Origin of the sequence: Rhizobium freirei PRF 81 (genome assembly GCF_000359745.1) — a bacterium.
GTDB lineage: Bacteria > Pseudomonadota > Alphaproteobacteria > Rhizobiales > Rhizobiaceae > Rhizobium > Rhizobium freirei.
In genome coordinates this window covers 111,948-226,261 of the sequence record NZ_AQHN01000061.1, presented here as the reverse complement: position 1 = coordinate 226,261, position 114,314 = coordinate 111,948, and the positions used below count along the sequence as shown (strand labels likewise).

The window sequence follows — 114,314 nt, the reverse complement described above, 5'->3', positions numbered from 1 at the left end:
AACACCGCATCGGATTCGCGCGCGATGGTCGATTCCCTGACGTTGACGACCGCACCGATCTTCAGGCCGTTATCCCGGCAATAGCGCAGCGACGCCAGCGTATCGGCCGTCTCGCCGGACTGAGAAATGAACAGCGCAGCCTGCGACGGCGACAAAGGCATCTCGCGGTAGCGGAATTCGGAGGCAACGTCGATTTCGACCGGGAGACGCGCATAGCGCTCGAACCAGTACTTGCCGATCAAGCCGGCAAGATAGGCCGTGCCGCAGGCGGAAATCGCCAGACCGGAAACCTTCCCGAAGTCGATAGCCGACACGCCAGGGTGCACGCGATGGCTGGCGAAATCGACGTAATGGCTGAGCGCATGGGAGATAACCTCCGGCTGCTCGTAGATTTCCTTTTCCATGAAATGGCGATGGTTGCCCTTGTCGACGACATAGGCGGTCGCATGGGAAATCTGCCGCGGCCGGTTCACTTCCTTGCCGCTGTAGTCGAGGATCGTGGCGCCGCTATGGGTGACGATCGCGCAATCGCCGTCGACGAGATAGGTGATCTCATTGGTGAACGGCGCAAGCGCGATGGCGTCCGAGCCGAGGAACATCTCACCCTTGCCGTGACCGACGGCGAGCGGCGGGCCGGAACGTGCCGCCATCAGCGTGCCGGGATCGTTCTGGAACATGACAGCCAATGCATAGGCGCCCGTCACGCGGTTCAGCATCTTGAGCATGGCAGCGCGGGGATCAAGCCCATCGCGGACATAATTCGCAAGCAGATGCGCCACGACTTCGGTATCCGTCTGCGAAGAGAATACCCTGCCCTCAGCCTTCAACTCCTCGCGCAATTCGGAAAAGTTTTCGATGATACCGTTATGGACGACGGCCACGCCCTCGACGAAATGCGGGTGAGCATTGGTTTCGTTCGGAACGCCATGGGTTGCCCAGCGCGTATGCGCAATGCCTGTTGTGCCCGGCAGCGGATCCGCCTCCAGCCGCTTCTCGAGATTGAGCAGCTTTCCTTCCGCACGGCGACGATCCATCACGCCGTCATGGATCGTCGCAACGCCAGCCGAATCATAGCCGCGATATTCGAGACGCCGCAGAGCATCCACCAAGCGATCCGCCACAGGCGCCGTTCCGACGATCCCAACAATACCACACATATAACTCTCCGTCCGACCTCAGATGTGAGGGCAAGTCCTACTCATTCTCAGGATTTTCTCAATTGCCATAACGGTCACTTTCGATTTCCGACCGTTACGCGAATTAGTGGCTGCCAGCGCCCTTCTTTGCCGCCTTGATGGCCAGGGCGCGCTCGCGAACGAGCTTGGCGCGCTCCGGCTTCACTTCCTGGCGCGCACGGCCGAAGGCCAGGGCATCGGCAGGGACATCATCGGTGATGACGCTGCCGGAGGCAATATAAGCACCGTCACCGATGCGTAAGGGCGCCACAAGCGAGGAGTTGGAGCCGACGAAGGCGTTGGCGCCGATATGGGTCTCGTACTTGTTGACCCCATCATAGTTGCAGGTGATCGTGCCCGCACCAATATTGCTGCCCGCTCCGATCGTTGCATCGCCGATATAGGTTAGATGACTGACCTTGGCGTCCTCGCCGATCTTGCCGTTCTTCACCTCGCAGAAATTACCAACCTTGGCGCCACTGGCGAGATCGGCGCCGGGGCGCAGCCGGGCAAACGGGCCGACCGTTGCGCCGGCGCTGACATGCGCGCCCTCGATGTGCGAGAAGGCATGGACGATCGCGCCGCCCTCGATGACGGCACCGGGGCCGAACACGACATTCGGTTCGATCATCGCGTCCTGGCCGATGACGGTGTCATAGGCGAGAAAGACAGTCTCGGGCGCAATCATGGTGACGCCCGAGAGCATCAGCTCATGACGCCGGCGTTCCTGCCAAAGGCGCTCGATGAAGGCGAGTTCGGCGCGATTGTTGCAGCCGGTCATTTCCACTTCCGGCGCATCGACTGCCACCGCGCGGCCGCCCAGCGAACGGGCGATCTCGACGAGATCGGTGAGGTAATATTCGCCCTTGGCATTGTTGTTGCCGATACGATCGAGCAGATCCAGCGCCTTGCGGCCGTTAATCGCCATCAAGCCGCTGTTGCACCAGGTTACCGCCAGCTCGGCATCCGTCGCATCCTTCGCTTCTCGGATGGCGATCAGTTCGCCGTCCTTGACCAGCAACCGGCCATAAGCGTTCGGATTGTCGGTGTGAAAGCCGATGACGACGACGTCATTGCCATCCGCTAGGCCCTGACGGGCAGCGCGGAGCGGCGCGTCGGTAAGCAAGGGAACATCGCCATAGGCAACGAGGATGTCGTCATATCCCCGGGCAATCGCCTCGCGCGCAGCAAGGACGGCATGACCGGTGCCGAGACGCTCTTTCTGAAGATAGGATTCCACCGCTATGCCGCCGATCGACGCTGCCGCACTGACCTCATCGGCATTGCGTCCCACCACCAGCGCCGCCACCGAAATATCGGTCTTGGCGATCGCCTCCATGACGTGAGCAATCATCGGCCGGCTCGCAATCGGATGCAGTACCTTCGACATCGACGATTTCATGCGGGTACTGTCGCCGGCAGCGAGGATGATGGCGAGGCAGCTACGTTCCATTTCAAGCTCCGAGATAAACGGTCAGGCGCGGCCCATTGCTGAGCGCAATCCCCTCATAGCAAGTAGTTGAATGGCGAACCAAGGCAAAATTGGCGCGAGGCTCAGGTATCCGCCAGCGCAGCAAAGGCTTCAAGCACATGCTGCCGCCCATCGACGATTACAAATTCCATTGCTTTGCGCGCAGCCACGCTGTCGTGCGCTGCGATGGCATCGACAATAGCCATATGCGTATCGGCGATATTGCTGAAGCCGTTGGTGGAAGGCGGCGCGCTCATGCGGAACATGCCGACCAATGCCGCCTCGATCAGTCCGCCGAGCGACCGCATGAACGGATTTTGAGAGGCTTCGGTGATCGCCAGATGAAAATGCAGGTCGGCGACCGCAAGGCTGTCCGACGTGTGATTCGGGTCCGCCATGGCACTTGCAAGCCCACGCAGCAGATCGATGTCCTCACGGCTCGCCCGCTCCGCCACCAGGCCGGCGGCGAACGGCTCGAAGGCAATGCGTATGTCGTAGAGATGGAGAAGGAATTCCTTGTCGATCCCGCTTTCGAAATGCCAGTTCAGCACTTCGTTATCGAACATGTTCCAATAGATCTTCTCAGTGACACGCGTGCCGACGCGCGCGCGCGGCACGACCATGCCTTTGGCCGCCAGGGTCTTCATGCTCTCGCGCAGAATCGTGCGGGATACCTTGAACCGCTGCAGAAGCTCGCTGTCGCCCGGAAGAATGCTGCCGATCGGAAATGCGCCCGATACGATTGCCTTGCCAAGGTCGTCGACCACCTGCGCGTGGCTCGTGCGCGACTTCCCCTCGGCCTTTCTCGTGTTAAGCAATCGGCTACGCAAGCACCCTGTCCTTCCCTCAGACGTATCGTCGATTGAAGCGGGAAAACAGCAGAAGACCCTTCTGCATCAGAATAAATGCAAACAGCAACAAGCCGATCAATATCTTCGTCCACCAGCTGGAAAGCGTTCCGTCGAAGGTGATGTAGGTCTGAATCAAGCCCTGTATGAGAATTCCGATGAGTGTTCCTCCGACGAACCCCGCTCCTCCCGTCAGCAGTGTTCCGCCTATGACCACGGCAGCGATTGCGTCAAGCTCGACGCCGACCGTGGCAAGCGAATATCCCGCTGATGTATAAATGGAAAAAACGATTCCGGATAGACCGGCGAGAAAGCCGGACAGGGCGTAGATCTGGATGGTCGTGCGGCCGACGGGCACGCCCATGAGTTCGGCGGTCTGCACGCCGCCGCCCAATGCGTAGACATTGGCGCCGAAGCGGGTGCGCTGCGCCAGTACGATGCCGCCGGCGAAGACGAGCAGCATGATGCCGCCGATCAAGGTCAGCCGGCCGCCGCCCGGCATCAGCCAATAGAGATCGTTGAGCTGAGAATAGAAACCATGCTCGATCGGGATGCTGTCAATCGACAGCACGAAGGCAATGCCGCGCGCCAGAAACATGCCGGCCAGGGTGACGATGAATGGCGGCATGCTGAGATAATGGATGATGGCACCCATGCCGGCACCGAAAATAGTCGTGAGAACGAGGACTAAAGTGAAAGCGATCAAGGGATGGATCGTCGTGTCCCGCAGGACGATCGCCAGGAAGACGCCGGTAAAGGCGATGACCGAGCCGATGGACAGATCGATGCCGCCGGAGATGATCACGAAGGTCATGCCGACGGCCGCAATCCCCAGAAAGGCGTTGTCGGTCAGCAGATTGCCGACCACCCGCGTCGACAGCATGTTCGGATACTGCGTCACGCAGCCTGCGTAGGCCAGGATGAAGATGACGATCGTCGCAAGCAGCGGAAGATATTTCGAATTCACTTTGCCTGCTCCTTTTGCACCATCCGCCCGTCGCCGCGGCGGCGCCAGAAGAAAGCGCTCGCGGACTGCATGGCTGGCGACTGGATGACCAGAATGACGATGACGATGATTGCCTTGATCACCAGATTGAACTCCGGCGGAAAGCCGGAGAGCAGGATGCCGGTATTGACCGATTGAATGATCATCGCGCCGATCAACGCGCCGACGATGCTGAACCGGCCGCCGAGCAGCGAGTTGCCGCCGACCACGACCGCAAGAATCGCGTCTAGCTCAAGCCACAGACCGGCATTGTTGGCATCCGCCCCCTTGATGTCGGCCGAAACGATGATGCCGGCAAAGGAGGCGCAAAGCCCGCTTAATGCGTAAACCGCGACGAGCAGAACCGGGGTCCGGATGCCGGAAAGCGTGCTTGCCCGCCGGTTGATGCCGATGGCTTCGACGAGCATTCCAAGCGCGGTGCGCCGGACGAGAAGGATCACGGCAAGCGCAACGACGAGCCAGATCACCACCGGCATGGGCAATGCCGCGAAGGCGCCGCTACCGAGAAAGATGAGCCCGTCATTGTTGAAAGTGAGGATCGTGCCCTCGGTGATCAATTGCGCGATGCCGCGACCGGCGACCATCAGCACCAGCGTCGCGATGATCGGCTGGATGTCGAGCACGGCGACGAGAAAGCCATTCCACAGGCCGCACGCCAGCCCGACGCCGATGGTCAGAAACAGCGTATAGGCAAGCGAATAGCCGGCAACGATGGAGGATGCGGCTATGGCGCCGCAGATCGCGATGACGGCACCGACCGAAAGATCGATGCCTTTGGTGGCGATGATCAGCGTCATGCCGATGGACAGCAGCGCCACCGGAGCGCCGCGGTTCAGCACGTCTATCAAGCTGCCGTAGAGTCTTCCATTTTGAATTTCCAGATGAAAGAATTGTGGGAACATAATGAAATTCAACAGAAGAATAGCCGCAAGCGCTATCATCTGCGGCATCAGGCGGAGCACAGAAGCCTTGATTTGCGAGCTCATGCGTCCTCCCGCGTCTTTTGAGCCGTGGCGATGGCCTCGACGATATTTCCGGCCGTGATCTCGGTGCCGGCCAACTCGGCGATATGCTCGCGATCCCTAAGAACGATGACGCGCGAACTATAGGCGACGAGCTCCTCGAGCTCGGAGGAAATGACCACCAGAGACATTCCCTGCCGGCAAAGGTCTTCGATCAATCGGATGATCTCTGCGTGCGCACCGACATCGATACCGCGGGTCGGCTCGTCCAGGATCAGGAAGCTTGGATTTGTCGCCAGCCATCGCGCGAGTATCGCCTTCTGCTGGTTGCCGCCCGAAAGAAGCCTGATGGGCTTTTCCCGGTCGGTCGTGCGGATATCCAGTGCCTTGATGTAGCGATCGGCGATGGCGTTCTGCTCGCTCCGCGCAAGCGGTCTGGCCCAGCCCCGCCTAGCCTGCAGCGCCATGACGATATTCTCTCGAATCGAAAGATCGCCGATGATACCATCTGTCTTACGATCTTCGGGGCAGAAGCCGAAACCATTCCTGATCGCGGCGTGCGGGCTGGAAAGCGTGATCGCATTACCTTCGATCTTTGCTTCGCCGCTGTCGGCGCGCTCGACGCCGAAAAGCACTTCGGCGGTCTCCGTCCGCCCGGACCCGAGCAGACCGGCTATGCCGACCACCTCGCCGACATGCACGTCCATATCGAAAGGCTTGATCTTGCCGCGCTTGCCGAAATTCGTGAAGCGATACCGGACCGGACCGCGTTCAGCCCCGGTTTGCTTGGCCGCGCTCTCGGCCTGCGCGAGTTCGCGGCCGAGCATCATGGCGATCAAGGTCTGCCGCGGCAGACCGTCCGCGTCGCGCGTGCCGACCAGACGACCGTTGCGCAGAACGGTGATGCGATCGCAGATCTGGTAAACCTGCTCAAGAAAATGTGTAATGAAAACAATTCCAAGGCCGCGTTGCTTCAATCGTCTGACGATGTCGAACAGCATTTCGACCTCATGCGTGTCGAGGCTCGCGGTAGGCTCATCGAGGATGAGAACCTTGCCGGAGAGATCGACGGCGCGGGCAATTGCGATCACCTGCTGGATTGCCACGGAGAAGCGGTCGAGCTGGCGGCTGACATCGATATCCAGGCCATACTGCGACAGCAGATCTCTCGCCATGTTGCTCATCAACCGGCTGCTGACCATGCCGAACCACCGCGGCTGGCGACCAAGAAAGAGGTTTTCCGCGACGCTCAGATTGGGCAGCAGATTCACTTCCTGATAGACGGTTCCGATGCCGAGCTTCTGCGCCGCCAGCGTGTCATGCGGATCGATCTCGGCGCCATCGAGAACAAGGGTGCCGGCATCGCGGCGGTAGGCGCCGGTCATGCATTTGATCAAGGTCGACTTTCCTGCTCCGTTTTCACCGAGCAGCGCGTGAACCTCGCCGCGCATCAATGTGAAATCGACTTGATCGAGAGCGGTCGACCCGGGAAAGTATTTACAAAAGCCTGTCGCTGTCAGAAGTCGCTCGACGTCGTGAGCCATGAAGCGCTGATGTCCCTGCATTGAGCCAATGGGCGAAAGCGATAACCGGCGCATTGCATTGATGCGCCGGCATCTTGCACGAGAGATCGCATCGGCGGCCTTACCGTTCCGGTGCGATCGGCTTTCGTCTTAGTAGCCGAGGTCCTTCTTCTGCTCGTAGACCTTCTGCGGATCGTCAGCCTGGGTATAGAGCTTCGATTCCGTCTGGATCCACTTCTGCGGCTCCTTCTTGGTCTTCAGATAGGCGTCAAGCGCGTCGAAGGCGGGGCCTGCCATGTTCGGGGTCAGTTCCACGGTTGCGTTCGCTTCGCCGGCAGCCATGGCCTTGAAGAGATCCGGAACCGAATCGATTGACACTGTCAGGATGTCCTTGCCCGGCTTCAGGCCGGCTTCCTTGATCGCCTGGATAGCACCGACGGCCATATCGTCGTTATGAGCATAGAGCGCACAGATATTCTTGCCGCCATTCTCAGCCTTCAGGAAGCTTTCCATGACTTCCTTGCCCTTGGCGCGGGTAAAATCGCCCGTCTGGCTGCGGACGATCTTCAGGTTGTCATGGCCCTTGACGGCCTCTTCGAAGCCCTTCTTGCGGGCGATGGCCGGCGAAGAACCGGTCGTGCCCTGCAGCTCGACGATATTGCACTTCTTGTCGCCGACCGTCTTGACGAGCCAGTCGCCGGCAACCTTGCCCTCATGAACCAGGTCGGACGTGACAGCCGTCAGATAAAGATCCTTCGGCCCATTGACTGTGCGGTCGAGCAGAATAACGGGGATCTTGGCTTCCTTCGCTTCCTTCAGCACGGCGTCCCAGCCGGTCTCGACGACGGGTGCGAGCAGGATCGCATCGACGCCCTGGGCAATGAACGAGCGGATCGCCTTGATCTGATTTTCCTGCTTCTGCTGCGCATCTGCGAATTTGAGATCGATACCGCGCTTTTTAGCTTCCTGCTTCGTCAGCGTGGTCTCGGCGGCGCGCCAGCCCGACTCCGAGCCGATTTGCGAGAAGCCGACAACAAGTTGCTTTGCCGATGCGGACGTAAACATGCAGGCAGCAAAAATCGTGGCACTGATAAGTGCGGTTTTCAACTTCATGATTATCTCCCAAAGGCCATCTCCTCAGGCCCGCGGACAAAAAATCATATAGTAATACTTTTGTAAATCGACATTCGTTGATGCAACGCAACAAAAAAGGGCGCCTCTGGCGCCCTTTCTCAACTATGGCTATTTGGCTGCCGTTACTTCGAAGCCGGCAGCTTGTCGTCGACACCTTCGACGTAGAAGTTCATGCCGAGAAGCGTGCCGTCATCGGCCTTTTCGCCTGCCTTCAACCAGGGCGTGCCGTCCTGCTTGTTGATCGGGCCGGTGAAGGGCGCGAGCTCGCCGGACTTGATCTTGGCTTCGGTTTCCTGAGCCATCTTCTTCACGTCGTCAGGCATGTTGGTATAGGGACCCATTTTCAGGATGCCGTCCTTCAGGCCGTCCCAGCTCTGCTCGGACTTCCACTTGCCGTCGAGCAGCGCATGTACGCGCTTGGAGTAGTAGTTGCCCCAGGTGTCGATGATGGCGGTCAGCTGCGCCTTCGGGCCTGCCGCGATCATGTCGGACGCCTGACCGAATGCATGGATGCCACGTTCCTGGGCAACCTGCATCGGAGCCGTCGTGTCGGTGTGCTGCGTCAGGATATCGACGCCCTGGTCGACCATGGCCTTGGCGGCGTCGGCTTCCTTGCCGGGATCGAACCAGGTGTTGACCCAGACGACCTTGAGCTTGAAGCTCGGATCGACGGAGCGGGCGCCCTGCTCGAACGAGTTGATGCCCATGACAACTTCCGGAATCGGGAAGGACGCGATGTAGGCAGCGCCATGGTTCTTCGACGTCTTGGCGGCGATCTGACCCAGGATGTAACGGCCTTCATAGAAACGCGAATTGTAGGTCGCGAGGTTCGGGCCACTCTTGAAGCCGGTCGCATGCTCGAACTTCACCTTCGGGAACTTGGCGGCAACCTTGACGGTCGCATCCATGAAGCCGAACGAGGTGGAGAAGATCAGCGAGCAGCCGGAACGGGCGAGACGCTCGATGGCGCGCTCCGCATCCGGGCCTTCCGGTACGTTTTCGAGATAAGGCGTCTCGATCTTGTCGCCGAATTCCTTCTGGACCTGCTGGCGGCCGAGATCATGCGCCTGCGAATAGCCGCCGTCCGTATGGGAGCCGACATAGACGAAGCAGACCTTGGTCGGCGCCGCTTCGGCGGCGGCAGCGAAACCAACGATGGCAGCAGCTGTGGTGGCGAGTGCAAGTGCTAGTTTCTTCATGGTTACCTCTGTTGGTTTGGCATGTTTTGCTGAAATCCGTCCGGACGTTGCCATTAGCGCTCCGGAACGAAGGCCTTGCCGAGCGAAGCTGGCGTGTTGATCAGCGTCGCTCGGCGATTTTGAGAGATGATGACGAGAACCATTATAGTCGATGCGTAAGGCAGCATCGACAGGAACTGCGAGGGAATGCCGACGCCGAAGCCCTGCGCATGAAACTGCAGGATCGTCACGGCGCCGAAGAGATAGCCGCCGGCCAGGACGCGCATCGGCCGCCAGGATGCGAAGACAACGAGTGCCAGTGTCACCCAGCCTCGGCCGGCAGACATGTTTTCGACCCATTGCGGCGTGTAGACCAGCGACAGTTGCGCGCCTGCCAGACCGGCGCAGGCGCCACCGAACATGATGGCGAGATAGCGCGTGCGAATGACGTCGATGCCGAGCGCATGGGCAGAGCCGTGGCTATCGCCGACGGCACGAAGCTTCAGGCCGGCACGGCTGCGGAAGAGGAACCAGTTGACGCCGATCAGCAGCGCGATCGAGAGATAGAAGGTCAGGTCCTGTTTGAACAAGACCGGCCCGAGGAACGGAATATCCGACAGCAACGGGAAAACGATCTCCCCCAGCTGCACGCCGGGCACGCTCACGTAACCCTCGCCGATCATGCCGGAGAGGCCAAGACCGAGGATGGTCAGTGCCAGACCCGTCGCCACCTGGTTCGTCACCAGCGTCAGCGTCAGGAAGCCGAACAGGAGCGAAAACAAGGCGCCGGCGGCAATACCGACGAGGAGGCCGACATAGGGCGATCCGCTCATCTGCGCACCGACGAAGGCGGCAACGGCGCCGATGATCATCATGCCTTCGACGCCGAGATTGAGCACCCCGGAGCGCTCCACCACCAGTTCGCCAAGACCTGCGATGACGAGCGGCGTCGACGCCGTGATGATCGTCAGCAGGATCGCGACAAAGACGCTCATGCCGCACCTCCCCGAACCCGCGACCAGACCAGGCGGATCTTGTAATAGATCAGCGTATCGCAGGAGAGCACGAAAAACAGCAGCAGGCCCTGGAAGACGCTCGCTGCCTTGGCTGATATCCCCGGCGACAATTGCGCCGCTTCGCCGCCGAGATAGGTCAATGCCAGCACCAGGCCGGACAGGATGGCTCCGAGCGGGTTGAGGCGCGCGAGGAAGGCAACGATGATGGCGGTGAAACCGTAGCCCGGCGAGATCGCCGGCTGCAGATGGCCGATCGAGCCCGAGACCTCGGATATGCCGGCAAGGCCCGCGAGCGCGCCGGACAGGAGGAAGGCGAACCAGACCATTTTTCGCGAGGAAAAGCCGGCAAATCGCCCCGCGCGCGCCGATTGCCCGAGCACGGTTATCTCAAAGCCCTTCAGCGTATATTTCATCAGGAACCAGGCGAGAAACGACGCGACGACGGCAAAGACGATACCCCAATGAGCGCGGCCGGATTCTTCCCATATGGCCGGCAGAACCGCCTCCGGCGGAAAATCGACGCTCTGCGGGAAGTTATGTCCCTGCGGATCGCGCCATGGTCCACGCGACAGCCAATCGAGAAAGAGCTGCGCGATATAGACGAGCATCAGGCTCGTCAGGATTTCATTGGTATTGAAATGTGCCTTCAGCAGCGCCGGAATGGCGGCATAGAGCGCGCCGCCGATGGCGCCGGCAATCAGCATCAGCGGCAGGACCATCGGCGAATGCCAATCGGTGAAGACGATCGGGATGATGGATCCGGCGACCGCCCCCATGGTGAACTGCCCTTCCGCGCCGATATTCCAGTTGTTGGAGCGGTAGCAGACGCAAAGGCCGACGGCGATCAGGATCAGCGGCCCGGCCTTGATCGCCAGTTCGTGCAGCGACCACACTTCCAGCAAAGGCTGGACGAAGAAGGCGTCGAGCGCCTCGACGGGGTCCTTGCCCATGACCGCGAACATGATCGTACCGGCGATCAGCGCCAATGCCAGGGCAAGCAGCGGCGACACGATGCCGAACAGTTTCGAGACCTGCGGACGCTTTTCGAGTTCAATGCGCATGCACGGGCTCCGAATGCGTCTTGGATTCATGCAGACCGCCCATCAAAAGGCCGATCTTTTCGCGTGTCAGTTCGCCGGCGGGGTAGGACGGCGACAGGCGTCCTTCCGAGATGACTGCGATGTCGGTCGCGACCTCGAAAATCTCATCGAGATCCTGGCTGATGACGAGCACGGCCGAGCCGTCGCGGGCAAGATCGACCAGCGCCTGGCGGATGCGGCTTGCGGCACCTGCATCCACGCCCCAGGTCGGCTGATTGACGACCAGCACGCTCGGCTGCCGATCGAGTTCCCGACCGACGATGAATTTCTGCAGATTGCCGCCGGAAAGCGCGCCGGCGGCAGGATCCTCGCCGCTCTTGCGCACATCCATCGCTTCGCAGATGCGCTTGGCCGCCTGCTTGACGATGCCATGCCTGATCACGTTGAGGAAACCGCCGCTCAGAAACGTCTTGCGATCCGACTGATTGCGGGCAAGCACAAGATTGTCCGACAGCTTCAGCGCCGAAACGGCGGCATGGCCATGACGCTCCTCCGGCACGAAGCCGGCGCCGAGCAACCGGCGCGCATTGATGCCCTTGGTCCCCACAGGCCTGCCTCGGACATGGACCAGATTGTCCGACGGCACGGTATACTCGCCGGAAATGACGTCGAACAGCTCGCCCTGCCCGTTGCCCGCAACTCCCGCGATCGCCAGCACCTCACCGGCGCGGACGCGCAGCGAAACATTCTTCAGCGACATGGCAAATGGGGTTCGCGCCGGGGCGGAAAGGCCTGCAACTTCCAACTGGATGTCGCCCGTCTTGCCAAGCCCTTCATGCTTCACGCTGGCGACATCGCTGCCGACCATCATGCGTGCCAGCGAGCCCGTCGTTTCCTGACGCGGGTCGCAAGCACCGGTCACCTTGCCGTGGCGAAGCACCGTGGCGCGCGAACAAATGCGCTGCACTTCCTCGAGGCGGTGACTGATGTAAAGCACCGAACGCCCCTCGTCCCGCAACTGGAACAGCGTTTCGAACATCCGGTCAGCTTCCTGCGGCGTCAGCACGGACGTCGGCTCGTCGAGAATGATCAGTTCGGGGTTCTGCAACAGCGCGCGGACGATCTCGATGCGCTGGCGCTCGCCGACGGACAAATCGGCGACATGCGCATTCGGATCGAGAGGCAGACCATAGGTTCGCGAGAGCTTGGCCGCCTCCTCCGATATTTTGGCGATCGGGATCTTGTCGTCGAGCGACAGCGCGATATTTTCCGCAACCGTCAGCGCCTCGAACAGCGAAAAATGCTGGAATACCATGCCGATGCCGAGCTTGCGGGCCGCGCCCGGAGACTCGATCCCGGCGGGCTTTCCCTGCCAGACGATTTCCCCATGCGTCGGCTCAAGCACGCCGAACAGCATCTTCACAAGCGTGGATTTGCCGGCGCCATTTTCACCAAGCAGCGCGTGAATTTCGCCCGGTTGGATTTCCAGATCGATTTCATTGCAGGCGGTAAAGCTGCCGAACAGCTTCGTCAGCTTGCGAACCGACAATAGCGCACCGTTTGCCGGTACATCGGATGACGACACGTTCCCCTCATTTCCTTCCCACCGTCCTGCCCTTTACGGATCTATGGGATCAGTAGTGTAGTTCCACTCGTTTTTCTGGCTTCCAGATCCGCGTGCGCGCGCCCCGCATCGCTCAACGGATAAGTCTGATGAATATTGATACGCACTTTATTGCTTTGCACAACAGCAAATAACGCCGCGGCGCTGGCTCTCAACTCTTCTGGTGTGCCGACATAGGCGAAAAGGCTTGGACGCGTCGCGAAAAGCGAACCTTTTTGATTAAGGATGGCAAGGTTGAAATTCTCGATCGGGCCGGACGACTGGCCGAAGGTGACCCACATGCCGCGCGACTTCAGGCAATCGAGCGAATGCGGGAACGTGTCCTTGCCGACCGAATCGTAAACGACATCAACGCCCTTGCCGCCGGTAATCTCGCGAACGCGATCGGCAAAGCTCTCCTTGCTGTAGTCAATGACGTGGTCGTAGCCATGCGCCAGTGCCAGCTCGACCTTTTCCGCTGAACCGGCAGTGCCGATGACGGTGCCCGCACCCAGCGCCTTGGCCCATTGACCGGCAATCAGGCCGACGCCGCCGGCGGCCGCATGAAACAGCAGCGTCGTTCCAGGGCCGACCTTGAAGGTGCGGTTCAGCAGATATTCGGCGGTCATACCCTTCAGCATCATGGATGCCGCGGTTTCGAGCGGGATATCGTCGGGCACCTTGACCAGATAGCGGGTCTCGATGTTGCGTTCGGCGCTATAGGCGCCGTCGCTGCCGACATAGGCGACGCGATCGCCGACGGCGAAATCGGAAACGCCGGCGCCGACTTCGGTAATCGTACCGGCCGCTTCCTTGCCAAGCGGCAGCGGAAACTGCGGCGCCTTGTAGAGACCGGAGCGGAAATAGACGTCGATGAAATTCAGGCCGATCGCTGCATGACGGATCTGCACCTCGCCGGCGCCTGGGGACGGCAGATCGACCTCCTCCAGCTTCATGACTTCCGGACCGCCGTTTTCGTGGATGCGAATGACCTTGGTCTTCTTCATGGCTTGCGATCCTACTGGCGCCCGAGGGACGGGAAAAACTGCAGCACGGCGCCGATGCAATAGAGATAGATACCGCTGATGATGAAAAGAACGATAGCCCATTGCGGCATGACGAAATTCATCAGCAGCGAATAGATGCCGAGCGCCGACCAGAAGAAGAATATGCCGAGATTGAGCGGCCGCAATCGCTTGACGCGCACGGGATGCAAGAAGTTGATCGGCAGGAAGGTCAGGACAACCGAAATGCCGACGAGGATCATGGCGGTCGTGGCGCTGGCATCGATGACGAAGAGGGTGAATATCACCATATTCCAGACCACGGGAAAGCCGGAGAAGAAGTATTCCTCCGTCTTCATGCCGGTATCGGCGTAATAGATGGCGCTGGAGACCACAATCATGCCGGCGGCGACGAACGACATGGGTTCGCCGATCATGCCGCTTTCATAGAGCGCGAAGGCCGGCAGCAGCACGTAGGTCACATAGTCGATGATATTGTCGAGCGTGTCGCCGGACCAATTGGGAAGGACCTCCTTGACCCGGACCTTGCGGGCGATCGGCCCGTCGATGCCGTCGACGAGGAGCGCCAGACCGAGCCACCAAAACATATCGACAAAGCGATGCTCGGAGGCGGCGACAACGCCGAGAAAGGCGAGAAAAGATCCGGAAGCCGTCAATATATGAACGGAGAAGGCACGCATCTCCGCATAAGGCACCCGCTTGTACTTGAAGATTTTCATCCGCCCCACGACTCGTCAGTTTTTAGGCCTACCCTGGCAGGCGATTTTTCTTGCTAATATGCATCCTTTGGTCTCTACCGCCAGCGCAAAAGCGTTGATCGCGGCACGCTAGCCCGAGTTGCCGTCATTTTCACCCGCTGCGATGTTTCATCCCATGGATTTCAACAGGCTAAGCGCTTATTCTCAGACTAATAGGCAATTGAGGCATCGATAATGAAGCAGATTGAAGTGGCCGTCATCGGCGGTGGCCTGGCCGGGATGATCGCGGCGTTCGCGCTTGCGCGCGGTGGACGATCCGTCGCCCTGATTGCTGCGCCTCACAACAGGGCCGACAGACGGACGACGGCGCTGATGGATCAATCGATCCGCCTTCTCGAGCGCCTGACGCTCTGGGACAAGATCGCCCCTTCGACGGCCGCGTTGACGACGATGCGGATCATCGACGGCACGTCGAGGCTGCTGCGGGCTCCGACCGTCTCGTTCCGATCCTCTGAAATCGGGCTGGAAGCGTTCGGCTACAATATTCCGAATGCCGCCCTGCTCGACAATCTCAATAGGGCCATCGAAACGGAAGGCAATATCAGCCGCATCGAAGCCACCGCCTCGGAAGTCACCTTTCGCGACGATGGTGTGACGGTTGCGCTCGACGATGGCCAATCGATCGAAGCCGCCTTCGTCGTCGGCAGCGACGGGCGCAATTCGATGGTGCGGGAAACCTTGGGCATCAAGGTCAAGGGCTGGTCCTACCCGCAATCGGCGATGGTTTTGAACTTTGCGCACTCTTTGCCGCACCAGAACATCTCGACGGAATTCCACACCGAAAGCGGCCCATTCACGCAAGTGCCCCTGCCGGGCAACCGCTCCAGCCTCGTCTGGGTACAGAAGCCGGCTGAGGCCGCAGCCAATGCCGAAAAATCGCTCGAAGAACTCGGCAGGCTGGTCGAGGAGCGCATGCAATCGATGCTTGGTAAGGTGACGGTCGAGGACAGCGTTCAGGTCTGGCCGCTCTCGGGGATGACCGCCTATCGCTTCGGCAAGGGCCGCGCCGCACTGATCGGCGAAGCCGCGCATGTCTTTCCGCCGATCGGCGCGCAGGGCCTCAATCTGAGCCTGCGCGACATACTGGCGCTGTCGGAAACCCTGTGCGCCCGTCCGGACCAGCCGATCCCGGCATCAGCCGGCGACAGTTTCGACCGCAAGCGCCGCGCCGATGTCATCAGCCGAACGGCAAGCGTCGATCTTCTCAATCGATCGCTTCTTTCCGATTTCCTGCCGGTACAGATGTTGCGCGCTGCCGGACTGCATGTGCTTTCCGCCGTCGCACCGCTGAGAAACATGGTTATGCGCGAAGGTATCGAGCCCGGTGGCAGCCTGGCCAGCTTCTCTTCGATGCTGCGGAAAAAGCTGAGCCGCTAAAGCGCCCGATCAAGCGCGAGCCGAACCATCACGACGCGGCGAACAATCGTGATGGCCTGGCTCGATCCACCCTGTCAAAATGGCGAGGGCAGATATTGCGGGCCTAGCCGATCTTCATCAGGATCGGAAAGGTCTGCTGAAACCAGATTGCCATGTCGCTGACATAACCGAAGATGAAGGCCAGACCGGTGAGCACCAGAAGGCCGCCCATGAGCTTCTCGACCGTGCCAAGATGGCGGCGGAAGCGGGAGAGAAAGCGCATGAAAGCGCCGGAAAAACCGGCCGCGATCCAGAACGGAATGGCAAGCCCCAAAGAATAGACCGCGAGCAAGCCGGCACCGGCGCCAACCGTTTCGCGCGACGCCGCGACGCCGAGAATAGCCCCAAGCACCGGCCCGATGCAGGGCGTCCAGCCGAAAGCGAAAGCAAGCCCCATAATGTAGGCGCCGGTCAAGGTCGCCGGCTTGCCGCCGCTCTGAAAGCGCGCCTCGCGAGCGAGAAGGCCGATGCGGAACACGCCGAGGAAATTCAATCCCATGACGACGATGATGATGCCGCCAATCTTCGCGAGAAGATCGAGATGCTGGCGCAGCAGCAGGCCGATGGAGGAAGCGCCGGCACCGAGCGCGATAAACACGGTGGCGAACCCCAGCGTGAAGAAGAGCGCCGACATCAGCACGTTGCTGCGGACACCAGGCCCCGCTGCGACGGCCGCTCCGCCGCCGCGAAACTGCTCCACGGAAATCCCGGCCATGTAGCAGAGATAAGGCGGCACAAGCGGTAGCACGCAAGGCGAAAGAAACGAAAGCGCCCCGGCAATCAAGGCACTGAGGATCGAAATATCGGCAAGCGACACGATGGACTCCGGCTATGTCATTTCACCCTCTTCCTAGCGTTGCGGCCGCCGGAAAGCCAATCACCTTTTCGAGCGGAACAGGAGCGAGAGGCTTCAAAACAAGCAACTGAGCAGCGCTTCCGTTACCAAGACCCGGAGGATGCGGGACGCGACCAACGGCCGCAGAACTATCCAACGAACGATTTGCTTTTGCTAAAATATTGGTTCAAGCTGACAAAGTTCGTCCAACAACGTGCATTCCACCCCAGGTAGTTAGCGGAGGAAAGACCCTATGCGATTCGTTAGTATGCTCACGACTGCAGCCTTTGCCGCACTTTTCAGCGTAAGCGCCATGGCGCAAACAGCGACGCCCAGCACCACGACGACGAAACCCAGTACAACAACGACCGCCCCTGCAACGTCCACTACGACAACGCCAAAGGCTATGACCGCGCCAAAGGCTATGAAGCCCGCCCAGACTGACATTTCCAAGGCATGCTCGGCGCAGGCAGATGCCAAGGGCCTGCATGGAAAAGCTCGCGCCAAGTTCCGCAGCGACTGCAAGAAGAACGGCGGAAAATCGTAAGATCCGCAGTTTCGCCTTAGTCGCAAATCAACTTTGCTGTTGTCATGGCGGCAAAGTTGACCGCTTCGGCGCAAGAAGCAGGAGCCACTGCTGAGACAGCGACGATAGCAAACCCTATGATTCTCGTGAGATCTTCTCCCAAGACGCGGGAAGTTGTGCGCGCGAAACGATAGTGGCCACTACAGCACTCCTCACTTGCTTGAAATATTCCCAGAGCTTTGCCTGCAACCAGCGCAAGGGAGCCATCGCAGCCGGGCGTGGGCAAGCGTACATTCGGCGGACGGTTGTTTGCGCTGCGGTTTGAGTTCTTTTATTGCCGGGTCGGCATGCCGTTCACCGGCCCATTGCGCGGATCAGCGACAAGAGCGTCCCTTCCGTCCGGCGCGCCATAGTTTCAGCGTCATCCAGAATCACGATACACCGAGTGATACTGCACATCGCGAAGTTGAGTGTTTCCGTTTCGCAAGCTTATAGGGAATTCGATCATGACTTCAATCGAGAAGGGGAAGCTTGCTCGGCTCGCCATGCTCATATTGCTGCCGGTCTTCGGCAGGCTAGCCGTTGCGGCTATCGTTGCCCTTTCGGCGATAGCCTAAGGCGCCCGGCCGGAGCGCATTCATCGCCCCGGTGCGACGGCGATCGCTGAAGCGAGAGCAGAATACTCCGACTGTGAAATACTTTCGGCCTCGCACCAGTTCGGTCAAAGCTCTTACGAGCAGTCGGAGCTATCGACCGAGAAGGAATAATCCTTGCCCTTCAACTGGTAGATGTAATTGGCCAAAGACGCCTCGCCTGAATCGAATTTCGGCACCAGGAAATTGCATAGATCAGAGAGTTGGGCCGATTTGACGAGCGGAGCGTCGAACCAGTCGTCATCGACGTCCAAATCATAGAAATAACTATAAATTCGATCCGTCAGATCTATTTTCTTCAGCGTGATTTGCGGATCGATTTTCTTGGGCAGATCCTTGTTGGCGAAGACAACCGGATAGCGATCCGCAAGATATGGCAGGACAAGCCGCTCCGTGAGGGGCGTCGTCATGGCGATCGCAAGCAGAGGCAACACGCTCGGAGCCATCGCAAACTTCTTCCTGGCGATCGCACCGAAAACAATCCCGAGGATGCCCAGCAGCCCGCAAACCGTTGCGTAGATTTCCCACGAAGACAGCTCAGCCAAGAATTCCATCATGCGTCCACCGTCTTTATCGATCAGCTCGTCATCGGCAGGTATCTTACGACCGGACCGACACATTCCACCGGTCATGCCGCCGCAGCTGCGACCACCATTTCAGCATCGAAAGTGGGGCCTGAGCAACAGCAAAAGTCTGAAACAATTGCGGTAATTCGCTCGAGGCAAGCGACACCGCCCATGCTTCCCCTATACTCCCCGGACGCATCGCCGGGCAATCATAAGATTGCTTTGTCATGGGATTATTAGTTGGCTTATCTTATGTAGATTGCGACCACTGGGAAAGCCTTTGCCAGAGAGTTCGCCTGCGCTTTGACACTGCGACCATACCGCACGTCATCTTCGAACGGCAGCCTGGAAGTAACAAACCGTTCAAAATCCTGCAGATATCTGAGAAAATCACTGCAATGGCAGTGCCCGACCTGAGAGATAGGTGACATTTTGTACCGGAGACATGGGTAACACTTCTGGCTTTTTGGCGGGAGGTGTTGATGCCGTGGAGAGAGGCTTCGGTGATGGAGGAACGTCTACGATTTGTCGCCCGGCTGCTTGAGGGCGAAGGCATGAGCGATGTGTGCCGGGAGTTCGGCATTTCGCGCAAGACCGGCTACAAGATCTTCAATCGCTATAAGGACGACGGCCTGGAGGCGCTGACGGATCGGTCGCGCCGCCCGGTTCGCTACGCCAATCAGTTGCCCGTGCCGGTCGAGGCGATGATCGTGCGGCTCAAGAAAGACAAGCCGCATTGGGGTGCGCGCAAGATCCGCGAGCTGTTGGTGAAGCGGCTTGCCGGCGATGTGCGCATCCCCGCCAAAAGCACGGTGCATGCCATTCTCGACCGCCATGGACTGGTCGCCCATGCGCGCAAACGACACCGACATCGAGCCGAGGGAACGGCGTTGTCACAAGCACCGATGCCGAACGATCTGTGGTGCGCCGACTTCAAGGGCGAGTTCAAGCTCGGCGACGGACAGTACTGTTACCCCCTGACGGTCACCGACCAGGCCTCGCGCTTTCTGCTTGCTTGCGAAGCCTTCGAATCGACAAAAGAGGTGGGCGTCTTCGAGGCGTTCCGCCGGCTGTTTGCCGAGCGTGGCCTGCCGCTCGCGATCCGCAGCGACAATGGCTTGCCCTTTGCCAGCCCAAACGGGCTCTACAATCTCTCGAGGCTGTCGGTGTGGTGGCTCAGACTCGGCATCACGCTGGAGCGCATCAGGCCGGGCCGTCCACAAGAAAACGGCCGGCATGAGCGCATGCACCTCACGCTGAAGAAGGAGGCGACCAAGCCGTCTGGCAAAAACACTCTCCAGCAGCAGGCTCGCTTCGACGCTTTCGTCAGCGAATTCAATCAGCAGCGGCCGCACGAGGCGCTCAACATGAAGGTGCCCGCAGATCTCTACGTCACTTCCTCGCGCCCCTATCAAGGCCTGCCGGAGATCAACTACCCCTTCCATGATCGAGAGGCGCTGGTGACCAATTGCGGCCGCATCTGCATCTACCGCAAGAAGATCAACATATCGACCGTAATGGCCGGCCAGAAACTCGGAATCACGGAAGTCGACGACGGCATTTGGCTCGTCAGCTTCATGCATTATGATCTGGGATATATCGACTTGGAACAGAGAACCTTGCAAACCATCGACAATCCGTTCGGCTCGAGATTGTCACCCATGTCTTAGGTACGTTTTGTTACCTATGTCTCCGGGCTGGACACAGTATTCTATGGTGAGAGCGATGGGATTCGAACCCATGACCTACTGATTAAAAGTCAGTTGCTCTACCGACTGAGCTACGCTCTCCCTCTCCGCGGGCGTTTCCGCCCCGGCTGGAAGTGGGCGGAACATATGCAGACGCCCCATTGCGGTCAACCCATAAATTGAGGTTGCGGCCGCTCAATCGCGCTTTTTCCTCATCTCCAAATCCTCAAAACAACAGCCCTTGCTCCGAAACTTCCGGGACAGCGGGCTCTAGCCGGAAATTCTAGTCATGAGAAAAGCTGCGCGGGCGCCCACTCAGTTTCATACGGCCGGAACAACCGTAACAATTTCCCTCAATAATCGGGATTGCAACGAAGGGATTCGCTCGCACACCTCGCAATGATTTGGGGTGCGAATCGTTTTTAGTGTATATTGGCGCATATGAACAACCCGCCGAGTCTCAGGAGGACCTTATGGAAGTCGGTTGGATTGCAGCAATTATTATTGGTGGCCTTGCTGGCTGGTTCGCTGAAATGATCATGAAGAGCAATACCGGCATCTTCATGAACATTGTTCTAGGTATTGTCGGCGCAATCGTGGCAAGTTGGCTGTTCAGGCAAGTCGGCCTCACGCTGCCTTTCAACAGCGCCTTGATCAATTACTTGATCACTGGTTTTGTCGGCGCGTGCATTCTAATTTTCGTCGGTCGCTTGATCAGGCGCTAACGGCCGATCCAGGCGGAGCCGCCCACATTGGGAAAGAGGGAAAGGGAAGACGGAATGTCTTCCCTTTTTTGTTGTATTCCGTTGCCGCAACGCGCGCCAAGGCCTTTCCGACATCATCCGCGACCCTATCTATAAAGATAGGGAGCCGAAGAGGAGGTTGGAAGCATGACGGAAAACACCAATCGGATGCCAACGCGCAAGGTCGTTCGCGGTCGCCCTTACAGCATCGCCGAATTTGCGCGAAAATACCGCCTGGACGACGAGGAAGCGAAACGACTGTTCTATAAATTCGGCCCGTCGGCCACGGAGCTGGACCTGTTGATGGCTGCCAAGCGCAAGCCACCACAGCAGTCTTCCAGCATCGAGCTCTAAGCGCGAGACTATCTGCATCAGTTGCGAAATGACGGGTGCAGGCCACCTTCCCGTCTGGTCGGGCAAGCCCGCTAAGCCGAGGCAATTTTCGGCGGCAAGCGCTTATTGTGATATATCACATGCAGTTGCCTTCGACAACGCGAGGTGACACTGTGCGCCAAATCAGCCGGGTCGGACATGTTGCATGCAGAATTCGCTTAGCCATCTCGCTTATCTGGCGCTTGAGCATCAGATCGTGACGCTTACCCTTGAGCCTGGCGCGCTCGTTACCGAAAAGCAGCTGATCGAGTTGGCCGGCCAAGGGCGAACTCCCGTACGCGAGGCGATCCAGAAGCTTGCCTGGCAGGGACTGATCTATGTGCGGCCGCGCGTAGGTCTGCAGATCGCGGAGATTCGCCCCGACGATCATCGGCATGTCATGCAGGTGAGACGAGAGCTGGAACCCATCGCGGCCGCACTCGCTGCCGTTCATGCCGACGAGCGGCAACGGGACCAGTTGCAGCAATGCGCGCGCGTAATGGCCGACTGCGCGGTAACGGGCGACCTGCCCGGCTTCTTTGCCGCCGACAAGACATTCGACGAGATCCTGGAAGACGCCTGCCCCAACAACTTCATCACCTCGGCTCTCGGGCCGGTGCAAACGCATGCGCGCCGGCTATGGTATTCCACTGGAGCCGCTGAGCGCATGGATCGCGCGATAGCGATGCACATTCGGGCTATCGGAGCCATTCGTGAGGGCGATGCCAGCAATGCTCGCGTTGCCATGGCGTCGCTGATCGACCACCTGAGCGAGCTATGAAAAAGGCGGCCTCGTTGCCGAGACCGCCTTTTTCACCGATGCCGATCGGACTAGCCGACAAAGGCGCGTTCGATGACGAATTCGGCCGGTTTGCTGTTCGCACCTTCGGTGAGACCGGCCTTTTCGAGCAGATCCTTCGTGTCCTTCAGCATCGCCGAGGAGCCGCAGATCATGCCGCGGTCGGTGGCGATATCGAGGGCGGGTACGCCAAGATCGCTGAAGAGCTTGCCGTTCTCGATGAGATCGGTAATGCGGCCGGTAAAGGGGAAATCCTCGCGGGTGACGGTTGCGTAATGACGCAGCTTGTCGCCGACGACTTCGCTCAGGAGTTCGTCGTTGCGGATCTCTTCGACAAGGTCAAAACCGTATTTCAGCTCGGCGACATCGCGCGTCGTATGGGTGAGAATGACTTCCTCGAACTTCTCATAGGTCTCGGGATCGCGGATCAGGCTCGCAAAAGGTGCAATGCCGGTGCCGGTCGAGAACATGTAGAGACGCCTGCCCGGCGTCAGCGCATCGAGGACCAGCGTGCCCGTCGGCTTCTTGCGCATCAGCACTTCATCGCCCGGCTTGATGTTCTGCAGGTGCGATGTCAGCGGGCCGTCCGACACCTTGATCGAAAAGAACTCGAGCTCGTCCGCCCAGGCAGGGCTTGCGATCGAATAGGCGCGATAAAGCGGCTTGCCGTCGACCATCAGGCCGATCATGGCAAACTCGCCGGAGCGGAACCGGAAGCCTTGCGGCCTCGTCATCGTGAAGCGAAAGAGCCGGTCGGTATAATGCGTGACGCTCAGCACCTTCTCGGCGAAAACGCCGGCTGGGACTGCTGAAGCAAATTCATCTGATTTGGCGGGGGCGTTCATTCTGTCTCGGATCCCGTATTAATCTTGCACGTCTTTCCTGGCAGGCTCATTTCGCGATGCTGATATTATAATATAGCCGGTTTTGGAAGGCATTCCATTCCATCCGGCGGCATGAGACTGAAATACGTATACTTCAGTCAAGATTCCAGATCGCCGACATTACATTTATCGAGAGGCCCAAATACGGCAATCCGACACTGTCAAATCGCCGCAATCCCAAGCCTGCAGAAATCAAGCCGACTTTGCCGGCAGCCGTCGCCAGCTATAGGCCTGCCCGGCTTCGGCAGGCCGCGCGGTTGGCTGATAATAGTGCGGAATACCTGGTAGCCGATTTTCCGACAGCCGCTTCAATGCCGTTTCATTGGTGACCGCGAAACTGTCGATGCCGACGCGCAGCATCAACGGAATCTGATCGATCAGCACATCCCCGACGGCCCGCAACTCGCTCGTATAACCGAGGCGCTGGCGGAGCAGCGAAGCATGGCTGAAGGCACGGCCGTCGTTGAAGGCCGGAAACGCAACCGCAACGATCGCAAGGCGATCAAGGTAAGGCTGAAGCTTGGTAACATCGTCTGCCGGCTTTATGACGACACCAAGGCCAAGCTCGTTGCTGTCTTCCGCCTTTGCGATCAGGGCATCGAGGCCAAGCAACGGCTTTTGCGTTTCCGTCACCTTCACCTCATCCGTCTCGATCATCCATGGATCGTTTTCGACAAAACCGATTTCCCGCCAAATCTTCGTCATGCTCATTTCCCCTTACGCCGCTTCTGCTGCCGAAGACGAGCCATAGAGCGCTTCCTTGAAAGGCTGCGGTCCGACACGGCGGTAGGCATCGAGGAAAATCTCGGAGGGATCCAGACGCAAGCCGAGGTAAGTATCGACGATGGTCTCGATGGCATCGGTGACCTTATCAGGCTCGAAACCGCGGCCGATGATCTCGCCGATCGAGGTATGCTCATCGCCTGAACCGCCGAGCGTGATCTGATAGAGCTCGGCGCCCTTCTTCTCCACGCCCAGCAAACCAATATGGCCGACATGGTGGTGACCGCAGGCGTTGATGCAGCCTGAGATCTTGATCTTCAGCTCGCCGATTTCAGCCTGACGCTCGGGCGAACCGAAGCGCGTGGAAATCTCCTGCGCAACCGGAATCGAGCGCGCATTGGCAAGGGCGCAATAATCGAGGCCAGGACAGGCAATGATATCGGTGATCAGGCCGGCGTTCGCCGTTTCGAGGCCAATGGCAACTAGGCCGCGATAAACCGCTTCGAGATCGGCGAGCGCCACATGCGGCAGGATGAGGTTCTGCTCGTGGCTCACGCGGATTTCATCGAAGGCATATTCCTCAGCGATGTCGGCCACGGCATCCATCTGCACATCGGTAGCGTCGCCCGGAATGCCGCCGATCGGCTTCAGCGAAATCGTGACCATGCCGTAGTCGGGGTTCTTGTGCGGCTGCACATTCTGCCGCACCCAGCGCGCGAAGGCCGGATCGGCCTTTTTCCAGCGCGCAAGGCTTTCCCAGCCCTCGGCCCGCTCTGGCAGCGCCGGCGGCGCAAAATAGGCAGAAATCGCCTGAACGTCGGCTTCCGGCAGCTTCAGCTCGGTGTCCTTGAGCTTGTCGAACTCGACTTCGACCTGACGCGCCAGTTCCTCGGCACCGATTTCATGAACCAGGATCTTGATACGCGCCTTGTACTTGTTGTCCCGGCGGCCATGCAGATTGTAAACGCGCATGATCGCGGTCGTGTAGGAGAGAAGATCTTCTTCCGGCAGGAAATCGCGGATCAGCTTGGCAACCAGCGGCGTACGGCCCTGCCCGCCCCCGACGTAAACGGCAAAGCCGATCTCGCCTTTGTCGTTCTTTTTCAGATGCAGGCCGATGTCATGCACCTGGATCGCGGCGCGGTCGCGCTCGGCGCCGGTGACGGCGATCTTGAATTTGCGCGGCAGGAACGAGAACTCCGGATGGACCGATGACCATTGCCGCAGAATTTCGGCATAGGGTCTGGGATCGGCGACTTCGTCGGCCGCAGCGCCGGCGAAGTGATCGGCAGTCACGTTGCGAATGCAGTTGCCCGAGGTCTGGATCGCATGCATCTCTACGGAAGCAAGGTCAGCCAGCGCGTCAGGCATCTCGGACAGCTTCGGCCAGTTGAACTGCAGGTTCTGGCGCGTCGTGAAGTGGCCATAACCGCGGTCATAGGTGCGGGCGACGTGCGCGAGCATGCGCATCTGGCGCGAGCTCAGCGTGCCATAGGGAATGGCGATGCGCAGCATATAGGCATGCAGCTGCAGATAAACGCCGTTCATCAGGCGCAGCGGCTTGAAGGCATCTTCCGAAAGCTCACCCGAGAGGCGTCGCTCCACCTGATCGCGGAACTGTGCGACACGTTCCGCAACAAAGGCGTGGTCGAATTCGTCGTAACGATACATGATTTCCTCGGGACTTCTCAGACTGCAATGAATTCGGGATCGGCCGCGGCGTAACCCGGTGCATATTCCATCGTGGGGCCTTCGGCACGAATACGCTCGCGCAGGCGCAACGGCCAGAGCTTGCCATCGGTTTCGCGAACGTCGATCAGGTTGACATCGACGACCTTGTTGTCGGCATAGGCCTGCTTGCCGATCGCTTCCAACGAAGCCTCGGCTTCGGCATGACGCGCAACCAGGGCGTCCTGCAGCGATGTCGCCCACTCACCGTTCGCGTTCAGCCAAACGGCGACGCCATCGGTAAGCCGGTTTGCGGTCAGAACCTTGTCGACCATCAATCAGCTCCTTGCATAGTCTTGAGCAACGGTCTCTCGACGGACCAGCGGCTCGGATTGTTCGAAATTCGCACCGGCGACGGCATCGCCGATGATGACCATGACCGGCCCGCTCAATTCATCATGATGCTCGAGGTCAGGCAGGTCCCGCAATATACCGTGCATCAGGCGACGGTCGCGACGGCTGGCATTCTCGATGATGGCAACGGTTGTCTCGGGCGGCAGGCCGGCTTGCATCAGCCGACCGGCGACGGAAGCAGCAACCGTACGCCCCATATAGACGGCGATCGTCGCACCGGATACGGCAAGGCTCGCCCAATCCGGCAGCACATCGCCGGTCAGATCATGCCCCGTCGTGAAGACCAGCGACGAAGCGACGCCGCGCAGCGTCAGCGGCAATTCGAAGTCGGCGGCAGCGGCGAAAGCGGATGTGATGCCGGGAACGATCTCATAGCCAATACCGGCGGCACGCAGAGCTGCCATTTCCTCGCCCGCGCGCCCATAGACCAGCGGATCACCCGACTTCAGCCGTACGACACGCTTGCCTTCACGGCCGAGCTGAACCAGCAGATCGTTGATCTCTTCCTGCGACTTGCTATGGCATCCCTTGCGCTTGCCGACTGACAGGCGCTCGGCATCGCGCCGCCCCATATCGACGATCGCCTGCGGCACCAGGGCGTCATACACGATGACATCGGCTTCCATCATCACACGGTGCGCGCGCAACGTCAGCAAATCTTCAGCGCCCGGACCGGCGCCCACAAGCCATACCCGGCCTTCGACTTCGCGTGCCGATCGCAACAGCTCATCAGCCGCCTGCTGCGCTTGAGGCAGATAGCCGGCGTTGACGGCGTCAGCAACCGGCCCGGAAAAGAAGCGACGCCAGAAGACACGGCGCGCGACACCGCGCGGCACGAGATGCTCGACCGGCCTGCGGAAGCGCGTCGCCAAATCCGCCAGCTTGCCGAGCGAAGGCGACAGCATTTGGTCGATCTGCGCACGGATCATCTGCGCCAGTACGGGACCCGCACCCTCGGTGCCGATGGCAACGGCCACAGGGGCGCGATTGACGAGAGCCGGCGTATAGAAATCGCAATAATCGGGCTGATCGACAGCGTTTGCTGGAATTCGCTCCGTGCGGGCCGCATCGACAATCCGCCGATCCGTCTCGGCGTCGCCGGTGGCGGCGAAGACAAGCGTCGCACCCTGGACCTGGGCGACTGAGAAATCACCCCGCACCATCTCGATACGATTGGCGATAAGGAATGCATGATAGTCAGCCTCGGGCGCCTGTACGTAAGCAACGATTTTCGCCTGCGTGTTCATCAGCAATCGCGCTTTGGCGAAGGCTTCGTCGCCATCGCCAAAAACGGCCGCAATCCTTCCGTCGATACGGAAGAAGGCGGGAAATACCGAAAGCTGTTCAGTCCTGGGAGGCATCGTCATTCCAGTTCAAGATGCACCGAATATCGCCGTAGCGGTCAACAGATTGAAGAAACAGAAATTCTAATGCTTCGATGAGTCCGTATTCTTTTGCTCGACATGGCAGGGATTTGAGCAAAACTCACCAGACGAGCAGATTAGGTTAAATACAGGAAATCTATAGACTTTTATCATTGACTTACAGCTGCCGCAATTTTATTGCCTGTGACAAACTTGGTCCATACGTCATTTGCGCATTCCGCCGCATTGGCAATCCCGGTAGACTGGCGCCAAATCTTCGGAGCAAATCCTTGTCTGACAATACCATCGCAGCCCGCCTTCTCGATGTCGTGGAGCACGACATCCTGCCGCTGACCCGCAAGGGCGTAGCGGCCGGCAACAAGGTTTTCGGTGCTGCCATTTTGCGCAAATCCGACCTTTCGCTCGTTATCGCCGAGACGAACAACGAGCTGGAAAATCCGCTCTGGCACGGGGAAGTGCATGCGCTGAAGCGCTTCTACGAACTGGGAGAGAAGCCGGCGACCAAGGATCTGATCTTCCTGTCGACCCACGAACCCTGCACCATGTGCATGTCGGCCATCACCTGGGCCGGTTTCGACAATTTCTACTATTTCTTCAGCCACGAAGATTCTCGGGACGCCTTCGCCATTCCGCACGATCTCAAGATCCTGAAGGAAGTTTTCGGCCTGGAGCCGGGCGGCTACAAGAGGCAGAATGCGTTCTGGAACAGCTTTGCCATCTCCGATCTTGTGGTGACGGAAGCGGAGCCGCGCAAAGGCGTGCTGAAGGAGCAGACGGCGCGCATCAAGGCAGCCTATGCCGGACTGTCCGACAGCTACCAGGCGTCGAAGAGCGACAACGACATCCCCCTGAATTGAGTTCAGCAAGACCCGAGGCAACGATGGAAGCATCGCGAGACATTTCCGGCCTGATCGACATCATGGCGGCGCTGCGAAACCCCGAGAGCGGCTGCCCCTGGGATATCGTCCAGACCTTCGAAACCATCAAGCCCTATACGATCGAAGAGGCCTATGAGGTCGCGGACGCGATCGAGCGCAAGGATACGGACGATCTTTGCGACGAGCTCGGCGATCTCCTGCTTCAGGTCGTGTTCCATGCGCGGATCGCCGAGGAGGCCGGAGCCTTTTCCTTCGGCGACGTCGTGCATGCCATCACCCGCAAGATGATCCGCCGTCATCCGCATGTCTTTGCGGTCTCGGACGCCAAGACCGAGGATGCGGTGACGCTGCAATGGGATCGGATCAAGGCCGAAGAGAAGCGCGAGCGGGCCGAACGCCGGCACAAGAGCGGCATTGTCGAAGATTTCAAGGCCGGCTACCTGGGCTCGGTGCAGCGGAGTTTCCCTGCCCTGACGGAAGCATTGAAGCTTCAAGAGCGGGCCGCCAAAGTCGGCTTCGACTGGTCTGCACCGGAGCCGATCCTCGACAAGATCGAAGAGGAGATCGGCGAATTGCGGGCAGCGCTTGCAAGCGGCGATAAGGCCAAGGTCAGCGACGAACTCGGCGACCTGATCTTTGCCGTCGTCAATATCGGTCGTCATGTGAATACCGATCCTGAGCAGGCCCTGCGCGGCACGAACACGAAGTTCCGCCGCCGCTTCCATCACATCGAGACGACGCTCGAAGCTGAAGGCGAGACACTCGAGGGCGCCTCGCTGGAGCGGATGGAGGAGATCTGGCAGTCGGCCAAGGCTATCGAACGGCAGCTGACGGGCGTCAGGACGGCGTAAAGCCGCTTAGAGCTTTTCTTCTCGCATTCCGGACGGAAAACCGCTGCGCACTTTTCCTGGAAGTGATTTATTCCCAGTCCTCGCGCTGCGGCTTCGGGCCATTGCCCATACGCCGTTCCAGTTCACTCGCCTCGGTCTCCGTCAGGCGGACATCGAGCGTAACCGTGCCGTCCTCATTGTCCTCGCGGTTATCGACGATGGCGTGATTGTAGAGCCAGGGCAGCAGCGCCAGCTTTTCCACCGGCAGCGTGATCGTCGTTTCCGTCAGCACGCCGGAAAGGCGTCGGCTGATTTCCCCCATCAGGCGATCGACGCCCTCGCCGCTTATGGCCGAAACGGCAATGACGTTCTCAGCCGTCGACGCCTTCTGCACGATGGCGTCGTGCGCCTCCGGCTCCAGACGGTCGATCTTGTTCCAGACCTCGAGAATGCGCTCAGCGCCTTCGGCTTCGCCGATGCCGAGATCGCCGAGAATGCGCATGACATCGGCGCTCTGGGCCTGATTGTCATCATCCGAGAGATCGCGCACATGCAGGATGAGGTCGGCTTCCAGAACCTCTTCCAATGTCGCACGAAACGCCGCCACAAGGTGAGTCGGAAGGTCGGAAATGAAGCCGACGGTATCGGAGAGAATGACGGTGCGGCCATGCGGCAGCTTCATGCGGCGCAGCGTCGGGTCGAGCGTTGCAAACAGCATGTCTTCAGCGAGAACGCCGGCGCCGGTGATACGGTTGAACAGCGTCGACTTGCCGGCATTGGTATAGCCAACCAGAGCCACGATCGGATGCGGCACCTTGCGGCGCTTGGCGCGATGCAGCTGACGAGTTCGGACAACCTGCTCCAGCTCGCGCTCCAGCCGGATGATCCGCTCCTGCAGCATGCGCCGGTCGGCTTCGATCTGCGTTTCACCGGGGCCGCCCATGAAGCCTGCACCGCCGCGCTGGCGTTCAAGGTGGGTCCAGCTGCGAACCAGGCGGCCCTTCTGATAGTTCAGATGCGCAAGCTCGACCTGCAGCGTACCTTCCTTGGTGGAGGCGCGGCGGCCGAAGATTTCAAGGATGAGGCCGGTGCGGTCGATGACCTTGGCGTTCCACGCCTTCTCGAGATTGCGCTGCTGCACCGGCGTCAAAGGATGATCGACGATGACGAGGCCGGCATTGAACTCGTCGAGCAGTGCGAGGATTTCCTCGATTTTGCCGGTTCCAAGCAGCGTTGCCGGGCGCGGATCGTTGATCGGCACGATAGAACCGTTGACGACATCGAGATCGATGGCGAGCGCAAGCCCCTTGGCCTCTTCCAGCCTGCTTTCCGGCGGGCGCGAAACGGAGATGGCGCTGTCCGCTTGGGCGGAACGCGCCGAGCGCCCCTGCTTCAAAACAGGGACGACTACGACAGCGCGCATGTCATCCCGGTGCTTTACGGACTCCGGAATGAGGGAATCGTTTTTGGTATCGCGTGTCGTGATAGTAGCAAGTCCCAGTTAGGATGCGGCTTCTTCGCTCTCGAACATCTGCATCGGCTGACCCGGCATGATCGTCGAAATCGCGTGCTTGTAAACCAGCTGCGAATGGCCGTCGCGGCGGAGCAGAACGCAGAAATTGTCGAACGAGGTCACGACACCTGTGAGCTTCACGCCGTTGATCAAGAAAATTGTCAATGAAATCTTTTGCTTGCGAACAGTATTGAGAAACAAGTCCTGCAAGTTCTGAGAACGTTCCGCCATCGCGCCGCTTCTTTCTTTTTTGCCGACCTAAGCCGGTGAAATATCATAATATACAGAGGTCCCGAACAGGAGATACCCTCATTCTCTCCTACCCAGCGCATGTTGGTATCAAATCGCAGTCTTTTCCGCAACGTCGAAAAAGGCTTCGCGAATTTTCTGTGACATGCCGCCCGGATGGCCGTTGGCGATGGTTTCGCCATCGATGGAAACAACCGGAAAACATATGCTTGTCGCAGCCGTAATGAACACTTCACGCGCCTCCATCATCTCCTCGACCGAGAAGAATCGCTCGACGATCGTCACACCGAGTTTGGCTGCAACGTCCATCAGGGTCGTGCGGGTGATGCCCCGCAGAATGCCGTGTTCGGCTGGACGGGTAACGAGATTTCCGTCGTGATCGACGATCCAGACGTTCGTGGCCGCCCCTTCCTTCACCATGCCGTTGTGGTCGATATAGATCGCTTCCTGCGCACCGGCCTCCTTAGCCTGCTGGCGGGCCATGGCATTTGAAAGCAAGCCGACTGACTTGATATCGACCCGATCCCAGCGGTTGTCACGGACTGTGATCGCCTTGATGCCATTGGCATTCTTCTTGGCGATAACGGATTGGTCTGTGCTCTTGGCGGTAACGACGATCGAGGATGGCGTACCGGTCGGCGGGAAGACGTGGTCGCGCCGGGCGACGCCGCGCGTCACCTGCAGGTAGAACAAGCCGTTGCGGACATGATTGCGTCGCAGCGTCTCGCGAATCACAAGGATCAGTGCCGAGCGCGTCATCGGCCAGGCGATACGCAGTTCGCTCAGCGAGCGGTTGAGGCGATCGAGATGGCGCGTCAGGTCGACGATCACGCCATGACGAACCTCGCAAACCTCATAGACGCCATCGGCGAACTGATAGCCGCGATCCTCGATATGCACGGCGGCATCGCTGTGGTTCACGTAGCGACCATTCACATAAGCTATTCTCGGCATGGAATCCCCTGATCAGAACTCTGTAATTTCGAATTGCCGGGTAGCCGCTCAGACGCCGAGCGACTTCAGCTTGCGATGCAGCGCCGAACGCTCCATGCCGACGAACTCCGCCGTGCGCGAGATATTGCCGCCGAAGCGATTGATCTGGGCGATGAGATAATCACGCTCGAACATTTCGCGTGCTTCGCGCAGCGGCAACGTCATGATGTGATAGTCATTCTTGGCGGAGACCTTCGGTAGCATGTCACCAAGATCGGTCGGCAGCATTTCGGCCGTGATCGGCGTATCCGCGCCGTCCGAGCGCGCCAGGATCATCAGCCGTTCGATATTGTTGCGCAGCTGGCGGATGTTGCCCGGCCAGTCATGCGCCTGCAGCACCGCCATGGCATCATCGCCGATCCGGCGCGGACGAATACCGGCCTGTTCGGAAATCTGCCGCATGAGCTGATCGACGAGGAAAGGAATGTCTTCCCGCCGCTCGGCAAGCGCCGGAACACGAACCGGAACGACGGCGAGGCGATGATAGAGATCTTCGCGGAACAGGCCTTCGGCGATGTGGCTTTCAAGATTATAGGCCGTGGACGAGATGATGCGCACGTCCACCTTCACCCGCTTCGAACCGCCGACGCGCTCGAACTGCTGATCGACCAGCACGCGCAGGATTTTGTTCTGCGTCTCGCGCGGCATTTCGCCGACCTCGTCGAGGTAGAGGATGCCGCGATGGGCCTCTTCCAGAGCGCCGATCTTGCGCGCCTGGCCTGGCGAACCCTCGGTGCCGAACAGCGCGATTTCCATACGCTCGGGCGTAATCGTCGCTGCATTCAGCGCCACGAACGGACCGTTGGCGCGGGTCGACTTCTTGTGCATCATCCGGGCCACAAGTTCCTTGCCGGAACCGGAAGGACCGAAGATCATGACGCGGCTGTTGGTCGGGGAGACCTTGTCGATCGTCTGGCGCAGCTGCGAAACGGCAACCGAGGTGCCGATCAGCTCCACGGCATCGCCGGTGCGGCGCTTCAGCTCGGAGACCTCGCGCTTCAGCTTGGAATTCTCCAGCGCGCGCTCGGCAATCAAGATCAGGCGATCGGCCTTGAACGGCTTTTCGATGAAGTCGAAGGCGCCGCGCTTGATGGCGGAAACCGCCGTCTCGATATTGCCGTGACCGGAGATCATGACCACGGGCAACTCGGGATGGCGTGCCTTGATTTCGTCGAGCAATGCGAGGCCGTCGAGCTTGCTGCCCTGCATCCAGATATCGAGGAAGATCAGACGCGGCGCTCGATCGGAAATTGCGGCGAGCGCACTGTCGCTGTCATGCGCCGTGCGGGTTTCGTGCCCCTCATCCGAGAGAATTCCCGAAACGATTTCGCGAATATCTTCCTCGTCGTCGACTACGAGAATATCAGATGCCATAGACGCTTTCCTTGTCACTTGCTGGCTGGGCGACGGCGGCTTGCTCACGGCGCGGCAAATGCACGCGGATCATGGCCCCCCTGCCCTGGTCGAATTCTGCGGGAGCGTCGTGAAGTTCGAGCTGCCCGCCGTGGTCTTCAATGATCTTCTTGACGATGGCGAGTCCGAGGCCGGTGCCCTTCTCGCGCATCGTCATGTAGGGTTCGAGAATGCTGTGCCGGTTCTCCACCGGAAGGCCGCGGCCGTTGTCGATGACATCGACGGTGAAACGATCGCGTTCCGGATCCAGAGATGCTCGCACGAGGACTTGCGGCTGCTCGCGCGCCTGATCGCTCGGCACGCCTTCGATCGCTTCGACGGCGTTCTTGATCAGATTGCCGAATGCCTGCCCAAGCATTCGCGTATCGAACATGCCTTCCAGCCGTTCATCGCCCAGCTCACGTTGGAACTTCACGTGATTGTTGCCCATCTCGCGCAGGAACACGGCATCCCGCAGAATGTCGCGCAAATCGCTCGGCTCCATGGTCGGCTTCGGCATGCGGGCAAAGGACGAGAATTCGTCGACCATGCGGCCGATATCGCCCACCTGCCGGATGATGGTGTCCGTGCACTGGTCGAAAACTGGACGGTCAGCCTCGGCGATGTTCTTGCCGAAACGGCGGCGGATACGCTCGGCCGACAGCTGGATCGGCGTCAGCGGGTTCTTGATTTCATGGGCGATGCGACGCGCGACGTCGGCCCAGGCGGTCGAGCGCTGCGCGATGACCAGATCGGTGATGTCGTCGAGGGTGATCACATAGGATTCGTTGCTATCGCGCGTTTCCTCACGCGTTACCTGGACGCTGAGCGTGCGCACGGTTCCGCCGCGAACGAGGCTGATCTGCTTGCGGAAATCATTGCGATGACGTGTCGTAGCTTCCGTCACCACCTGTTCGACTTCGGGGGCGATCTCAGCCAGATTCTTGCCGATCAGCTCGTCGCTTTTCAGCGCCAGCAGATCTTCGGCCGACGTGTTGACGATGGTGATGCGCCGATCGTGCTCGACGCCGATCACAGCCGCCGTCACGCCCGACAGCACCGCCTCGATGAAGCGGCGGCGGTCGTCGACCTCGTCCTTCGCCTCCAGGATTTCATCGCGCTGGGTGCGGATTTCCGAGATCATCTTGTTGAAGGTGCGCGAGAGGCTGCCGACGTCACCGTCTGCGGAGCGCACCGGCACCAGTACATTCATATTGCCCGAGGCCACATTGTCGGCAGCGCTGATAAGGAGGCGGATCGGCCGCACGATACGGTCGGCAATGGCGATCGCGGTCCAGATTGCGGCCAGCAGCACGATGAGCGCAAAGCCGATGTAGAGCACGGCGAAGGCGATCTGGAGCGACATGCGCCCCTCTTCCATCGCCTTGTATTCGGCGGTGTTGTCCTCGACCATCCGCATGGCGTTCATGACCCGCGGGTCGACGGCACGCACCGTGTAGAGGAACGAGCCCGGGATTTCATCCAGCTTGATGACCGCGCCGACGAGGTTGGTCACACCGGGTGGAATGAGCGTCGGCTGACCATTGGCCGACGAGTCGAGTGCGTCCTTCGGAATGGCCGGCAGCGGCCGCTCGGTCTTGATTTCCGCCTGGACGATGGCGCTGCCGTCGCGGCGCACGAGGAAAGCGCCGAGCAAGCCGCGCCCCCGGGCCTGGCGGGTCATCAAATCGGCAAAGCCGGTACGATCCAGACTGTAAAGCGAACGATTGCGCTCCAGATCGTTCGCCATCGAAACCGTCTGGCCCTGCAGATAGCTCGCATTTTCCATCAGATAGGCCTGCGCGACATTCTGCGAGGAGCTGATGATCTGCTGCGTGCGCACGCCGAACCAGCGGTCGAGGCCCACATTCAGCGTCAAGCTCGCAACGATGGCGACCAGAATTGCCGGCGTGATCGCCACGATCGAAAAGAGGGCGACGATGCGGATATGCAGACGTGCTGCCGCCCTGCCGCGGCTGCGCGCCTTCATCAGCCGGGCGACTTCCCGCGCGATCAGCGCGATCAATCCCAGCACGAACAAGCCGTTGATGACGACCGAGGTGAAAACGACCGAGGACGTGGGGGCGACGGGCGTCAGCCCGAGAAGCATCAGCAGCGTGGCGATTGCGCACAGCAACGCGCCGCCGGCCAAGACGAGGCCAGGCAGCGCAAAGGAAGCACGACGGTCTGTCACCTTGACAACCGCCTCGTCGCTCGCCGCCGGCGACACTGCGTCCTTGGTCATTTCAATCATCTCCACGCCCGAACGACAGTCGGCGCCCCGTTCAATCCGCGCAACCACGATTTTGGCGCCAGCACGGACGACAACGGGAGGCGGAAGCTCTCGTTCGATCTCACCCGAAAGCGAAACAATTACTTCAAATCATCGTTGCAATAGACTGAAAAATCGGACGAATTCCATCTAAAATAGAAATACGTCAGACGAATCGCCATCGCTAAAACGACGAATCTGCTGCGTGACCTTTAAGCAACGCATTGTGGCGAAAATGCAACGCTTCGGATTGCCTTGTCAAGCCGTGCGGGAGCTTCTGTAGACCGAAACTCCCAGTTCTCTGATCTTTTTGCGCAGCGTATTGCGGTTCAGCCCGAGAAGATCGGCAGCCTTGATCTGATTGCCGCGTGTGGCGGTCAATGCGGCAAGGATCAGCGGATATTCCATTTCCGTCAAAACGCGATCATAAAGGCCGGGCGGCGGAAGATTGTCGCCAAATCCGGCAAAATAGGTCCGCATATTCTCTTCCACCGCCTGGGCGATGGTCATGGTGCCGGTGCGAACCGGCCCCTTTTCGATGGGGCTGTCAGGCACGTCGGCGCGCAGTTCCGCATCGATGATCTCCTTGGTGATGACATCCTGCGGATAAAGCGCCATCAGCCGGCGGATCAAGTTTTCCAGTTCGCGCACGTTGCCGGGCCACGGATAGGCCTTCATCAATTCGAGCGCTTCCTGGTCGAAGCGCTTGGAACCCAAGCCTTCCTTTTCGGCCTGCTGCACGAAATGGCGCACGAGATCGGGGATATCCTCGGCGCGATCGCGCAGCGGCGGCAGGCGCAGCGGTACGACGTTGAGGCGATAATAGAGGTCCTCGCGGAACAGACCCTGATTGATCGCCTGTTTCAGATCCTTGTTGGTGGCCGCAACGATACGAACGTCGGTGCGGATCGGCGTGCGGCCGCCGACGGTCGTGTACTCACCCTGCTGCAGCACGCGCAGCAGGCGCGTCTGCGCGTCCATCGGCATATCGCCGATTTCGTCGAGAAACAGCGTGCCACCCTCGGCCTGCTCGAAACGACCAGTGGAGCGCGCCTGTGCGCCTGTGAAGGCGCCCTTTTCATGACCGAAGAGCTCGGATTCGATCAGGTCGCGCGGGATCGCAGCCATGTTGATGGCCACGAAAGGACCATTGCGGCGCTTGCCATAGTCATGCAGGGCGCGCGCCACGAGTTCCTTGCCCGTACCGGATTCACCGGTGATCATCAGCGTCAGATCGGTCTGCATCAGGCGCGCGAGCACGCGATAGATTTCCTGCATCGCGGCGGAACGGCCAACAAGCGGCATGCCGTCCTGTATGTCATCGTCGATCTTCGCCGGCTTGCGCTTCGGCTCGGACAGGGCGCGACCGACGATTGCGATCAGTTCCGTGAGGTCGAACGGCTTCGGCAGATAGTCGTAGGCGCCCTTTTCGGACGCCTTGATCGCCGTCATGAAGGTGTTCTGCGCGCTCATGACCAAGACCGGCAGATCCGGTCTCGCCTTCTTGATGCGCGGCAGCAGATCGAAGGCATTTTCGTCGGGCATGACGACGTCGGTTACGACAAGGTCGCCTTCGCCGGCGGAGACCCAACGCCAGAGCGTGGCAGCGTTGGACGTGATACGTACATCGTAACCTGCGCGGCTCAAGGCTTGATTGAGCACGGTACGGATGGCCGCATCGTCATCGGCGACAAGGATCGTGGCTGTCATCGAGTAGTCCCTGTAGAGTTCGGAAGGGGGGCGTCTTCTGGGGTGATGCCCTTGGAGGCAGGCATCAAAACACGGAATGTGGTGCGATGGTTCTGGCTGTCGCATTCGACGATGCCGCCGTGATCGCCGATGATCTTGGCGACCAGCGCGAGGCCGAGACCGGTTCCATTCGTCTTGGTGGTGATGAACGGATCGAAAAGATGCGGCACGAGATCGGCCGGCACGCCGGGGCCATTATCGATGACGCAGAATTCTAGCGGCAGGGAGATTTTCTCCCGCGTACCGGCAACCGAGAGCCGGATGCCGGGGCGATAGGCCGTCGTCAGCATGATCTCGCCATCCTGACGGTCGCCGACCGCTTCGGCGGCGTTCTTCACCAGATTGAGGAAGACCTGAACGAGCTGATCCCGGTTCGCAAAAACCGCCGGCAGCGACGGGTCGTAATTCTCGGAAATCTTGATGTTGCGGGCGAAGCCGGCCTTGGCGACGGCCTTCACATGATCGAGCACGGAATGGATATTGACGGGGACGCGATCAACCGGCCGCTCGTCCGAAAAGACTTCCATACGGTCGACCAGTGAAACGATGCGATCGGTCTCGTCGCAGATAAGGCGCGTCAGTGCGCGGTCGTCATCCTCAACCGACTGTTCGAGGAGCTGGGCGGCGCCGCGAATGCCCGACAGCGGGTTCTTGATCTCATGCGCCAGCATGGAGGCAAGGCCAGTGACCGAGCGGGCGGCGGCACGATGCGTCAATTGCCGGTCGATCTTGTCAGCCATCGAGCGCTCCTGGAACACCACCACTACGGAGCCGGGCTCGCTGGAAACCGGCGCTACGTAAAGATCCACCAGCTTATCCTGTCCGAGACGCGGCGAACTGAGGTCGACACGATACTCGTTGACGGGTCCGCGCCGCTCGCGCACCTGGTCGATCAGCGCCAGCAAAGGGCTGCCGAAGGGGATAAAGGTCGAAATCTTGTAGCGCGACAAATGCGAGGCACTGGCGCCGAAGAAGGCTTCGGCCTCCCAGTTGGCAAAGGCAATGAGACCCGCCTCGTCGACCATGACGACCGGGTTCTGGATCGCGTTGAGAACGGCCATCGCCACGGAATTGGTGGCGTTGTCACCGGCCCCGGAGCTGGATTTCGAAGTCATGCCGCCTCCTGAATGCATTGGGCGAGATCGGCGCCCGTCCGCAGCGCCGCATGGAACAATGCCGCCACCTCGCCGCTCTCTTTCGACGTCATGATTTTCGCCTTGTCGGCACCCGTCGTTGCCGGCGCGTAACGTTCGAGATACCAGGCCAGATGCTTGCGGGCATGGCGAATACCCACGGCTTCGCCATAAAACTCCAGCATCATCCCGTAATGTTCGAGCGCGATATCGGCGATCTCCTGACGCTCCGGCTCGCGATGGCCGGCCAGAACGCCGGCATGCCAGGGACGGCCCTGGCAGCCGCGGCCGATCATGACGGCGTCGGCGCCGGAGCGGCGCAGAATCTCCTGCGCGTCCTCTGCCGTCTCGACATCGCCGTTGGCGACAAGCGGAATGGAGATGACGTCGCGGACGGCAAGGATCGCATCCCAATCCGCCCTGCCCTCATAGAACTGCATGCGCGTGCGGCCGTGAATGGTGACGAGCTGGATACCGGCCTCCTCGGCGCGGCGAGCTATGTGTGGCGCGTTGATGGAATTCTCATCCCAGCCGAGCCGCATTTTCAGTGTCACCGGGATGTTCACTGCACCGACCGTCGCCTCGATCAACGTTAGCGCGTGATCCGGATCGCGCATCAGCGCCGAGCCGGAATAGCCGCCGATCACCTTCTTGGCCGGGCATCCCATGTTGATATCAATGATATCGGCACCATTGTCGGCAGCGATCTTGGCCGCCTCCGCCATCCAATACGCCTCGCGGCCGGCAAGCTGCACCATGTGCGGCTTCAATCCGGCACTCTTCAGACGCGCCCATGATTCGGCCGTATCCTGCACGAGTTCGCGGCTTGCCACCATTTCCGTGACGACCAGGCCGGCACCGTAACGCAAAGCGAGCTGCCGGAAGGGCAGATCGGTTACACCCGACATCGGCGCCAGAATCACGCGATTTCGGATAGGCACGGAACCGATGGAAAATGGGGCTGCAAGCTCGGAGGAAAGCAAATGATTATCTTTCGGGCACACCATACATCTGCACTATTTTTAGACACGCTTTAAAAGTTTGCCAAGGGGTTTCGAAGAGCCGCGATATTTTTCGGGCGAATGCTGGAAAGTTCTTGATTGAGGCGATAGACCCTGCAGGAGCAAGATCCCGTTTTGGCGATCTATTTAGCATGTGCTTGTTCAAAGGAAAGCTTTACGCTTTTCAAAGCCATGCCGGAGACCGAGCCTTTCATCTTTCGGGGGTTTATGACGCAAATGCATTCAACGCAACCGCTGTCGGTAGGAATCGTGATCGTTGCCGCCGGGCGCGGCGAACGGGCGGGCTCTCCCGAGGAAGGTCCCAAGCAATATCGCCCGATCGGCGGCAGAGCGGTTATTGCGCATACGCTTGAAAGATTCGTGACATGGCCGCAGACGTCGAAGATCGTCGTCGTCATCCATCGCGACGATGAAAGGCTGCTTCGCTCGGCGCTGGAGCAGGTTGACGGCTTGCCCGAGGTCGAGATCGCCTTCGGCGGCGCGACCCGCCAGCAATCCGTGCTTGCCGGGCTAAGGCAACTGAAGGACAGCGGCGTAACGCATGTCATGATCCATGACGCGGTACGCCCCTTCTTCGACCATGCTCTGCTGGATCGCGTTACTGCAGCCCTTGCGGCGGGCGCGCCGGCCGTACTGCCCGCTATGCCAGTCACCGACACGCTGAAGCGCGGCGACGCAAGCGGGCTGGTGGTCGAGACGGTTCCCCGCACCGGGCTTCACGCCGCGCAGACGCCGCAATCCTTCCGCTTTGCCGATATTCTTGCTGCGCATGAGAAGGCGGCGGCCGAGGGCAAAAGCGATTTCACCGACGATGCAGCGATCGCGGAATGGTGTAACCTGCCGGTGACATTGGTGACCGGCAGTGCCGATAATGTGAAACTGACGATCAAGAGGGATATTGCCATGGCCGATGAAAAGCTGACCGCCGGTCTGTTGCCGGACGTGCGCACCGGCAATGGCTATGACGTGCACCAGCTGGAGCCAGGCGATGGCGTAACGCTCTGCGGCGTTTTCATTCCGCACGACCAGCGGCTGAAGGGGCATTCGGACGCCGATGTGGCCCTGCATGCCCTCACGGATGCCCTGCTTGCCACATGCGGCGCCGGCGATATCGGCGACCATTTTCCGCCGTCTGATCCGCAATGGAAGGGCGCACCATCCCACATCTTCATCGAGCATGCGGCAAAGATCGTGCGCGAGCGCGGCGGCACCATCATGAATGCGGACGTCTCGCTGATTGCCGAAGCGCCGAAGGTCGGTCCGCACCGCGATGTCATGCGGGGCAAGCTTTCCGAGTTTCTGGGCATCAGCATCGATCGCTGCTCGGTCAAGGCGACGACCAACGAGAAAATCGGCTTCATCGGTCGGCGCGAGGGTATAGCCGCCATCGCGACGGCGACCGTCGTCTACCGCGGAGGCAAGGCATAATGCATTTTCCCGATGAGATTATCGAGCTCGCTCAGAAGATCGTCACCGACTTCACCGCTAGGGGTTGGATGGTCGCGACGGCTGAATCCTGCACAGGCGGGCTGATCGCCGGCGCACTGACGGAAATTCCCGGCTCGTCCGCCGTCGTCGATCGCGGTTTTGTAACCTACACCAATACCGCCAAGATGGAGATGCTCGGCGTTCAGGAGCAGACGCTGGCGCAATTCGGCGCGGTTTCGAAGGAAACGGCGCTGCAGATGGTACATGGCGCCCTCTTCCGCTCTAGGGCCGATTTTGCGGTTGCCGTCACCGGCGTTGCCGGTCCCGGCGGCGGCTCGGCGGAAAAGCCTGTCGGCCTCGTTCATCTCGTCGCCAAGGCGCGCAGCGGCGCGCTCATCCATCATGAAATGCGCTATGGTGATATCGGCCGCGATCAGGTTCGGCTCGCCACCTTGAAGACGGCGCTGGAGATGCTTGCTACGTTCGATCAGTGACCGGGCGCGGCATCAGGCATATATCTTGCTCGCGCGCGTCTCGAAGGCATCCGTGAACATGCGGAAGGCTCGGTCGAACATCGAACCCATCAGGGCGCCGAGAATGCGGCTCTTGAACTCATAGTCGATGAAGAAATCAATCACGCTGCCGCCATTCTCCGACGACGTGAAGCGCCAGCGATTGTCGAGATATTTGAAGGGGCCGTCGATATATTTCACGTCGATGGCGCGTTCCGCCTTGTTCAGCAGTACCTGCGTCGTGAAAGTCTCGCGGATCGCCTTGTAGCCGACAGTCATATCGGCAATCAGCAGGATCTTGCCGTCGCGCTCCTTGCGGCTACGGACAACGAGCGCTTCGCAGAGCGGCAGGAACTCCGGATAACGCTCCACGTCGGCGACGAGGTCAAACATCTGATCGGGTGAATGCGGAACGGGGCGATGAGTTTCGAAGTGAGGCATGAGCCGCAATTAAGCAGGACGGCCGAGAAGATCAAGAAGCTGACGCATTTCGCCGCGGGATTTCAGCTGCAAAACAGGGACATCCGGGCCGTGCTGCGCAAGTCCGGCAAGAACGCGTGGCGTGAATTTCTCCTCGAACGTCCAGATGAAGCGCAGGAATTCCCAATCGACCTTCTCGATGCAGCCGGGTGCCATTTCCGGACGCGTGCGGCCCATCCATTTGATCCAGCGGGAGACCGCGCCCCAAATGCATACCAGACGTGACATCCGCACCCAGATGACGAAATCGGTGCGCGGCAGGCGCACATCGAATGTCGAAGGGTTCGTGCCATCCATGATCCACCGCTCGCCTTGCACCTTGGCGACGATGATGTCGCGCTGCTCCTCGCTGTCGCGCTGAACCCAGCCCGGCAACCAGAGGACATCGCGATCGATCGAGACATAGGCAAGGTCGAAGCGGGCGGCGATCTTCTGCGACAGGGTCGACTTGCCGCCGCCGGAACAACCGATAACAAGGATACGTTCCGCCCTTTGGAGGATGCGTGCGGCCTGATCTATATCAACGGCATGGGAAAGCGCCTGCGGCGCGACGATCTGCTCCACGGTCCAGCTCCATAGTCTCACCTAAAGCGCCGACACCGGTCACAAACGGCGGCGTGTTCCCTAAGCCGCCCACATGACGAACATATGACGGCGCGAACAAAAACCGCGGCACAATCGCCGCGGTTCCTTCAAAAGATAAAGCTGGATGGTTTTCGGCTTACTCTGCTGCCAGCAGCAGCTTCTTGGCGCGAGCAGCCCGCAGGCGTTCGAAATCGTCGCCGGCATGATGCGAGGAGCGCGTCAGCGGGCTCGAAGACACCATGAGGAAGCCCTTGGTGTAAGCCACGGTCTCGTAGGACTTGAACTCTTCCGGCGTGACGAAGCTCATCACCTGGTGATGCTTGCGCGTCGGCTGCAGATACTGGCCGATGGTCAGGAAGTCGACGTCGGCTGTGCGCAGGTCGTCCATCAGCTGCAGCACTTCGTTGCGTTCTTCGCCGAGGCCCACCATGATGCCCGACTTGGTGAACATTGTGGGGTCCAGTTCCTTGACCCGCTGCAGCAGGCGAACGGAGTGGAAATAGCGCGCACCGGGACGAACCGTCAGGTAATTGCCCGGCACGGTTTCCATATTGTGATTGAAGACGTCGGGCTTGGCGGCGACGACGCGCTCCAATGCACCCGGCTTCTTCAGGAAGTCAGGCGTCAGGATCTCGATCGTGGTTGCCGGCGAAGCGGCACGGATCGCCCAGATCACCTCCTCAAAGTGCTCGGCGCCACCGTCTTCCAGATCATCACGGTCGACCGAGGTGATGACGACGTGGCTGAGGCCCATCTCCTTGACGGCCTTGGCGACATTTTCCGGCTCCGCCATATCGAGCGCGTTCGGCTTGCCCGTCGCGACGTTGCAGAAGGCGCAAGCACGCGTACAGATCTCGCCCATGATCATGAAGGTGGCGTGCTTCTTGTCCCAGCACTCGCCGATGTTCGGGCAGCCAGCCTCTTCGCAAACCGTGACGAGCTTGTGCTCCTTCACGATCGAGCGCGTCTCGGCATAGCCCTTCGACGTCGGCGCCTTCACGCGGATCCAGTCCGGCTTGCGCAAGACTTCGGTGTCCGGCCGATGCGCCTTCTCCGGGTGTCGAACGCGCTTGGCTTCCGGGTTGATCGTGTCGAGAATGGTGACCATGAAACGTCTACTTTCCGCCGCTCAGATGCGGCCCTTCATCGCCGTGCGACTTTGGCGAGGAATATCAGAATGCATGCACCGATGAAACCGGTGATGAAAAAGCCGAGCCGGCCGCCAGGTACGCCGACATGTAGCGCCACCAAAAGCCCTGCTGCGACGACCGATCCGGCAATACCGAGGACGATGTTGAGGATGATGCCATGGCGCGCATCCATCAGCTTGCCTGCGAGCCAGCCCGCAAGACCGCCGATGATGATCAGACCCAGCCAACCCACGCTTTCCATCAAACCCTCGTTTCAAGCGCCCTCAGGATGATCCCTTGGAACGCCGCGTTGCCTCTTACCGATAATGCGCTAGACGATCAATCTCGCCAGCAGCACCACGACGATCGCGCCGACGGTGGCATGGATGATCTCCACGACAAGCGCATTTTCAATGCCGAGCGAAATCCCGAAATAGTGGAACAGGAAACCGCCCACGAAAGCGCCGATCACGCCGCTCACCAGGCAACTGATAAGGCCGCCACCACCGACGATCAGGCTTGCGAGAAAACCCGCCACCAGACCGATGAGAAGAAAGACGACCCAACCTTGCGCAGCCATAGACATGTTGATTTCCCTTCCTGTTTTCCACCCTTCGGATAAAGGGCATGGCAGGAAATTATCAAGCGTTCAGCACGCGACCGTAGGCGTCCAGCACGGCTTCCTTCATCGTTTCCGAAACGGTCGGATGCGGGAAGATCGTGTGCATCAGCTCTTCTTCCGTTGTCTCCAGGTTCATGGCGACAACGAAGCCCTGAATGAGTTCGGTGACTTCTGCGCCAACCATATGTGCGCCCAGCAATTCGCCGGTCTTCTTGTCGAAGATGACCTTGCAAAGGCCCTGATCCTCGCCGAGCGCGATCGCCTTGCCGTTGGCAACGAAGGAGAAGCGGCCGACGCGGATATCGCGGCCGAGTTCCTTGGCCCTCGCTTCCGTCAGGCCGACAGAGGCAACCTGTGGGTGGCAATAGGTGCAGCCCGGAACCTTGCTCTTGTCCGTCGGGTGAACATTCGGCAGGCCGGCAATCTTCTCGATGCAGACGACACCTTCGTGCTCGGCCTTGTGCGCCAGCATCGGCGGACCGGCAACGTCGCCGATCGCGTAGATGCCCGGCACATTGGTCTTGCCGTAACCATCGATAACCACGCAGCCGCGGTCGGTCTTGACGCCAAGCGCCTCGAGGCCGAGGTTCTCGATGTTGCCCTGCACGCCGACGGCCGAGATCATGCGGTCGGCGACGATCTGCTGTACCTTGCCGTCTTCGGTTTCGACATGGGCGGTGATGCTGTTGGCAGCCTTGTCGACCTTCGTGACCTTCGCCTTGGTGAAGATCTTCAGACCGCGCTTTTCCAGTTGCTTGCGGGCGATACCGGAGATTTCGGCATCCTCCACCGGCATGATCGTCGGCATGACTTCGACGACGGTGACATCGACGCCCATCGAGCGATAGAAGCTTGCGAATTCGATGCCGATCGCGCCCGAGCCCATGACGAGCAGCGACTTCGGCAGGAAGTCCGGCTTCAGCGCTTCGAAGTAGGTCCAGATCAGCTTGCCATCCGGCTCGATGCCGGGCAGCGCGCGCGGACGGGCGCCAGTGGCGACAATGATGTGTTTGGCGGTATAAGTGCCCTCGCCCTTGACGTTCTTCGGCACCGGATGCTGCGGCTCGACGACCGGCTTGGTCGACTTGCTGACGAGGATCTCGCCGGGCTTGGTGATCTTGGCCTCGCCCCAGATCACATCGACCTTGTTCTTCTTCATGAGGAAGCCGACGCCGGTGTTCAAACGGGCGGAAACGCCGCGCGAGCGGGCAACGACCGCCTTCACATCCGCGCTGACCTTGCCTTCGAGAACGAGACCGTAATCCTTCAGATGGTTGGAATGATCGAGGATTTCAGCAGAACGAAGCAGCGCCTTTGTGGGTATGCAGCCCCAGTTGAGGCAGATGCCGCCCAGGTGCTCGCGCTCGACGATCGCCGTCTTCAGGCCAAGCTGGGCGGCGCGCACGGCGGCAACATAACCGCCCGGACCGGAGCCGATGATAATGACGTCGTAATTCTCAGCCATGTGTTTCCTGCCTTATTGGTGGCGGCGGATCGAAGCCGGCGCCTTGACTGTGTCAGAGACCGAGCATCATCCGCACGATCGGCTCAAGGCCGCGACCGAGCGCCCGGGTATTTTCCGCATCGAGATGGACGCCGTCGAGCGGCGTGGTGACGGCGACCGTATTGGCATCGAAGAAGCCGCAGCCCAATTCGTCGGCCAGATCGCTATAGAGCGTCGGCAGCTTGCTCGATTCCTTGACTGCGCCGAGATAGCTGGCCGCAAATGCGGCGTTGGCGGTCTCGGTGATTGCCGGCGGGGCGACGATGAGGATATCGGGCACCTCGTAGTCGAACCCCCAGGCGTGATTGCGCACGAGCTGGACCAAGCGGCTGATGCCCTGCAGAGCAGCGAAGGCCGAGCCGGCGACGACCGGCTTCATGTCGTTGGTGCCGAGCAGAATGACCACGAGATCGAGCGGATTGTGAGACTGCAGGATCGTCGGCAGGATCCTCGCGCCGTTGCGGTCGCAATCGGCGAGATGATCATCGAACGCCGTGGTGCGGCCGTTCAACCCTTCCGGGATCACGCGTACCTGGTTGCCGAGCGCCTTTTGCAGCACGCTCGGCCACCGATCTTCATAGGCATGACGGCCGACCGTCTCGGCACTGTAGCCCCATGTCAGCGAGTCGCCGTAACACAGAACAGTCTTGGTCATTCATGCCCTCCGTATTGCCAAGGCTCAGACGAGCATCCCCATCGGATTTTCGATGTAGCCCTTGAAGGCTGCCAGGAGCTCGGCGCCGAGCGCACCGTCGACGGCGCGATGGTCGGTCGATAGCGTGACGGTCATCACGGTGGCAATCGCCATTTCGCCTTTCTTGACGATGACGCGCTGTTCACCCGCGCCGACGGCCAGGATGGTCGCATGCGGCGGGTTGACGACGGCGGCGAAGTTCTTGACGCCCATCATGCCCATGTTTGACACGGCCGTGGTGCCGCCCTGATACTCCTCGGGCTTCAGCTTGCGCTCCTTGGCGCGCTTGCCGTAGTCCTTCATCTCGTTGGAGATGGTGGAGAGCGTCTTCTGCTCGGCGCTGCGGATGATCGGCGTGATCAGGCCGCCCGGAATGGAAACGGCAACGCCGACATCGGCATGCTTGTGCTTGACCATGGCGCTGTCGGTCCAGGAGACGTTGGCATCCGGAACGTCGCGCAGCGCAAGCGCCAGGGCCTTGATGACCATGTCGTTGACCGAGAGCTTGTAGGCCGGAACGCCATCCTTCGACTTCGGAGCGGAATCGTTGAGCTGCGTGCGGAGCGCCAGCAGCGCGTCGAGTTCGCAATCGACCGAGACATAGAAGTGTGGGATCGTCTGCTTGGATTCCTGCAGGCGCTTGGCGATCGTCTTGCGCATGCCGTCATGCGGCACGAGCTCGTAGGAACCCTGCTCGAACAGCTTGAGGACGGCATCGTCGGACATGCCCTTCGGTGCGGCCGGAGCAGCAGCGGCGGCCGGCTGAGCAGCCGGTGCTGCTGCAGGCGCAGCCTTGGCGGTGCCGCCGGATACAGCAGCTTCCACGTCCTTCTTGATAACACGGCCATGCGGACCTGTGCCGGAAACCGCCGCCACATCGATGCCGGCTTCCTTGGCAAGGCGGCGGGCGAGCGGAGACGCGAAAGTGCGATGACCGTCGATTGCAGCCGGAGCCGATGCCACCGGGGCCGGGGCAGGTGCGGCAGGAGCTGAAACGCTTGCCGGAGCAGGTGCTGCAGCGGGAGCGGCCGCAGGCGCTGCTTCCGCCTTCGGAGCTTCCTTTGCAGCCGGAGCAGCGCCGGAAGCTGCAGCAGCGACATCTTCACCATCGGCGGCGAGCACGGCGATCAGGGCATTGACCTTCACGCCTTCGGTGCCGGCGGGAACGACGATCTTGGCGACCGTGCCCTCATCGACAGCCTCGACTTCCATCGTTGCCTTGTCAGTCTCGATCTCGGCGATGACATCGCCGGACTTGATCTTGTCGCCTTCCTTGACCAGCCACTTGGCGAGGTTGCCCTCCTCCATGGTCGGCGAGAGGGCAGGCATAGTGATGTTGATAGGCATCGATGAGCCCTCCCCTTACTTGTAGCAAACGGCCTTCACCGCATCGACCACTTCAGCGACGCTCGGGAGCGCCAGCTTTTCGAGGTTGGCGGCATATGGCATGGGTACGTCCTTGCCGGCGATCGTCAGGATCGGCGCATCGAGATAGTCGAAGGCCTGCTGCATGACGCGCGTGGCGATTTCCGTGCCGACGGAAGACTGCGGATAGCCTTCCTCGACGGTGACGAGGCGGCCGGTTTTCTTGACCGACTCGATGACCGTCGGAAGATCCATCGGGCGGATGGTGCGCAGGTCGATGAGTTCGGCATCGATGCCCTGAGCCTCCAGCTCGGCGACGGCCTTCGTGGCATAGGTCATGCCGATGCCGAAGGAGACGACGGTTACGTCCTTGCCCGGACGGTGGATGCGGGCCTTGCCGATCGGCAGAACGAAGTTATCCAGCTTCGGTACGTCGAAGTGCTGACCGTAGAGAATTTCGTTCTCGAGGAAGATGACCGGGTTCGGATCGCGGATGGCAGCCTTGAGCAGGCCCTTGGCGTCGGCTGCCGTGTACGGCATGACGACCTTCAGGCCCGGAATTTGGCTGTACCAGGCCGCATAGTCCTGGCTGTGCTGAGCGCCGACGCGGGCTGCTGCGCCGTTCGGGCCGCGGAAGACGATCGGAGCGCCCATCTGGCCGCCGGACATATAGAGCGTCTTGGCGGCGGAGTTGATGATCTGGTCGATTGCCTGCATCGCGAAGTTGAACGTCATGAACTCGACGATCGGGCGAAGGCCGGCCATAGCGGCACCAACGCCGATACCGGCAAAACCGTGCTCGGTGATCGGGGTGTCGATGACGCGGCGAGCGCCGAATTCCTGCAGCAGTCCCTGGGTCACCTTATAGGCGCCCTGATACTCGGCCACTTCCTCACCCATGACGAAAACGTCCGGGTTGGCGCGCATTTCTTCGGCCATCGCGTCGCGCAGTGCTTCACGCACCGTCATGGACACCATTTCCGTGCCGGCCGGAATTTCCGGATCGGCGGCTGCGGCAACCTTCGGCTGAGCTGGAACAGGTGCTGCTGCAGGCGCCGGAGCGGCGGCGGCTTCGGTCTTTACCGGCTGCGCGGCAGGTGCTGCCTTGGCAGACGAAATTGCGTCGGCAGATTCACCGTCCTGCAAGAGGATGGCGATCTTGGTGTTGACCTTGACGCCTTCAGTGCCGGCGTCGATCAGCAGCTTGCCGATCGTGCCTTCGTCGACGGCTTCCACTTCCATGGTGGCCTTGTCGGTTTCGATTTCGGCAATGACGTCACCGGAAACGACCTTGTCGCCTTCCTTCTTGAGCCATTTCGAAAGGGTACCCTCTTCCATCGTCGGAGAAAGGGCGGGCATGAGAATATCGATGGGCATAGTGTCCCTCCCCGATTTAGAGCAGAATGTCGGTGTAGAGCTCGGATGCATCCGGCTCAGGATCGTTCTGGGCAAAATCGGCGCTGTCGGCAACGATCTCGCGGACATCCTTGTCGATATCTTTCAGATCGTCTTCGCTTGCCCAGCCCTTTTCGAGCAGGCGAGCACGAACCTGCTCGATCGGATCATGTTCGGAGCGCATCTTCTGCACTTCGTCCTTGGAACGATACTTCGCCGGGTCGGACATGGAGTGACCACGATAACGATAGGTCATCATTTCGAGGATGATCGGGCCCTTGCCGGAGCGGCAATGCGCAACGGCTTCGTCAGCTGCGGCCCTGACCGCGCGAACGTCCATGCCGTCTACCTGAATGCCCGGAATGCCGAAGGAGGCGCCGCGCTTGGAGAAATCGGCCTGCGCGGTTGCGCGGGCGGTCGAGGTGCCCATGGCGTAGCGGTTGTTTTCGATCACGAAAATGACAGGCAGCTTCCACAACTGCGCCATGTTGAAGCTTTCGTAGACCTGACCCTGGTTGGCAGCGCCATCGCCGAAATAGGCGACGCTGACATTGTCATTGCCGCGATACCAGTTGGCAAAGCCGAGACCGGTGCCGAGCGAGACCTGCGCGCCGACGATGCCGTGGCCGCCGTAGAAATTCTTTTCCTTGGAGAACATGTGCATGGAGCCGCCCTTCCCTCGGGAATAGCCGCCTTGGCGTCCGGTGAGCTCAGCCATGACTCCACGCGCGCTCATGCCGGTTGCGAGCATATGGCCATGGTCGCGATAGCCGGTGATGACCTGGTCGCCATCCTTCAGCGCCATCTGCATGCCGACGACGACAGCTTCCTGACCGATGTAAAGGTGACAGAAACCGCCGATAAAGCCCATGCCGTAGAGCTGGCCGGCCTTCTCCTCGAAACGACGGATCAAGAGCATCTCACGATAAGCCTTGAGCTCCGCATCACGATCGAAATCCGCGATCGGACCGCCATTGGTTTCCTTGGCTGGTCTTGATGCTGTCTTACGGCTGGAAACGGTCGCGTTTTTTCGCGGCGCCATTCAACCCTCCCCTGTGTGAGTAGCCTCGTTTGTGGTGAAGCTAACATAGGCAAGATTGTTCGCCACAGCAATGCTATAATTGCATGGCTCATATTCTTTGCAAGCTATTGATATAACTACAAAAAATACAATTAACCGAAATTCGGTTAATTGTGGCTATTTGTTGAAAATGACGATTTCATTCGCCTTGGAGTAGGTCAATTGGTAGCGCGCATGCTGATCGAGCATATCCTTGTCCAGGGAGCCGTCACTGAGCAGAGCAACCTCCTTTTCAAGGTGCTCACGCTTGGCGACCAGATCCGCCAATTCCTTGCTACGGTCGATGCGGCGCTGCTCGAAAACTTCCGTCGCCTTCAGCCCGTAATCGCCGTGAACGCAATGATAGCCGAAGTAACTCACAAAAGCGATCGTAATGGCAGGCAGAATAAAACGGCCGAACTTTCTCTTCTTATGATACTTTGTCCACATTACTCGCTCGAAACGCTCTTGCCGTTAGGCGATCCTGTCAGGACCAATGCCGCAAGCATTGCGGCCCGAACAAGATCACATCAAATCAAACACCTAGAGCTAATTTAATCGGCAGAGATTAACCGTCCGTTGACTCTAACTGCGCGGCCCAACAAAAAACCGCGCCCAAGAGCGCGGTTCGATTTCAACGGATGGTGCCAACTGCCGATCCCAAGGGATCCAGCGGATCATGCATCAGCCACGCAGAATGGAGCGGCCGGCATATTTTGCTTGCGGGCCAAGTGCCTCTTCGATGCGGATGAGCTGGTTGTACTTGGCAAGACGGTCGGAGCGCGACAGCGAGCCGGTCTTGATCTGGCCGCAGTTGGTGGCAACGGCGAGGTCGGCGATCGTGGAGTCTTCCGTTTCGCCCGAACGGTGCGACATGACGGCCGTGTAGTTGGCCTTGTGCGCGGTTTCGACAGCATCGAGCGTCTCGGTCAGCGAGCCGATCTGGTTGACTTTGACGAGAATGGAATTGGCAACGCCCATGTGGATGCCGTCGCGCAAGCGAGCGGAGTTGGTGACGAACAGGTCGTCGCCGACGAGCTGCGTCTTCTTGCCGATGAGATCGGTCAGCGTCTTCCAGCCTTCCCAGTCGTCTTCAGCCATGCCGTCTTCGATCGAAACGATCGGGTACTTGGCGGCGAGTTCGGCCAAGTATTCTGCCATCGCGCCGGATTCCAGCGTACGGCCTTCGCCTTCGAGAACGTATTTGCCGTCCTTGAAGAACTCGGTCGAGGCGCAATCGAGGCCGAGGGCGATTTCTTCGCCCGGCTTGTAGCCGGCCTTTTCGATCGACTTCATGATGAAGTCGAGGGCTGCCGGAGCGCTGGACAGGCCCGGCGCAAAGCCGCCTTCGTCGCCGACGTTGGTGTTGTGGCCCTGCGACGCCAGTTCCTTCTTCAGAACGTGGAAGATTTCCGAGCCCATGCGAACGGCGTCACGGATCGAGTCTGCGCCGATCGGCAGGATCATGAATTCCTGGAAGTCGATCGGGTTGTCGGCGTGAGCGCCGCCGTTGATGATGTTCATCATCGGAACCGGCAGCAGGCGGGCATGAGCGCCGCCGACATAGCGGTAGAGCGGCAGGTTGGCGCTCTGGGCAGCGGCCTTGGCAACGGCGAGCGAGACGCCGAGGATGGCATTGGCGCCGAGGCGCGACTTGTTCGGCGTGCCGTCGAGTTCGATCATGATGTTGTCGAGCTGGATCTGGTTTTCAGCATCCATGCCGCCGATGGCGTCGAAGATTTCGGAGTTGACGGCTTCAACAGCCTTTTCGACACCCTTGCCATGATAGCGCTTGCCGCCATCGCGAAGCTCGACGGCTTCATGTGCGCCGGTCGACGCGCCCGACGGAACCGCTGCGCGGCCCATGCTGCCATCTTCGAGGTAGACATCGACTTCGACAGTCGGATTGCCACGGCTGTCGAGAATCTCGCGGGCGATAATGTCGGTAATTGCGGTCATGATAGCTTCCTGCTCGCTGGTTTATAAATCGATTTAAATCGTTTTAATCGAAGGCGTGGAAATTACAATGTCGATCCACACCTTGATTTGGCACCCTTACAGGCCGCGTAGCGCAAATTCATGTCAGCCTGTTGAATGCCTGTGTTTCTCAAGCCTTGGCGACGGCGTCAAAGGCCAGCAGCTTCTCCAGAAGCCGCGGCATATCCTTCAGATAGACCATGTTCGGGCCATCCGAGGGCGCATTGTCCGGATCCTCATGGGTTTCGACGAAGACGCCGGCGACGCCGACGGCGACGGCCGCACGCGCCAGCGTCTCGACGAATCGACGATCGCCGCCGGTCGAGCCGCCCTGCCCGCCGGGCTGCTGCACGGAATGGGTCGCATCGAAGATGACCGGTGCGCCCATTGCCGCCATGATCGGCAGCGAGCGCATGTCGGAGACGAGCGTGTTATAGCCGAAAGAGGCGCCGCGCTCGCACAGAAGAATGTTCGGATTGCCGCTGTCGTTCAGCTTGGCAAGCACATTCTTCATGTCCCAGGGTGCCAGGAACTGCCCCTTCTTGACGTTGACGACACGGCCGGTCTTGGCGGCAGCGACCAGAAGATCGGTCTGGCGCGAGAGAAAGGCCGGAATCTGCAGGATATCGACTGTCTTGGCGACGACGGCGCACTGTTCTTCTGTATGAATGTCGGTCAAAACAGGAAAGCCGTACTCTTTTTTCAGATCGGCGAAGACTTCCATGGATTTTTCGAGACCGATGCCACGCTTGCCGGAGAGCGACGTGCGGTTCGCCTTGTCATAGGAAGACTTATAGACGAGGCCGATACCAAGCTTGTCGCAGAGTTCTTTCAGGACGCCAGCTACCATGAACGCATGCTCGCGGCTTTCCATCTGGCACGGACCGGCGATCAGGGAGAGCTTGGCGGTGTTGGAAAACAGGACTTTGGATGCGCCCTCACCGACGATCACTTCGGAATTCGTGCTCATGCTATCTCCTCGAAGGCGAACAATGCGCCCTGTCCGGGCGCCAGCCGCGCCAAAATACGATTGTTCTTACGCGTGTATGTGACGCCGTTAGCAGCGAAATGCGACGATGTCACGGAAAGATCGCGCGTTTTGAAAAGGATTGCGCGCGCCCGCAAACCCGGATCGTGGTCGCCGACCCGCAAATCGTAAAACGCCTCCAGACCTTCCGGCGTCAGAAGCTCCAGATCGGCATTGGCAGCCCTGATGGTCAGACCGAAGGAATGCTCCGATATCCTGGGGCCGGCGAGAACATCTTCGAAAAAGCTGCGGAAAGCGGCCGGCCGGGTTGTCGACATCGCCACCCGAGCGATGCCGACGACACCGTTTTCATGGCGTTCGAGCACACCACGGTCGGCCGGCAGGGGATTGATGCGCTGACAGCAGAAGGCCAGAAGATCCGGTGCGCGCAGATCGGCCGCGAAAGCGAGACGAAAACCGGCCGTGGTCTCCGTTCCATCCGGCATCTTCACGGGCCGCGAAAAATCCAGCATCTGTCCGGCTGAAATCGCAGCAGCCCTGATACGCTCGTCATCTGCAACCGCATCATCGGTGCCGAAGACCAAAGCGGAGAAGCCGTCTTCCCCCACGCGGAAGCGATAGGCCTGATCGCGTGCGACAAAGACATTGCCGTCGGCGATGCTCGTTTCGCATTGCTCTTGCGAGGCCACGCCCAAAGGTTCGAGATAGGTCTTGTCGGCAAAGAAAACACAGGCGTTCTCCGTGCCGAAAGGATGGCGCGCATCCGGAGCAACGGTGAAGCCAAGTTTGCCAAGTCGTTCGCGCGCCAGAGCGATGTTGATGGTCGGCAGCACGAGATGATCCAGCGGGTGCGGCGATGAAATCATGGTATCTCCTGTTTCTCTGCAGGCGCAGATTTGCGCCCATCCATCGTCTAATTCAAGATGGGAGCAACGGATGCACGATAAACGGATGGATGAAATGCGATCTCCGAAACGTGATTGCTGATTCTCTCGTGTCTGGCGTATCCGGCGAAGTGTCGTACTCGCACAGACACCGGACGCGTCCGCCGACCCCGCAATGTCCAAGAGGCGGTCCAGACCGTATTTCCCATAGTTATCCGCGGGTTAACTCGGGCATAACCATCACATGTCTTCAGTCGATACATTCGACAGCGATAATTATTTAATTGCCCGAACAAGGCTTTACCGAAATTTAAGCACTTGCGGAACACATATGGAACATATAGTGTCCGTTCTGGATTTGTTTCACGATCTTTTCTTGACTCTGGGGTTCCACGACGATGTTGACGCGCAAGCAGCAGGAACTGCTTCTCTTCATTCACGAACGCATGAAAGAGTCCGGTGTTCCGCCATCTTTCGACGAGATGAAGGACGCACTGGATCTCGCATCGAAGTCCGGAATCCACCGGTTGATCACAGCGCTCGAAGAGCGCGGCTTCATCCGCCGACTGCCGAACCGGGCCAGAGCGCTTGAAGTCATCAAGCTGCCGGAAGCCTATAATCCAAGTTTGCAGCAGCGGCGCGGCTTTTCGCCGAGCGTCATCGAAGGCAGCCTTGGCAAGCCCCAGCCCGTTGCCCCGCCCGCTCCGCCGAAAATAGCCAATGACGATCACAATAGTTCTGTATCCGTGCCGGTCATGGGCCGGATCGCCGCTGGTGTTCCCATCTCGGCTATCCAGAACAATACACATGACATAAGCGTTCCCGCCGACATGCTTGGCGCAGGCGATCACTATGCGTTGGAAGTACGTGGCGATTCGATGATCGATGCCGGCATTTTCGATGGCGATACGGTCATCATCCGCAATTCGACGACTGCCAACCCGGGCGATATCGTCGTTGCCCTCGTAGACGACGAAGAAGCGACATTGAAGCGCTTCCGCCGCAAGGGGGCGTCGATCGCGCTCGAAGCGGCCAATCCAGCCTATGAGACGCGCATCTTCGGACCGGATCGCGTCAAGGTGCAAGGCAAGCTCGTAGGGCTTATCCGTCGCTATCACTGACCGGTGATACCAGTCCGATCGGCGCACCGAATGTTCCCGTGCGCCAATCATATGTTCGATGCCGGGTCCAAGGGCGTTGCGGATTTTCGAACGCTGTGGAGATGATCGGCCCGTCGCCGCTAAGGTCCATTTCGACCGATCCGCTCCGCCGCAATGTTGCGCCGGTAAAGAGTTTCGCGCCCGAACGGCAGCGGTCGAGACGCAGGCGGATCGCTGTTACTACGATATTGGCCGTATCGCAGGCCGGTGGCAGATAGGCTGCGTTTTCGATTGTGACCAGAATGGCGCCATTCTCAAGCATCGCAACGCACCAAGCGCCCTTCTGGCAGGCGAAGCTCCCCTGCATGGTCCGATCGAGCGCCTCTTCCATTGCCTTGCGTACCATCTTCTGCTCCTCTGCGCTTAATCGACGTCGGCGCTCCTTCTTGCTGATCTGTGGAAGTCGGCTATCGACAGGAAGAATGGTTGGAGGCTGATGTTCGGCTGCGACCAGCGATTTCTGCCATTGTTCGAAAATGAAGGCCTGCGGTCTTTCGCGATTGGTCGCCAATATGTCGTCTTGCCTCAGAGCGACCAGGGCACCATCCTCGGAAATCATCAGATCAGGCCTCTGGATGCCGGAGCCGAATACCGCCGCGCCCACTGTCGTAAGCAGCAAGACGAATCCCAAATGGCGCAACCTGGTCCGCAGCACGCTCATGATCAGAAAGCCGGCGATGAACGTCGGCATCAGCCACGCCGGCTGGCGACCGAACGTAATATCGCCGCCCCAACTGGCGACCGTCTTGGCAATCAGGATAACGAGCTCCAGTCCCTCACCGGTGACTTTCCAGAATGGCCCGTCGAGGCCGAAAGGCATGAGCAGCATCGCCGCCATGCCGAATGGCATGACGACGAAGGAGACAACCGGCATGGCCGCAAGATTGGCGGCGAGGCCATATGTCGCCAGTCGGTGAAAATGCTCGATCGAGAAGATGGCCGTCGACGCGCCGCCGATGAAGGACGTCGACAATATGCCGCCGAAGAAGCGCGAAACGAACAGCAGCGGACTGAGGAACCTCGACCGTGAAAGCATGTTGTCACGGTGCTTTCGCCGCTTCCAGAGCGTGTAACCGGATACCAGCGCCAGCGTCGCGGCATAGGACATCTGGAAGCTCGGGCCGAGCACCTGCGACGGCGAGAGAACGAGAATGACAATCGCAGAGAGCGCCACATTGCGGAGACTGATCGACGGCCGGTCGAGCAGGACCGCAACCAGCATGATCGCCATCATGATGAAAGCCCGCTCGGCCGACACGCCGAAGCCGGAAATGAGGTAATAGGCCGTTACCGTGACCAGCGCGCCGAACGCAGCGATCTTCTTGGTTGGCCACGCCTGCACCAGACCTGGGAAAAGGCTGAACAGATATCGCAGGCCGATATAGAAAATGCCGGCCGAAAGTGCCATGTTCAGGCCGGAAATGGCGATGATATGGGTAAGCCCGGCTATTCGTAGAGCTTCCGTCGTATCGTCCGAAATCGCCCGTCTCTCGTCGGTGACAAGTGCTGCTGCAAATGCGCCCGTGTCGCCGGGCAAGGTCCGCCTGATCCTGTCGCCTATGCTGTTGCGAAGTCCGGCAAGCCAGATATCCGCCCTGTCGAGCAGGGAGTTTTCCGCCGCATCACCACCTGGAGACAGCAATGTCAGGGCGCCGTAGGCAAAGCCATTCGCACCGATACCGTTGAAATAGGAGCTGAATGCGAAATCGTTGAGGCGCGGCAGCGCGGGACCTGCCGGCGGCGTCAGTCGCGCCCTGCCCTGAATGCGATCGCCAAGATTGAACGGCTGCGCTTGCCTGCGCACAAAGATCGTCACGCGTTCCGGTGGCCTATGTATGGACGGCTTCTCCGTCGCCTCGACTTTGACGACGTATCTCCATCGACCGTTGTCGTAGGTTTCGCGTCTTTCGACCCGACCGGTCACTGTGGTCGTCACCGCCGAGTCGAGCATGACGGTCGATGCCCGCCAGCTCTCCAGCTGCGCCAAGGCCATGCCGAGACTGATCAGCATGCCGGCGAACAGCAGATGCCGAACCAGCCGGCCGGCCTCCCGCCCGAAAAGAAAGCCACCCGCCAGCAGCAGAAACCCGACCAAGACGGTCTGCGGCGGCGGATCGCTGGCGAGCTTGAACCAGAAGATCGCACCTATCCCCATATAGATCGGTGCGAACAGGATGGCGCGGCCGTGGGCCGCCTCTTCTTCGATCAGACGCCCGATGCCGACTCGAATATAGGTGAGCGTCAGGTATATCCGCCCCGACAGGGGAGCCTGGTCCTGCGTTCGCTCCCGTTGTTCCTCTTTGGTACGAAAGACGATTGTGGCGATGGCACGGCGATGTGGCGATGGCCGAACAAGATTCCGACCATCCTGCTGCTGCTCCGGTGCCTCCAAATTAGGCATTCCCCGTCCGTCCCACGCAAAACCACAGCTTTCGCGCGATTTTTGCCGTCACTAGTCGGTGAATTCAACCAAAATCGGCGTTATCGCAACCAAATGGAGCTGGTTGCAGAAAGCAGAGTGGCTCATGCCCTTAGTGCAGTGCCCAAAAGTTGATACCGCAACGCACAATTCGCCATCGGGATAACTTGGCATTAGGCTCTGGATCATATAGCTAGTCGGTAGTCGCTTAACCTTTTGGCGCTTTTTATGGCGTCAATCCCGCCAAATCTTGGAGGATCAGCATGACGGAACAAAGCGCGAAACTAACTTGGGGCGAAAAGACGGTGGAATTGCCGGTCAAGACCGGAACCATCGGCCCAAGTGTCATTGATATTGGTGCCCTTTATAAGAACACCTCCACTTTCACCTACGATCCTGGCTTCACCTCGACGGCGTCGTGCGAGTCCAGCATCACCTATATCGATGGCGACGAAGGCGTTCTGCTGCATCGCGGCTATCCGATCGACCAGCTGGCGGAACACGGCGATTTCCTCGAAGTCTGCTACCTGCTCCTCTACGGCGAACTGCCGACGGCAGCCCAGAAGAAGGACTTCGACTATCGGGTCGTGCACCACACCATGGTGCATGAGCAGATGTCGCGCTTCTTCACCGGTTTCCGCCGCGACGCGCATCCGATGGCCGTCATGTGCGGCTGCGTCGGCGCTCTGTCGGCCTTCTATCACGACTCGACCGACATCACCGATCCGCACCAGCGCATGGTCGCAAGCCTGCGCATGATCGCCAAGATGCCGACGCTCGCCGCCATGGCTTACAAGTACCATATCGGCCAGCCCTTCGTTTATCCGAAGAACGATCTCGACTACGCATCGAACTTTCTGCGCATGTGCTTTGCCGTTCCCTGCGAAGAATACGTGGTCAATCCGGTGCTGGCGCGCGCCATGGACCGCATCTTCATCCTGCATGCCGATCACGAGCAGAATGCATCGACTTCGACGGTTCGCCTGGCCGGCTCGTCGGGTGCCAATCCGTTCGCCTGTATCGCAGCAGGCATCGCCTGCCTTTGGGGTCCTGCCCATGGCGGCGCCAACGAAGCAGCGCTCAACATGCTGAGCGAAATCGGCTCCGTCGATCGCATTCCGGAATATATCGCTCGCGCCAAAGACAAGAACGACCCGTTCCGTCTGATGGGCTTCGGTCACCGCGTTTACAAGAACTACGACCCGCGCGCCAAGATCATGCAGAAGACGGCGCACGAAGTTCTCGGCGAACTCGGCATCAAGGACGATCCGCTGCTCGACATCGCAATCGAGCTTGAGCGCATCGCACTGACCGATGAGTACTTCATCGAAAAGAAGCTCTATCCGAACGTCGACTTCTACTCCGGCATCACGCTGAAGGCTCTGGGCTTCCCCACGACCATGTTCACCGTTCTGTTCGCTCTCGCCCGCACCGTCGGCTGGATCGCTCAGTGGAACGAAATGATCGAGGATCCGCATCAGCGCATCGGCCGTCCGCGCCAGCTCTATACCGGCGCTCCGCTGCGTGAATACGTACCTGTTTCCAAGCGTTAAGCCTCGAAATAACATTAAAAAAGCCGGTCAGAAATGACCGGCTTTTTTGTTGGACAGGACTTGGAGAACGATTGCCGCCGCCTTGTCGCCAGGCGGCTCCTCCGTCTGCATGCGCTGCCAGACCAGATCGTAGCCGGCAAGCATTGCCGCTTGCTCGGGAGTATCGGTCGAAAGGCGCTCCATATATCGGGCAAGCAGGCCGGGCCGCAAGACATCATTGATGAGCTCGGGCAGGACGGCGTAGTCGGCAATGAGGTTCGGCAGGGCGGCTGTCCAGACCTTGATGCGCGACATCACGAACTTGGCAAGCCACTCCGTCTTATAGGTCGAAACGACGGGAACGCCGGCAAGCCCCAACTCCAGGATCACCGTGCCGGATGCAGCCATGGCAGCATCGGCCTCCGCAAAAGCTTTCCATTTTGCTTTCTGACCGACAACAATCTCCGGCCTGACGTTCCAGCTTTCGAGCAGAGAACGAACCAGGGTTTCCTGTTTCGGTACGGTCGGCAGCACGTAGCGGACCTTATCGTTTCGCCGACTAAGTTCTTCGGTAGCCCGCTCAAAAACCGGCAGAAGCTGGCGGATTTCCGAGGCCCGCGAACCGGGCAGAAGCAGTACGGTTTTCGCATCGCCTGCTGCATTCGTATCGCGTAGCGCCCGCAGCCGGCGCGTCTCGAGCAGATCGGCATCGACAGTCAACCGATGGCCGACATAGGTCGTCGCCGGGCCGCCCAGCCGTTGCATGGCTTCCGGCTCGAACGGCAGCACCGCCAGCACATGATCGACATAGGCGAGCATCTTCTGCGCGCGATATTCCTTCCACGCCCAGACACTGGGACAGACATAATTGATGATCGGCAGATCGGGCAGAGCCTTGCGCACGCGCTTTGCGACGCGATGAGTGAAGTCGGGGCTGTCGATAATCAGAAGGACGTCCGGCTTTGCAGCAATTATTGCCTCGGCCGTCTGCCGGATGCGGGCCAGCAGTTTCGGCAGCCGCTTGATCACCTGGATGAAGCCCATGATCGACAGCTCGGAGTAGTCGAACAACGACCGCAGGCCTTGGGCCTCCAGCGCTTCGCCGCCGACGCCGATCAATTCCACGTAGCCGTCATATTGCCGCTTCAGCGCCGCTACGAGATCGCCACCCAGCAGGTCGCCGGAAACCTCTCCTGCTATGACGGCAAGTTTCATAGGCGCGCCGCTCAAAAGAAGCTCCCTGCGCTCAATCCCCGGTCAATCCCGCAGACGAAAATGCCCGCTTCGTCCGCAGCTGCAATGACTGCCTCGCGCTCGAGAACCAATGCTCTGCCGGCCTCGACCGCGACGCCGGCAAGCCCTGCCTTCTTGGCGTTGAGTACGGTCGAAACACCGATCGATGGCAGGTCGGCGCGAACATCCTGCTGTGGCTTGCACAGCTTGACCAGCACGCCGCGGCGGCGCCTCGAAATCCGCCCCTCGGCGCGCAGTTCGGCAACACGCTCGATCATCTTGTCGGTGCCCTCGGCACCTTCGAGCGCGACGACGCGGCCGCCGACGCTGACCGCACCCTGCCCGATATCCAGCAGTCCGAGCGCATCGGCCGCCTTGGCACCCTGCGCGATATCGCGCAGGTCCTCATCCGAGGGCGAAAACCGGCCTAGAGGTCCCGTGGTCGCTAGTAGATCAGGAGCAATTTCATGCGCGCCGACGACGCGAACGCCGCCTGCCTCGATCAGACGAATGACCATCTGCAGAACGGCATTGTCACCGCCAGAAAGGAGCGTTCGTACGGTCGAGGGTAACTCTTTGATGACGCGCCAGGTCGGATGCACTTCGCGCCAGGCAGGACGCCGTGCCACGCCGCCGGACATGACGACACGATCCACGCCGTAACGGCGAAACGTCGCTTCAAGTCCGGCAAAGTTGCCGACACCGAGATTGGCGTGATCAAAGCTGGACCAATCGCGATCCGCCTCATTCGTCAGTGCAATGACGACCGGGTCTTCGCCGGCCTGGCGGGCGGCCTCGGCGACATAAACGGGCAAAAAGCCGCTGCCTGCGATGATCGCCAGCCTGCCTCCGCCGCTTTGGCCGGCCGAAACCACGTCAGCTCTTACCGCGATTGGGCGACGACAGCGCGCGATCGCTATCGGCTGCGATGAAGTCAAGGATCTCCATCGCTTCCTTGCAGTCGGCATATTCGTCACGGATCGCTGCCGCATTATCCCTAATCGAACCTTCGCCCTCGAAGATGCTCTTGTACGCGCGGCGAACTCTATGGATGACCGCACGGTCTATGCCAGCGCGCGTCATGCCGACAATGTTGAGACCGGAAAGTACGCCGGGATTTCCGTTCAGCATGCCATAGGGAATGACATCGTAGCTGGCGGCAGAAAGCCCGCCGACGAAGGCTTGCCGGCCGATGCGGGTAAACTGATGCACGGCACAGCCGCCCCCGAGGATAGCCCGGTCTTCAACGACAACATGTCCTGCCAGCATGACGTTGTTCGACATGATGACATTGTTGCCGACGCGGCAATCATGCGCCACATGCGAATTGGCCAGGAACAGATTATTGTTGCCGACAATCGTTTTGCCGCCGAAATCGGCCGTGCCGGTGTTCATTGTCACGCCTTCGCGGATCGTGCAGTTTTCACCGACATCCAGCGTCGTCTCTTCGCCGCCGTGATGAACACTCTGCGGGTCGCCGCCGACGACGGCCATCGGGAATATCTTCGTTCCCTTGCCGATCGTCGTGCGGCCGGTAACGACGGCATGCGTCAGCAACTGAACATCGTCATGCAGCACAACCTTGGAGCCGACGTGGCAGAAAGGTCCGACCACGACGTTCTCGCCGATGATGGCACCATCCTCAACGACCGCGAGCTTATGGATGCGCGCGCTTTTTGCGATGCTGCTCATGCCTCGTTCTGATCCTTCCGCACGATCATCGCGCCGATGTCCGCTTCGGCGACCAAGGTGCCATCGACCTTGGCGTCGCAATGGAATTTCCAGATGGTGCCGCGCTGCTTCAGCTTGACGACATGAAACTCGACACGATCGCCCGGAACGACGGGCTTGCGGAAACGAGCATTGTCGATCGTCATGAAGTAGACGAGGTTTCCGCCGATGCCGTCCTTCCGAGCGCAGATTGCACCGGCCGTCTGCGCCATGCCTTCGATGAGCAGCACGCCCGGCATGATCGGCGATTCCGGAAAATGCCCGGTGAACTGTGGCTCATTGGCCGTCACGTTCTTGATGCCGATCGCGGAGTTGTCGCTATCGATCTCGATGATCTTGTCGACCATCAGGAACGGATAGCGATGCGGCAACAGCTTCATTATTTCCAGAACATCGGCCGATGACAACGACGTCTTGGCTTCCTCAGTCATGCTCCGCACTCCCGTCCTTCTTGTCCCTGGCTCCTGACCGCTTGGCGATCTCCGCCGATTCTCTTAGAAAATCCCATAGCGGCCGCGCTGGAAGACCAGCATAGCGCTCACCAGCCGGAATATTATTCATAACACCACTCTTGGCGCCGATCTGCGCGCCATCGCCGATGTGGATATGCCCGTTGAGGCCAGCCTGGCCACCGATCTGCACGCCGTCGCCGATCACCGTGCTGCCGGCAATGCCGACCTGACTGACGATAGCACAATGGCGGCCGATGCGGACGTTGTGTCCGATCTGGACCTGGTTGTCGATCTTGGTGCCCTCGCCGATCACCGTGTCGTCCATCGTGCCTCGGTCAATCGTCGTATTGGCGCCGATCTCGACATTGTCCTGAATGATGACCCGGCCGATCTGCACGATCTTGATCATGCCGCGCGGCCCCGGTGCATAGCCGAAACCATCCTGGCCGATACGCGCGCCGTTATGGATGATGACACCGTTGCCGAGATAGGCGCAGAGCACGCTCGCGCCGCCGCCGATGCTGCAATTGCGTCCGATCTTCACGCCCGGCCCGATAAGGGCATTGGCTCCGATATACGTCCCCTCGCCGATCTCGGCGCCCGCGCCGATGATCGCGCCCGGCTCGACGCCAACATTGGCTTCCAGCTTCGCCGTCGCATCGACAACCGCTGCCGGCGATATGGTCGCCGGATTGGACGTGAACGTAACAGGACGCATCGCCTGCGGATGCAGCAATGCACCGGTAAGCGCAAAATCCGTATGCGGCTTTTTGGACAGAAGCACCGGAATATGCTCGGGGATGAAGGACTTCAGCGCCGGCAAGCAGATAATTGCCGAAGCCTTGCAGGTCTCCAGCTCGACGCGATTCTTCCGGGAAAGAATGTAGCAAATATCGCCTTCGCCTGCGCGATAGACGGGAGCGATCGATCTGATGACGACCTCCGAAGAGGCCTCATCAGCAAGTTCCACCCCAAGATGTTCAGCCAGCTGCTTCAAGCTGACCCCACCATGGGGTGGGAAAAAACCAGTATGTTCCATAAGCACCAGCTCCAGAACGGTGTTCAAGCCCGCAGTTCTGGACTGCCGATATCAGAACTGATTGGCGATGCCAAACCGGAAATTCTGAACTTTGTCGTAGCTTTCCTTGGCGACCGGCACGGCATAGTCGACACGGATGACACCAAACGGCGAAGACCAGATCAGACCTGCACCGAGCGACGCCCGAAGCGAACTGTCGTTGTTCAGCGTATCGCCGAAGAGGTTCGCCTTGTTGCCATAAAGCGTACCTGCATCAGCGAAGGCTGCGACACGAAGACCGATATCCTGCGGGACACCCGGCATCGGCATGCTCGCTTCAGCCGAAGCTGTGAAGTAGGTCGTGCCGCCGAGCGGATCGCCGTGCGACGAACGCGGGCCGATACCAGCATTCTCGAAGCCGCGGATTTCACGACCGCCGAGAGTGAACTGATCGAAGACGTTCAGCTTGCCATCCGTCGGCATCACATAACCCGCACCGACCGTCAGCGAGCCGATGATATCGGCTTCGTCGCTGATCATCTGGTAGTAACGAGCCTTACCACTCAACTTGTAGAAGTTGGAGTCGCCGCCGAGGCCTGCAAATTCATGCGTAAACTTGGCGATGAGACCTTCACGCGGCAGATTCTGGTCGTCCAGCGTGTTGTAGGTAAAGGTCTGCGAAACCGTCGACTGCGTCCAAGGACCGTTATTGACAAGATTCAGATACGGAGCCGAAAGATTGTTCTGCCAATCATTCGTACCATCATAGGTCAGACGCTTGTAGTTGTAGCGCAGCGTCGTCGCCAGGTTCTCGGTGATCGGCGCGGTGACACGCAGCGAGAAGCCTTCTTCCGAATAGTCGTAGAAGTCGTCGCTCGAAGTCTGGTTCTTGAAGATATCAAAACCGGCAGCCAGACGATAACCGAGGAAATAGGGCTCGGTGAACGAGATATTGTAGGTACGATTGCCTTCCGTACCTGCGCCTGCGGCGACGCGGATGTACTGGCCGCGGCCAAGGAAGTTCTTTTCTTCAACCGAGGCTTCCAGCAGCAGACCGCCGTTGTTACCGACGGCGTAACCGGCACCGATACCGAACGAGCCGGTCGGCTGATCTTCGACGTTGACAATCACCACGACGCGATCCGGGGAACTGCCCTGTGCCGTGGAGATATCGACCTTCGTGAAGTAACCGAGCGCATCAAGGCGACGCTTGGCGCGCGTGATCATTTCCTGGTTGAACGCATCGCCTTCGTTGAGGTCGAACTCACGACGGATGACATAATCGCGCGTGCGGGTGTTGCCGCGGATTTCGATACGCTCGACGTAGGCACGCTCGCCCTGGTCGACCAGATATTCGACACCGATCGTGTGGCCGGTCAGATCGCGGTTACCGCGCGGCGTGATGCGGGCAAACGGATAACCGGCGGAAGCGACGCGCTTGGAAATGTTCTCGATCGAGGTCTGAATGTCCTTGGCGCTGTAGACAGAGCCCTTCTGGGTGATAACGAGGCCCTTCAGCTCGTCGGCGTTGACGCCGTCGACCGTCGAGACGACATTGATGTCGCCATAGGTGTAGCGCGGACCTTCATCGACATTGAAGTTCAGCGTGTATTCGTTGCTCTGCTCGTTCAGCGTCGCATCCGCGCTCACGATGCGGAAATCCGCATAACCGTGATTGTAGTAGAACTGGCGCAGAGCGTCTTGGTCGGCCTGCTGGCGATCCGGGCTATAGACGTCCTTACGGGTCAGGAACGACAGGAAGTTGCTCTTCTTGGTGCTGATCACCGAAGCAAGGCGGCCGCTGCCGTAAGCCTGGTTGCCCGAGAAATTGATCTTGTCGATCTTGGTACGATCGCCTTCATTGATAACGAAGGCCACGTTAAGGCGGCCCTGCCCGACCTGCGCGGTCTGCGTCGTCACCTGCACATCGTTACGGCCGATGGAGGCGTAGGCGTCCTTGATGGTCTTGATATCTGCCTGAACAGTGGCTTCATTATACGGGCCGGCAGAGTGCGTCTGAACGAGGCCCTGAAGCTTGTCGTCCTTGATCTTGCGGTTGCCGTTGAAGACCACAGCGTTGATGAGCTGGTTTTCCTTGACCGAGATGACAAGGGTGCTGCCCGAAACGCTAATATGGACATCGGAGAAATATCCGGTGGCATAAAGCTGCTTCACCGATGAATCGATGTCACTGGGAGAGAAGCTCTTGCCGGGCTTGATCGTGATATTGTCACGGACAGCCGTAGCCCCGACACGTTCTGCGCCCCGGACATCGACCCGCTGAATGACAGCGGCTTCCGCGACTGAGGCAGAGGCAAGGGTGATAACACCAGCGCCCGACGCAACAACACCAGCAGACAGCGCTACCGCCGACACTGCGTTCAATAATCTTGAACCAGCCTTCATTTTCACTTCTTACCTTTTTTTCAGTCGTCCCCAGCCCCGAGCGAACCCGATTCCGGCCACGTGTGTCGTTTTACCCGCTTTTGACATACAAGCAAGGGAGCAAGTTAATTTCCGTTTACTTCATTTCGAAGCGTGACCCATTCGCCACTACAGCTTTGAAACATCGTAAATAAATCGTAATTTTCCTCTCGCTTTGCCCCTCTAGCCCAGCCGGGAACTAATATCATTCCATGTCGCAAACACCATGAGCGAGAGCACCATCGCAAATCCAATCCGGAAAGCGATATCCTGCGCCCGTGCACCCAAAGGTTTTCCCCTTACGGCTTCAATCGCATAGAACATCAAGTGCCCGCCATCAAGTACCGGCACAGGCATCAAATTTAATAACCCTATTGAAACAGAAAGTATGGCGGCAAACTGCAGCACCGCGGCGAAACCCAGAGTTGCCATTTGCCCCGACATTTGTGCAACCCGAATTGGCCCGCCGAGCTGATCGGCCTTCATGTAGCCGCCGATGACATTGCCGAGATACTCGAAAGTACCGGAGACGATGCTGACGGTCTGCTTCACGCCTTCGCCGAGCGCGCGGAACGGTCCATAGGCCTCGTAGCGCAGCTTCAGCGGCTTCTGGCCGTCCGTGATGCCGATGGTGGCGATCTTCGTCGGCGCTCCAAAGACATCGGCTTCTTCCGAGGTCTTCGGCGTCACCGCCACATCGCGCGTCTGGCCGTTGCGCTCGACGGACAGCTTGATGGCCTTGTCGGCATGGGACGCGGCAAAACGCTGCACTTCGCCAATGGAGCCGACTGCGTGGCCATCAACGGAAAGAATGCGGTCGCCAAGTTCGAGGCCGGCTGCCGCAGCGGGACTATCGGAGGCGATCGATCCGACCAGAGGGTCGATCGGCCCAATGCCGATGCTGCCGACATTCTTCTTGTTGCCGGAGGCATCGATGTCGGTCAGGGTCCCGGCGACCATCGGAAAATCGCGCATTTGGCCGCTGCGCTGCACCGTCAGCACGATGTTCTTGCCCGGGCGTTCGCTGACGTAGCGTCCGATATCGTAATAGGTTGCGACACTATGGCCGTCGATGGCGATCAGCCGATCTCCGGCCAGGATGCCGGCCTTGGCGGCGGGGCCGGCCGGCTCGGTTACAGTCACCAGCGGATCGACGAGCGCAATACCGATGCGGCCCATCTCCATCTTGTTGCCGAATTGATCGGTGTCCTCGACCAGCTTCGGAACAATGCGGAAATCGCGCTTCTGGCCGTCACGCTCGACCGTCAGAACGATCGTGCGGCCCGGGCGCAGTCCGACGTAGCGCTGCACCTCGTCGAAGGTGGTGACGTTGACGCCGTCGATGGCCATCAGCCGGTCGCCGGGCTGGATACCGGCTTCGGCAGCTGCGCCGTCGCGCGTCACCATGGCAACGACGGGATCAGCTGCCGTGCGGCCGTAAATGCTGAAAAGTGCTGCGAAGATGGCGATGGCGAGGAGAAAATTCGCGATCGGGCCTGCTGCAACGGTCGCCGCTCTTTTCCACAGCTTGGCACCGGCAAAGGACCGGGCACGCTCCTCTTCCGTCATGGCGGCAAGCTGATCAGCGTCGGTCTTGCTGGAGGCATCCTCGTCGCCGAAGAAGCGCACATAGCCGCCGAGGGGAACAAGCGAGAGCTTCCAGCGCGTGCCGTGCCGATCGGTAAATCCCGCGATCTCGGGACCGAAGCCGATCGAAAAGGCCATGATGCGGATACCGGACCAGCGACCGATGAGATAGTGGCCCATCTCATGCACGAAAACGAGCAGCGACAGGACAAAAACAAACGTGATGACGTTGTTTGTCAAGAAACCGATGAAGCCAGCCGCGCTACCCATGCAACGATCCTGTTCGTATGAATTTCAGACACCGAGCAGAACGCCGCCCAGTGACAAGGTCTCGCCGCTCTTTGTCAGCGATATTACGATAGCCAACAAAAACGCCGCAAAACAAGCAAAAATTAGTCCATCGACGCGATCCATGACGCCGCCATGGCCCGGAATCAGATAACCGGAATCCTTAACCCCGAAACGGCGCTTGATGAAGGACTCGAACAAATCGCCGATCTGGCTGCAGACGGACAGCACCAGCGCGAGCAGGGGAATCCGCAAGTCATCGGCGGAAAAATAGCTCCAGACGACCGCGGTTCCGGCTATGACGGCTGCAACGGCGCCACCTATGGCCCCCGACCAGGTCTTGCCCGGCGATATGCGCGGCGCAAGCTTAGGACCGCCGATCGCGCGGCCGACGAAATAGGCGAGGATATCGGTTGCCCAGACGGTGGCGAAGATGAACAGCATCAGCACGAAGCCACGAAGATCGTCATCGCGAATCTCGGCAAGCGCAATTGCTGTCAATCCGGAATAGAGCACCCCCCCGGGCAGCCACCAGCTCTTTTGGCGAATGGCGACGATGACCGCCGTGACGACGACAAAGGCCGCGAGAACTTCGAGAGAATAGACCGATTCGCCCGTCACGGTCGCACCGGCAATCACGACGAGGCCGACCCAGCCGAGCGCATTTCCCTGCGGATCGCTTCCATGCAGATCCGATATGGTCGACCATTCATAATAAACAAGCAGGCTGATTGCCGCTGCCAGGAGCCGGAAACTCAGGCCGCCATACCAGGTGGCTGCAAGAACGAGAACGGCAAGGATGATGCCGGAGATGATGCGCAGCCTGAGTTCGCGGCTCATCAGGACCCCACGGCCGCCGCCGGCTTGGCGGAAAGACCGCCAAAGCGCCGGTCGCGCGCGGCATACTTCTCCAGCGCTGCAAAGAAAAGATCGCGGCTGAAATCAGGCCAGTATTCCGGCATGAACATGAATTCGGAATAAGCGGCCTGCCAAAGCAGGAAGTTCGACAACCGCTCCTCGCCGCTCGTGCGGATAATGAGGTCAGGATCGGGAATGCCGGCGGTATCCAAACGCGCGCCGACCAGCTCAGGCCCGATGTCCTGCGGACGCAACCGCCCTGCCTCCACATCCTTTGCCAGGCTGACGAAGGCACGCGCAATCTCGTCGCGCGAGCCATAGTTGAACGCGATCACCAGCGTAAGAGCGGTATTGTTCCTGGTGGTTTCCTCGGCTTCGAGCAGCAACGGCAGGATATCGCTGCGCAAATTGGTGCGGTCGCCGATGACGCGGATCCGCACATTCTGCCGGTGAAGCTCGGCAAGATCCCGCCGGATGAATGCTTTGAGCAGACCGAGCAGATCGCTCACCTCGGTCTCCGGACGGCGCCAGTTCTCCGAGGAGAAGGCAAACAGCGTCAGATATTTTATGCCGACATCGCCAGCCGCCCGCACGGTCTCCCGCACCGCCTCCACGCCCTTGCGATGGCCCATGGTGCGCGGCAGCCCGCGCGCATTGGCCCAACGCCCATTGCCATCCATGATGATGGCAACGTGTTCAGGTACGACAGAGAACGTGGGAGCTGACATGTGTATCCGGTTTCGTTCGGCAGAAGATGTTCTGGCCTCGTAATCTAGGGCGCGATCACCGCTTTCAATGTTTCCAAACCGAAAGAGCGACAGTCCCCCAGCTTACGATCAGACGTGCATGATTTCCTTTTCTTTGTCGGCTAGCAAGCGGTCGATATCCGAAATCGTCTCATCCGTCATTTTCTGCACACGCTCGGAGAGGGATCGGCTCTCGTCCTGGCCGATCACGCCGTCCTTTTCGGCCTTCTTGAGACCGTCCATCCCGTCACGGCGAACGTGGCGAATCGCAACCTTGGCCTTCTCCGCATATTCATGGGCGACCTTCACCAGCGAGCGGCGGCGCTCTTCGTTGAGCTCCGGCAGCGGGATACGCAGGTTCTGGCCATCGACGATCGGATTGAGGCCGAGGTTGGATTCGCGGATGGAGCGTTCGACGGCGCTGACCATCGATTTGTCCCAGACCGATACGGTCAGCATGCGTGGCTCCGGAACGGTGATGTTGGCGACCTGGTTCAGCGGCATGCGCGAGCCATAGGCTTCGATCGTGACCGGATCCAGGATATTGGCGGATGCGCGCCCGGTGCGCAACGAGGCGATGTCGCTCTTGAATGCCGCGATGGCGCCGTCCATACGGCGCTTCAGTTCCTTGAGTTCGTTGCCTTCACTCATGTTTATACTCCCGTCTAATAGGGCGACGCCAGCCATGCTCGGCGCCACAGGAATGTCAGTTGTCTGATACGATGGTCTTGCGGCCGCCGCCGGTCAAGATTTCCGCGAATCCGCCCTTCTCGTGGATCGAGAAGACGATGATCGGAATTGCGTTTTCCCGCGCAAGCGCCACGGCGGCTACGTCCATGACGGCAAGGCCCTTCTCGAGCACCTGACTGTGCGTCAGATGGTCGAAGCGCTCCGCATCGGGGAATTTCTTCGGATCGGCGGAATAGATGCCGTCGACCTGCGTGCCCTTGAAGATCGCCTGCGCGCCCATTTCCGCGGCGCGCAGCGCGGCGGCCGAATCGGTGGTGAAGAACGGGTTTCCCGTGCCGCCGGCAAAGATCACTACGCGACCGAGCGAGAGATGATAAAGCGTGGCGCGCTGCGAGAAGCTCTCGCAGATCTCCGGCATGGAAATGGCCGAGAGCACGACGGTTTCGATGTCGAGCTTGCGCAGCGAGGTTGCCAGCGCCAGCGCATTGATGACGGTTCCGAGCATTCCCATGTGGTCGCCGGTCACGCGGTCGCCACCCTTGGAGGCCACGGCCACACCGCGGAAGATATTGCCGCCGCCGACCACGACGCCGACTTCGACGCCCATGGCGCGGGCTTGCGCGATATCAGAGGCAATCCGGTCCGCGACGGTAACGTCGATACCGAAACCTTGACTGCCCATAAGCGCTTCGCCGGAGGCCTTGAGCAATACACGCTTGTAGATCGGCTGGGACATATGGGCTCCTTGAAGTCATCGCGGGGGAATGGTTGTGAATGCCGGATACACGAAGGGCACCGCGTTGTCACGCGATGCCCTGAGGTTTTCCCTGATATGGTTTCACCAAATCGGGATATGACTTCCGTTCGTCAATCAGCCCTTGGCGACGGCAGCAACTTCGGCAGCGAAGTCGGTTTCTTCCTTCTCGACGCCTTCGCCGAGGAGCAGACGGGCCATGCCGGTGATTTCGATCGGGGCGCCGGCGGTCTTTTCAGCTTCCTTGATGGCAGCAGCGACCGTCAGGTCCGGGTTGATGACGAAAGCCTGCGAGAGAAGAGCGACTTCCTCGAAGAACTTGCGCATGCGGCCTTCCACCATCTTTTCGATGATGGCTTCCGGCTTGCCGGATTCGCGGGACTGCTCGATGAAGACGTTACGCTCGCGCTCGGCGACTGCGGCATCGACTTCCTCGGCGCGGATGGCCAGAGGGTTGGTGGCAGCAATGTGCATGGCAACCTGGCGGCCGATCGAGGTCAGAACGGCCTTGTCGCCGACCGACTTCAGGGCAACCAGAACGCCGAGCTTGCCGATGCCGTCGCCGGCAGCATTGTGGATGTAGGTCGCCACGACGCCGTGCTCGACTTCCAGCTTGGCGGCACGACGAAGCGTCATGTTTTCGCCGATGGTTGCGATCGCGTCCTTGATGGTGTCGGCGACCGGCTTGCCGGATGCCGGGTAGGTCGCAGCCGAAATGGCTTCGACCGTGCCGTCGGTGGACAACGCAACTTCGGCGACGCCGCGAGCGAGGTCCTGGAAGGCATCGTTACGGGCAACGAAGTCGGTTTCGGAGTTGAGCTCGACGACAACAGCCTTGTGACCGGCGCCGGCAATGGCGACCAAGCCTTCAGCGGCGGTGCGGCCGGACTTCTTGTCGGCCTTGGAGATGCCCTTGGCGCGCAGCCAGTCGATCGCGGCTTCGATATCGCCGTTGGTTTCCGTCAGCGCCTTCTTGCAGTCCATCATGCCTGCGCCAGACTTTTCGCGCAGTTCTTTCACCAGTGCAGCCGTAATCTCGGTCATAAGCTTCCTCTTGTCGGTTCATACGGTGCGGCATACAGCTTTGAGCCGAAGCGGCACCGATTTGAGGGACGAAATGTACCCGTAAGTATGACAGCGTTATGAAGCTGCGTCATACTGTGGAATTCTGTTTGGATCATGCCCGGATTTCCGCCCAGGCGAGGCGTTATCAAAAACGCGATAAGGCCGCTCGAACTCGTTGAAGTCGCAAACGGCCTTATCCCGGATGTCATTGCGCTTGGGCGGACAGTCTACTGCCCGCCTCCATGCGCGATCAGGCTTCGGTGCCGTCCGCCAGGGTCGGCTCGATCGGGGCTTCCTCGGAAGCGCCGAGATCACGGCCGGATGCACCCTGCTGGCGAGCGATGCCGTCGATGGCAGCGCGCGAGATCAGGTCGCAGTAAAGAGCGATGGCGCGCGAAGCGTCGTCGTTGCCCGGGATCGGATAGTCGATCAGGTCCGGATCGCAGTTCGAGTCGATGATGGCGACGACCGGAATGCCGAGGCGCTTAGCTTCGTCGATCGCGATCTTTTCCTTGTTGGTGTCGATGATGAACATCAGGTCCGGCGTGCCGCCCATGTCCTTGATACCGCCGAGGGCCTTGTCGAGCTTTTCGCGTTCGCGCTCAAGGTTCAGACGCTCCTTCTTGGTGAAGCCCTGGGCTTCGCCGGAGAGGATTTCGTCGAGCTTGCGCAGACGCTGGATCGAGTTGGAGATCGTCTTCCAGTTGGTCATCATGCCGCCGAGCCAGCGGGCGTTGACGTAGTACTGAGCCGAACGCTTTGCGCTGTCGGCGATCAGTTCAGACGCCTGACGCTTGGTGCCGACGAACAGAACGCGGCCGCCACGAGCAACGGTGTCGCTGACAACCTGCAGAGCGCGGCTCAGCATCGGAACCGTCTGGGCGAGGTCGATGATGTGGATGTTGTTACGATCGCCGAAAATGTAGGGCTTCATCTTCGGGTTCCAGCGGTGCGTCTGGTGACCGAAGTGAACACCAGCTTCCAGAAGCTGGCGCATAGAAAAATCAGGCAATGCCATGCCTTTGTCTCCTTTACCGGTTGAACCTCCGCAAGGCGAACAGCACCCTCTTCGAGGATGCCACCGGGCGGAACGATCCGGATTTCTCCCGGACAATCCCATGCCTTACGTGTGGAATGCGGGTGCCCTTACATTCGATTCGCTTGGAATGCAAGGCTTTCCCATCGAAAAATAACCGCGCCTAACCCTCAGCTGGCCAGTTTATCGAGCAGCGTCAGCATGACATGGGCGTCCGGCATCGGCAAGACGGCGTCGATTTCCGCCGGCAGCAGGCCGGCAATTGCGCTGTCGGCATCGCCGGTCGCGGTTCCGAGCGGCCCGCGGAAACCATGCTTCGTCCAGGCGAGCTGCTGCAATCGCGGGCTGATGAGAGCCTCGATCATGCGATCGACCTGCTCGTCGATGGCGATCAGCGGATGCGCGGAATAGACGGTCGGATGCGGATAGAGCACTACGGGCTTGGCACCGTTGCTGGCCTGGATTCTCTGCCAGCGCTTCGGATCGGCAAGGATCCATTCCACCAGCTGGTTCTCATAGCCGACGATCATCGGCTCGCCGCCGATGCCGCCGGCCAGATACTGCTCGAAGAGCTTGCCCGACGACGACGATTTGAAGCCCATGTTGCGGAAGATGGCCTGCGCCTTATCTCCGAACTGCGCGAGACCTGCGGCGCTGGCCACATTACCGCTCAGGAGGCTCAGCACCAGACCGGAGAACATGAAGCCGGAGTTGGAGCGGTTGGGGTCCGTGGAGACAATTCTGGCCTGACCGTAGAGCGAATTGACGCCGAGCTTCGACCAGTTCGTCCCGGCGAGCACGGCATCCAGCAGCGCCTTGAGGTCAAGCTGATGATGTCCCTCCGCGGTGGCGGTGACAAGTCCTGCCCTGGTCAACCCGTCGACAACAGGCTGCCAGGAATAGACGACCACAGGCGTATTGAGGATGACCCGATCATTGCGGATCTTGATGCCGCCTTGCCGGGCAATATCGACCATGATCGACGAGGAGGGCCAGAGGAAGGCGGGGTTCTGCGACAGAAGCGCCTGCTCGCGCACCATCTCGACCGAGCCCGCGACGCGGCTGTTAATTTCAAGCCCGTGGCCGTGCAGCGCCGAAATCACATCCTGATCGGCGAGGAATGCTTCTTTCTCGCCGCCAATGAAGCCGAACAGCTTCGTGCGGTTGCCGAGCAGCCCCTGCAGCTCCGGCCGATCCTTGACGGCGAAATAGCCTCCGGTCCCTGCGATACCGGCGGCAAGAAGCCCTACTCCAAAAGCGCGGCGGGAAATGGCCATCAGCGTCCTATATCCTCTTTGAGCGAGGCCTGTATGAGGCGCAACTCCGTATCAAGCGTATCGAGCCTGTCTTCGATCAGGCTGTCGGAATAATGCACGAAAGCGTCTTCCAGCTTAGTCAGAACGAGGGCGACTTCTTGCAGACGCGCGGCATCCGGCTGGCGCTTCGCCTCGATTGTGGCAAACCCTTCCGCGACCTCCGCCGCGCGCGGCAGGTAGTAGCTCAGGAACCGCCTGACCGTGCCGGCGCTTTCCGGGTTGGCCTCCACCTTGGCGAAGACGTCGGCGGCGATTTCCGCCAGATGTCGCACCCGCTTTGCCGTATCCTTGCTGGCGATCTGGCCCGCCGACGCTTCCAGCCTTTGCGCAGCGGGCACCGCCGCGCTCAACAGGTCGCGGGCAAATTCCAGACGCCCCTTGCCGATCGCCTTGGCGTCCAGCCCTTCGAAAAGGCGCTTGGGTGCAAGCGCGAAGATGAGGCCGACGAAGACCAGGAGGCCGATGATCGCCGCGATCCATATCGGCATACCGGCAAAGAAGCTGAGCAAAGGCACGACGATTGCGGCGGCCAACCCCGCTACGATCCAATTCCAGTCATTGCCGAACCAGTTGCGCATTACCGTCCTAGAGCAATTCCAGCAAAAATGCGAAGCGGCTTTGCGTCCGGAATTGCGTGAAAACAAAGAGATAGAGCATTTCTGCGACCCCGTTTAGAACAGAAATGCTCTAGTTATAGCCGCGCACTGCCCGGAATGCGCTGACCAGATCGCCACGGCCATCGAAGACGCGTGCCGAAGTCTCTTTCGCGAGAGCATCGAGCTGCCGCTTGTCCGCATCGCCGAAAGTGATGCCGAAAACCGGCACATGCGGGCTCACCGAAGCCCATTTACCCATGAAATCACGATTGGCATCATCGGATTTTCCGTCGGTCATGATGACGATCGCCGGCAGATAAGACGGCAAATCCCGCCTTGCCTGCATCCAGTCAAGCGCCCTGCTCGCGCAGGCATACATATCCGTGCCGCCGCCGGCATGCTGGCGTGAAACCTTGTCGACCAGCATTTTCTGCTGAGCCGGATTTCCAGTACCCTCGAAAGTCGTGCGCACATCGGCGTCGAAGGGAATGACCATGATGCGATCGGCCGGCGTCCACTGAGCAAGCACCTTGCCGGTCTCATCCGGATTGAACAGGAACTGCATCGCAGCCTGCAGCTGCCCCTCGCCCTTGCCCTCCATGGACCCGGAAAAATCCAGGCAAAGAGCCGTCAGTGACGGCTTTCGCAATGCCACCTGATAGAGATCGAGTGCCTGGCGGATCACGGCGGGTTCAGGCATGCGGATCGCCGTCACCAGACGGGTAGGATCGAAATTCCATGACGGGTCCGGCTTGGCGGAGACATCGGCGAGCGGAATGCGGCGGCCCGTATCGGCGATGCGCTTCTGTACCGGTGCTGACCGCAGGTATTCGGCGAGCTGGTTGAAGAAGGTCTCGACCTCCTGCCCTCGCCCGTGATCGACGAAGCCGATCGGCGAATCGGCAATGACAACGCCATCGGCCGGATAGATGGCATAGAGCGGCTCCTTGCCCATGCCCGCCAGTTTGTCGTTGGTTTCCTTCAACAGCGCCTCGTAGTTCCACATGGCGTCATAAAGCACGCCCTTCGTCGCCGACTCCGTATACAGATCCGCAAGCCAGCCCGACGAACCGGAGGACCGCTCGACGCCGGCAAGGAGCGAGCGGACCGCACTCTGGACATCCGGCTTGTCGAGATCGCCCGGCTCGATGACGGGCTTGTTGCCGAGCGCGCTCGACAGCATGCCGAGATAGGCACTGGCGCCGGAATTGGATTGCGTGGCCGATGTCATGAGAAACTTCAGCGAACCGCTCTTCACGGCCGCCAATATGTCTTTCATATAGACCGGCTTGCCGATCCAGCCGAGCGCCTCGGCCTTGGATTTGCGCACGCCCAGAATGACCGGCATCTGAGCGACCGATGCCAGCGACTTCACCCGGCGCTTGGCATCGAACATGTCTACCCAGACGCTCGATGCCGGCCAGACGGCATCCTGCTCGACGCCCTTTTCGCTTTGCAGGGCCAGGCCGATATCCAGCGTGCCCTCATAGGAGAAGCTGCAGCTCGCCTTCTTCTCTTTGCAGAACTCCTCGACGATCGGCTGCAGGATCGTGTTTTCCGAGCCGGAGATAATCGAGAATTTCGGGCCTTGCCCGCCGACATTGCAGCTGCTCAGCGCGAGCAGGCCTGCCAGTGTCAGCCCGGTAACGAAAGTGCGGATCGCCATGGCTTTCAACGCACCTCGATCATTGCCTTCTTGAGCTCAACGGTCATTTTCTGCATCCGCTGTTCAGCCTCGGCCCGTTTGGCGCGGCCGTCCTCCTGCACCTTCAAGACGCCGCTGATGGTGTCGATGAGGTCGCGATTGGCGGCGGCCAGCGTGTCGATATCGACGATACCGCGCTGCGATTGCTGTTCTATGGCAATCGCCTGATCCTTCATCATTTTCGATGCCTCGCGGATCATGTCGTTGGTGGCGTCGGTAACCGTCTTCTGCAGTTCGAGCGCGGACTTCTGCTGGGTGAGGCCGAGCAGGATCACCATTTTCTGCTTCCAGGCCGGCACGGTCAGCGCGGAGGTCGCCTGCAGGTTTTCGATCAGGGTTTCGTCGCCGGACTGGACGATGCGGATCTGCGGCAATTGCTGGATGCCGAGCTGGCGCGCCTGCTGCAGGTAGAAAACCCGCTTTTCCAGCCGATCGAGGGCCTGCAGGCTATCCTGATAGATCTGCGCCTCCAGCATGCCGCCACCGGGATTGGCGGACGCCGCGTCGGCGGCACTCTTCAGCCGCGGCAGTTCTGCGGCGCGAAAACGCTCGGCAAAATCCTTGCCGGCCTGTACATAGGCGTCGAGCTGCACGATGGACTGCTTGGTTTCCTCGTGCAGATCATCGAGAAGGGCGATGTCGCGGCGCAAGACATCCTTGTGGCGGTCGAGCTCCAGCCCGATGCGATCGATCTGGCCGGCCACATCCTCGAACTGTTCCTTGAAACGCTCCAGCCGCGCCCGGAACGAGGAAAACATCCGCGACAGGAAGCCCTCATCCTTCAGCGAGGCCGGATCGAGCCTCTTGGATTTGACGATGATATCGGTCAGCAACTTGCCGACTTCGCCGAGATCGCGATTGCGGACCTCGCGCAGGACGCGGTCGGAATAATCGGAAACGGCTTGCTGGGCACGATCTCCATAGACGGAAATGCCGGCACGATCGGTCAGGTCGATACTATCGCCGATGCGGGCGATTTCCGCCGGATCGGCGGCAACGACCGGCAGGGTATTGCTCGAGCCGGCGGCGATATCGGTATTGCTCATAGGCGCGCTTTCCTGTGCACAAACACGGAGCCGACCGCAAATTTCCAATCGCCCTAATGACGATCATTCCCCAGCGCGCCCCACTACAATTCCAGATCGGCACGAGCGATATCTAGACTCACCCACGCGTGCCGATCATGTCACACAATAGTGAAACTTGGATCACAGCTTTATGACAATGAATTCGCGCTTTGAGGGCAGAGAACTACTGGCACGCCTTGCTGTCGAGGACCTCGAGCTTGGTGAGTTTGCCCGTCAGGGCGAAGTCGCCGTAATCCATGGTGAGATCGCGCGTTATGCCGTTCTCGTAGAGTTTGAACGACATGCGGTAGACCGGCATGGCGTCGCCGCTGGACTTCTCGTTGAAATAGGCGACGCTCACCGGCCAGAAGGCCGTCTGCGCGAAAGGACCGGCCTTATCAGCGTCCGGGTCATCCTTGGCGGGCGTTTGCTGCTTGCCGACGACGGTGGTGGCGATCAGCGGCTTGTCGCCATCGTCCGAACCATCGAAGACCCGAGCCTCGAAGAAACTCTTGCCGAGCTTGGCATTGTGAATGATGTCGAGCATGTGCTCGGTCGGGAAGCGGCTCTCGATGAGTTCGATCTGCTTGCTCTGCGGCTGGCTCAGATCGACCTTTATGCCCTTCTGGTCGTCTGTGGCAGCGCCGCGCACGTCCTTGTCGAGCTGGCTGTCCGTATAGGACTTGGTCTCAAAACGAAATATCCGTTTGCCGAGATCCTCGAAAGTGGTCGTCTGCTGGTCGCTGACGCGGGTCGAATCGCCGGTGTCGATCTTCGTCACGAAGCGGAAATTGGTGGTGAAGCCGGCGCAGTCGGAGCCTTCGAATTCATAAACCATGCGACCGACCATGCCGGCAATTCCGGAGCGATCGGAAGCTTCCTTCAGCTCGAGATCATAGACGGCGCGATGAGCAATCAGCCCGCTCGGGCCGGCTGCATAGGCCGCGGGTGTCGCCAGTGAAAGAATGCCCAGCCCCGAAACGACGGCGGCAGCAATACTCGAGCGGAACATTCATTATCTCCTGTTGGACTCGCACGCGATGTTATAAGAACGCTTTCGGCTGAAACGAGGCTGCCGGCTCCAGTTGTCGGAATTGAGTCTTGATGCCGGATTTTTGAAGTTTTTACAACAAAACGGGAGATGAAAATGTCCGCTGCCATAGAGGCTCGTCTGAAGGAACTTGGTATCGCTTTGCCGCAGGCCGCAGCTCCTGCCGCCAACTATGTTCCCTATGTCATCAGCGGCAATCTTCTCTATCTGTCCGGCCAGCTGCCGATGGAAAACGGCAAGATCGGCGTGACGGGCCATCTCGGCAAGGACGTCGATGTCGCCGGCGGCCAGCGCGCGGCCGAACTCTGCGCCATCAACATTCTCGCCCAGGCGAAAGCCGCCCTCGGCGGCGATCTCGGCCGCATCAAGCGGCTGATCAAGCTGAACGGCTTCGTCGCCTCGACGCCGGATTTCGTCGAACAACATCTTGTGATCAACGGCGCCTCCAATCTTCTGGCAAATGTGTTGGGCGAAGCCGGCAAGCATGCCCGCGCCGCCGTCGGCATGGCAGCTCTGCCGCTGAATGCCGCTGTCGAGATCGATGCCATTCTGGAAATCGCATAATGAGCAAGCTTGCCTGGCTGACCGAGCGCCCGGTCGCTCATCGTGGCTATCATGATATGAACAAAGAGGTCTGGGAGAATACGCTCTCGGCCTTCAGCCGCGCCATCGAGGCAGGCTTTGCCATCGAGTGCGACCTGCACTACGCCTCTGACGGCGTTCCGGTCGTCTTCCATGACGACGATCTGCAGCGCGTCTGCAATCTGCCCGGCGAAGTGCGCGAGCGCACCTCCGCCGAACTTGGGCTGCTCTCGATCGGCGGCACCAAGGACAAGATCCCGACGCTGAAGCACCTGCTGCAACTCTGCGACGGCAAGGTGCCGCTCGTGCTGGAGCTCAAGGGCCGCGAGGGCGATGACGACGGCTTTGCCGAGTCCGTACTCGAGGTGCTCGAAGGCTACAGGGGACATGTCGCCCTGATGAGCTTCGACCATTGGCTGCTCAAGGACCTGAAGGCCCTGGAATCGCCCTACCCCGTCGGCCTCACGGCTGAAGGAAACAAGCCTGAGACATTTTTTCAGCATGACGAAGCCATGCATCTCGGGCTAGACTTCATATCATACTTCTTTGGCCATCTGCCGAACCCTTTCATCACGGCGCAGCGCCAGCGTGGCATTCCGGTCATCACCTGGACCGTGCGCGACGAAGCGGCCCGCAAGCATACATTTGCCAATGCAGACCAGATGACCTTCGAAGGTTTTGACCCGCGCATAGCCTCGTAAATCGAGACCGATCGAAGGAGGGGCTGCGCGCAAACCCGAATTTCCGCTGCGCTCATTGCGCATCCTGCCGGATGCATAGCGCAGCGGCGAAGCCCAGTCCGTCCTTGTTAGCGCCAAGAGTTTGATGACAGACGAATTATCCATTCGAGTCGAAAGATCCTTCAAGAACATCGCTCCGGAGAGCTGGTCCAAGCTGGCCGGGGCGTCCAGAACCGGCAGCGTGCTGCCATACAATCCCTTCGTCTCGCACGCCTTCCTGTCTTCACTTGAGGAGTCAGGCTCGGCGACCGAAAAGACCGGCTGGCTCGGCAATCATCTGCTGCTGGAAACCGACAGCGGGGAATTGATCGGCGCCGTCGCGGGCTATCTTAAAAGCCACAGTCAGGGCGAATATGTTTTCGACCATGGCTGGGCCGACGCTTTCGAGCGTGCCGGCGGACGCTATTATCCGAAGCTTCAATGCTCCATTCCCTTCACGCCCGCCACCGGGCCGCGGCTGCTCGTCGCCGAAGGACAGGATCGCAGCGTGCTGCAGCCGGCACTTGCGGAAAGCCTGAAGGAAATCACCCGTCAGCTCGGCGTTTCCTCCGCCCACATCACCTTCCTGCCCGAAGACGAAGCCGCCGTCTTCGATGGCGATGGCTATCTGCATCGCACCGACCAGCAGTTCCATTTCATCAACGAGGGCTATGCCGATCACGATGCCTTCCTGGAGACGCTGGCGTCGCGCAAGCGCAAGGCATTGAAGAAAGAGCGGCGCACGGCAGTCGAGCATGGCATCAGCATCGACTGGCTGACCGGCAGCGATCTCACCGAAAACATCTGGGACCAATTCTTCGCCTTCTACATGGATACGGGCAGCCGCAAATGGGGCCGGCCTTATCTGACCCGAAAGTTCTACTCGCTGATCGGCGAGCGCATGCCGGACGACGTCCTTCTCGTCATGGCGAAACGTGAGGGGCGCTATATCGCCGGCGCCATCAATTTCATCGGGAGCGAAGCGCTCTATGGCCGGCACTGGGGCTGCATCGAGGATCACCCCTTCCTGCATTTCGAGGTCTGCTATCATCAGGCGATCGATTTTGCGCTCAGCAAGGGATTGAAGCGCGTGGAGGCCGGCGCGCAGGGCGAGCACAAACTCGCACGCGGCTATCTTCCGGTCATCACCCATTCGGCGCATTATATCGGCCATCAGGGCCTGCGGCGCGCCGTTGCCGACTACCTCAAGCACGAACGGGAACAGGTGGAGGAGATGAGCGAAATCCTCACCGAACACAGCCCCTTCCGCAAAGGCGAACGGCAAGATATCTAGAGCCTTGCCGCTTTTCTTCGAGTCGCAAAAACCCACCATCTTTTTGTTTTTACGCAATTCCGGGCGGAAAACCGCTATATATCTTTCCTGGAATTGCGGTAGCCGCTCAAAACGATCACAAAGCAAGACGAGGAGACCCTGGATGACCAGCCCCGCCTATGACGACAACAATATCTTCGCGAAGATCCTGAAGGGCGAGATCCCTTCCTATCGCGTCTACGAGGATGAGCACACGATCGCCTTCATGGATGTGATGCCACAGTCGCCGGGCCATACGCTGGTTATGCCGAAATCGCCGTCGCGCAATATTTTCGACGCCGACCCGGCCGCCCTGCAGCACGCGATCACCGTCGTCCAGAAGATCGCGGTCGCGGTTCAGGAAGCCTTCGATGCGGATGGCGTCTATATCGCCCAGTTCAACGAACCGTCCGCCGGCCAGACCGTATTCCATCTGCATTTCCACGTCATCCCGCGCCTCGAAGGCGTCGCGCTGAAGCCGCATTCGGGCAAGATGGAAGATGGCGCGGTATTGGCCGAGAATGCCAAGAAGATCATCGACGCGCTGAACGGATGAGGCGCAGCCGCGCCTTGTGAGATTTCACATCAAGAATTCCGCCTAACAAAATGAAAAGGCTGCATTGTTTCCAATGCAGCCTTTTCTTTTGGCCCGTTTCAGCAGTTACTTGCGCGGAACCTTCGGAACCGCACCGCCGCCCTTGCGTGGCGACTTGCCTTCCGGCTCTTCGTTTTCGCGGGCTGCCGCAGCCTTGGCGGAGCGGCGCGCGTCCGCGGCGGCGCCGGCCTTGCTGACGCGGCTTCTGGTCTTGACGGCGGTATCGCCGTCATCCTCTACCACCTCGACAGCCGGTTCACCGACCTCTGCCTCCGGCTTCGGGCGGATCGGCGCAGTATCGGCGGTCGCGTCGAGCACGATGCCGGTGCTGCCGTCTTCCTTCTTGCCGACCGTGACGGTGACGACGCCGCCCTTCTTCAACTTGCCGAAGAGGATTTCGTTCGCCAACGGCTTCTTGATGTTTTCCTGGATGACGCGCGCCAGCGGACGGGCGCCCATCTTGTCGTCGTAACCCTTCTCGGACAGCCAGGCGATAGCATCCTCATGCAGGTCGAAGGTAACATTCCGTTCGGAAAGCTGTGCTTCCAGCTGCATGATGAACTTCTGCACGACCTTGTGGATAACAGTCGTCGGCAGCGCTGCGAAGGGAATGACCGCATCCAGGCGGTTGCGGAATTCCGGCGTGAACAGGCGGTTGAGCGCCTCTTCATCCTCGCCCGTACGCTTGGACGAACCAAAGCCGATGGCGGCCTTGGCCATTTCCGATGCGCCTGCATTGGTCGTCATGATCAGGATGACGTTGCGGAAGTCGATCTTCTTGCCGTTGTGGTCGGTCAGCGCGCCATGGTCCATGACCTGCAGCAGGATATTGAAGATATCCGGATGCGCCTTCTCGATTTCGTCGAGCAGAACCACGCTGTGCGGGTGCTGGTCGACGCCATCGGTCAGGAGGCCGCCCTGGTCGAAGCCGACGTAGCCGGGAGGTGCTCCGAGCAGACGGGAAACCGTATGACGCTCCATATATTCCGACATATCGAAGCGCAGCAATTCGACGCCGAGCGACGAAGCAAGCTGCTTGGCGACCTCCGTCTTGCCGACGCCGGTCGGGCCGGAGAAGACGTAGCAGCCGATCGGCTTGTTCGGTTCGCGCAAGCCCGCACGAGCGAGCTTGATCGAGGTCGAAAGCGCTTCGATCGCCGTATCCTGGCCGTAGACGACCGAACGCAGTTCCTGCTCCAGGTTGGCGAGAACCATCTCGTCATCCTTGGAAACCGTCTTCGGCGGGATGCGGGCCATGGTCGCAACCGTCGCCTCGATCTCCTTTTCGGTGATCAGCTTGCGGCGCTTGGACGGCGGCAGCAGCATCTGGGCCGCACCCGTCTCGTCGATCACGTCGATCGCCTTATCCGGCAGCTTGCGGTCGGAAATGTAGCGAGCCGAGAGCTCGACTGCCGTCTTGATGGCGTCGTTCGAGTAGCGCAGGTGATGATACTCTTCGAAATAGGGCTTCAGGCCCTTCATGATTTCGATGGCATCCTCGATGCTCGGCTCGTTGACGTCGATCTTCTGGAAGCGGCGGACGAGAGCCCGGTCCTTCTCGAAGAACTGACGGTATTCCTTGTAGGTGGTCGAACCGATGCAACGGATCGCGCCCGAGGAAAGAGCCGGCTTCAGCAGGTTCGATGCATCCATCGCGCCGCCGGAAGTGGCACCTGCACCGATAACGGTGTGAATCTCGTCGATGAACAGCACGGCGCCCGGATACTCTTCGAGTTCCTTGACGACCTGTTTCAGGCGTTCTTCGAAATCGCCACGATAGCGGGTGCCGGCAAGCAGAGTGCCCATATCGAGCGAGAAGATCGTGGCATCGGCCAATGCTTCCGGAACCTTGCCCTCGACGATGCGCTTGGCAAGGCCCTCGGCAATCGCCGTCTTGCCGACACCGGGATCGCCGACATAGAGCGGGTTGTTCTTCGAGCGGCGGCACAGCACCTGGATGGTACGGTTGACCTCGGAATTGCGGCCGATCAGCGGATCGATCTTGCCGTTCTTGGCCTTCTCATTGAGGTTGACGCAATAGGCCTTCAGGGCGTCCTGCTGCTTCTTGCCGTTGCCTTCCTCCTGCTCGCCGCGGGCGGTCGGCTTGCTCTCGGACTCGCTTTCCTCGGCGCCGCGCGGCGTGCGGGTCTGGGAGGAACCCGGGCGCTTGCCGATGCCGTGAGAGATATAGTTTACCGCGTCGTAGCGGGTCATTTCCTGCTCCTGCAGGAAGAATGCAGCATGGCTTTCCCGTTCGGCGAAAATCGCGACGAGAACATTGGCGCCCGTCACTTCCTCGCGACCGGACGACTGCACATGGATTACGGCACGCTGAATGACGCGCTGGAAACCGGAGGTCGGCTTGGAGTCCTCGTCATAGCCCGTAATCAGGTTGGAAAGTTCATTATCGACGTATTCAGTCAAAGTCTTACGGAGCGCGTCGAGATCAACATTGCACGCGCCCATGACAGCTGCGGCATCGGCGTCGTCTACCAGCGCCAAAAGCAGATGTTCCAGCGTGGCATACTCGTGATGCCGCTCGTTCGCGTAGGTCAGTGCCTGATGCAGCGCCTTCTCAAGACTAGGCGAAAATGTTGGCACGTTCAGATCCTCACTTCTTTTCCATAACACATTGCAGCGGGTGTTGGTGCTCCCGGGCAAAATCCATCACCTGGCTCACCTTCGTTTCCGCCACTTCATATGTATATATCCCGCACTCGCCGACGCCATGATTGTGGACATGAAGCATGATGCGGGTGGCACTTTCGAGATCCTTTTGAAAGAAACGCTCCAGGATATGGATCACGAAATCCATGGGCGTATAGTCGTCGTTCAGAAGCAGCACGCGATACAGGTGGGGTTTTTTGGTTTTAGGTTTGGTGCGTGTGATCACCGAGGTCCCACGGTTTCCGTTGTCCCCATTCTTTTCGCTGTTGTTCTGCATCCGGATCGGCTCAGCGATCATTTCATTCTTCCTCAAATCATCCGGCAGAAGCTATCGCGCTCCGACTTGGTAACTCGGTTGGTTTCTTCACTAGGTCGGGCCGAATATCCGAACCTCTAACTTAGTTCATATCGACGCGATTTTAAGCCCCTTACGGGACACTGCAATCACAATTCGCTGACAAAATATGCCGCGACCAAAAAAGTCGCAGCATATTTCCGGTTCTCGTTCGATATGACAAAAAGCAAAAGACCGGCCGCGCGTCGCGCAGCCGGTCCTTCCGGAAATCTTGATTTTCAGCGAGAGATCAGGCAGCCGTTGCCGGCGCCGCAGCCTTGCTGGCAGCCTTGGTCACAGCCGCAACGGGCGCTTCGTAAGGCTTGTAGGCAACCTTGGCGAGATCGGCATACATTTCGCCGAGCTTGGTGGCTTCGGCAACGAAGTTTTCGTAGGCGGACTTCACATAATTGCTCTGAAGTTCGAAAGCCGCTTCGAAGCTCTTGACGCCGGCGAGCGTTTCGAAATGGGTAACGCCGTCCTGAAACGACTTCTTGGAATATTCTGCGGTTTCAGCGGCAATCGCCTGGAAACCCTTGCTGACGTCGGAATAGTTCTTCAGCGCCGTGTCCATAGCTTCCTTGCCCTTCTTGTTCACTTCTTCGAAATTAAACATGCTCTCCGTCCCTTGTTGGCCTGTTGTTGGCCGGCCGGCGGCCGGTTTACAGGCAGGAAACTTAAATGCGACGCACAATTAGTCAAGTAGTCTTGTGCGACGCAATATCTACCTAAAATTGCATTTCAGGTAACAATGTCATGTCAGCGGCAATGTTTGCGCTGCATCATTTTGATTTCTCTAATATATATCATTACCTGCTACAACCGCAGGCTTTGGCAAAAATATCGCCGTTTTTTGGAAAATCGCGATTACGCCGGTGACAAGCTTAATCGGCGTTCGGGAGCGCCGAGCAATGACATTTCCGGTCACCATCAAAGAAAAGAGCCGTACTTCAATGAAATACGGCTCAGGAATTCGGTTGCAATATCGGATATTGCCCGAAGCAGACTAGAGATCGACGTCCAGGATAGCCATCGAGAAATTGTAGGAGCGATCGCCATCTTCATCGTCGATATAGACGACACCCAGAAACTCTTCGTCAAGATAGACTTCCGCCGAATCGTTCTTGCGCGGGCGAGCCTTCACCACGATCTGCGGGTTGAACGTGCGCTTGAAATAGGCGTCGAGTTTCTTGATTTCTTCAGGCTTCACAATGCTTCTCCGTGAGGATCTCGGTTGGCCGCTTCTTGCATAGGAAAAGCGGCGGTGTAAAGACCGGAACCGCGCATACCTCGCAGCGGCAGCGCAAGCTTCCGAATGTCCGGCTGGATTTTTCTAGATTCCGTCACCCATGATCTGATCCACCACCACGCGCTCGGCAAGCAGCTGATCCATGGAGCGGGACGGCTCAGAGCAACCGGCTTCGCCGACGACCTTGGCCGGAACGCCGGCGACCGTCGTCTTCGCGGGCACTTCCTTCAACACCACGGAACCGGCGGCTATGCGCGAGCAATGACCGATCTGGATATTGCCGAGGATCTTGGCGCCGGCGCCGATCAGGACGCCATGGGCGATCTTCGGGTGACGGTCGCTCCCTTCCTTGCCGGTACCCCCGAGCGTGACGCCATGCAGGATCGAGACGTTGTCGCCGATCACAGCCGTCTCGCCCACGACCAAGCCGGTCGCATGGTCGAGGAAGATGCCCTTGCCGATGCGTGCCGCCGGATTGATGTCCGTCTGGAAGACGCTGGAGGAGCGGCTTTGCAGATAAAGGGCAAAATCGCGGCGGCCGCGATTATAGAGCCAGTGCGCCAGACGATGCGTCTGCAAGGCGTGGAAGCCCTTGAAATAGAGCACGGGCTCAAGGAAGCGCAGGCAGGCCGGGTCGCGATCGTAGACGGCCTGGATATCGACGCGCAGGATCGCGCCCCATTCCGTCCAATCGTCCAGCATTTCCTCGAACGTCTGGCGCAGGAGGATGGCCTGCATGTCCGGATGGTCGAGGCGTTCGCAGATGCGATAGATCACACATTCTTCCAGCGAACGGTGATTGATGATCGTCGAATAGAGAAAGGCGGCCAGAAGCGGGTCGCGCTCGGCAGCCGTGCGAGCTTCCTCGCGCATGCTATCCCATATGGGATCTACGACCTTAACCGCGCCTAGGCCTTCTACCTGGCGAATATCCGTTGCTGCGACCATTGGCGGTCTCCCGATTTTCTGTCAGGGGTACATTATATAGAACAAATGCCACACAAGACAAATGGATCGAACGAGCATGAATTTCGAACGTGATTTTGCCGGCGGTCTCCTTCGTGCAACCGGCAGCGAAGCCATAGGCACGATCACGATCAACAATCCCGACCGGAAGAATGCCGTAACGGCAGCCATGTGGCGGGCTATTCCCCAGGCCGTGCGCGCGCTGACGGACGAGGCACACGCCCATGTGATCATTCTGCGCGGCATCGGCGCGGATTTTTCCGCCGGAGCCGACATCCACGAATTCGACAGCGTGCGTAAGAACGCCGAAACGGCGGTTGCCTATGAGGCGCTGAACAGCCAGGCCTTTACCGCCATCCGCCATTGCCGCGTGCCGACGATCGCAGCAATCCGTGGCATCTGCTACGGCGGCGGCTTTGGGCTCGCTGCCGCTTGCGATCTGCGGATCGCCGAGCAAGGCGCCCGCTTCTCCGTTCCCGCGGTCCGTCTCGGCATCGCCTATCCCGCCGACGCCGTGCAGGACATCGTCAACGCGCTTGGACCGCAGATGGCCAAGGTCGCGCTTTTCACCGGCACGCCCATGTCGAGCGAGAAGATGGCCGCGGCCGGGTTTCTGCTGGAGGAAATAGAGGCCGGCTCGTTCGACAGCGAGGTATCCGCCCTCGCCCACGCCATCGCCGTCAATGCGCCGATCGCGCTGCATGCCTCCAAACTGGCGGTCCGCGCCGTCCTGGAACAGGATGGCGACCTGCTGCGCGAGGCGGAAGTAATCGGCGCCGAGACCTTCGACAGTGCCGATTATGCCGAGGGCCGGGCTGCCTTTGCCGAGCGGCGAAAGCCGCATTTCACCGGCAAGTGACTTGAAGCCTAGCGCTTGTCGAGCCGGTTGTAGAACTCAAGAACCGCCGCTTTGAACACCTTGTCACCGACGGCGAGCATATGATCGCGGTTCGGTATGTCGACGGCTTCGGCATGCGGCATCAGGTCGGCAAGCTCCCGCGCCGAACCGGCGATGTCGTCCTTGGTGCCGACGGCGATCAAGGTCGGCGCTTCGATCCTCGCCACATCCTCTCTCGTCGCCAGATCGCGCGAGCCCTGGATACAGGCTGCCAGAGCCTGCCGATCGCTTTTCGTCTGCTCGGCAAAGGCGCGGAACATGCGCCCGCGGGCATGCGTGACGTCATCGAGCGACGGTGCGACCAGCGCATCCGCAATCGGATCCCAGTCGCCGACGCCCTCGACCATGCCAATGCCGAGCCCGCCGAGCACCAGCGAGTGAATGCGATCGGGATGCGCCATCGCCATGAAGGTCGAAACGCGCGCGCCCATGGAATAGCCCATGACATGCGCCTCCGGGATACCCAGGTGATCGAGCAAGGCAACCGCGTCTTCCGCCATGATCCAGGGATGGTAGACATCCGCGTCATAGAGCTTGTCGCTCGTACCGTGGCCACGATTGTCGATGGCGATCACACGATAGCCCGCATCGCCGAGCGTCTTGAGCCAACCCGGATGGACCCAGTTGGCTATCGCCGTCGAGGCGAAGCCGTGAATCAGCAGCACCGGCGGGCCGTTCGGATCGCCCTCATCGAAAAAGGCGAGCTTCAATCCGTCTCTAACGAAATGGGACATCGAAGGGGCATTCAAATTCATGGAACTATCTTTGCAAACAGGGGTCTTCCTGGCGCCGGACCATATTTTATCGGCGATATCAGGTGAACCCCGCATCTGCGAAAATCTCTGCAGCGAGCCGGACTTTCGCACTACACAATCGATGCGAAGGACGATAAAGAGGGGCTATCAAGTCTGGCGCAATTCATGCCGCTCAAGGCAAGACGCATTTGGAGATCATCATGGCCGGTCACAATATTCCCCATTTCCAGAACGACGGCGGACACCGTGCCATCGAAATCGGCGTGAAGGAATTCATGTGCACCGGCGCGTCGGTTCCCTACGATCATCCGCATATCTTCATCGATCTCGGCGACGAGACCGAGAAGGTCTGCTCCTATTGCTCGACGCTCTACCGCTACAATCCGTCACTGAAGGCGGATCAGACCAACCCTGCCGGCTGCGTTTTCCACTTCAAGGCGGCGTGACGCCGTAAAGTCCGATCGGACAGAAAAGAATGCCGATCAAGACAGCCGCGATCATTGGCGCCGGAATAGCCGGATTGACGACGGCGCTGGCGCTGGCGAGACATGGCATCCGCTGCGAAATTTTCGAACAGGCCGAAGCGCTGACCGAAGTCGGCGCCGGCTTGCAGATTTCCCCGAATGCCTCCCGTATCCTCGACACGCTCGGCGTGCTCGACGCACTTCGGTCGGTCTGGCTCGAACCGGAGGAAATCCGGCTGGTCTCCGGTACGTCGCTGCGGCCCATCACCTCCGTTCCATGTGGGAATTTTGCCATACAGCGATGGGGAGCGCCTTACGGGGCCGTACATCGGGCAACGTTGCAAAAAGTGCTCCTCGATGCCGTGACCGCCAATGCGCTTTGCACGCTGCGTCTCGGCCAGCGTATTGAGGTTAAGGATCGGCAGGCGCTGGCCGCGATGGCCGGCCGGGATCTGGATCTTATCATCGGTGCCGACGGCGTCTGGTCCAAGGCGCGCATGCTGGTGCCCGGCGCGCCCTCGCCCGCCTTTTCCGGTAACATCGCATGGCGTTTCACGATTGCGGAGTCCGCGGCGCCGGCAATCATGAACAGGACCAGCGTCACCGCATTTCTTGGTCCGGCCAGCCATCTCGTCTGCTATCCGATCCGGGAAAATGCCGCCTTCAACATCGTCGCCATCGTGTCCGGCAGCAATACCGATCACGATTGGAACGCGACCGGCAACACGGCTCAACGGGACAATATGCTGCAGGGCTTCTCCGGCTGGAACAATGCGATTCGGCACATGCTGGAAGAGCAGAGTGAGACAAGCCTCTGGCCGCTTTATGCCATGGGCACTGGCCGTTGGCACAATGGCAGCGATACGGTCCTGATCGGTGACGCCGCGCATGCGATGATGCCGTTTGCCGCCCAGGGCGCAGCCATGGCGATCGAAGACGCATTCGAGCTGGCGGGCATGCTGGCAAAGCATCCGCCGGCCGAAGCCTTCGAACTTTACGAAAAACGCCGGGTTCCGCGTATAGCCCGCCTAAAACAGCGCGCCGCTTTCAATCAATTTGCCTATCACGCCCGCGGTCCCATCCGCATCGCGCGCGATCTCGTCCTCTCGCTTCGCCCGCCGCAAAGCCTTGCGACGGACATGGACTGGATCTACGGCTATCGCGCCGACGGCTGATCAAGCTTCCTTGGCTGCAGCAAAGCCCTTTTCGATATCCGCTTTGATGTCGGCGACATCTTCGAGACCGATCTGCAGGCGGATAACCGGCCCTTCTTTCGGGGCCTTCGTGACGCGACGGTCATTGAGGTTGACATGTACCGCGAGGCTTTCGAAGCCGCCCCAGGAATAACCGAGGCCGAAAATCCGCAGCGCATCAAGGAATGCATGCGCCTTGGCCTTGAATTTCTCGGGACTGTCGACTGCCAGTACGAAGGAGAAAATGCCGCTTGCCCCCTTGAAATCGCGCTTCCACAGCTCGTGGCCTGGGAAGCTCGGCAATGCTGGATGCAGCACGCGAGCAACGTCTTCCCTGCTCTCGAGCCACTGGGCAATCGCAAGCGCGCTCTCCTGATGCCGCTCCAGGCGTACACCCATGGTGCGCAAGCCGCGCAGCACCTGGTAGGCGTCGTCCGGTGCGCCGCAGATGCCGAGCTGGCCATGGGCGTCCAGCAACCGCTTCCAGTGGGCCTCATTGGCGGAAACGGTCCCCATCAGAATATCCGAATGACCGGCCGGATATTTCGTCACCGCGTGGATCGAGACGTCGACACCATGATCGAGCGGTTTGAAATAGAGCGGCGTCGCCCAGGTATTGTCCATGGTGACGACACAGCCATGGCGGTGAGCTGCTGCCGAGATTGCCGGAATATCCTGCATTTCGAAGGTGTTGGAACCGGGCGCCTCGGTATGGACCAGCCTGGTGTTCGGCTTGATCAATTGCTCGATGCCGGCCCCGATCAACGGGTCGTAATAATCGACCTCGATGCCGAGCCGCTTCAGCATGGTATCGCAGAAGAAGCGCGTGGGACCATAAACCGAATCAACGATCAGGGCGTGATCGCCCGCGGACAGGTAGGCAAGAAACGGCACGGTGACTGCTGCAAGGCCGGAGGGAACGATGATCGTTCCAGCCGATCCCTCGAGCGCATCCATCGCTTCGCACAGCGCATCGGTCGTCGGTGTGCCCCGCGTCCCGTAGGTGTATTTCTGATCGTGCGTCTCCATCACGCGGGCATTGGGAAACAGCACCGTCGAGGCATGGACTACAGGCGGATTGACGAAGCCGTGGAAATCGAATGGCGAATTGCCGATGTGGGATAAACGCGTGTTGATGCCGGCGTTCTGCAGGAAGGTGTCTTTGTCATTCATATCCGGATATGCCTTTGGCGCTGTAGGAAATTGGATTTGTGGCGAGCAAGTCCAGTTGGGTCAACCCCGATCCTATCGATCGCATCATATTATTATAGGACTAAACTACTGAAAACGGCGCCTAAAACCCCATTTCCGTGCAGTTTTTTGGCAAAACAGTGCTCATTTTGGCGCCAAACGCCCGATTCCCGACCTAACAAGGCGAAATCTCGGAATAAATCGGCAATAATGGAGGCAATCTCTTGACCACAAATCCATTTGAGACTGTGATAGGACCACTCGCCTCAAGAGAGTGAGGAAACATGGTTCCCGATGAACCAGCTTCAGAGGCGATACACTTTAACCATAAAACAATAGAAGAAGGTTGGGAAAGATGAAAAAGTTTGCTCTCTCCGCAATTCTCGGAGTCGCAGCATTGGCTTACACCACGTCCGGCGCTTCCGCCTCGACGCTCAGCGATATAAAGGCCAAGGGCTTCGTACAGTGCGGCGTCAATACAGGCCTTCTCGGCTTTGCGCAGCCGGACGCCTCCGGCAACTGGGCCGGTTTCGACATCGACTTTTGCCGCGCCGTAGCCTCCGCCGTATTCGGCGATCCGACCAAAGTGAAATACACCCCTCTGAGCGCCAAGGACCGCTTTACTGCATTGCAGTCCGGCGAAATCGATGTGCTTTCCCGTAACACCACTTGGACGATCAATCGCGACACCGCGCTCGGCCTCAAGTTCCGTCCGGTCACCTATTATGACGGCCAGGGCTTCATGGTTCGCAAGGAACTGAACGTCAAATCGGCGCTCGAACTTTCCGGCGCAGCCGTCTGCGTGCAGTCCGGCACGACGACCGAACTCAACCTCGCCGACTATTTCAAGACCAACAATCTCCAGTACAATCCGGTGGTCTTCGACAAGCTCGAGGAAGTCAACGCCGCGTACGATTCCGGCCGTTGCGACGTCTACACCACCGACCAGTCCGGCCTCTACTCTCTGCGCCTGACGCTGAAGAACCCGGACGACAACGTCGTTCTGCCTGAGATCATCTCCAAGGAGCCGCTCGGCCCGGCCGTCCGCCAGGGCGACGACCAATGGTTCAACATCGTCAGCTGGACGGCCTATGCGATGATCAATGCCGAGGAATTCGGCATCACGCAGAAGAACGTCGATGAGATGAAGAGCTCGCCAAATCCGGATATCAAGCGCTTCCTCGGCGCCGAGCAGGGTTCCACCATCGGCACTGACCTCGGCCTGACCAATAACTGGGCCTACAACGTCATCAAAGGTGTCGGTAACTACGGCGAAGTCTTCGACCGCAATATCGGCGCAGGCAGCCCGCTGAAGATCGCCCGCGGCCTCAACGCCCTTTGGAACAAGGGCGGCATCCAGTACGCGCCTCCGGTGCGCTAAGCCGGAAAACGGCGAACTTTTGGAGAAAGGCGGCAAGCCGCCTTTCTCCCCTCAAGAAAACAAGCCTGAAACAGGCACATTGGGGAAAAACTCTGTATGGCAATCACAACGAATTCGCCTGAGGGCGGGAGCGCATCCGCATCTGCGCTGAACAACCCAAAAGTCCGGGGTGTTTTTTACCAGGCCGTCACTATCATCGTTCTTGTAAGCGTCGGCGCGGTCATCTTCTACAATACGGCGCGCAATCTCCGCGACTTGAACCGCTCCTTCGGCTTTGGCTTTCTCGAAGGTCGTGCGGGCTTCAATCTGGGACAGGCTCTCATCCCCTATTCCAGCGATTCCACCAATATCGATGCCCTGATCGTCGGCCTTCTCAACACGCTCCTCATATCGGTCGTGGGCATCGTTGTCGCGACGATCGTCGGTTTCATCATCGGCATAGGCAGGCTTTCCGGCAACTGGCTGATAGCGAAGCTTTCGCAGACCTATGTCGAAATCTTCCGCAACATACCGCCGCTGCTGGTTATCTTCTTCTGGTACAGCGGTGTTCTGGTATTGCTGCCGCAGGCGCGCGATGCGGTGCATCTGCCATTCTCCAGCTTTCTCAGCAATCGCGGCCTCGCCTTCCCGAAACCGATCTTCGGCGAAGGCATGTGGGTTGTCGGTATTGCTTTGCTGGTTGCCATCGCTGCGGTATTTTTGGTGGCACGATGGGCGCATAAGCGCCAGGCGGCGACCGGCCAGCAATTCCACACGATCTGGGTGTCGATCGCTATCTTGGTCGGCCTGCCGCTGCTGGTCTTCCTGGCAACGGGTATGCCGCTGTCCTTCGACTATCCGATCGCCGGCAAGTTCAACCTGACCGGCGGGGCGGTCGTGGGTCCGGAGTTCATCGCGCTTCTCCTGGCTCTTTCCCTTTATACGGCAACTTATATTGCCGAGATCGTGCGCGCCGGCATCCGTGGCGTGGCAAAAGGTCAGTCGGAGGCGGCCGGCGCGCTCGGACTTAGGGCGTCGGCCATCAACCGGCTTATCGTTATCCCACAGGCAATGCGCATCATCATCCCGCCGCTGACGAGCCAGTATCTCAATCTGATCAAGAATTCCTCGCTCGCCATCGCCATCGGTTACGCCGATCTCGTCGCCGTCGGCGGCGTGATCCTCAACCAGTCCGGCCGAGCAGTCGAAGTCGTCATTATATGGATGGTCATCTATCTCGCCTTGAGCATCATAACGTCGCTGTTCATGAACTGGTTCAACGCCAAGATGGCTCTGGTGGAGAGATAAGATGTCCAGCGTAGATCAAAGCTTCGTCAGCAAAGCGCTTTTGTCGGCACAACCCGCGCCGGCCAGCGAAAAAGGCGTGTGGCATTGGGCCAAGAAGAACCTCTTTGCCACGTCAAAGGATGTCTTTCTGACGGTCCTCGCCGCCGCGTTCCTAGCTTGGGCAATCCCGCATCTCGTCAACTGGCTGTTCATACATGCCGTCTGGAGTGGAACCGACCGCACATTCTGTGCGACCACGGTTCAAGGTGGGACGCAGCCGGACGGCTGGAATGCTGCCTGCTGGGCCTTCATTCGCTCGAAATTCGTCGTCTTCATGTTCGGCCTCTATCCGCCGGAGGAGCGCTGGCGGCCGGTACTCGTCGCGATTCTGATGGTCGTCAGCTTCACACCGCTGCTGATACCGTCAGTTCCAAAGAAAGGATTGAATGCGATCCTCGCATTCTTCGCGTTGCCGGTTATCTCGTTCTTCCTGCTTCGTGGCGGCATCGGTCTCGATATCGTGGAGACGGAGAGATGGGGTGGCCTACTGGTGACGCTGGTGATTTCCTTCGTCGCAATCGCGGTCTCCTTTCCGTTCGGCATCCTGCTTGCGCTGGGACGCCGGTCGAAACTGCCGGTTCTTCGCATGCTGTGCGTGGTCTTCATCGAGATCATCCGCGGCGTGCCTTTGATCACGGTGCTGTTCATGGCAAGCTACATGCTGCCGCTCTTCATGCCGCAGGGCTGGACGGTGGATAAGCTGCTGCGCGCCGTGGTCGGCGTTTCGATCTTCACCTCGGCCTACATGGCCGAAGTCATTCGCGGTGGCCTGCAGGCAATACCGAAGGGTCAATTCGAGGGAGCCGACTCGCTTGGTCTCGGCTACTGGCAAAAGATGCGTCTGATCATTTTGCCGCAGGCGATCAAGCTGGTCATTCCTGGCATCGTCAACACCTATATCGGCATGTTCAAGGACACGTCGCTCGTTGCCATCATCGGCATGTTCGACCTGCTCGGCATCGTCCGTCAGAATTTCTCCGACGCAAATTGGGCAAGCGCCGTTACGCCAATCACTGGCCTTGTCTTCGCCGGCTTCATTTTTTGGCTGTTCTGTTTTGGAATGTCGCGCTATTCAGGTTTCGTGGAGCGCCATCTCGACACCGGCCACAAGCGATAAAATTGAGGGAATGAAAATATGGCTGAAGCCCAACCCAAAAAACTGACCATCTCCGAGACGGAAGTCGCGGTGGACATGATCAACATGAACAAGTGGTACGGTGATTTCCATGTACTGCGAGATATCAATCTGAAGGTCATGCGCGGCGAGCGCATCGTCATTGCCGGCCCGTCCGGCTCGGGAAAATCGACGATGATCCGCTGCATTAACCGCCTGGAAGAGCATCAGAAGGGCCAGATCATCGTTGATGGCGTCGAGCTCACCAACGATCTGAAGAAGATCGACGAAGTGCGCCGTGAAGTCGGCATGGTGTTCCAGCACTTCAATCTCTTCCCTCACCTGACCATTCTGGAAAACTGCACGCTGGCGCCGATCTGGGTGCGCAAGATGCCGAAGAAGCAGGCGGAAGAAATCGCCATGCACTTCCTCAAGCGCGTCAAGATCCCGGAGCAGGCGAAGAAATATCCCGGCCAGCTCTCCGGCGGTCAGCAGCAGCGCGTGGCGATCGCCCGCTCGCTCTGCATGAACCCGAAGATCATGCTGTTCGACGAGCCGACCTCCGCGCTCGACCCGGAAATGATCAAGGAAGTGCTCGACACCATGGTGGGCCTTGCCGAGGAAGGCATGACCATGCTGTGCGTGACCCACGAAATGGGCTTTGCCCGCCAGGTCGCCAACCGCGTCATCTTCATGGACCAGGGCCAGATCGTCGAGCAGAATTCGCCGAAGGAATTCTTCGACAATCCGCAGCATGAGCGCACCAAGCTCTTCCTCAGCCAGATCCTGCACTGATCCGGCCAGGATCGAACGAGAAAGACCCGCCGCCGCATCGCAGCCGGCGGGTTTTTTATGGCTTGTCGACGCTCGACAGCCTTAGCGCAAAGGCAGTGCGTAAGTCTGCTTGACGACCTGGCTCGGCACATCCGTCTTGACGTTCTGGATGCCGTTGATCTTCGTCAGATGGGTGGATTGGAACTGCCTGTAGTCGTCGAGATCGGATACGGCGACGCGGAGCAGCGCATCGCTTTCTCCCAGCATGATGTAGCACTCCATCACCTCAGGCAGTTTCCTCATCGCCGCCATGAAGCGATCGATGGTTTCGGCATCCTGGGCGGTCAGCCAGACGCGGGCGAACAGCGAAAGCGGCAGGCCGGCTTTGACGGGGTTCAACACCGCCACATAGCGATCGATGATGCCGGCATCCTCGAGCAGCTTCACGCGCCGCAGGCAAGGCGATGGCGACAAACCGACTTCCCTTGCCAGTTCCACATTCTGAATTCGTCCATCGCGTTGCAGCGCACGGAGAATACGCCTGTCTATCTCGTCCAGTTTCATTGGCATCCTCTACCAACAGAACACGTTAGGGTGAGTTCGAATGCCAATTATTCGGCAAAATCTGGCATCTGCGCAAGCCGATTGCGTTCGCAAAGATCTAAGCTTCCAGTCATGGAAAACGCCAATCTCCTTCTCTTCGCCGCCACAGTCCTGCCCCTGATCTGCACGCCGGGGCCGGACATGCTGTTCGTGGCGTCGCAGACAATGTCCGGAGGTGCCGGCGCCGGGCTGCGATCGACGGCCGGCATCTGCATCGGCTATGTCATCCATTCCACGCTTGCAGCCCTCGGAGTCGCAGCTGTCATTGCGGCCTCTCCCACCCTGTTCACGCTTCTGCACTGGCTCGGGATCGCCTATCTAGTCTACCTGGCATCCCGCCTCATCAGTTCCTCGATGAAAACAGGTAAGCTCGCGCCGGTGGCGGCAACAGCGGCAGACGGGCTTCGGCGCGGCTTCCTGACGGCCGTTCTCAACCCGAAGGGCATGATGATCTACTTCGCCATCCTGCCGCAGTTCATCGCTCACCATGGAAGCGTAGCGTTCCAGGCGTCCCTGCTCTCGGCCGTATTCATCGGGCTGTGCGGGGCATTCTATGCTATTCTCAGCCTCACCCTTGCGGCACTCGGCGCGCGCGCGACAATCAGCGATCACCGCCGCCGATGGACCGAAGGCATAGCCGGTTGCCTTCTGCTTGTTGCCGCGGGACGACTGGCGGCGTGAGCGAGCCTTATGGCGCTTCGCGCGAAACGCGATATACTGCCTGGCAATCACAAAATATGGGGCATTCACAAGGCGTTAGGGAAAGCGGACTGTGAAGAAAAGCGACAGGATCATCGGCGGGCTTGCACTTTTGAGCGCGGCCATCATCGTCATCAAACTGGCTGGGGCAATGTTCGGCTATGATCTCATTCAGATGGCGGTCGATGCTACCAGACCTGCAGACGTCGGCGGCTGGCCGACAGCGGTGAATTGAGTTCGAGTCCGTCGCGAGCAAAATTCGAGCACGCTATATATGCTGCGCTCACCCACCTTAAGAACAAATCATTGGAGAAATGGCGACCCCTGCAGGATTCGAACCTGCGACCACATGCTTAGAAGGCAAGTGCTCTATCCAGCTGAGCTAAGGGGCCGTGAAGCCTGCCGCACCTTGCTTGCGGCGGCCAACACATGCCTGAAACCGCCGTCCAACTCAATGGGCGGGGTTCAATAAGTTCCCGCCTCAGTGAGTCCAGGGCTGGATGCGCGTAAAGCGGAAATTGTCGGAGTAGGAAACCGTCTGGCGGATGGCATCCTTCGGAGCGATAATGCGATACTCGATGCCATTGCGCTGGGCATAGGCTTCCGCCTGCTCCTGCGTATCAAACGTCAGCTTCAGCTGCTGGCGCGTATCGGCAGAAGACGTATAGCCCATGATCGGATCGATCTTGCGCGGGATCTCCTGGTCGAATTCCAGAACCCAGAGATGGGTCTTGGCCTTGCCGGATTGCATGGCGGTCTTCGCGGGACGATAAATCTTGGCAGGCATCGCTGCTGCGCCTCCGAATAAAGCGGAACGACCCGCCTTGTGCTTCACTTGTCTTGCTGCGGCCCATATGGGTCGAGCAAATATGACCTCTGATTAGCTGCGAATCCCTCTGCTTTCAAGCAAAAAGGAAACGACTATCCGCGCGAAATCATCGATATAAAAAGGGATTTTAAAGTGGTCGGAGTGGAGAGATTCGAACTCCCGACCCTCTGGTCCCAAACCAGATGCGCTACCAGACTGCGCTACACTCCGTACCGAAGCATGATCACCGGAACATCGCATTTAAGCAAACGGCATCATGACTTAAGTTCTGCGCCGCCGAACGCCAGTCCTGCGGAACGAGTGGGGAGATACACGGTTCACCTGCTCGCTGCAACAGGTAAAATCACGCTAGGCAGATCTTCCCCGATGAAAATCTACTTGTTGAGCTTTGCCGAAATGGTCGCACTCGTCACCTTGTCGCCCACCGCAAGGCCGAGTTTCTTGACCACTCCGCCGTTCAGCTCGATGACATAGGCGACCGGGCCGCCGGAGCTGATGATCGTCTCCGAAAAGGGCACCGCGTTTTCCTGGATATGGGTGACGACGCCCTTTTGGTCCAGAAACAGCATGTCGAGCGACAGCTTGGTGTTCTTCATCCACATCATCACCGGCCGCGACGTGCCGAAATCGAACAGCATGCCGTGGTCGGCCGGCATCTTGTCGCGATACATCAGGCCGAATTCCAGCTGCGGCGGCGTCAATGCCAGCTCCACGGTGAATTTATGAGCCCGGCCCTTGGGCGATGCGATCGAAAGCGGCTCCGAATCAAAGGCCATCGACTGCTGCGCTGCCGTCTGCGCGGCAAAGGAGAATGGAGCGACCGCCCCAACGAGAAAAAGCGCCAAAATGGCGCTTTTCATAAGTCCGCGAAACCGGTCTCTTTTCATATCAGTGCGGCCGCGTAGCCGGGCTTGGTGCATCCGGATGGATTTCAGCCGCCATCAGGCCCTTTTCGCCCGGCCCAAAGCGGACGAGCACCACCTGCCCCGGCCGCAGCTCGGCAAGGCCAAAGCGACGCAGCGTTTCCATGTGCACGAAGATATCCTCCGTACCCTCGCCGCGCGTCAGGAAGCCGAAGCCCTTTGTGCGGTTGAACCACTTCACGAGCGCGCGCTCCAGACCGCTGGTCGCGGTGACCTGTACATGAGTGCGCACCGGCGGCATCTGCGAGGGATGCACGGCAGTCGATTGATCCATGGAGAGGATCTTGAAAGCCTGATAACCACGTTCCCTGCGCTGGATGAGCGCGACGATACGGGTTCCTTCGAGAATCGTCTGATAACCATCGCGGCGCAGGCACGTCACATGCAGCAACACGTCCTGCATGCCGTTATCAGGCACGATGAAGCCGAAGCCCTTTGCGACATCGAACCACTTGACGACGCCGGAGATTTCGATGAGCTCGACGGTATCACCCGAGATCTCCTCGAAGTCCATAACTCCCTTCGATGAAATTCTGTCACCCATCCTAGCCAGCCCTCGATTACGCGTCACACTGTTACGGTTAACTGATTCCCTGATATCAAGATTAACATCTTGGTAACGGAAAAGCGCAAGTCCTAGTTTTCGTTTATTCCCACCCTAAGATTATTGCTCCAAGACTTGCGCGAAGCTGGTGCTTCGAACGAAAATCCGGCCGGTTCAATATTAAGAGAGGAAATAGAATGCGTTATCTCCACACCATGGTTCGCGTCACGGATCTCGACGCCTCGTTGCATTTCTATGGCACACTGTTCGGGCTTGTCGAAACCCGCCGCTACGAAAACGAGAAGGGTCGTTACACGCTTGTATTCCTTGCAGCCAGCGAAGACGCCGATTTGTCCCGTAACAGCGGCGCCCCCAGCCTGGAACTGACCTACAACTGGGATCCGGAGGAATATACCGGCGGACGCAACTTCGGCCACCTCGCCTATGAGGTCGACGATATCTATGCGACCTGCCAGAAGCTCATGGACAACGGCATCACGATCAACCGTCCGCCGCGCGATGGTCACATGGCTTTCGTGCGCTCTCCAGACGGCATTTCCATCGAGATCCTGCAGAAGGGTGCCAATCTTCCCTCCGCCGAACCCTGGGCCTCCATGGCCAATACCGGCGCCTGGTAAAGGCAAGCTTTCGCGAGGCTTACGGCACGCGCGGAGCCATCCGTTTCGCGCTTGCCGCCCATGCCCATCCTCCGGCATGCTTGGACGACTCGAAGCATCATGCATCGGATATCGCGCGGTCATCGTTCCCAGTCAGCGCGTGCGATATCGCCGTCCCTCGCAAGAGGCCGTTCCGATGCAAACCTTTTTGCGGGGAACGTCCCATGTGCGATCAACAGATTTTATACGGCAAGAAGAAGCTAGCAAGCACTATTGCCGTCTTCGCCTCATTTGTGATGCTGGCGAGCTGCGCGACCGCTGGCAAACAGTCCACGGAAACTGCGCAAGCCGCGCCCACCGCGCAGCCGACGGCGGCCGAGCAACTCGCCGCCGACATGAACAGCAAGGCAGATGCCCGCCGGCGCAAGGCTGACGGCACCTATCGCGATCCGATGGTGCATAGCGTCAACGGCACGCGCCAGCAGATCATCGCCCAGCAGAACCAAGCGCTCTATCCCGCCCCGATGGCGCAGCCGGTGGAGGGACAGGCCAATATAGGCGGCCTGGTCACGCAGCCGACCGGTGTGAACGCGAACAGAAGCAGCATCTTCTCAGCGCCGCCACCCATCGCCGTCAATCCGGACGGGACACTCGCCAAGAACCAGCCCGATGGCGCACAGGCCATCACGCCGATAATGCGCAGCGTCTACAGCACGCCGCCCGGTATGCAGCAGCTCGCCACACAGCAGCCGCTTGGTGCGGCACCTGCGCCGAACGGCCTCACCTCGGCCGATGTGCTTCCGCCGCCCGTCATCCGCAATGCCACCGCCCCCGTGGCCAATTCTCCGCAGCCGATTGCACAAATAACATCGCCGGGCGCTATGGCCGCTCCGAACCCGAATGTCCGCGAATTGAACAGCAAGCAGGCCGCTGCGCTGGCACAGTTCATCGCGGCGAAAAACCAGCCCCAGAACGGCAAGCTGCTGGTGCAGCCGATACAAGGTACAAACGGCCAGTAAAGAGCCCGCGTTTCCAAGGAATCTTCGATGTCGCCGGCAACACCCTGTTAAGTCTCACTTATTCAGTGCCGGCGGCAATTTCATCCAGCTGTCATTTTTTCCACAAAAAAGCAAAATTGCCGCTTGCAGGATTGAAATCACCCCGCTATAAGCGCGCCACACAACAGCTGCACGCGCCCTTCGTCTATCGGTTAGGACGACAGATTTTCATTCTGTAAAGAGGGGTTCGACTCCCCTAGGGCGTGCCACTGTTGTTCTTATTCCCCCCTTTATGAATTCATAAGCTACCGCTTGCAGACGCAGCAGCTCGTTCCTATCTAGCCTGTGCAGCATGCGCCCTTCGTCTATCGGTTAGGACGACAGATTCTCATTCTGTAAAGAGGGGTTCGACTCCCCTAGGGCGTGCCAAAACGCGATGGCTCAAACTTATCCACAATCGCCTCGAAAAATCTTCGTCTAGTCATGGATTTTTCTGGGATTTTTCTCGATTTTCCGCTTGCGGGATCGGAAGGTGCTGACTATAAGGGCGCCACAGCACGCGCCCTTCGTCTATCGGTTAGGACGACAGATTTTCATTCTGTAAAGAGGGGTTCGACTCCCCTAGGGCGTGCCACTGTTCTTCTCTTAAATTGATAATTTTGCGTCCGAAATTAGGAAAGCCTGGTTCGGCTCTTAAACGGCTTTTGCCGCGTCCATGACCCGGAGCTGTACGCGGCGGCTTCCCTGCCAGTGGTCAGCACCGAGCGTGCCGGCAACATGGATCTGCGCGCCGCGGGAGGACATCAGCAACTCGCCCAGAGGCGTCTCTGCGGCGCGAAAGGCGATGCCGTCGACCCTACCGCCATCCTGCGCCTCCATAGTGATCTTGATATGCGACTGGCCGACAAGACGGGAATCGCGCAGCCTGTGGCTCGGCAGAGCGAAAATTGGCTGGGGATGACCGGAGCCGTAGGGGCCGGCGGTTTCAAGGCGGTCTATCAGCTCCACCGTCGCACCGCTTGCGCCGATCGCACCGTCGATCTTCAGGGTTTCGTTCGCCACAAGGCCAGCCACCTGCTTTTCAGCCTTTTCGGTGAAGAAGGCGCGCAGCTTGCCGAGGTTGCTTCGCTCCACCGTCAAGCCCGCCGCCATCGCATGGCCACCGCCCTTGACCAGCAGGCCGGCATCGACGGCAGCGCGGACCATACGCCCCATATCGAAACCGTTGATCGAACGGCCGGAGCCGGTGCCCTTGCCTGAGGAATCGAAGGCGACGGCAAAAGCCGGGCGGCGAAACTTGTCCTTCAGCCGTGAGGCGATCAGACCGACGATACCCGGGTGCCAGTTTTCGCGTGCCGTGATAATGACCGAGGCGCCGTCGCCATTGCCGTATTCGGCAAGCGCCTCGGCCTCCGCCTCCTGCAGCATGGCAGCTTCCATAAGTTGGCGGTCGCGATTGAGCTCATCGAGCTTCGCGGCGATCGTCTCGGCCTCACCCGTCTCATCCAAGGTCAGCAGGCGTGCTCCAAGCGCAGCATCGCCGATACGGCCGCCAGCATTGATGCGCGGGCCGATCAGGAAGCCGAAATGATAAGGCGTCACAGGGCCGCCGAGCCCCGCTTTGCGGAACAGCGCGGCAAGGCCGGGATTGCCCTGATGGCGGGCGGCGATCAGGCCCTTGACGACGTAAGCGCGGTTTAGGCCCTTCAGCGGCACGACATCGCAGACGGTCGCGAGTGCGACGATATCGAGCCATGCCAGCAGATCGACCGAGCGCACCCGCTGATCGCCCGCTTCGCGTAGCTGCTTCAATGCCGCGACCAGAACGAGGAAAACCACACCGGCAGCGCAAAGATGCCCCTGCCCGGACAGATCGTCCTCGCGATTCGGATTGACCAGCGCGTGACACGGCGGCAATTCGTGCGCGACCTGATGGTGATCGATGACGACGACATCGATATTGCGCGCCCTCGCCGCCTCCAGAGCTTCGAAGCTGGTGGAGCCGCAATCGACGGTCACGATCAGCTTTGCGCCATTGTCGACGAGCTGATTGATGGCGTTGGGATTGGGGCCGTAGCCTTCGAAGATGCGATCGGGGATATAAATGCTTGCCGGGACGCCGAAATGCGTCAGGAAGCGATAGAGCAATGCCGAAGAGGCGGCGCCATCGACATCATAGTCGCCGAAGATCGCGACGGTCTCGCCCGTCTTGATCGCGCTCAGAAGGCGCTGCGCCGCCTTCTCGCAATCGGTCATCAAATAGGGATCCGGCATGAGGGTGCGGATCGTCGGATCGAGAAAGGCCATGGCCTCGTCGATGCCAACCCCTCGCCCTGCCAGGACGCGGGAGATCAACTCCGGCAGGCCGTGCACCTGGGCGATGGCGAGCGCCCTGTTCAGACCGGCCTGGTCGAGCCGGGACACCCAGCGATTGCCGGAAACCGAACGCTCGACGCCCAGAAAGGCTCGCTGAACTGGATCGACCGGTTGTTCCACCATCTCTCCCAAAATTGGCAGGTGGCCGCGCCCTCTAGTGGCGTGCCGCCATCATCAAGCCTATTCCTTCGGCCGCTCGATGCGAATGACCTGCGGTTCGCCGACGAGATAGCCTTCGTTCCGGATGGAGGCAACGGCCTTGCGCACCGAATCCTCCGTCGTCGCATGGGTGACGAGAATGATGGTCTGATGGTCGGAAGGCGACAGATGTTGCTTCGAGCGCTGCACGATCGATTCGAGCGATATGTGATTCTCCGCCATGCGGGTGGCGACGCTGGCAAAGACGCCCGTGCGGTCGAGAACCGTCAGGCGGATGAAATAGCCGCCTTCGTGGCTCTGCATCTGTGCCTTGCGGTAAGGCTCGAGCGCCTTGGCTGGATGACCGAATACCGGCACACGCTGCTCGCCCGGTCGGCTCTTGGCGATATCGGCGATATCGCCGAGCACGGAGGAAGCCGTTGCATTGCCGCCGGCGCCCGGGCCGACCATCAGCAATTCGCCGAGAATATCGGATTCGATCGCCACCGCGTTGGTGACGCCGTCGACCTGAGCGATAACCGAATCGAGCGGCACCATGGTCGGATGCACGCGCTGCTCGATGCCGCTCTCCGTGCGCTGGGCGACGCCGAGCAGCTTGATGCGATAGCCGAGATCGGCAGCGGCGCGGATATCCTCGATGGAGACGTTGGTGATCCCTTCGAGATAGATGTCATCGGCAGCGATGCGGTTGCCGAAGGCGAGCGTCGTCAGGATGGCAAGCTTGTGGGCCGTATCGTTGCCTTCGATGTCGAAGGCCGGATCGGCTTCGGCATAGCCGAGGCGCTGGGCTTCCTTCAGGCAATCGGCAAAGGACAGGCCTTCCTTCTCCATCCGGGTCAGGATGTAGTTGCAGGTGCCGTTCATGATGCCGTAGATGCGCGAGATCGTGTTGCCGGTCAGGGATTCGCGCAGCGCCTTGATGACCGGAATACCACCGGCAACAGCCGCTTCGAAGTTGAGCAGAACGCCCTTCTCTTCGGCGATCTGCGCGAGTTCCACACCGTGATAGGCAAGCAGCGCCTTGTTGGCAGTGACGACGTGCAGGCCGCGTGCGAGTGCCGCACGCACGGCGGCGTTGGCCGCGCCCTCGGAGCCGCCGATCAGCTCGACGAAAACGTCGATATCGGCCTTCTGCGCCAGATCGACCGGACCGCCATACCACTCGATGCCCGTTAGATCGATGCCCCGATCCCGCATGCGATCGCGCGCAGTGACGGCGACGATCTTGACGGGACGACCGCAGGTAACGGCAAGCTCGTTAGCGCGGCTCTGGATGATGCGGACGAGCGAGGCACCGACGGTGCCCAAGCCCGCAATGCCGATTTTGAGGGCATCTGCCATGAAAAATTCCTGATCAGTATCTTTGGGACGACAGCCGCCGGAGCGGCTGCCGCGTAACATTATGAACGATGTGCGTTCAGCGAAATCACATTATGCATCATCTCGTCCGCAGCAGAGAGGAAACGCTTCAGATTGCGCGCTGCCTGACGGATGCGATGTTCATTTTCAACGAGTGCGATGCGGACATAATCGTCGCCCTGCTCGCCGAAGCCGATGCCCGGAGCGACTGCGATGTCGGCCTTCTCGACCAGCAGCTTGGAAAATTCCAGCGAGCCGAGATGACGGAACTTTTCCGGGATCTTCGCCCAGGCGAACATGGTAGCCGCAGGCGGCGGCACTTCGAAACCGGCCTTGCCGAAGCTGTCGACCAGAACGTCGCGGCGGCGCTTGTAGATGCTGCGCACTTCCGCGATGTCGGAACCGTCGCCGTTCAGCGCATGCGTCGCCGCAACCTGGATCGGCGTGAAGGCGCCGTAATCGAGGTAGGACTTCACGCGCGTCAGAGCCGCGATCAGACGCTCGTTGCCGACGGCAAAGCCCATGCGCCAGCCAGGCATGGAGAAGGTCTTCGACATCGAGGTGAACTCGACGGTCACGTCCATCGCGCCCGGAACTTCAAGCACCGACGGCGGCGGTACGTCGTCGAAGTAGATTTCCGAATAGGCGAGGTCCGACAGCACGATGATGTCGTGCTTCTTGGCGAAGGCGATGACTTCCTTGTAGAAATCGAGCGTCGCGACATAGGCCGTCGGGTTCGACGGATAGTTCAGGATCAGAGCCAGCGGCTTCGGGATCGAATGACGTACAGCCCGCTCGAGCGGCGGGAAGAAACTGTCGTCCGGCTCGACCGACATCGAGCGGATCACGCCGCCGGCCATCAGGAAGCCGAAGGCATGGATCGGATAGGTCGGGTTCGGGCAGAGGATGACGTCGCCCGGCGCCGTGATCGCCTGAGCCATGTTGGCGAAGCCTTCCTTGGAGCCGAGGGTGGCGACCACCTGCGTATCCGGATTGAGCTTCACGCCGAAACGGCGCGCGTAATAGGCGGCCTGCGCCCGGCGAAGGCCGGGAATGCCCTTGGACGAAGAGTAGCGATGCGTGCGTGGGTCCTGTACGACTTCGCACAGCTTGTCGACGATGGCCTTGGGGGTCGGAAGATCGGGATTACCCATGCCGAGATCGATAATGTCCGCCCCGCCCGCTCGCGCGCTCGCCTTCAAACGGTTGACCTGTTCGAAAACGTAGGGCGGCAAACGCCGGACTTTATGAAACTCTTCCATTTCTTTCCCCATGGGACAGCGGCCCTCAAAACCGCGTTGAAGTTCGTTGATCTACCGGTCAGCCGCAATACGAACTCCGGAATCGCGGCGCCGCAACCATGCATTCTCGAAAGATAAGGTGAATCTTGGGCGGCAGCGCATGCAAAGTGCACTTAACCGATAAAGACGCATCCAAACCCGGTCTATCCGAACGCTTTGCGTCCAAATCGCCTGAAACGCAAGGCTAATTCTGCGTCTGTCCCGGCTGGCCGCTGCTCTCTTTCTGAATTTCCTGGAGCGTATCCTGGCCATGTTCGGCGGCCAGCTTGCGCATCTCGGCAACACGCTTCTGGTATTCGGCCTCCGAGATAACGCCTGCCTTGCGCTGCGATCCGAGAGCCGACAGCTGCTTGACCATGTCGCCCGCCTGCTGATCGTTGATCTGGACGTTTGCAGCCGTCGGCGGCGCGTTGAAAGAAGGATAGCCGTCCTTGTAGTGCTGCTGCGTGCTGGTTTCCGTGATCGCGGCGCCTTTTGCCGGCTTTACGATCACCGCCTCGGGCGGCTGCTTGCGCTTGGCGTAAGCAGCCTTTTCCTCGGGCGTCGAGCAGCCCGCGAGCGTCAATGCGAAAATCCCGCACATTGCACCGCACAGTACGGAATATCGGTTCAGTCTTGCCACCATGCCGCTGCCCATAATTGTCTTTCTGCCAATTCCTTGCCGTGGGTTGAGACTGTTAAATTTGTCGCAGCGGCAAAGCAAGAGCAGCCTTGTGTTTCATTCGACTTGTATTCCTTTTCCCGCAAGATGTACAAATGGAAAACAAGACATAGCTGCCGCCGGGAGGATGATGCGTGACCGACAGCAAGCGCGATAACAGTGAAGGTAATGGCGGCTTCCCTGGCTTTGATCCAAAGTCAGTCGAGCCTTACATCGTCAAAGACCCCGAGGCGATGGCTGTCAACTTTGCCCGCGCGCTGGAAAATCTCGGCAAGGCGGCCTCGGCCTGGCTTGCGCCGCGCGAGCGCGGCGAGAAGATCGATACGGTTGCCGATCCCGTCACCGACATGGTCAAGACGCTGTCCAAGGTCGGCGAATACTGGCTCTCGGATCCCCGTCGGACTCTCGAGGCGCAGACGCACCTCCTGTCGGGCTATTTCAGCCTTTGGACGAAAACCATGCAGCGCCTCAGCGGCGATTCGTCCGCCGCAACCGAGGCCGAACCGGTCAAGGACAAGCGCTTCGCCGACGAGGACTGGCAGAAGAACCCCTTCTTCGACTTCCTGAAACAGACCTATCTTCTGACCGCCGGCTGGGCGGAAAAGCTGGTTGGTGAAGCGGAAGGAATGGACGAGCATACACGTCACAAGGCGGTGTTCTACACAAAACAGATCACCGCCGCCTTTTCGCCGACCAACTTCGTGGCGACGAACCCGCAGCTCTATCGCGAAACCATCGCCTCCAATGCCGAAAATCTCGTGCGCGGCATGAAGATGCTGGCTGAAGATATCAGTCTCGGTCACGGCGAGCTGCGCCTGCGGCAGACCGACATGACGAAATTCGCCGTTGGCCGCGACATGGCGCTGACCCCGGGCAAGGTGATCGCGCAAAGCGATGTCTGCCAGGTGATCCAATACACGCCGGCGACGGACAAGGTGCTGAAGCGACCGCTGCTGATCTGCCCGCCCTGGATCAACAAATTCTACATTCTCGACCTCAACCCACAGAAATCATTCATAAAATGGTGCGTGGAACAGGGGCACACCGTCTTCGTTATCTCCTGGGTGAATCCTGATCGGCGGCATGCGGCGAAAGACTGGACCTCCTATGCTCGCGAAGGCATCGATTTCGCCCTGGAAACGGTCGAGAAGGCCACGGGAGAGCAGGAGGTCAATGCTGTCGGATATTGCGTTGGTGGCACGCTGCTGGCAGCCACGCTTGCCCTGCACGCCAAGGAGAAGAACAAGCGCATCCGCACCGTGACCTTCCTGACGACGCAAGTCGATTTCACCTTTGCCGGCGACCTCAAGGTTTTCGTCGACGAAGAGCAGATCGCGTCGCTCGAGCAGCAGATGAATGCGATCGGCTATCTCGAAGGCTCGAAGATGGCGACGGCCTTCAACATGCTTCGCGCCTCCGAACTCATCTGGCCCTATTTCATCAACAGCTACCTGAAGGGTCAGGACCCCTTACCCTTCGACCTGCTGTTCTGGAATGCCGATTCCACGCGCATGGCGGCCGCCAACCATTCCTTCTATCTGCGTAATTGCTACCTCAACAATGCGTTGAGCCAGGGCAAGATGGTGCTCGACGGTAAGACGCTGTCGCTGAAGGATGTTCGCATCCCGGTCTACAATCTGGCAACGCGCGAGGATCATATCGCGCCGGCCAAGTCGGTCTTCATCGGCAGCCGATATTTCGGCGGGCCTGTGGAATTCGTGGTGACGGGCTCCGGTCACATCGCCGGTGTCGTCAATCCGCCGGACAAACATAAATATCAGTTCTGGACCGGTGGCCCGATCAAGGGCGACTATGAGAACTGGCTGGCCGAGGCGAATGAGACGCCGGGCTCGTGGTGGCCGCATTGGCACGCCTGGATTCGCGCGCAAGATCATCGCATGGCGGCAGCGCGCCAACCCGGCGGAACGGCTCTCAACGCGCTCGAGGAGGCGCCCGGCAGCTTCGTCATGGAACGGGCGTAACGACCGCAAGATCATGCTCTTCCCTTCGCCTCTGGTCCCTGCCCGCCTGATCGCGCGCTACAAGCGCTTCCTCTTCGATGCCGAATTGGAAGACGGTACGTTCATCACCGGCTCTTGCCCGAATACCGGATCGATGCTCGGTCTGACCGCGCCCGGCTCACGCATATGGCTTTCCGAACATGAGGGTGCGAAGCGAAAGTACCGTCATGTCTTCGAGCTGATCGAAGCCGACAGTACCACGGTGGGCGTCAACACCGCGATGCCGAACCGCATAGCAGCGGAGGCGATCGCCCTCGGGCAAATCTCCGATCTCGGCGACTATACGACTGTGAAGCGCGAACAGAACTATGGCCGCAATTCCCGCATCGACCTGCTCTTGACCGACCCTTTGCGGACAACCACCTATGTCGAGGTGAAAAACGTCCATTTCATGCGACAACCGGGTCTAGCAGAATTTCCCGATACCGCTACGGCACGCGGCGCCAAGCATCTGGAAGAGCTTGGCGATATGGTTGAGGCGGGCCATCGGGCCGTGATGCTTTTCGTGATCCAGCGCCACGACTGTGATCGCTTCCGCATTTGCGGTGATCTCGATCCGGTCTACGCCAGGGCCTACGATCGCGCTTTGGCGCGCGGCGTCGAGGTATACGCGCTGAAATGCAGGGTTTCGCCGACGGAAATAGCGCCTGCCGGGTTGATCCCGATAGACGAACCCGGCATAGCTGCTTTAGATAACAATATAAAGATTTCTGCTGAAGGCTAACCATGGTGAACTACATCGAAGCGGCAACGGCGCCGGCGAAAAACACGGGCGCTATTCGCCTCTACGGGCAGGATGCGTTTGCCGGGATGCGCAAGGCATGCCAGCTGACCGCCCGTTGCCTCGATGAACTGGCCGCCATCGTCGAGCCGGGCGTGCCGACCGACGTCATCGACCGCTTCGTCTTCGAATTCGGCATGGATCACGGCGCCTATCCGGCGACGCTGAATTATCGCGGCTACATGAAATCCTCCTGCACCTCGATCAACCATGTCGTCTGCCACGGCATCCCCAACGACAAGCCGCTGCGCGAAGGCGATATCGTCAATATCGACGTGACCTATGTGCTCGACGGCTGGCACGGCGATTCCAGCCGCATGTATCCTGTCGGCGAAATCAAGCGCTCGGCCGAGCGGCTGCTCGAGGTCACCTATGAGTCCCTGATGCGCGGCATCGCCGCCGTACGCCCCGGCGCTCATACGGGAGCCATCGGCGAAGCCATCCAGACCTACGCCGAAGGCGAGCGCTGTTCGGTCGTGCGCGATTTCTGCGGCCATGGTGTCGGCAGCCTGTTCCATGACTCGCCGAATATCCTGCATTACGGCCGCGCCGGCGACGGCCCGGAACTGCGCGAAGGCATGATCTTCACCATCGAGCCGATGATCAATCTCGGCAAGCCGCACGTGAAGGTGCTGGGCGATGGCTGGACGGCCGTTACCCGCGACCGTTCGCTCTCGGCACAGTATGAGCATACGGTCGGCGTCACCGCGGCGGGCTGCGAAATCTTTACCCTGTCGCCCGGCGGCATCGACCGCCCCGGCCTGCCGCCTCTGCAGGGATAATTCATGGCGAAACGTCCCGCTTCTTCCGACGGACATGGCGACATGCCGGCCGACAGAGGCGGGAAGACGCAGGCTTGGCAAGAGGCGCCGCTCCTGGACGAGCGACTTTTCTTCGCCCAATCACCGGTGGCCGCCAAAGCGGCGCCCACGAACACCGAAGCCCATTATCACGGCCATCGCGAGCGGCTGCGCAACCGCTACCGTGACGGCGGCGACGCCGCGCTCGCCGATTACGAAATTCTCGAACTGCTGCTTTTCCGGCTGATCCCTCGCCGGGACACGAAGCCGATCGCCAAGGCGCTCCTTGCCCGCTTCGGCACGCTTGGCGGCGTGTTCGGGGCTCCGGTCAACCTGCTGACGGAGATCAGCGGCGTCGGCGATGCCGTCGCCCTCGATCTGAAGCTGATCGCCAGCGTCGCGCAGCGCATGCTGAAAAGCGAGCTGACCGGCAAGCCGGTGCTCTCTTCCTGGAAAGCGCTCATCGACTATTGTCACACGGCCATGGCGCACGAGGCGCGCGAACAGTTCCGCCTGCTGTTTCTCGACAAGCGCAACGCTCTGATCGCGGACGAGGTACAAGGCTTCGGCACGGTCGATCATACGCCTGTCTATCCGCGCGAAGTCGTCAAACGCGCGCTTGAGCTTTCCGCCTCGGCAGTCATTCTTGTCCACAACCATCCATCCGGAGACCCGACGCCCTCGCGCGCCGATATCGACATGACGAAGACGATCATCGATACCGCCAAGCCTTTGGGCATTACCGTTCACGATCATATTATCATTGGCAAAAACGGACACGTCAGCTTCCGGGCCTTGCAGCTGATCTGAAATAAAGCACAACATTAGAATATGTGCATATCATACTAATATATTTTATCTTTCTCGTCTCACAAATGCCTGATCTCCTCCTGAAATCGTTCAGTTCGGCCCTCTCGCGTCCATTTCCATTTTTCAGTTCGGCGTCAGGATGATCTGACAGAAGGATCGCCGCATCCAGAGCGGCAAAACTGCCGGCAGAAGCTATTGTTTTGATTTGGCCTATTCGCCCGAGAGTTCGGTTGGCCCGGAGATCACATGCAAAAGACATCGTCAAAGCTTGCTCGTTACCTCCTTCGTGCGGTGCGCGACGCAGCTGTCGCTTTGGGAGTCGTCCTGACAGTCGCCGGCGGCTTCTATGCCCATATGGTCTGGACGACAAACTTCCATCCGGTCATCGCGGGCGAGCTCTATCGCTCCTCCCAGCCCTCCGCAGAGACGATAGCCGAGTTTCAGAAGCAGTATGGCATCAAGACCATCATCAATCTGCGGGGCGACAACAGCGGCCATCATTGGTACGACCGGGAAGTCGCCCAGGCCAAGCAGCTCGATATCAACCATATCGATTTTCGCATGTCTTCCGGCCGCGAACTGACGCAGGCGCAGGCCGAGCAATTGGTTCAGATCATGCGCGACGCGCCAAAGCCGATCCTCATTCACTGCCAGGCCGGAGCCGACCGCACTGGACTTGCTTCCGCGCTCTATCTTGCCGCTATCACCAAGACGAACGAGGCAACTGCGGAGCGTCAGATGTCGATCGCCTACGGCCACCTGCCTCTATCCTTCACCCGTGCCTATGCGATGGACCGGACCTTCGAGAAACTTGAACCATGGCTTGGGCTCCCGGCGTCCTGAGAACGGCAATTCCCGTTAGATAATCTGTAACATTGAGCCGCTACCGGTTGACGGACAACATGTTGCGTTGCGACATTGATTCCCTGTCCAATCATCCGAGGCTTCCCGATGGACCAATTCGATCTCCTAGTCGTGGGTAGTGGCCCCGCCGGCCGCAGAGGCGCTATCCAGGCCGCCAAACTCGGCAAGAAGGTGCTTGTTGTCGAGCAGGGCAAGCGTGTCGGCGGCGTCTCGGTCCACACCGGCACCATTCCGTCAAAGACGTTGCGCGAGACCGCGCTCAACCTGTCCGGCTGGCGCGAACGCGGCTTTTATGGACGCGCCTATCGCGTCAAGCAGGAAATCAGCGCCGAGGATCTGCGCCGCCGCCTGCTGATCACGCTCGACCATGAAGTCGAGGTGCTGGAACACCAGTTTGCGCGCAATCGCGTGCAGCACATTCGCGGCAAGGCGAGCTTCGTCGATTCCCGGACCATGCAGATTGTCAAGGATGATGGCGAGGTCGTCACCGTATCCGCAGCCAGCATTCTCCTGGCGGTCGGCACCAAGCCGTTTCGCCCCGACTACATCCCCTTCGACAGCAAGACGGTGCTCGATAGCGACGAACTGCTGGAGATCGCGGAATTGCCGCGGTCGATGGTCGTCATCGGCGCGGGCGTCATCGGCATCGAATATGCGACCATCTTCAGCGCGCTCGATACGCAGGTGACGCTGATCGATCCGAAATCCACCATGCTCGATTTCATTGACAAGGAGATCGTCGAGGATTTCATCTATCAGCTGCGCGACCGCAACATGAAGCTGCTGCTCGGCCAGAAGGCCGATAAGGTGGAGCGCCTGCCGAACGGCAAGGTGGAGCTGACCCTCGACAATGGCCGCCGCATCGTCACCGACATGGTTCTGTTCGCCGCCGGACGCATGGGCGCAACGGATACGCTCAATCTTGCCGCCGCCGGGCTCGAAGCCGATGCGCGCGGCCGCCTCAGCGTCAATCCGGAAACCTTTGCAACGGCGGTTCCACATATTTTTGCCGCCGGCGATGTCGTCGGCTTTCCGAGCCTCGCATCCACCTCGATGGAACAGGGCCGCATCGCCGCCCGCGTCGCCGTCGGCGCGATCGCCAAGGAACCGCCGAAATACTTCCCCTACGGCATCTATGCCGTGCCGGAGATTTCCACCTGCGGTCTGACCGAAGAAGAGGTCAAGGAGCGGCACATTCCTTACGAGTGCGGCATCGCACGCTTCCGCGAAACGTCGCGCGGCCACATCATGGGCCTCGACACCGGCCTTTTGAAGATGATCTTCTCGCTGAAGACGCGCCGTCTCCTCGGCGTCCATATCGTCGGCGAAGGTGCGACCGAGCTCGTGCACATCGGCCAAGCCGTGCTCAACCTCAAGGGCACCGTCGAGTATTTCGTCGAAAACACCTTCAACTATCCGACGCTCGCCGAAGCCTACAAGATCGCCGGCCTCGACGCCTGGAACCGCATGGGCGATATCAAGTCGGAGCTTTGAGTAGTATTCCTCGGGTACGGCAATTGCGGGCCGATCCCCTCTCCCCGCCTGCGGGGAGAGGGTTAGGGTGAGGGGCTTTTGGGCTTCGATGCCCCGACGGCCAACATCGTCTATTCGTGAGAAAATGTTGCCGCTTAGCGTGTACGGCTCTCGCTTGGAGC

At 59.6% G+C, this 114,314-nt stretch carries 109 protein-coding genes and 6 tRNA genes (1 of these 115 only partly in view); 36 read left to right on the top strand and 79 right to left on the bottom strand.

The genetic code is table 11. The features are described 5' to 3' along the window. From glmS to pcsA, 13 genes are all read right to left on the bottom strand, one after another. Positions 1-1,157, bottom strand: the 5' portion of a protein-coding gene (gene glmS / locus RHSP_RS15725) for a glutamine--fructose-6-phosphate transaminase (isomerizing) (RefSeq protein ID WP_004118894.1). It extends 670 nt beyond the left edge of the window; 1,157 of the gene's 1,827 nt are visible here — the first part of the coding sequence; the start codon lies at positions 1,155-1,157; its stop codon lies beyond the left edge, outside the window. 103 nt (positions 1,158-1,260) lie between these two features. Beyond that, entirely contained in the window at positions 1,261-2,628 is a 1,368-nt protein-coding gene (gene glmU / locus RHSP_RS15720; RefSeq protein ID WP_004118891.1) for a bifunctional UDP-N-acetylglucosamine diphosphorylase/glucosamine-1-phosphate N-acetyltransferase GlmU, read from the bottom strand. A 101-nt stretch (positions 2,629-2,729) separates the two neighbouring features. Further along, positions 2,730-3,476 (bottom strand): FadR/GntR family transcriptional regulator, encoded by a 747-nt coding sequence (locus tag RHSP_RS15715; protein WP_037152279.1) that lies wholly within the window; start codon positions 3,474-3,476, stop codon positions 2,730-2,732. Positions 3,477-3,492: 16 nt separating this feature from the next. Continuing rightward, positions 3,493-4,461, bottom strand: a complete 969-nt coding sequence (gene yjfF / locus RHSP_RS15710; RefSeq protein ID WP_004118886.1) for a galactofuranose ABC transporter, permease protein YjfF — start codon at positions 4,459-4,461, stop codon at positions 3,493-3,495. After that, a complete protein-coding gene (locus RHSP_RS15705) occupies positions 4,458-5,486 on the bottom strand; it encodes an ABC transporter permease (protein ID WP_004118883.1) in 1,029 nt (342 codons plus the stop codon). The genes yjfF and RHSP_RS15705 overlap by 4 nt, the downstream gene beginning before the upstream one ends. After that, positions 5,483-7,006, bottom strand: a complete 1,524-nt coding sequence (gene ytfR / locus RHSP_RS15700; protein ID WP_037152354.1) for a galactofuranose ABC transporter, ATP-binding protein YtfR — start codon at positions 7,004-7,006, stop codon at positions 5,483-5,485. The genes RHSP_RS15705 and ytfR overlap by 4 nt, the downstream gene beginning before the upstream one ends. A gap of 129 nt (positions 7,007-7,135) precedes the next feature. After that, complete coding sequence (ytfQ, locus tag RHSP_RS15695) at positions 7,136-8,098, bottom strand: galactofuranose ABC transporter, galactofuranose-binding protein YtfQ (protein ID WP_004118879.1); 963 nt, start codon at positions 8,096-8,098, stop codon at positions 7,136-7,138. 143 nt (positions 8,099-8,241) lie between these two features. Further along, positions 8,242-9,318 (bottom strand): BMP family ABC transporter substrate-binding protein, encoded by a 1,077-nt coding sequence (locus RHSP_RS15690; RefSeq protein ID WP_037152276.1) that lies wholly within the window; start codon positions 9,316-9,318, stop codon positions 8,242-8,244. Between the two features lie 53 nt (positions 9,319-9,371). Then, a complete protein-coding gene (locus tag RHSP_RS15685) occupies positions 9,372-10,292 on the bottom strand; it encodes an ABC transporter permease (RefSeq protein WP_004118874.1) in 921 nt (306 codons plus the stop codon). Next, positions 10,289-11,374 carry an ABC transporter permease gene (locus RHSP_RS15680; RefSeq protein ID WP_037152274.1) on the bottom strand — a complete coding sequence of 362 codons (1,086 nt, stop codon included), beginning with the start codon at positions 11,372-11,374 and terminating at the stop codon, positions 10,289-10,291. Before RHSP_RS15680 ends, RHSP_RS15685 begins: the two co-directional genes overlap by 4 nt. Beyond that, complete coding sequence (locus RHSP_RS15675) at positions 11,364-12,938, bottom strand: ABC transporter ATP-binding protein (protein ID WP_004118871.1); 1,575 nt, start codon at positions 12,936-12,938, stop codon at positions 11,364-11,366. The genes RHSP_RS15680 and RHSP_RS15675 overlap by 11 nt, the downstream gene beginning before the upstream one ends. 41 nt (positions 12,939-12,979) lie before the next feature. Then, complete coding sequence (locus tag RHSP_RS15670) at positions 12,980-13,963, bottom strand: quinone oxidoreductase family protein (RefSeq protein WP_004118870.1); 984 nt, start codon at positions 13,961-13,963, stop codon at positions 12,980-12,982. 11 nt (positions 13,964-13,974) lie between these two features. Beyond that, on the bottom strand, positions 13,975-14,700 hold the full coding sequence (gene pcsA / locus RHSP_RS15665; RefSeq protein WP_037152272.1) for a phosphatidylcholine synthase: 726 nt from the start codon (positions 14,698-14,700) through the stop codon (positions 13,975-13,977). A gap of 213 nt (positions 14,701-14,913) precedes the next feature. Between pcsA and RHSP_RS15660 the strand changes: the two genes are divergently transcribed. Then, on the top strand, positions 14,914-16,116 hold the full coding sequence (locus RHSP_RS15660; RefSeq protein WP_004118864.1) for a UbiH/UbiF family hydroxylase: 1,203 nt from the start codon (positions 14,914-14,916) through the stop codon (positions 16,114-16,116). 103 nt (positions 16,117-16,219) lie between these two features. Here the strand turns inward: RHSP_RS15660 and RHSP_RS15655 are convergent, their stop codons facing one another. Next, the gene (locus RHSP_RS15655) at positions 16,220-16,972 is read right to left on the bottom strand and encodes a cytochrome c biogenesis CcdA family protein (RefSeq protein WP_004118861.1); all 753 of its coding nucleotides are present in this window, start codon (positions 16,970-16,972) and stop codon (positions 16,220-16,222) included. 271 nt (positions 16,973-17,243) lie between these two features. On the opposite strand from RHSP_RS15655, the gene RHSP_RS33640 reads away from it, so the two are divergent. Then, a complete protein-coding gene (locus RHSP_RS33640; protein ID WP_081615321.1) occupies positions 17,244-17,537 on the top strand; it encodes a PsiF family protein in 294 nt (97 codons plus the stop codon). A gap of 709 nt (positions 17,538-18,246) precedes the next feature. Here the strand turns inward: RHSP_RS33640 and RHSP_RS15645 are convergent. Then, on the bottom strand, positions 18,247-18,723 hold the full coding sequence (locus RHSP_RS15645; protein WP_240535437.1) for a hypothetical protein: 477 nt from the start codon (positions 18,721-18,723) through the stop codon (positions 18,247-18,249). Positions 18,724-19,217: 494 nt separating this feature from the next. Between RHSP_RS15645 and RHSP_RS15640 the strand changes: the two genes are divergently transcribed. Beyond that, the gene (locus tag RHSP_RS15640; RefSeq protein ID WP_004125765.1) at positions 19,218-20,405 is read left to right on the top strand and encodes an IS481 family transposase; all 1,188 of its coding nucleotides are present in this window, start codon (positions 19,218-19,220) and stop codon (positions 20,403-20,405) included. Positions 20,406-20,449: 44 nt separating this feature from the next. Here the strand turns inward: RHSP_RS15640 and RHSP_RS15635 are convergent. Beyond that, a tRNA-Lys gene (locus RHSP_RS15635) sits at positions 20,450-20,525 on the bottom strand. Positions 20,526-20,896: 371 nt separating this feature from the next. Here RHSP_RS15635 and RHSP_RS15630 point away from each other — a divergent pair. The 3 genes from RHSP_RS15630 to RHSP_RS15620 all read left to right on the top strand — a co-directional run bounded on the left by RHSP_RS15630 (position 20,897) and on the right by RHSP_RS15620 (position 22,319). Continuing rightward, entirely contained in the window at positions 20,897-21,148 is a 252-nt protein-coding gene (locus RHSP_RS15630) for a GlsB/YeaQ/YmgE family stress response membrane protein (RefSeq protein WP_004118854.1), read from the top strand. Between the two features lie 165 nt (positions 21,149-21,313). Further along, positions 21,314-21,520, top strand: coding sequence for a hypothetical protein (locus RHSP_RS15625; RefSeq protein WP_037152268.1), 207 nt, complete (start codon positions 21,314-21,316; stop codon positions 21,518-21,520). Between the two features lie 184 nt (positions 21,521-21,704). Then, entirely contained in the window at positions 21,705-22,319 is a 615-nt protein-coding gene (locus RHSP_RS15620) for a GntR family transcriptional regulator (protein ID WP_004118853.1), read from the top strand. 50 nt (positions 22,320-22,369) lie between these two features. Here RHSP_RS15620 and RHSP_RS15615 read toward each other — a convergent pair whose 3' ends face one another. From RHSP_RS15615 to cysG, 5 genes are all read right to left on the bottom strand, one after another. After that, on the bottom strand, positions 22,370-23,182 hold the full coding sequence (locus tag RHSP_RS15615; protein ID WP_004118852.1) for a ferredoxin--NADP reductase: 813 nt from the start codon (positions 23,180-23,182) through the stop codon (positions 22,370-22,372). Positions 23,183-23,413: 231 nt separating this feature from the next. Next, positions 23,414-23,926 carry a DUF934 domain-containing protein gene (locus RHSP_RS15610; RefSeq protein WP_004118851.1) on the bottom strand — a complete coding sequence of 171 codons (513 nt, stop codon included), beginning with the start codon at positions 23,924-23,926 and terminating at the stop codon, positions 23,414-23,416. Positions 23,927-23,938: 12 nt separating this feature from the next. Then, complete coding sequence (locus RHSP_RS15605; protein WP_037152264.1) at positions 23,939-25,615, bottom strand: nitrite/sulfite reductase; 1,677 nt, start codon at positions 25,613-25,615, stop codon at positions 23,939-23,941. Between the two features lie 17 nt (positions 25,616-25,632). Next, the gene (locus RHSP_RS15600) at positions 25,633-25,947 is read right to left on the bottom strand and encodes a DUF2849 domain-containing protein (RefSeq protein WP_037152261.1); all 315 of its coding nucleotides are present in this window, start codon (positions 25,945-25,947) and stop codon (positions 25,633-25,635) included. 3 nt (positions 25,948-25,950) lie between these two features. Next, positions 25,951-27,393 carry a siroheme synthase CysG gene (gene cysG / locus RHSP_RS15595; RefSeq protein ID WP_004118849.1) on the bottom strand — a complete coding sequence of 481 codons (1,443 nt, stop codon included), beginning with the start codon at positions 27,391-27,393 and terminating at the stop codon, positions 25,951-25,953. A gap of 287 nt (positions 27,394-27,680) precedes the next feature. On the opposite strand from cysG, the gene RHSP_RS15590 reads away from it, so the two are divergent. Together RHSP_RS15590 and mazG are read left to right on the top strand one after the other, a co-directional pair. Beyond that, positions 27,681-28,268 carry a deaminase gene (locus RHSP_RS15590; protein ID WP_037152259.1) on the top strand — a complete coding sequence of 196 codons (588 nt, stop codon included), beginning with the start codon at positions 27,681-27,683 and terminating at the stop codon, positions 28,266-28,268. A 23-nt stretch (positions 28,269-28,291) separates the two neighbouring features. Then, positions 28,292-29,140, top strand: a complete 849-nt coding sequence (mazG, locus tag RHSP_RS15585) for a nucleoside triphosphate pyrophosphohydrolase (protein WP_037152256.1) — start codon at positions 28,292-28,294, stop codon at positions 29,138-29,140. 67 nt (positions 29,141-29,207) lie between these two features. Here mazG and hflX read toward each other — a convergent pair whose 3' ends face one another. The 8 genes from hflX to dusB form a co-directional block, all read right to left on the bottom strand. Then, a complete protein-coding gene (gene hflX / locus RHSP_RS15580) occupies positions 29,208-30,542 on the bottom strand; it encodes a GTPase HflX (protein WP_037152253.1) in 1,335 nt (444 codons plus the stop codon). Between the two features lie 78 nt (positions 30,543-30,620). Further along, positions 30,621-30,863, bottom strand: a complete 243-nt coding sequence (hfq, locus tag RHSP_RS15575) for an RNA chaperone Hfq (protein ID WP_003539403.1) — start codon at positions 30,861-30,863, stop codon at positions 30,621-30,623. 108 nt (positions 30,864-30,971) lie between these two features. Further along, positions 30,972-31,835: a D-amino-acid transaminase gene (locus RHSP_RS15570; protein ID WP_037152250.1), complete on the bottom strand. Its 864-nt coding sequence runs from the start codon at positions 31,833-31,835 to the stop codon at positions 30,972-30,974. Between the two features lie 48 nt (positions 31,836-31,883). Beyond that, complete coding sequence (gene ntrX / locus RHSP_RS15565; RefSeq protein ID WP_004118842.1) at positions 31,884-33,248, bottom strand: nitrogen assimilation response regulator NtrX; 1,365 nt, start codon at positions 33,246-33,248, stop codon at positions 31,884-31,886. Next, positions 33,238-35,511: a sensor histidine kinase NtrY-like gene (locus tag RHSP_RS15560; RefSeq protein ID WP_037152247.1), complete on the bottom strand. Its 2,274-nt coding sequence runs from the start codon at positions 35,509-35,511 to the stop codon at positions 33,238-33,240. The genes ntrX and RHSP_RS15560 overlap by 11 nt, the downstream gene beginning before the upstream one ends. 285 nt (positions 35,512-35,796) lie before the next feature. Next, positions 35,797-37,248: a nitrogen regulation protein NR(I) gene (gene ntrC, locus RHSP_RS15555; RefSeq protein WP_004118834.1), complete on the bottom strand. Its 1,452-nt coding sequence runs from the start codon at positions 37,246-37,248 to the stop codon at positions 35,797-35,799. Further along, positions 37,245-38,402, bottom strand: coding sequence for a two-component system sensor histidine kinase NtrB (locus RHSP_RS15550; RefSeq protein WP_004118830.1), 1,158 nt, complete (start codon positions 38,400-38,402; stop codon positions 37,245-37,247). The genes ntrC and RHSP_RS15550 overlap by 4 nt, the downstream gene beginning before the upstream one ends. Beyond that, complete coding sequence (gene dusB / locus RHSP_RS15545; RefSeq protein ID WP_004118824.1) at positions 38,399-39,427, bottom strand: tRNA dihydrouridine synthase DusB; 1,029 nt, start codon at positions 39,425-39,427, stop codon at positions 38,399-38,401. Before dusB ends, RHSP_RS15550 begins: the two co-directional genes overlap by 4 nt. Before the next feature lie 222 nt (positions 39,428-39,649). Between dusB and RHSP_RS15540 the strand changes: the two genes are divergently transcribed. Further along, on the top strand, positions 39,650-40,870 hold the full coding sequence (locus tag RHSP_RS15540; protein ID WP_037152348.1) for a bifunctional 2-C-methyl-D-erythritol 4-phosphate cytidylyltransferase/2-C-methyl-D-erythritol 2,4-cyclodiphosphate synthase: 1,221 nt from the start codon (positions 39,650-39,652) through the stop codon (positions 40,868-40,870). Then, the gene (locus RHSP_RS15535; RefSeq protein ID WP_004118820.1) at positions 40,870-41,364 is read left to right on the top strand and encodes a CinA family protein; all 495 of its coding nucleotides are present in this window, start codon (positions 40,870-40,872) and stop codon (positions 41,362-41,364) included. The genes RHSP_RS15540 and RHSP_RS15535 overlap by 1 nt, the downstream gene beginning before the upstream one ends. A gap of 12 nt (positions 41,365-41,376) precedes the next feature. Here RHSP_RS15535 and RHSP_RS15530 read toward each other — a convergent pair whose 3' ends face one another. From RHSP_RS15530 to RHSP_RS15465, 14 genes are all read right to left on the bottom strand, one after another. Next, positions 41,377-41,823: a type II toxin-antitoxin system RatA family toxin gene (locus RHSP_RS15530; protein ID WP_037152244.1), complete on the bottom strand. Its 447-nt coding sequence runs from the start codon at positions 41,821-41,823 to the stop codon at positions 41,377-41,379. Positions 41,824-41,832: 9 nt separating this feature from the next. Further along, complete coding sequence (locus RHSP_RS15525; protein ID WP_004118816.1) at positions 41,833-42,426, bottom strand: P-loop NTPase family protein; 594 nt, start codon at positions 42,424-42,426, stop codon at positions 41,833-41,835. A gap of 157 nt (positions 42,427-42,583) precedes the next feature. Then, positions 42,584-43,555: a lipoyl synthase gene (gene lipA, locus RHSP_RS15520; RefSeq protein WP_037152241.1), complete on the bottom strand. Its 972-nt coding sequence runs from the start codon at positions 43,553-43,555 to the stop codon at positions 42,584-42,586. 35 nt (positions 43,556-43,590) lie between these two features. Further along, positions 43,591-43,839, bottom strand: a complete 249-nt coding sequence (locus RHSP_RS15515; protein WP_037152238.1) for a GlsB/YeaQ/YmgE family stress response membrane protein — start codon at positions 43,837-43,839, stop codon at positions 43,591-43,593. 69 nt (positions 43,840-43,908) lie between these two features. Then, positions 43,909-44,163: a GlsB/YeaQ/YmgE family stress response membrane protein gene (locus RHSP_RS15510; protein ID WP_037152234.1), complete on the bottom strand. Its 255-nt coding sequence runs from the start codon at positions 44,161-44,163 to the stop codon at positions 43,909-43,911. A gap of 55 nt (positions 44,164-44,218) precedes the next feature. Next, positions 44,219-45,664 (bottom strand): dihydrolipoyl dehydrogenase, encoded by a 1,446-nt coding sequence (gene lpdA / locus RHSP_RS15505; RefSeq protein ID WP_004118807.1) that lies wholly within the window; start codon positions 45,662-45,664, stop codon positions 44,219-44,221. 52 nt (positions 45,665-45,716) lie between these two features. Further along, a complete protein-coding gene (locus tag RHSP_RS15500) occupies positions 45,717-46,358 on the bottom strand; it encodes an SGNH/GDSL hydrolase family protein (RefSeq protein WP_004118806.1) in 642 nt (213 codons plus the stop codon). Positions 46,359-46,382: 24 nt separating this feature from the next. Continuing rightward, positions 46,383-47,744, bottom strand: a complete 1,362-nt coding sequence (locus RHSP_RS15495) for a pyruvate dehydrogenase complex dihydrolipoamide acetyltransferase (RefSeq protein ID WP_037152231.1) — start codon at positions 47,742-47,744, stop codon at positions 46,383-46,385. Positions 47,745-47,759: 15 nt separating this feature from the next. Then, positions 47,760-49,139: a pyruvate dehydrogenase complex E1 component subunit beta gene (locus tag RHSP_RS15490; RefSeq protein WP_004118804.1), complete on the bottom strand. Its 1,380-nt coding sequence runs from the start codon at positions 49,137-49,139 to the stop codon at positions 47,760-47,762. A gap of 16 nt (positions 49,140-49,155) precedes the next feature. Continuing rightward, on the bottom strand, positions 49,156-50,199 hold the full coding sequence (gene pdhA, locus RHSP_RS15485; RefSeq protein WP_004118802.1) for a pyruvate dehydrogenase (acetyl-transferring) E1 component subunit alpha: 1,044 nt from the start codon (positions 50,197-50,199) through the stop codon (positions 49,156-49,158). 156 nt (positions 50,200-50,355) lie between these two features. Beyond that, positions 50,356-50,667, bottom strand: a complete 312-nt coding sequence (locus RHSP_RS15480) for an FtsB family cell division protein (RefSeq protein ID WP_004118800.1) — start codon at positions 50,665-50,667, stop codon at positions 50,356-50,358. Positions 50,668-50,901: 234 nt separating this feature from the next. Next, entirely contained in the window at positions 50,902-52,176 is a 1,275-nt protein-coding gene (eno, locus tag RHSP_RS15475; protein ID WP_037152227.1) for a phosphopyruvate hydratase, read from the bottom strand. A 148-nt stretch (positions 52,177-52,324) separates the two neighbouring features. Further along, on the bottom strand, positions 52,325-53,164 hold the full coding sequence (gene kdsA / locus RHSP_RS15470) for a 3-deoxy-8-phosphooctulonate synthase (RefSeq protein WP_037152222.1): 840 nt from the start codon (positions 53,162-53,164) through the stop codon (positions 52,325-52,327). Further along, positions 53,161-54,048 carry a VOC family protein gene (locus RHSP_RS15465; RefSeq protein ID WP_037152219.1) on the bottom strand — a complete coding sequence of 296 codons (888 nt, stop codon included), beginning with the start codon at positions 54,046-54,048 and terminating at the stop codon, positions 53,161-53,163. Before RHSP_RS15465 ends, kdsA begins: the two co-directional genes overlap by 4 nt. 416 nt (positions 54,049-54,464) lie before the next feature. On the opposite strand from RHSP_RS15465, the gene lexA reads away from it, so the two are divergent. Then, on the top strand, positions 54,465-55,187 hold the full coding sequence (gene lexA / locus RHSP_RS15460) for a transcriptional repressor LexA (RefSeq protein WP_037152216.1): 723 nt from the start codon (positions 54,465-54,467) through the stop codon (positions 55,185-55,187). On the opposite strand, the gene RHSP_RS15455 is transcribed toward lexA, so the two are convergent. Next, on the bottom strand, positions 55,168-57,627 hold the full coding sequence (locus RHSP_RS15455; protein ID WP_037152213.1) for a ComEC/Rec2 family competence protein: 2,460 nt from the start codon (positions 57,625-57,627) through the stop codon (positions 55,168-55,170). The two genes, lexA and RHSP_RS15455, sit on opposite strands and share 20 nt — an antisense overlap. A 281-nt stretch (positions 57,628-57,908) precedes the next feature. Here RHSP_RS15455 and gltA point away from each other — a divergent pair, with 281 nt between their 5' ends. Further along, positions 57,909-59,198, top strand: a complete 1,290-nt coding sequence (gene gltA, locus RHSP_RS15450) for a citrate synthase (RefSeq protein ID WP_037152209.1) — start codon at positions 57,909-57,911, stop codon at positions 59,196-59,198. Positions 59,199-59,225: 27 nt separating this feature from the next. Here gltA and lpxB read toward each other — a convergent pair whose 3' ends face one another. The 18 genes from lpxB to RHSP_RS15360 all read right to left on the bottom strand — a co-directional run bounded on the left by lpxB (position 59,226) and on the right by RHSP_RS15360 (position 78,755). After that, on the bottom strand, positions 59,226-60,407 hold the full coding sequence (gene lpxB / locus RHSP_RS15445; protein ID WP_037152206.1) for a lipid-A-disaccharide synthase: 1,182 nt from the start codon (positions 60,405-60,407) through the stop codon (positions 59,226-59,228). After that, positions 60,404-61,285, bottom strand: coding sequence for an LpxI family protein (locus RHSP_RS15440; protein ID WP_004118780.1), 882 nt, complete (start codon positions 61,283-61,285; stop codon positions 60,404-60,406). Before RHSP_RS15440 ends, lpxB begins: the two co-directional genes overlap by 4 nt. Before the next feature lies 1 nt (position 61,286). Further along, positions 61,287-62,102 carry an acyl-ACP--UDP-N-acetylglucosamine O-acyltransferase gene (gene lpxA, locus RHSP_RS15435; protein WP_004118777.1) on the bottom strand — a complete coding sequence of 272 codons (816 nt, stop codon included), beginning with the start codon at positions 62,100-62,102 and terminating at the stop codon, positions 61,287-61,289. Then, a complete protein-coding gene (gene fabZ / locus RHSP_RS15430) occupies positions 62,099-62,572 on the bottom strand; it encodes a 3-hydroxyacyl-ACP dehydratase FabZ (RefSeq protein WP_004118774.1) in 474 nt (157 codons plus the stop codon). The genes lpxA and fabZ overlap by 4 nt, the downstream gene beginning before the upstream one ends. Continuing rightward, positions 62,565-63,632 (bottom strand): UDP-3-O-(3-hydroxymyristoyl)glucosamine N-acyltransferase, encoded by a 1,068-nt coding sequence (gene lpxD / locus RHSP_RS15425; protein ID WP_004118771.1) that lies wholly within the window; start codon positions 63,630-63,632, stop codon positions 62,565-62,567. Before lpxD ends, fabZ begins: the two co-directional genes overlap by 8 nt. Before the next feature lie 51 nt (positions 63,633-63,683). Further along, the gene (bamA, locus tag RHSP_RS15420) at positions 63,684-66,017 is read right to left on the bottom strand and encodes an outer membrane protein assembly factor BamA (protein ID WP_004118769.1); all 2,334 of its coding nucleotides are present in this window, start codon (positions 66,015-66,017) and stop codon (positions 63,684-63,686) included. Between the two features lie 201 nt (positions 66,018-66,218). After that, complete coding sequence (gene rseP / locus RHSP_RS15415; RefSeq protein ID WP_004118768.1) at positions 66,219-67,892, bottom strand: RIP metalloprotease RseP; 1,674 nt, start codon at positions 67,890-67,892, stop codon at positions 66,219-66,221. A gap of 24 nt (positions 67,893-67,916) precedes the next feature. Further along, the gene (locus RHSP_RS15410; RefSeq protein WP_004118767.1) at positions 67,917-68,750 is read right to left on the bottom strand and encodes a phosphatidate cytidylyltransferase; all 834 of its coding nucleotides are present in this window, start codon (positions 68,748-68,750) and stop codon (positions 67,917-67,919) included. Then, on the bottom strand, positions 68,750-69,496 hold the full coding sequence (locus RHSP_RS15405; protein ID WP_004118766.1) for an isoprenyl transferase: 747 nt from the start codon (positions 69,494-69,496) through the stop codon (positions 68,750-68,752). Before RHSP_RS15405 ends, RHSP_RS15410 begins: the two co-directional genes overlap by 1 nt. Positions 69,497-69,604: 108 nt before the next feature. Then, positions 69,605-70,165 carry a ribosome recycling factor gene (gene frr / locus RHSP_RS15400; RefSeq protein ID WP_004118765.1) on the bottom strand — a complete coding sequence of 187 codons (561 nt, stop codon included), beginning with the start codon at positions 70,163-70,165 and terminating at the stop codon, positions 69,605-69,607. A 55-nt stretch (positions 70,166-70,220) separates the two neighbouring features. Next, entirely contained in the window at positions 70,221-70,940 is a 720-nt protein-coding gene (pyrH, locus tag RHSP_RS15395) for a UMP kinase (RefSeq protein WP_037152201.1), read from the bottom strand. A gap of 135 nt (positions 70,941-71,075) precedes the next feature. Further along, on the bottom strand, positions 71,076-72,002 hold the full coding sequence (tsf, locus tag RHSP_RS15390) for a translation elongation factor Ts (RefSeq protein ID WP_037152198.1): 927 nt from the start codon (positions 72,000-72,002) through the stop codon (positions 71,076-71,078). A 271-nt stretch (positions 72,003-72,273) separates the two neighbouring features. Further along, positions 72,274-73,041, bottom strand: coding sequence for a 30S ribosomal protein S2 (gene rpsB / locus RHSP_RS15385; protein WP_004118763.1), 768 nt, complete (start codon positions 73,039-73,041; stop codon positions 72,274-72,276). 188 nt (positions 73,042-73,229) lie between these two features. Next, positions 73,230-74,336, bottom strand: a complete 1,107-nt coding sequence (locus RHSP_RS15380; protein WP_004118762.1) for a substrate-binding domain-containing protein — start codon at positions 74,334-74,336, stop codon at positions 73,230-73,232. Next, positions 74,336-74,953, bottom strand: a complete 618-nt coding sequence (locus RHSP_RS15375; protein WP_004118761.1) for a 5-bromo-4-chloroindolyl phosphate hydrolysis family protein — start codon at positions 74,951-74,953, stop codon at positions 74,336-74,338. Before RHSP_RS15375 ends, RHSP_RS15380 begins: the two co-directional genes overlap by 1 nt. Before the next feature lie 109 nt (positions 74,954-75,062). Next, positions 75,063-76,637, bottom strand: coding sequence for a substrate-binding domain-containing protein (locus RHSP_RS15370; RefSeq protein ID WP_037152195.1), 1,575 nt, complete (start codon positions 76,635-76,637; stop codon positions 75,063-75,065). 5 nt (positions 76,638-76,642) lie between these two features. Further along, positions 76,643-77,722, bottom strand: coding sequence for a toxic anion resistance protein (locus RHSP_RS15365; RefSeq protein WP_004118755.1), 1,080 nt, complete (start codon positions 77,720-77,722; stop codon positions 76,643-76,645). 205 nt (positions 77,723-77,927) lie between these two features. Beyond that, positions 77,928-78,755 (bottom strand): cell envelope integrity EipB family protein, encoded by an 828-nt coding sequence (locus tag RHSP_RS15360; protein WP_004118747.1) that lies wholly within the window; start codon positions 78,753-78,755, stop codon positions 77,928-77,930. Positions 78,756-78,890: 135 nt separating this feature from the next. On the opposite strand from RHSP_RS15360, the gene RHSP_RS15355 reads away from it, so the two are divergent. From RHSP_RS15355 to RHSP_RS15340, 4 genes are all read left to right on the top strand, one after another. Then, positions 78,891-79,358, top strand: a complete 468-nt coding sequence (locus tag RHSP_RS15355) for a RidA family protein (protein ID WP_004118745.1) — start codon at positions 78,891-78,893, stop codon at positions 79,356-79,358. Beyond that, a complete protein-coding gene (locus RHSP_RS15350; RefSeq protein WP_004118744.1) occupies positions 79,358-80,077 on the top strand; it encodes a glycerophosphodiester phosphodiesterase in 720 nt (239 codons plus the stop codon). The genes RHSP_RS15355 and RHSP_RS15350 overlap by 1 nt, the downstream gene beginning before the upstream one ends. A 124-nt stretch (positions 80,078-80,201) precedes the next feature. Then, a complete protein-coding gene (locus tag RHSP_RS15345; protein ID WP_004118742.1) occupies positions 80,202-81,389 on the top strand; it encodes a GNAT family N-acetyltransferase in 1,188 nt (395 codons plus the stop codon). A gap of 142 nt (positions 81,390-81,531) precedes the next feature. Then, positions 81,532-81,963, top strand: a complete 432-nt coding sequence (locus tag RHSP_RS15340) for an HIT family protein (protein ID WP_004118741.1) — start codon at positions 81,532-81,534, stop codon at positions 81,961-81,963. Positions 81,964-82,068: 105 nt separating this feature from the next. Here the strand turns inward: RHSP_RS15340 and clpA are convergent, their stop codons facing one another. From clpA to cysE, 5 genes are all read right to left on the bottom strand, one after another. Next, positions 82,069-84,603, bottom strand: a complete 2,535-nt coding sequence (gene clpA / locus RHSP_RS15335) for an ATP-dependent Clp protease ATP-binding subunit ClpA (protein ID WP_037152192.1) — start codon at positions 84,601-84,603, stop codon at positions 82,069-82,071. Positions 84,604-84,613: 10 nt separating this feature from the next. Then, on the bottom strand, positions 84,614-84,967 hold the full coding sequence (clpS, locus tag RHSP_RS15330; RefSeq protein ID WP_004118738.1) for an ATP-dependent Clp protease adapter ClpS: 354 nt from the start codon (positions 84,965-84,967) through the stop codon (positions 84,614-84,616). A 286-nt stretch (positions 84,968-85,253) separates the two neighbouring features. Further along, complete coding sequence (locus tag RHSP_RS15325; RefSeq protein WP_004118737.1) at positions 85,254-85,619, bottom strand: phasin family protein; 366 nt, start codon at positions 85,617-85,619, stop codon at positions 85,254-85,256. 390 nt (positions 85,620-86,009) lie between these two features. After that, positions 86,010-86,213, bottom strand: a complete 204-nt coding sequence (locus RHSP_RS15320) for a DUF3126 family protein (protein WP_037152189.1) — start codon at positions 86,211-86,213, stop codon at positions 86,010-86,012. A gap of 123 nt (positions 86,214-86,336) precedes the next feature. Further along, complete coding sequence (gene cysE, locus RHSP_RS15315; protein WP_004118736.1) at positions 86,337-87,200, bottom strand: serine O-acetyltransferase; 864 nt, start codon at positions 87,198-87,200, stop codon at positions 86,337-86,339. 76 nt (positions 87,201-87,276) lie between these two features. Between cysE and RHSP_RS15310 the strand changes: the two genes are divergently transcribed. After that, positions 87,277-88,077 (top strand): enoyl-CoA hydratase-related protein, encoded by an 801-nt coding sequence (locus RHSP_RS15310; protein ID WP_004118735.1) that lies wholly within the window; start codon positions 87,277-87,279, stop codon positions 88,075-88,077. Between the two features lie 8 nt (positions 88,078-88,085). On the opposite strand, the gene RHSP_RS15305 is transcribed toward RHSP_RS15310, so the two are convergent. Then, complete coding sequence (locus tag RHSP_RS15305) at positions 88,086-88,871, bottom strand: alpha/beta fold hydrolase (protein ID WP_004118726.1); 786 nt, start codon at positions 88,869-88,871, stop codon at positions 88,086-88,088. Positions 88,872-89,071: 200 nt separating this feature from the next. Here RHSP_RS15305 and RHSP_RS15300 point away from each other — a divergent pair, with 200 nt between their 5' ends. Together RHSP_RS15300 and RHSP_RS15295 are read left to right on the top strand one after the other, a co-directional pair. Next, positions 89,072-89,317: a zinc-finger domain-containing protein gene (locus RHSP_RS15300; protein ID WP_037152186.1), complete on the top strand. Its 246-nt coding sequence runs from the start codon at positions 89,072-89,074 to the stop codon at positions 89,315-89,317. Positions 89,318-89,346: 29 nt separating this feature from the next. Beyond that, positions 89,347-90,510, top strand: a complete 1,164-nt coding sequence (locus RHSP_RS15295; RefSeq protein WP_037152183.1) for an FAD-dependent monooxygenase — start codon at positions 89,347-89,349, stop codon at positions 90,508-90,510. Here the strand turns inward: RHSP_RS15295 and RHSP_RS15290 are convergent, their stop codons facing one another. After that, complete coding sequence (locus tag RHSP_RS15290) at positions 90,511-91,701, bottom strand: cystathionine beta-lyase (protein ID WP_004118701.1); 1,191 nt, start codon at positions 91,699-91,701, stop codon at positions 90,511-90,513. Positions 91,702-92,074: 373 nt separating this feature from the next. On the opposite strand from RHSP_RS15290, the gene RHSP_RS15285 reads away from it, so the two are divergent. From RHSP_RS15285 to RHSP_RS15270, 4 genes are all read left to right on the top strand, one after another. Beyond that, positions 92,075-93,100 carry an amino acid ABC transporter substrate-binding protein gene (locus tag RHSP_RS15285; protein WP_037152180.1) on the top strand — a complete coding sequence of 342 codons (1,026 nt, stop codon included), beginning with the start codon at positions 92,075-92,077 and terminating at the stop codon, positions 93,098-93,100. A 96-nt stretch (positions 93,101-93,196) separates the two neighbouring features. Beyond that, positions 93,197-94,387 (top strand): amino acid ABC transporter permease, encoded by a 1,191-nt coding sequence (locus RHSP_RS15280; protein WP_004118697.1) that lies wholly within the window; start codon positions 93,197-93,199, stop codon positions 94,385-94,387. Position 94,388: 1 nt separating this feature from the next. Further along, the gene (locus RHSP_RS15275; RefSeq protein ID WP_004118693.1) at positions 94,389-95,543 is read left to right on the top strand and encodes an amino acid ABC transporter permease; all 1,155 of its coding nucleotides are present in this window, start codon (positions 94,389-94,391) and stop codon (positions 95,541-95,543) included. Between the two features lie 18 nt (positions 95,544-95,561). Further along, a complete protein-coding gene (locus RHSP_RS15270) occupies positions 95,562-96,335 on the top strand; it encodes an amino acid ABC transporter ATP-binding protein (RefSeq protein WP_004118690.1) in 774 nt (257 codons plus the stop codon). A gap of 81 nt (positions 96,336-96,416) precedes the next feature. On the opposite strand, the gene RHSP_RS15265 is transcribed toward RHSP_RS15270, so the two are convergent. Next, entirely contained in the window at positions 96,417-96,884 is a 468-nt protein-coding gene (locus RHSP_RS15265) for an Lrp/AsnC family transcriptional regulator (protein ID WP_200863264.1), read from the bottom strand. A 105-nt stretch (positions 96,885-96,989) separates the two neighbouring features. Between RHSP_RS15265 and RHSP_RS15260 the strand changes: the two genes are divergently transcribed. Both RHSP_RS15260 and RHSP_RS35130 read left to right on the top strand, forming a co-directional pair. Further along, positions 96,990-97,598, top strand: coding sequence for a LysE family translocator (locus tag RHSP_RS15260; protein ID WP_037152177.1), 609 nt, complete (start codon positions 96,990-96,992; stop codon positions 97,596-97,598). Between the two features lie 91 nt (positions 97,599-97,689). Then, complete coding sequence (locus RHSP_RS35130) at positions 97,690-97,851, top strand: hypothetical protein (protein WP_167332653.1); 162 nt, start codon at positions 97,690-97,692, stop codon at positions 97,849-97,851. Between the two features lie 80 nt (positions 97,852-97,931). Here the strand turns inward: RHSP_RS35130 and RHSP_RS15255 are convergent. The 5 genes from RHSP_RS15255 to RHSP_RS15235 all read right to left on the bottom strand — a co-directional run bounded on the left by RHSP_RS15255 (position 97,932) and on the right by RHSP_RS15235 (position 99,912). Continuing rightward, positions 97,932-98,008, bottom strand: a tRNA-Arg gene (locus RHSP_RS15255). A gap of 89 nt (positions 98,009-98,097) precedes the next feature. Beyond that, positions 98,098-98,403 carry an ETC complex I subunit gene (locus tag RHSP_RS15250; protein ID WP_004118675.1) on the bottom strand — a complete coding sequence of 102 codons (306 nt, stop codon included), beginning with the start codon at positions 98,401-98,403 and terminating at the stop codon, positions 98,098-98,100. A 175-nt stretch (positions 98,404-98,578) separates the two neighbouring features. After that, positions 98,579-98,655 (bottom strand) — tRNA-Pro (locus tag RHSP_RS15245). Between the two features lie 164 nt (positions 98,656-98,819). Beyond that, complete coding sequence (locus RHSP_RS15240) at positions 98,820-99,305, bottom strand: DUF192 domain-containing protein (RefSeq protein WP_004118674.1); 486 nt, start codon at positions 99,303-99,305, stop codon at positions 98,820-98,822. A 28-nt stretch (positions 99,306-99,333) separates the two neighbouring features. Beyond that, the gene (locus RHSP_RS15235; protein WP_037152172.1) at positions 99,334-99,912 is read right to left on the bottom strand and encodes a cold-shock protein; all 579 of its coding nucleotides are present in this window, start codon (positions 99,910-99,912) and stop codon (positions 99,334-99,336) included. 197 nt (positions 99,913-100,109) lie between these two features. Between RHSP_RS15235 and RHSP_RS15230 the strand changes: the two genes are divergently transcribed. From RHSP_RS15230 to RHSP_RS15210, 5 genes are all read left to right on the top strand, one after another. Beyond that, positions 100,110-100,550, top strand: a complete 441-nt coding sequence (locus RHSP_RS15230; RefSeq protein ID WP_004118663.1) for a VOC family protein — start codon at positions 100,110-100,112, stop codon at positions 100,548-100,550. Between the two features lie 203 nt (positions 100,551-100,753). Further along, on the top strand, positions 100,754-101,548 hold the full coding sequence (locus RHSP_RS15225; protein ID WP_037152169.1) for a hypothetical protein: 795 nt from the start codon (positions 100,754-100,756) through the stop codon (positions 101,546-101,548). Between the two features lie 173 nt (positions 101,549-101,721). Further along, positions 101,722-101,796 (top strand) — tRNA-Glu (locus tag RHSP_RS15220). Positions 101,797-101,881: 85 nt separating this feature from the next. Beyond that, positions 101,882-101,956, top strand: a tRNA-Glu gene (locus tag RHSP_RS15215). Between the two features lie 130 nt (positions 101,957-102,086). Continuing rightward, positions 102,087-102,161 (top strand) — tRNA-Glu (locus tag RHSP_RS15210). A gap of 59 nt (positions 102,162-102,220) precedes the next feature. On the opposite strand, the gene recJ is transcribed toward RHSP_RS15210, so the two are convergent. The 4 genes from recJ to RHSP_RS15190 form a co-directional block, all read right to left on the bottom strand. Further along, entirely contained in the window at positions 102,221-104,026 is a 1,806-nt protein-coding gene (gene recJ, locus RHSP_RS15205; protein WP_004118659.1) for a single-stranded-DNA-specific exonuclease RecJ, read from the bottom strand. A 57-nt stretch (positions 104,027-104,083) separates the two neighbouring features. Beyond that, positions 104,084-105,403 carry a homoserine dehydrogenase gene (locus tag RHSP_RS15200; RefSeq protein WP_037152165.1) on the bottom strand — a complete coding sequence of 440 codons (1,320 nt, stop codon included), beginning with the start codon at positions 105,401-105,403 and terminating at the stop codon, positions 104,084-104,086. A gap of 59 nt (positions 105,404-105,462) precedes the next feature. After that, positions 105,463-106,683, bottom strand: coding sequence for an LL-diaminopimelate aminotransferase (locus tag RHSP_RS15195; protein WP_037152162.1), 1,221 nt, complete (start codon positions 106,681-106,683; stop codon positions 105,463-105,465). 223 nt (positions 106,684-106,906) lie between these two features. Further along, positions 106,907-107,359, bottom strand: coding sequence for a hypothetical protein (locus RHSP_RS15190; protein WP_004118650.1), 453 nt, complete (start codon positions 107,357-107,359; stop codon positions 106,907-106,909). Between the two features lie 158 nt (positions 107,360-107,517). Between RHSP_RS15190 and phaC the strand changes: the two genes are divergently transcribed. The 6 genes from phaC (at position 107,518) to sthA (ending at position 114,153) form a co-directional block, all read left to right on the top strand. Beyond that, positions 107,518-109,365 carry a class I poly(R)-hydroxyalkanoic acid synthase gene (gene phaC / locus RHSP_RS15185; RefSeq protein WP_004118648.1) on the top strand — a complete coding sequence of 616 codons (1,848 nt, stop codon included), beginning with the start codon at positions 107,518-107,520 and terminating at the stop codon, positions 109,363-109,365. A 13-nt stretch (positions 109,366-109,378) separates the two neighbouring features. Beyond that, on the top strand, positions 109,379-110,128 hold the full coding sequence (gene sfsA / locus RHSP_RS15180) for a DNA/RNA nuclease SfsA (RefSeq protein WP_004118645.1): 750 nt from the start codon (positions 109,379-109,381) through the stop codon (positions 110,126-110,128). A gap of 2 nt (positions 110,129-110,130) precedes the next feature. Next, entirely contained in the window at positions 110,131-110,967 is an 837-nt protein-coding gene (map, locus tag RHSP_RS15175) for a type I methionyl aminopeptidase (protein ID WP_004118642.1), read from the top strand. Positions 110,968-111,009: 42 nt separating this feature from the next. After that, positions 111,010-111,795, top strand: a complete 786-nt coding sequence (gene radC / locus RHSP_RS15170; protein ID WP_051074088.1) for a RadC family protein — start codon at positions 111,010-111,012, stop codon at positions 111,793-111,795. Positions 111,796-112,041: 246 nt separating this feature from the next. After that, the gene (locus tag RHSP_RS15165) at positions 112,042-112,638 is read left to right on the top strand and encodes a dual specificity protein phosphatase family protein (protein ID WP_037152157.1); all 597 of its coding nucleotides are present in this window, start codon (positions 112,042-112,044) and stop codon (positions 112,636-112,638) included. A gap of 108 nt (positions 112,639-112,746) precedes the next feature. Continuing rightward, on the top strand, positions 112,747-114,153 hold the full coding sequence (gene sthA, locus RHSP_RS15160) for a Si-specific NAD(P)(+) transhydrogenase (protein WP_004118637.1): 1,407 nt from the start codon (positions 112,747-112,749) through the stop codon (positions 114,151-114,153). Positions 114,154-114,314 lie beyond the last annotated feature (161 nt).

Excerpts from the sequence above, each read along its gene's own strand:
- glmU (WP_004118891.1), bottom strand. The coding sequence starts at position 2,628 with ATGGAACGTAGCTGCCTCGCCATCATCCTCGCTGCCGGCGACAGTACC.
- RHSP_RS15705 (WP_004118883.1), bottom strand. The coding sequence starts at position 5,486 with ATGAGCTCGCAAATCAAGGCTTCTGTGCTCCGCCTGATGCCGCAGATG.
- ytfR (WP_037152354.1), bottom strand. The coding sequence starts at position 7,006 with ATGGCTCACGACGTCGAGCGACTTCTGACAGCGACAGGCTTTTGTAAA.
- ytfQ (WP_004118879.1), bottom strand. The coding sequence starts at position 8,098 with ATGAAGTTGAAAACCGCACTTATCAGTGCCACGATTTTTGCTGCCTGC.
- RHSP_RS15690 (WP_037152276.1), bottom strand. The coding sequence starts at position 9,318 with ATGAAGAAACTAGCACTTGCACTCGCCACCACAGCTGCTGCCATCGTT.
- RHSP_RS15685 (WP_004118874.1), bottom strand. The coding sequence starts at position 10,292 with ATGAGCGTCTTTGTCGCGATCCTGCTGACGATCATCACGGCGTCGACG.
- RHSP_RS15680 (WP_037152274.1), bottom strand. The coding sequence starts at position 11,374 with ATGCGCATTGAACTCGAAAAGCGTCCGCAGGTCTCGAAACTGTTCGGC.
- RHSP_RS15670 (WP_004118870.1), bottom strand. The coding sequence starts at position 13,963 with ATGAAGAAGACCAAGGTCATTCGCATCCACGAAAACGGCGGTCCGGAA.
- pcsA (WP_037152272.1), bottom strand. The coding sequence starts at position 14,700 with ATGAAAATCTTCAAGTACAAGCGGGTGCCTTATGCGGAGATGCGTGCC.
- RHSP_RS15660 (WP_004118864.1), top strand. The coding sequence starts at position 14,914 with ATGAAGCAGATTGAAGTGGCCGTCATCGGCGGTGGCCTGGCCGGGATG.
- RHSP_RS33640 (WP_081615321.1), top strand. The coding sequence starts at position 17,244 with ATGCGATTCGTTAGTATGCTCACGACTGCAGCCTTTGCCGCACTTTTC.
- RHSP_RS15645 (WP_240535437.1), bottom strand. The coding sequence starts at position 18,723 with ATGGAATTCTTGGCTGAGCTGTCTTCGTGGGAAATCTACGCAACGGTT.
- RHSP_RS15640 (WP_004125765.1), top strand. The coding sequence starts at position 19,218 with ATGCCGTGGAGAGAGGCTTCGGTGATGGAGGAACGTCTACGATTTGTC.
- RHSP_RS15630 (WP_004118854.1), top strand. The coding sequence starts at position 20,897 with ATGGAAGTCGGTTGGATTGCAGCAATTATTATTGGTGGCCTTGCTGGC.
- RHSP_RS15625 (WP_037152268.1), top strand. The coding sequence starts at position 21,314 with ATGACGGAAAACACCAATCGGATGCCAACGCGCAAGGTCGTTCGCGGT.
- RHSP_RS15620 (WP_004118853.1), top strand. The coding sequence starts at position 21,705 with ATGCAGAATTCGCTTAGCCATCTCGCTTATCTGGCGCTTGAGCATCAG.
- RHSP_RS15615 (WP_004118852.1), bottom strand. The coding sequence starts at position 23,182 with ATGAACGCCCCCGCCAAATCAGATGAATTTGCTTCAGCAGTCCCAGCC.
- RHSP_RS15610 (WP_004118851.1), bottom strand. The coding sequence starts at position 23,926 with ATGACGAAGATTTGGCGGGAAATCGGTTTTGTCGAAAACGATCCATGG.
- RHSP_RS15605 (WP_037152264.1), bottom strand. The coding sequence starts at position 25,615 with ATGTATCGTTACGACGAATTCGACCACGCCTTTGTTGCGGAACGTGTC.
- RHSP_RS15600 (WP_037152261.1), bottom strand. The coding sequence starts at position 25,947 with ATGGTCGACAAGGTTCTGACCGCAAACCGGCTTACCGATGGCGTCGCC.
- cysG (WP_004118849.1), bottom strand. The coding sequence starts at position 27,393 with ATGACGATGCCTCCCAGGACTGAACAGCTTTCGGTATTTCCCGCCTTC.
- mazG (WP_037152256.1), top strand. The coding sequence starts at position 28,292 with ATGGAAGCATCGCGAGACATTTCCGGCCTGATCGACATCATGGCGGCG.
- hflX (WP_037152253.1), bottom strand. The coding sequence starts at position 30,542 with ATGCGCGCTGTCGTAGTCGTCCCTGTTTTGAAGCAGGGGCGCTCGGCG.
- hfq (WP_003539403.1), bottom strand. The coding sequence starts at position 30,863 with ATGGCGGAACGTTCTCAGAACTTGCAGGACTTGTTTCTCAATACTGTT.
- RHSP_RS15570 (WP_037152250.1), bottom strand. The coding sequence starts at position 31,835 with ATGCCGAGAATAGCTTATGTGAATGGTCGCTACGTGAACCACAGCGAT.
- ntrX (WP_004118842.1), bottom strand. The coding sequence starts at position 33,248 with ATGGCATCTGATATTCTCGTAGTCGACGACGAGGAAGATATTCGCGAA.
- RHSP_RS15560 (WP_037152247.1), bottom strand. The coding sequence starts at position 35,511 with ATGACCAAGGACGCAGTGTCGCCGGCGGCGAGCGACGAGGCGGTTGTC.
- ntrC (WP_004118834.1), bottom strand. The coding sequence starts at position 37,248 with ATGACAGCCACGATCCTTGTCGCCGATGACGATGCGGCCATCCGTACC.
- RHSP_RS15550 (WP_004118830.1), bottom strand. The coding sequence starts at position 38,402 with ATGACTTCGAAATCCAGCTCCGGGGCCGGTGACAACGCCACCAATTCC.
- dusB (WP_004118824.1), bottom strand. The coding sequence starts at position 39,427 with ATGGTGTGCCCGAAAGATAATCATTTGCTTTCCTCCGAGCTTGCAGCC.
- RHSP_RS15540 (WP_037152348.1), top strand. The coding sequence starts at position 39,650 with ATGACGCAAATGCATTCAACGCAACCGCTGTCGGTAGGAATCGTGATC.
- RHSP_RS15535 (WP_004118820.1), top strand. The coding sequence starts at position 40,870 with ATGCATTTTCCCGATGAGATTATCGAGCTCGCTCAGAAGATCGTCACC.
- RHSP_RS15530 (WP_037152244.1), bottom strand. The coding sequence starts at position 41,823 with ATGCCTCACTTCGAAACTCATCGCCCCGTTCCGCATTCACCCGATCAG.
- lipA (WP_037152241.1), bottom strand. The coding sequence starts at position 43,555 with ATGGTCACCATTCTCGACACGATCAACCCGGAAGCCAAGCGCGTTCGA.
- RHSP_RS15515 (WP_037152238.1), bottom strand. The coding sequence starts at position 43,839 with ATGGAAAGCGTGGGTTGGCTGGGTCTGATCATCATCGGCGGTCTTGCG.
- RHSP_RS15510 (WP_037152234.1), bottom strand. The coding sequence starts at position 44,163 with ATGTCTATGGCTGCGCAAGGTTGGGTCGTCTTTCTTCTCATCGGTCTG.
- lpdA (WP_004118807.1), bottom strand. The coding sequence starts at position 45,664 with ATGGCTGAGAATTACGACGTCATTATCATCGGCTCCGGTCCGGGCGGT.
- RHSP_RS15500 (WP_004118806.1), bottom strand. The coding sequence starts at position 46,358 with ATGACCAAGACTGTTCTGTGTTACGGCGACTCGCTGACATGGGGCTAC.
- RHSP_RS15495 (WP_037152231.1), bottom strand. The coding sequence starts at position 47,744 with ATGCCTATCAACATCACTATGCCTGCCCTCTCGCCGACCATGGAGGAG.
- RHSP_RS15490 (WP_004118804.1), bottom strand. The coding sequence starts at position 49,139 with ATGCCCATCGATATTCTCATGCCCGCCCTTTCTCCGACGATGGAAGAG.
- pdhA (WP_004118802.1), bottom strand. The coding sequence starts at position 50,199 with ATGGCGCCGCGAAAAAACGCGACCGTTTCCAGCCGTAAGACAGCATCA.
- RHSP_RS15480 (WP_004118800.1), bottom strand. The coding sequence starts at position 50,667 with ATGTGGACAAAGTATCATAAGAAGAGAAAGTTCGGCCGTTTTATTCTG.
- eno (WP_037152227.1), bottom strand. The coding sequence starts at position 52,176 with ATGACCGCAATTACCGACATTATCGCCCGCGAGATTCTCGACAGCCGT.
- kdsA (WP_037152222.1), bottom strand. The coding sequence starts at position 53,164 with ATGAGCACGAATTCCGAAGTGATCGTCGGTGAGGGCGCATCCAAAGTC.
- RHSP_RS15465 (WP_037152219.1), bottom strand. The coding sequence starts at position 54,048 with ATGATTTCATCGCCGCACCCGCTGGATCATCTCGTGCTGCCGACCATC.
- lexA (WP_037152216.1), top strand. The coding sequence starts at position 54,465 with ATGTTGACGCGCAAGCAGCAGGAACTGCTTCTCTTCATTCACGAACGC.
- RHSP_RS15455 (WP_037152213.1), bottom strand. The coding sequence starts at position 57,627 with ATGCCTAATTTGGAGGCACCGGAGCAGCAGCAGGATGGTCGGAATCTT.
- gltA (WP_037152209.1), top strand. The coding sequence starts at position 57,909 with ATGACGGAACAAAGCGCGAAACTAACTTGGGGCGAAAAGACGGTGGAA.
- lpxA (WP_004118777.1), bottom strand. The coding sequence starts at position 62,102 with ATGAGCAGCATCGCAAAAAGCGCGCGCATCCATAAGCTCGCGGTCGTT.
- fabZ (WP_004118774.1), bottom strand. The coding sequence starts at position 62,572 with ATGACTGAGGAAGCCAAGACGTCGTTGTCATCGGCCGATGTTCTGGAA.
- lpxD (WP_004118771.1), bottom strand. The coding sequence starts at position 63,632 with ATGGAACATACTGGTTTTTTCCCACCCCATGGTGGGGTCAGCTTGAAG.
- bamA (WP_004118769.1), bottom strand. The coding sequence starts at position 66,017 with ATGAAGGCTGGTTCAAGATTATTGAACGCAGTGTCGGCGGTAGCGCTG.
- rseP (WP_004118768.1), bottom strand. The coding sequence starts at position 67,892 with ATGGGTAGCGCGGCTGGCTTCATCGGTTTCTTGACAAACAACGTCATC.
- RHSP_RS15410 (WP_004118767.1), bottom strand. The coding sequence starts at position 68,750 with ATGAGCCGCGAACTCAGGCTGCGCATCATCTCCGGCATCATCCTTGCC.
- RHSP_RS15405 (WP_004118766.1), bottom strand. The coding sequence starts at position 69,496 with ATGTCAGCTCCCACGTTCTCTGTCGTACCTGAACACGTTGCCATCATC.
- frr (WP_004118765.1), bottom strand. The coding sequence starts at position 70,165 with ATGAGTGAAGGCAACGAACTCAAGGAACTGAAGCGCCGTATGGACGGC.
- pyrH (WP_037152201.1), bottom strand. The coding sequence starts at position 70,940 with ATGTCCCAGCCGATCTACAAGCGTGTATTGCTCAAGGCCTCCGGCGAA.
- tsf (WP_037152198.1), bottom strand. The coding sequence starts at position 72,002 with ATGACCGAGATTACGGCTGCACTGGTGAAAGAACTGCGCGAAAAGTCT.
- rpsB (WP_004118763.1), bottom strand. The coding sequence starts at position 73,041 with ATGGCATTGCCTGATTTTTCTATGCGCCAGCTTCTGGAAGCTGGTGTT.
- RHSP_RS15380 (WP_004118762.1), bottom strand. The coding sequence starts at position 74,336 with ATGGCCATTTCCCGCCGCGCTTTTGGAGTAGGGCTTCTTGCCGCCGGT.
- RHSP_RS15375 (WP_004118761.1), bottom strand. The coding sequence starts at position 74,953 with ATGCGCAACTGGTTCGGCAATGACTGGAATTGGATCGTAGCGGGGTTG.
- RHSP_RS15370 (WP_037152195.1), bottom strand. The coding sequence starts at position 76,637 with ATGGCGATCCGCACTTTCGTTACCGGGCTGACACTGGCAGGCCTGCTC.
- RHSP_RS15365 (WP_004118755.1), bottom strand. The coding sequence starts at position 77,722 with ATGAGCAATACCGATATCGCCGCCGGCTCGAGCAATACCCTGCCGGTC.
- RHSP_RS15360 (WP_004118747.1), bottom strand. The coding sequence starts at position 78,755 with ATGTTCCGCTCGAGTATTGCTGCCGCCGTCGTTTCGGGGCTGGGCATT.
- RHSP_RS15355 (WP_004118745.1), top strand. The coding sequence starts at position 78,891 with ATGTCCGCTGCCATAGAGGCTCGTCTGAAGGAACTTGGTATCGCTTTG.
- RHSP_RS15350 (WP_004118744.1), top strand. The coding sequence starts at position 79,358 with ATGAGCAAGCTTGCCTGGCTGACCGAGCGCCCGGTCGCTCATCGTGGC.
- RHSP_RS15345 (WP_004118742.1), top strand. The coding sequence starts at position 80,202 with ATGACAGACGAATTATCCATTCGAGTCGAAAGATCCTTCAAGAACATC.
- RHSP_RS15340 (WP_004118741.1), top strand. The coding sequence starts at position 81,532 with ATGACCAGCCCCGCCTATGACGACAACAATATCTTCGCGAAGATCCTG.
- clpS (WP_004118738.1), bottom strand. The coding sequence starts at position 84,967 with ATGATCGCTGAGCCGATCCGGATGCAGAACAACAGCGAAAAGAATGGG.
- RHSP_RS15325 (WP_004118737.1), bottom strand. The coding sequence starts at position 85,619 with ATGTTTAATTTCGAAGAAGTGAACAAGAAGGGCAAGGAAGCTATGGAC.
- cysE (WP_004118736.1), bottom strand. The coding sequence starts at position 87,200 with ATGGTCGCAGCAACGGATATTCGCCAGGTAGAAGGCCTAGGCGCGGTT.
- RHSP_RS15310 (WP_004118735.1), top strand. The coding sequence starts at position 87,277 with ATGAATTTCGAACGTGATTTTGCCGGCGGTCTCCTTCGTGCAACCGGC.
- RHSP_RS15305 (WP_004118726.1), bottom strand. The coding sequence starts at position 88,871 with ATGAATTTGAATGCCCCTTCGATGTCCCATTTCGTTAGAGACGGATTG.
- RHSP_RS15300 (WP_037152186.1), top strand. The coding sequence starts at position 89,072 with ATGGCCGGTCACAATATTCCCCATTTCCAGAACGACGGCGGACACCGT.
- RHSP_RS15295 (WP_037152183.1), top strand. The coding sequence starts at position 89,347 with ATGCCGATCAAGACAGCCGCGATCATTGGCGCCGGAATAGCCGGATTG.
- RHSP_RS15290 (WP_004118701.1), bottom strand. The coding sequence starts at position 91,701 with ATGAATGACAAAGACACCTTCCTGCAGAACGCCGGCATCAACACGCGT.
- RHSP_RS15285 (WP_037152180.1), top strand. The coding sequence starts at position 92,075 with ATGAAAAAGTTTGCTCTCTCCGCAATTCTCGGAGTCGCAGCATTGGCT.
- RHSP_RS15280 (WP_004118697.1), top strand. The coding sequence starts at position 93,197 with ATGGCAATCACAACGAATTCGCCTGAGGGCGGGAGCGCATCCGCATCT.
- RHSP_RS15275 (WP_004118693.1), top strand. The coding sequence starts at position 94,389 with ATGTCCAGCGTAGATCAAAGCTTCGTCAGCAAAGCGCTTTTGTCGGCA.
- RHSP_RS15270 (WP_004118690.1), top strand. The coding sequence starts at position 95,562 with ATGGCTGAAGCCCAACCCAAAAAACTGACCATCTCCGAGACGGAAGTC.
- RHSP_RS15265 (WP_200863264.1), bottom strand. The coding sequence starts at position 96,884 with ATGCCAATGAAACTGGACGAGATAGACAGGCGTATTCTCCGTGCGCTG.
- RHSP_RS15260 (WP_037152177.1), top strand. The coding sequence starts at position 96,990 with ATGGAAAACGCCAATCTCCTTCTCTTCGCCGCCACAGTCCTGCCCCTG.
- RHSP_RS15250 (WP_004118675.1), bottom strand. The coding sequence starts at position 98,403 with ATGCCTGCCAAGATTTATCGTCCCGCGAAGACCGCCATGCAATCCGGC.
- RHSP_RS15240 (WP_004118674.1), bottom strand. The coding sequence starts at position 99,305 with ATGAAAAGCGCCATTTTGGCGCTTTTTCTCGTTGGGGCGGTCGCTCCA.
- RHSP_RS15235 (WP_037152172.1), bottom strand. The coding sequence starts at position 99,912 with ATGGGTGACAGAATTTCATCGAAGGGAGTTATGGACTTCGAGGAGATC.
- RHSP_RS15230 (WP_004118663.1), top strand. The coding sequence starts at position 100,110 with ATGCGTTATCTCCACACCATGGTTCGCGTCACGGATCTCGACGCCTCG.
- RHSP_RS15225 (WP_037152169.1), top strand. The coding sequence starts at position 100,754 with ATGTGCGATCAACAGATTTTATACGGCAAGAAGAAGCTAGCAAGCACT.
- recJ (WP_004118659.1), bottom strand. The coding sequence starts at position 104,026 with ATGGTGGAACAACCGGTCGATCCAGTTCAGCGAGCCTTTCTGGGCGTC.
- RHSP_RS15200 (WP_037152165.1), bottom strand. The coding sequence starts at position 105,403 with ATGGCAGATGCCCTCAAAATCGGCATTGCGGGCTTGGGCACCGTCGGT.
- RHSP_RS15195 (WP_037152162.1), bottom strand. The coding sequence starts at position 106,683 with ATGGAAGAGTTTCATAAAGTCCGGCGTTTGCCGCCCTACGTTTTCGAA.
- RHSP_RS15190 (WP_004118650.1), bottom strand. The coding sequence starts at position 107,359 with ATGGGCAGCGGCATGGTGGCAAGACTGAACCGATATTCCGTACTGTGC.
- sfsA (WP_004118645.1), top strand. The coding sequence starts at position 109,379 with ATGCTCTTCCCTTCGCCTCTGGTCCCTGCCCGCCTGATCGCGCGCTAC.
- map (WP_004118642.1), top strand. The coding sequence starts at position 110,131 with ATGGTGAACTACATCGAAGCGGCAACGGCGCCGGCGAAAAACACGGGC.
- radC (WP_051074088.1), top strand. The coding sequence starts at position 111,010 with ATGCCGGCCGACAGAGGCGGGAAGACGCAGGCTTGGCAAGAGGCGCCG.
- RHSP_RS15165 (WP_037152157.1), top strand. The coding sequence starts at position 112,042 with ATGCAAAAGACATCGTCAAAGCTTGCTCGTTACCTCCTTCGTGCGGTG.
- sthA (WP_004118637.1), top strand. The coding sequence starts at position 112,747 with ATGGACCAATTCGATCTCCTAGTCGTGGGTAGTGGCCCCGCCGGCCGC.